Annotated in this window: 80 protein-coding genes and 3 pseudogenes; 34 read left to right on the top strand and 49 right to left on the bottom strand. The window is 72.1% G+C overall.

Annotated features, from left to right (window positions below):
• Nucleotides 1-508 precede the first annotated feature (508 nt).
• Nucleotides 509-1321 carry a pyrroline-5-carboxylate reductase gene (gene proC, locus ACLF5H_RS22640; RefSeq protein ID WP_421677839.1) on the bottom strand — a complete coding sequence of 271 codons (813 nt, stop codon included), beginning with the start codon at nt 1319-1321 and terminating at the stop codon, nt 509-511.
• 263 nt (nt 1322-1584) lie between these two features.
• On the opposite strand from proC, the gene ACLF5H_RS22635 reads away from it, so the two are divergent.
• Entirely contained in the window at nt 1585-3495 is a 1911-nt protein-coding gene (locus tag ACLF5H_RS22635; RefSeq protein WP_421677838.1) for a lamin tail domain-containing protein, read from the top strand.
• A gap of 81 nt (nt 3496-3576) precedes the next feature.
• Here ACLF5H_RS22635 and ACLF5H_RS22630 read toward each other — a convergent pair whose 3' ends face one another.
• The 5 genes from ACLF5H_RS22630 to ACLF5H_RS22610 all read right to left on the bottom strand — a co-directional run bounded on the left by ACLF5H_RS22630 (nt 3577) and on the right by ACLF5H_RS22610 (nt 6945).
• Nucleotides 3577-4350, bottom strand: coding sequence for an ABC transporter permease (locus ACLF5H_RS22630; RefSeq protein WP_421677837.1), 774 nt, complete (start codon nt 4348-4350; stop codon nt 3577-3579).
• Nucleotides 4347-5150, bottom strand: a complete 804-nt coding sequence (locus ACLF5H_RS22625) for an ABC transporter ATP-binding protein (protein WP_421677845.1) — start codon at nt 5148-5150, stop codon at nt 4347-4349. Before ACLF5H_RS22625 ends, ACLF5H_RS22630 begins: the two co-directional genes overlap by 4 nt.
• Nucleotides 5151-5210: 60 nt before the next feature.
• A complete protein-coding gene (locus ACLF5H_RS22620) occupies nt 5211-5987 on the bottom strand; it encodes a class I SAM-dependent methyltransferase (protein ID WP_421677836.1) in 777 nt (258 codons plus the stop codon).
• 52 nt (nt 5988-6039) lie between these two features.
• On the bottom strand, nt 6040-6546 hold the full coding sequence (locus ACLF5H_RS22615; RefSeq protein WP_421677835.1) for an EamA/RhaT family transporter: 507 nt from the start codon (nt 6544-6546) through the stop codon (nt 6040-6042).
• Between the two features lie 144 nt (nt 6547-6690).
• A complete protein-coding gene (locus tag ACLF5H_RS22610; RefSeq protein WP_421677834.1) occupies nt 6691-6945 on the bottom strand; it encodes an SH3 domain-containing protein in 255 nt (84 codons plus the stop codon).
• A 145-nt stretch (nt 6946-7090) separates the two neighbouring features.
• On the opposite strand from ACLF5H_RS22610, the gene ACLF5H_RS22605 reads away from it, so the two are divergent.
• A complete protein-coding gene (locus ACLF5H_RS22605) occupies nt 7091-9205 on the top strand; it encodes a protein kinase domain-containing protein (protein WP_421677833.1) in 2115 nt (704 codons plus the stop codon).
• Between the two features lie 82 nt (nt 9206-9287).
• Here ACLF5H_RS22605 and ilvD read toward each other — a convergent pair whose 3' ends face one another.
• From ilvD to ACLF5H_RS22585, 4 genes are all read right to left on the bottom strand, one after another.
• Nucleotides 9288-11141 carry a dihydroxy-acid dehydratase gene (ilvD, locus tag ACLF5H_RS22600; RefSeq protein WP_421677832.1) on the bottom strand — a complete coding sequence of 618 codons (1854 nt, stop codon included), beginning with the start codon at nt 11139-11141 and terminating at the stop codon, nt 9288-9290.
• Between the two features lie 113 nt (nt 11142-11254).
• A complete protein-coding gene (locus tag ACLF5H_RS22595; protein ID WP_421677831.1) occupies nt 11255-11920 on the bottom strand; it encodes a TetR family transcriptional regulator in 666 nt (221 codons plus the stop codon).
• Nucleotides 11917-12729 carry a sugar phosphate isomerase/epimerase family protein gene (locus ACLF5H_RS22590; protein WP_421677830.1) on the bottom strand — a complete coding sequence of 271 codons (813 nt, stop codon included), beginning with the start codon at nt 12727-12729 and terminating at the stop codon, nt 11917-11919. Before ACLF5H_RS22590 ends, ACLF5H_RS22595 begins: the two co-directional genes overlap by 4 nt.
• Before the next feature lie 84 nt (nt 12730-12813).
• Nucleotides 12814-13746, bottom strand: a complete 933-nt coding sequence (locus ACLF5H_RS22585) for a Ppx/GppA family phosphatase (protein WP_421677829.1) — start codon at nt 13744-13746, stop codon at nt 12814-12816.
• 71 nt (nt 13747-13817) lie between these two features.
• On the opposite strand from ACLF5H_RS22585, the gene ACLF5H_RS22580 reads away from it, so the two are divergent.
• A complete protein-coding gene (locus tag ACLF5H_RS22580) occupies nt 13818-14657 on the top strand; it encodes a hypothetical protein (protein ID WP_421677828.1) in 840 nt (279 codons plus the stop codon).
• Between the two features lie 595 nt (nt 14658-15252).
• Here ACLF5H_RS22580 and ACLF5H_RS22575 read toward each other — a convergent pair.
• Nucleotides 15253-15729, bottom strand: coding sequence for a BACON domain-containing protein (locus ACLF5H_RS22575; RefSeq protein WP_421677827.1), 477 nt, complete (start codon nt 15727-15729; stop codon nt 15253-15255).
• A 110-nt stretch (nt 15730-15839) separates the two neighbouring features.
• Here ACLF5H_RS22575 and ppnK point away from each other — a divergent pair.
• The 3 genes and pseudogenes from ppnK to disA form a co-directional block, all read left to right on the top strand.
• Nucleotides 15840-15962: pseudogene (gene ppnK / locus ACLF5H_RS22570) on the top strand (NAD(+) kinase); the annotation flags it as partial.
• A gap of 1409 nt (nt 15963-17371) precedes the next feature.
• A complete protein-coding gene (radA, locus tag ACLF5H_RS22565; RefSeq protein ID WP_421677826.1) occupies nt 17372-18781 on the top strand; it encodes a DNA repair protein RadA in 1410 nt (469 codons plus the stop codon).
• An 80-nt stretch (nt 18782-18861) separates the two neighbouring features.
• Complete coding sequence (gene disA / locus ACLF5H_RS22560; RefSeq protein ID WP_421677825.1) at nt 18862-19986, top strand: DNA integrity scanning diadenylate cyclase DisA; 1125 nt, start codon at nt 18862-18864, stop codon at nt 19984-19986.
• Between the two features lie 48 nt (nt 19987-20034).
• Here disA and ACLF5H_RS22555 read toward each other — a convergent pair whose 3' ends face one another.
• On the bottom strand, nt 20035-20880 hold the full coding sequence (locus tag ACLF5H_RS22555) for a hypothetical protein (RefSeq protein WP_421677824.1): 846 nt from the start codon (nt 20878-20880) through the stop codon (nt 20035-20037).
• A gap of 179 nt (nt 20881-21059) precedes the next feature.
• Between ACLF5H_RS22555 and ACLF5H_RS22550 the strand changes: the two genes are divergently transcribed.
• The 5 genes from ACLF5H_RS22550 to cseC all read left to right on the top strand — a co-directional run bounded on the left by ACLF5H_RS22550 (nt 21060) and on the right by cseC (nt 25536).
• Entirely contained in the window at nt 21060-21935 is an 876-nt protein-coding gene (locus tag ACLF5H_RS22550) for an A/G-specific adenine glycosylase (protein ID WP_085565927.1), read from the top strand.
• A 282-nt stretch (nt 21936-22217) separates the two neighbouring features.
• Nucleotides 22218-22757 carry a SigE family RNA polymerase sigma factor gene (locus ACLF5H_RS22545; protein ID WP_037660309.1) on the top strand — a complete coding sequence of 180 codons (540 nt, stop codon included), beginning with the start codon at nt 22218-22220 and terminating at the stop codon, nt 22755-22757.
• 41 nt (nt 22758-22798) lie between these two features.
• Nucleotides 22799-23410: a hypothetical protein gene (locus ACLF5H_RS22540; RefSeq protein WP_421677823.1), complete on the top strand. Its 612-nt coding sequence runs from the start codon at nt 22799-22801 to the stop codon at nt 23408-23410.
• Nucleotides 23411-23462: 52 nt separating this feature from the next.
• The gene (cseB, locus tag ACLF5H_RS22535) at nt 23463-24167 is read left to right on the top strand and encodes a two-component system response regulator CseB (protein ID WP_159703736.1); all 705 of its coding nucleotides are present in this window, start codon (nt 23463-23465) and stop codon (nt 24165-24167) included.
• Nucleotides 24168-24177: 10 nt separating this feature from the next.
• On the top strand, nt 24178-25536 hold the full coding sequence (cseC, locus tag ACLF5H_RS22530; RefSeq protein ID WP_421677822.1) for a two-component system sensor histidine kinase CseC: 1359 nt from the start codon (nt 24178-24180) through the stop codon (nt 25534-25536).
• 99 nt (nt 25537-25635) lie between these two features.
• On the opposite strand, the gene ACLF5H_RS22525 is transcribed toward cseC, so the two are convergent.
• Nucleotides 25636-27198: an MDR family MFS transporter gene (locus tag ACLF5H_RS22525; RefSeq protein ID WP_421677821.1), complete on the bottom strand. Its 1563-nt coding sequence runs from the start codon at nt 27196-27198 to the stop codon at nt 25636-25638.
• 124 nt (nt 27199-27322) lie between these two features.
• On the opposite strand from ACLF5H_RS22525, the gene ACLF5H_RS22520 reads away from it, so the two are divergent.
• Nucleotides 27323-27934 carry a TetR/AcrR family transcriptional regulator gene (locus tag ACLF5H_RS22520; RefSeq protein WP_421677820.1) on the top strand — a complete coding sequence of 204 codons (612 nt, stop codon included), beginning with the start codon at nt 27323-27325 and terminating at the stop codon, nt 27932-27934.
• An 89-nt stretch (nt 27935-28023) separates the two neighbouring features.
• Here ACLF5H_RS22520 and ACLF5H_RS22515 read toward each other — a convergent pair whose 3' ends face one another.
• Nucleotides 28024-28572, bottom strand: a complete 549-nt coding sequence (locus ACLF5H_RS22515) for a M23 family metallopeptidase (RefSeq protein WP_421677819.1) — start codon at nt 28570-28572, stop codon at nt 28024-28026.
• Nucleotides 28573-29029: 457 nt separating this feature from the next.
• Between ACLF5H_RS22515 and ACLF5H_RS22510 the strand changes: the two genes are divergently transcribed.
• On the top strand, nt 29030-29662 hold the full coding sequence (locus tag ACLF5H_RS22510; protein WP_421677818.1) for an HAD family acid phosphatase: 633 nt from the start codon (nt 29030-29032) through the stop codon (nt 29660-29662).
• 97 nt (nt 29663-29759) lie between these two features.
• Here the strand turns inward: ACLF5H_RS22510 and ACLF5H_RS22505 are convergent, their stop codons facing one another.
• Entirely contained in the window at nt 29760-32282 is a 2523-nt protein-coding gene (locus ACLF5H_RS22505) for an ATP-dependent Clp protease ATP-binding subunit (RefSeq protein WP_128791102.1), read from the bottom strand.
• A 430-nt stretch (nt 32283-32712) separates the two neighbouring features.
• On the opposite strand from ACLF5H_RS22505, the gene ACLF5H_RS22500 reads away from it, so the two are divergent.
• Nucleotides 32713-33336, top strand: coding sequence for an SCO3374 family protein (locus tag ACLF5H_RS22500; RefSeq protein WP_421677817.1), 624 nt, complete (start codon nt 32713-32715; stop codon nt 33334-33336).
• Nucleotides 33337-33379: 43 nt separating this feature from the next.
• On the opposite strand, the gene ACLF5H_RS22495 is transcribed toward ACLF5H_RS22500, so the two are convergent.
• From ACLF5H_RS22495 to ACLF5H_RS22450, 10 genes are all read right to left on the bottom strand, one after another.
• Entirely contained in the window at nt 33380-33715 is a 336-nt protein-coding gene (locus ACLF5H_RS22495) for a histone-like nucleoid-structuring protein Lsr2 (protein WP_037660325.1), read from the bottom strand.
• Between the two features lie 214 nt (nt 33716-33929).
• Nucleotides 33930-34463, bottom strand: a complete 534-nt coding sequence (locus ACLF5H_RS22490) for an amino-acid N-acetyltransferase (RefSeq protein ID WP_037660327.1) — start codon at nt 34461-34463, stop codon at nt 33930-33932.
• 9 nt (nt 34464-34472) lie between these two features.
• Nucleotides 34473-34892 (bottom strand): BlaI/MecI/CopY family transcriptional regulator, encoded by a 420-nt coding sequence (locus tag ACLF5H_RS22485; protein ID WP_421677844.1) that lies wholly within the window; start codon nt 34890-34892, stop codon nt 34473-34475.
• Nucleotides 34893-35051: 159 nt separating this feature from the next.
• The gene (locus ACLF5H_RS22480) at nt 35052-35231 is read right to left on the bottom strand and encodes a hypothetical protein (protein ID WP_421677816.1); all 180 of its coding nucleotides are present in this window, start codon (nt 35229-35231) and stop codon (nt 35052-35054) included.
• A 507-nt stretch (nt 35232-35738) separates the two neighbouring features.
• A complete protein-coding gene (locus ACLF5H_RS22475; RefSeq protein WP_421677843.1) occupies nt 35739-36344 on the bottom strand; it encodes a hypothetical protein in 606 nt (201 codons plus the stop codon).
• 131 nt (nt 36345-36475) lie between these two features.
• Nucleotides 36476-37273, bottom strand: a complete 798-nt coding sequence (locus ACLF5H_RS22470) for a type III pantothenate kinase (protein WP_421677815.1) — start codon at nt 37271-37273, stop codon at nt 36476-36478.
• Between the two features lie 5 nt (nt 37274-37278).
• Nucleotides 37279-38256, bottom strand: a complete 978-nt coding sequence (gene nadC / locus ACLF5H_RS22465; RefSeq protein ID WP_421677814.1) for a carboxylating nicotinate-nucleotide diphosphorylase — start codon at nt 38254-38256, stop codon at nt 37279-37281.
• A gap of 5 nt (nt 38257-38261) precedes the next feature.
• Entirely contained in the window at nt 38262-39983 is a 1722-nt protein-coding gene (locus ACLF5H_RS22460; RefSeq protein WP_421677813.1) for an L-aspartate oxidase, read from the bottom strand.
• Nucleotides 39980-41011, bottom strand: a complete 1032-nt coding sequence (panC, locus tag ACLF5H_RS22455; RefSeq protein WP_421677812.1) for a pantoate--beta-alanine ligase — start codon at nt 41009-41011, stop codon at nt 39980-39982. Before panC ends, ACLF5H_RS22460 begins: the two co-directional genes overlap by 4 nt.
• A complete protein-coding gene (locus ACLF5H_RS22450) occupies nt 41008-42054 on the bottom strand; it encodes a Rossmann-like and DUF2520 domain-containing protein (RefSeq protein WP_421677811.1) in 1047 nt (348 codons plus the stop codon). The genes panC and ACLF5H_RS22450 overlap by 4 nt, the downstream gene beginning before the upstream one ends.
• 178 nt (nt 42055-42232) lie before the next feature.
• Here ACLF5H_RS22450 and ACLF5H_RS22445 point away from each other — a divergent pair, with 178 nt between their 5' ends.
• Nucleotides 42233-43432 carry a threonine aldolase family protein gene (locus tag ACLF5H_RS22445; protein WP_421677810.1) on the top strand — a complete coding sequence of 400 codons (1200 nt, stop codon included), beginning with the start codon at nt 42233-42235 and terminating at the stop codon, nt 43430-43432.
• A 55-nt stretch (nt 43433-43487) separates the two neighbouring features.
• On the opposite strand, the gene ACLF5H_RS22440 is transcribed toward ACLF5H_RS22445, so the two are convergent.
• A complete protein-coding gene (locus tag ACLF5H_RS22440; RefSeq protein ID WP_421677809.1) occupies nt 43488-44159 on the bottom strand; it encodes a response regulator in 672 nt (223 codons plus the stop codon).
• A 31-nt stretch (nt 44160-44190) separates the two neighbouring features.
• Nucleotides 44191-45396: a sensor histidine kinase gene (locus ACLF5H_RS22435; protein WP_421677808.1), complete on the bottom strand. Its 1206-nt coding sequence runs from the start codon at nt 45394-45396 to the stop codon at nt 44191-44193.
• 118 nt (nt 45397-45514) lie between these two features.
• On the opposite strand from ACLF5H_RS22435, the gene ACLF5H_RS22430 reads away from it, so the two are divergent.
• Nucleotides 45515-46537, top strand: coding sequence for an SAM-dependent methyltransferase (locus ACLF5H_RS22430; RefSeq protein ID WP_421677807.1), 1023 nt, complete (start codon nt 45515-45517; stop codon nt 46535-46537).
• A gap of 27 nt (nt 46538-46564) precedes the next feature.
• Here the strand turns inward: ACLF5H_RS22430 and ACLF5H_RS22425 are convergent, their stop codons facing one another.
• The 3 genes from ACLF5H_RS22425 to ACLF5H_RS22415 form a co-directional block, all read right to left on the bottom strand.
• Nucleotides 46565-47716: an NADH-quinone oxidoreductase subunit D gene (locus ACLF5H_RS22425; RefSeq protein WP_421677806.1), complete on the bottom strand. Its 1152-nt coding sequence runs from the start codon at nt 47714-47716 to the stop codon at nt 46565-46567.
• A gap of 81 nt (nt 47717-47797) precedes the next feature.
• Nucleotides 47798-49270: a hypothetical protein gene (locus ACLF5H_RS22420; RefSeq protein ID WP_421677805.1), complete on the bottom strand. Its 1473-nt coding sequence runs from the start codon at nt 49268-49270 to the stop codon at nt 47798-47800.
• 96 nt (nt 49271-49366) lie between these two features.
• On the bottom strand, nt 49367-50491 hold the full coding sequence (locus ACLF5H_RS22415) for an alpha/beta hydrolase (RefSeq protein WP_421677804.1): 1125 nt from the start codon (nt 50489-50491) through the stop codon (nt 49367-49369).
• A 226-nt stretch (nt 50492-50717) separates the two neighbouring features.
• Between ACLF5H_RS22415 and ACLF5H_RS22410 the strand changes: the two genes are divergently transcribed.
• The 6 genes and pseudogenes from ACLF5H_RS22410 (at nt 50718) to ACLF5H_RS22385 (ending at nt 55923) form a co-directional block, all read left to right on the top strand.
• A complete protein-coding gene (locus ACLF5H_RS22410; protein WP_421677803.1) occupies nt 50718-52532 on the top strand; it encodes a phosphatidylglycerol lysyltransferase domain-containing protein in 1815 nt (604 codons plus the stop codon).
• Between the two features lie 68 nt (nt 52533-52600).
• Nucleotides 52601-53544: pseudogene (gene folP, locus ACLF5H_RS22405) on the top strand (dihydropteroate synthase).
• Complete coding sequence (locus ACLF5H_RS22400) at nt 53541-54083, top strand: nuclear transport factor 2 family protein (protein WP_421677802.1); 543 nt, start codon at nt 53541-53543, stop codon at nt 54081-54083. The pseudogene folP and the gene ACLF5H_RS22400 overlap by 4 nt, the downstream one beginning before the upstream one ends.
• 300 nt (nt 54084-54383) lie before the next feature.
• Nucleotides 54384-54743, top strand: a complete 360-nt coding sequence (gene folB / locus ACLF5H_RS22395; RefSeq protein ID WP_161218225.1) for a dihydroneopterin aldolase — start codon at nt 54384-54386, stop codon at nt 54741-54743.
• A complete protein-coding gene (folK, locus tag ACLF5H_RS22390; RefSeq protein ID WP_361682747.1) occupies nt 54740-55351 on the top strand; it encodes a 2-amino-4-hydroxy-6-hydroxymethyldihydropteridine diphosphokinase in 612 nt (203 codons plus the stop codon). Before folB ends, folK begins: the two co-directional genes overlap by 4 nt.
• Before the next feature lie 80 nt (nt 55352-55431).
• Entirely contained in the window at nt 55432-55923 is a 492-nt protein-coding gene (locus tag ACLF5H_RS22385) for a DUF3180 domain-containing protein (RefSeq protein ID WP_037660358.1), read from the top strand.
• Between the two features lie 36 nt (nt 55924-55959).
• Here the strand turns inward: ACLF5H_RS22385 and folE are convergent, their stop codons facing one another.
• The 6 genes from folE to dacB all read right to left on the bottom strand — a co-directional run bounded on the left by folE (nt 55960) and on the right by dacB (nt 63660).
• A complete protein-coding gene (folE, locus tag ACLF5H_RS22380) occupies nt 55960-56565 on the bottom strand; it encodes a GTP cyclohydrolase I FolE (RefSeq protein ID WP_421677801.1) in 606 nt (201 codons plus the stop codon).
• Between the two features lie 125 nt (nt 56566-56690).
• Nucleotides 56691-58730, bottom strand: coding sequence for an ATP-dependent zinc metalloprotease FtsH (gene ftsH, locus ACLF5H_RS22375; RefSeq protein WP_421677842.1), 2040 nt, complete (start codon nt 58728-58730; stop codon nt 56691-56693).
• 219 nt (nt 58731-58949) lie between these two features.
• The gene (gene hpt / locus ACLF5H_RS22370; protein WP_037660361.1) at nt 58950-59510 is read right to left on the bottom strand and encodes a hypoxanthine phosphoribosyltransferase; all 561 of its coding nucleotides are present in this window, start codon (nt 59508-59510) and stop codon (nt 58950-58952) included.
• Between the two features lie 90 nt (nt 59511-59600).
• The gene (gene tilS / locus ACLF5H_RS22365; RefSeq protein WP_421677800.1) at nt 59601-60668 is read right to left on the bottom strand and encodes a tRNA lysidine(34) synthetase TilS; all 1068 of its coding nucleotides are present in this window, start codon (nt 60666-60668) and stop codon (nt 59601-59603) included.
• Between the two features lie 192 nt (nt 60669-60860).
• Nucleotides 60861-61961 carry a zinc-dependent metalloprotease gene (locus ACLF5H_RS22360; RefSeq protein WP_421677841.1) on the bottom strand — a complete coding sequence of 367 codons (1101 nt, stop codon included), beginning with the start codon at nt 61959-61961 and terminating at the stop codon, nt 60861-60863.
• A 145-nt stretch (nt 61962-62106) separates the two neighbouring features.
• The gene (gene dacB / locus ACLF5H_RS22355) at nt 62107-63660 is read right to left on the bottom strand and encodes a D-alanyl-D-alanine carboxypeptidase/D-alanyl-D-alanine endopeptidase (protein WP_421677799.1); all 1554 of its coding nucleotides are present in this window, start codon (nt 63658-63660) and stop codon (nt 62107-62109) included.
• Nucleotides 63661-63739: 79 nt separating this feature from the next.
• Between dacB and ACLF5H_RS22350 the strand changes: the two genes are divergently transcribed.
• The gene (locus tag ACLF5H_RS22350) at nt 63740-64231 is read left to right on the top strand and encodes an inorganic diphosphatase (RefSeq protein WP_037660367.1); all 492 of its coding nucleotides are present in this window, start codon (nt 63740-63742) and stop codon (nt 64229-64231) included.
• A gap of 114 nt (nt 64232-64345) precedes the next feature.
• A complete protein-coding gene (locus ACLF5H_RS22345; RefSeq protein ID WP_421677798.1) occupies nt 64346-66001 on the top strand; it encodes a threonine/serine ThrE exporter family protein in 1656 nt (551 codons plus the stop codon).
• 5 nt (nt 66002-66006) lie between these two features.
• Here ACLF5H_RS22345 and ACLF5H_RS22340 read toward each other — a convergent pair whose 3' ends face one another.
• A complete protein-coding gene (locus ACLF5H_RS22340; protein ID WP_421677797.1) occupies nt 66007-67056 on the bottom strand; it encodes a VTT domain-containing protein in 1050 nt (349 codons plus the stop codon).
• Between the two features lie 134 nt (nt 67057-67190).
• Here ACLF5H_RS22340 and ACLF5H_RS22335 point away from each other — a divergent pair.
• Nucleotides 67191-67538: pseudogene (locus ACLF5H_RS22335) on the top strand (YbjQ family protein); the annotation flags it as partial.
• Between the two features lie 176 nt (nt 67539-67714).
• Here the strand turns inward: ACLF5H_RS22335 and ACLF5H_RS22330 are convergent.
• On the bottom strand, nt 67715-68476 hold the full coding sequence (locus ACLF5H_RS22330) for a MerR family transcriptional regulator (RefSeq protein WP_421677796.1): 762 nt from the start codon (nt 68474-68476) through the stop codon (nt 67715-67717).
• A gap of 178 nt (nt 68477-68654) precedes the next feature.
• On the opposite strand from ACLF5H_RS22330, the gene ACLF5H_RS22325 reads away from it, so the two are divergent.
• The gene (locus tag ACLF5H_RS22325; protein WP_421677795.1) at nt 68655-70061 is read left to right on the top strand and encodes a glutamate decarboxylase; all 1407 of its coding nucleotides are present in this window, start codon (nt 68655-68657) and stop codon (nt 70059-70061) included.
• Between the two features lie 81 nt (nt 70062-70142).
• Here the strand turns inward: ACLF5H_RS22325 and ACLF5H_RS22320 are convergent, their stop codons facing one another.
• From ACLF5H_RS22320 to ACLF5H_RS22310, 3 genes are all read right to left on the bottom strand, one after another.
• On the bottom strand, nt 70143-70685 hold the full coding sequence (locus ACLF5H_RS22320) for a DinB family protein (protein ID WP_421677794.1): 543 nt from the start codon (nt 70683-70685) through the stop codon (nt 70143-70145).
• Nucleotides 70686-70815: 130 nt separating this feature from the next.
• Nucleotides 70816-72276, bottom strand: a complete 1461-nt coding sequence (locus tag ACLF5H_RS22315; protein WP_421677793.1) for an aldehyde dehydrogenase family protein — start codon at nt 72274-72276, stop codon at nt 70816-70818.
• Nucleotides 72277-72351: 75 nt separating this feature from the next.
• A complete protein-coding gene (locus ACLF5H_RS22310; RefSeq protein WP_421677840.1) occupies nt 72352-73176 on the bottom strand; it encodes a helix-turn-helix domain-containing protein in 825 nt (274 codons plus the stop codon).
• Between the two features lie 344 nt (nt 73177-73520).
• On the opposite strand from ACLF5H_RS22310, the gene ACLF5H_RS22305 reads away from it, so the two are divergent.
• Nucleotides 73521-74018, top strand: coding sequence for an ATP-binding protein (locus ACLF5H_RS22305; protein ID WP_421677792.1), 498 nt, complete (start codon nt 73521-73523; stop codon nt 74016-74018).
• Between the two features lie 68 nt (nt 74019-74086).
• On the opposite strand, the gene ACLF5H_RS22300 is transcribed toward ACLF5H_RS22305, so the two are convergent.
• The gene (locus tag ACLF5H_RS22300) at nt 74087-74356 is read right to left on the bottom strand and encodes a DUF397 domain-containing protein (protein WP_159703682.1); all 270 of its coding nucleotides are present in this window, start codon (nt 74354-74356) and stop codon (nt 74087-74089) included.
• A 450-nt stretch (nt 74357-74806) separates the two neighbouring features.
• Here ACLF5H_RS22300 and ACLF5H_RS22295 point away from each other — a divergent pair, with 450 nt between their 5' ends.
• Nucleotides 74807-75316: a hypothetical protein gene (locus ACLF5H_RS22295; RefSeq protein WP_421677791.1), complete on the top strand. Its 510-nt coding sequence runs from the start codon at nt 74807-74809 to the stop codon at nt 75314-75316.
• A gap of 127 nt (nt 75317-75443) precedes the next feature.
• Entirely contained in the window at nt 75444-75962 is a 519-nt protein-coding gene (locus tag ACLF5H_RS22290) for a DUF4232 domain-containing protein (protein WP_421677790.1), read from the top strand.
• 26 nt (nt 75963-75988) lie between these two features.
• Here the strand turns inward: ACLF5H_RS22290 and ACLF5H_RS22285 are convergent, their stop codons facing one another.
• Nucleotides 75989-77098, bottom strand: a complete 1110-nt coding sequence (locus ACLF5H_RS22285) for a DUF2786 domain-containing protein (protein WP_421677789.1) — start codon at nt 77096-77098, stop codon at nt 75989-75991.
• Between the two features lie 134 nt (nt 77099-77232).
• Between ACLF5H_RS22285 and ACLF5H_RS22280 the strand changes: the two genes are divergently transcribed.
• A complete protein-coding gene (locus tag ACLF5H_RS22280; RefSeq protein ID WP_421677788.1) occupies nt 77233-77976 on the top strand; it encodes a Clp protease N-terminal domain-containing protein in 744 nt (247 codons plus the stop codon).
• 48 nt (nt 77977-78024) lie between these two features.
• Nucleotides 78025-79731 (top strand): bifunctional 3'-5' exonuclease/DNA polymerase, encoded by a 1707-nt coding sequence (locus ACLF5H_RS22275; protein WP_421677787.1) that lies wholly within the window; start codon nt 78025-78027, stop codon nt 79729-79731.
• A gap of 59 nt (nt 79732-79790) precedes the next feature.
• Here the strand turns inward: ACLF5H_RS22275 and ACLF5H_RS22270 are convergent, their stop codons facing one another.
• The 3 genes from ACLF5H_RS22270 to ACLF5H_RS22260 all read right to left on the bottom strand — a co-directional run bounded on the left by ACLF5H_RS22270 (nt 79791) and on the right by ACLF5H_RS22260 (nt 85398).
• Complete coding sequence (locus ACLF5H_RS22270; RefSeq protein ID WP_421677786.1) at nt 79791-83063, bottom strand: BTAD domain-containing putative transcriptional regulator; 3273 nt, start codon at nt 83061-83063, stop codon at nt 79791-79793.
• A 452-nt stretch (nt 83064-83515) separates the two neighbouring features.
• Nucleotides 83516-84409, bottom strand: a complete 894-nt coding sequence (locus tag ACLF5H_RS22265) for a glycosyltransferase family 2 protein (protein ID WP_421677785.1) — start codon at nt 84407-84409, stop codon at nt 83516-83518.
• Nucleotides 84410-84657: 248 nt separating this feature from the next.
• Nucleotides 84658-85398: an alpha/beta fold hydrolase gene (locus tag ACLF5H_RS22260; protein WP_421677784.1), complete on the bottom strand. Its 741-nt coding sequence runs from the start codon at nt 85396-85398 to the stop codon at nt 84658-84660.
• Nucleotides 85399-85493: 95 nt separating this feature from the next.
• On the opposite strand from ACLF5H_RS22260, the gene ACLF5H_RS22255 reads away from it, so the two are divergent.
• The 3 genes from ACLF5H_RS22255 to ACLF5H_RS22245 are packed head-to-tail and all read left to right on the top strand — an operon-like array spanning nt 85494 to nt 87114.
• On the top strand, nt 85494-86486 hold the full coding sequence (locus ACLF5H_RS22255) for a helix-turn-helix transcriptional regulator (protein ID WP_421677783.1): 993 nt from the start codon (nt 85494-85496) through the stop codon (nt 86484-86486).
• Nucleotides 86483-86800 carry a WYL domain-containing protein gene (locus ACLF5H_RS22250; RefSeq protein ID WP_421677782.1) on the top strand — a complete coding sequence of 106 codons (318 nt, stop codon included), beginning with the start codon at nt 86483-86485 and terminating at the stop codon, nt 86798-86800. Before ACLF5H_RS22255 ends, ACLF5H_RS22250 begins: the two co-directional genes overlap by 4 nt.
• Nucleotides 86797-87114, top strand: coding sequence for a WYL domain-containing protein (locus ACLF5H_RS22245; protein ID WP_421677781.1), 318 nt, complete (start codon nt 86797-86799; stop codon nt 87112-87114). The genes ACLF5H_RS22250 and ACLF5H_RS22245 overlap by 4 nt, the downstream gene beginning before the upstream one ends.
• Nucleotides 87115-87223: 109 nt before the next feature.
• Here the strand turns inward: ACLF5H_RS22245 and ACLF5H_RS22240 are convergent, their stop codons facing one another.
• The 3 genes from ACLF5H_RS22240 to ACLF5H_RS22230 form a co-directional block, all read right to left on the bottom strand.
• A complete protein-coding gene (locus tag ACLF5H_RS22240; protein ID WP_421677780.1) occupies nt 87224-88393 on the bottom strand; it encodes a cellulose-binding domain-containing protein in 1170 nt (389 codons plus the stop codon).
• A gap of 198 nt (nt 88394-88591) precedes the next feature.
• A complete protein-coding gene (locus ACLF5H_RS22235; protein WP_421677779.1) occupies nt 88592-89080 on the bottom strand; it encodes a methylated-DNA--[protein]-cysteine S-methyltransferase in 489 nt (162 codons plus the stop codon).
• A gap of 12 nt (nt 89081-89092) precedes the next feature.
• Nucleotides 89093-89993: DNA-3-methyladenine glycosylase family protein (locus tag ACLF5H_RS22230; protein WP_421677778.1), on the bottom strand; the 901-nt coding region annotated here is incomplete at its 5' end.

Genomic DNA, 89993 nt, shown 5'->3' with positions numbered 1-89993 from the left:
CAACATATCTGGCGTTGACTTTTGGCACGCTGTTGAGTTCTCAAGGAACGGTCGCTTCCTTTGTACTCACCCTCTCGGGCTTTCCTCCGGGCTTCCCTTCGGTGTTTCCGACTCTATCAGATCTTTCCGATCCGATTTCCTCGGTGCTTTCCAGGTTCTCGCTTTCGCGTTTCCCTTTCCGGCGGTTCCGACTCTATCAGATCCTTTCGGCGTCTGACCCCCAGTCAGCGGGGCTTGTCTTCCCGGCCGTTGGGCCGTTCCGACGAGTGAGACATTAGCGGATTCCCGGCTCCCGAGCTAATCGGGGGCCTCGTTCTTTCGAACGCGGATTCCTCATTTCGCAAATACACACGCCAAAGTGTTCGACGCCGAGGCGTCGGATGGGGTGGTGCTCACGGAATGGCTGTCCGGGGACCGACCGGAGTCGGCGCTCACGTCGGACAACTCGGAGTACCTTACGGATCCCCCCGAGGCGTGTCAACTGCCGACCGGTCCCTCCCGGTCAGGGTCAGTCCTTCGTGCCGGAGGCCAGCTCGCGGCTGCGGTCCCGGGCGGCTTCCAGGGCGGCGATGAGGGCCGCGCGGACGCCGTGGTTCTCCAGCTCGCGGATGGCGTTGATCGTCGTACCGGCGGGAGAGGTGACGTTCTCCCGGAGCTTCACCGGGTGTTCGCCGCTGTCGCGGAGCATCACGGCGGCGCCGATGGCGGACTGGACGATCAGCTCATGGGCCTTGTCGCGGGGCAGCCCGAGCAGGATGCCGGCGTCGGTCATGGCCTCGACCAGGTAGAAGAAGTACGCCGGGCCGGACCCGGACAGGGCGGTGCACGCGTCCTGCTGGCCCTCGGGCACCCGGAGCGTCTTGCCGACGGCGCCGAAGATGTCCTCGGCCGTGGCCAGGTGCTCCTGGGTGGCGTGGGTGCCGGGGGAGATGACGGACATGGCCTCGTCCACGAGGGCCGGGGTGTTCGTCATGACGCGGACCACCGGGGTGCCCTGGGCGAGGTGCTCCTCCAGGAAGGCGGTCGGGATGCCCGCGGCGCCGCTGATGACCAGGCGGTCGGCGGGGATGTGCGGGGCCAGTTCGTCGAGCAGGGCGCCCATGTCCTGCGGCTTGACCGTGAGGATCAGCGTGTCGGCGGACTTGGCGGCCTCGGTGTTGCCGACCGGGGTGACGCCGTGACGGGCGCGGAGCTCTTCGGCGCGTTCGGGACGGCGGGCGGTGACGAGGAGGTCCTCGGGCGCCCAGCCGGCTCGGATCATTCCGCTGAGCAGGGCTTCGCCGATCTTGCCGGTGCCGAGTACTGCGACTTTCTGGGTCATGCGGTTCAGTCTGGCACCGGGGGTGTCCGGCCGGGGCGTATGTCCGGTTGGCGGAACGTTCGCGGTGCGCCTCGCTCGGACGGCGGCCGGGCGGCGCCCCGGGGATGCGCGTCTGACGTTCCGGTGGCCAGCAGGTGGCATTCAGCCCGCGTACACACTGTCTCAAGGTGGTGCCGCCAGAGTCCCGCCTCGTGTCTACTTCACCCTCGCGTCCCGGCGTCGCCTCCGTGTGCGCCGCTGCCTTGACGCTCTCAGGACTGCTCGTGACAGGGGTGGTCGCCGCTCAGCCCGCGGCCGCCGCGGACCCGGCCGGCTACCAGAACGTTCGGATCAACGAGGTCACCTCGTCGAACAGCGACACGGTGGAGCTGTACAACACCGGTTCGAGCGCGGTGAGCATCAGTGGCTGGAAGGTGTCCGACGACAGCTTCTCGCCGCAGTCGTTCAGCCCGTCCGCCGGGACCGTGCCGGCGCACGGCTTCGTCACCTTCGACTCGCCCAAGGGGCTGGGCGACTCGGACAAGGTGGTGATCTACACCTCCGGCGGCACGGTGGTCGACCGCGTCGAGTGGGCGACCGGCAAGGCGAAACCGGCGATGGCGCGGTGCGGCGGCGACGGCACCGGCGCGTGGGTCACCACGACCTCGGCGACCACCTTCGGCACGGCGAACGCGCCGGGCTGCCCCGCGCCGCTCCCGGCCGCGAGCCAGGTGCGGATCAACGAGGTCACCTCGGACGGCGCGGACACCGTGGAGCTGTACAACGGCGGTTCGAGCGCGGTGAGCATCGGGGCGTGGAAGTACGTGGACAGCGACACCGGCCACTCCGCGGCCTCGGTCTCGTCCTCCTCGCCGAGCACCACCAGCGTCCCGGCGGGCGGCTACGCGACGTTCGACTCGACGCTCGGCCTCGGCGACAACGACTCGGTCTTCCTCACCGACGGCAACGGAAACACCGTCGACTCGGTGACCTGGGCGACCGGTGGCGCCAAGCCGTCGGACGAGCGCTGCGCCAATGGCACCGGCACCTTCCAGACCGCCACGACCGCGACGCTCGGCGGCGCGAACTCCTGCTCCGGCAGCGGCGGTGGCGGTGGCGGTGGCACCGGCGGCGGCGGTCGGCTGCTGGGCGGCGGCGGCTCGCTGACCAGCGGCTGCACCCCCGAGGCACCCACCGGTACGGCTGCCACCCCGGCCGGTACCGCGGCGTGGCCGGGCGGCCTCGACGTCACGATCGCCGACAACGTCTGCGCGTTCACCACGTCCACCGGCCCCGAGGGGCGTGATGTGAGCGGGCTGGCGTTCGACCCGGCGAACCCGTCGGTGCTGTGGGCCGCCAAGAACAAGAACTGGCTGTTCAAGCTGGTCAAGAGCAACGGCAAGTGGATCCCGGACGCGTCGTGGAGCGCGACCGGCAAGCAGATCCGGTTCCTGGGCGGTTCCGGCGAGCCGGACTCCGAGGGCCTGACGGTCGGCGCCGACGGGCACCTCTACGTGACCTCCGAGCGCGACAACACCAAGAACACGGCCCCCAAGGACACGATCATGGAGTTCGACCCGGCGGCCGGCGGCTCGACGCTCACGCCGGTCCACCAGTGGGACATGACCTCGCAGTTCCCGCAGCTCGACACCGGCAGCAAGGACGACGCCAACCTGGGCTTCGAGGGCGTCGCCTATGTGCCGGACAGCTGGCTGACCGCGAACGGCTGGGTCGACCCGCTGACCGGCGCCGCCTACAACCCGGCGAACTACCCGCTGCACGGCTCGGGCCTGTTCTTCGCCGGTCTGGAGTGGGACGGCACGCTGCACGCCTACGGCCTGAACTCCGACGGTACGTTCACCACGTTCGGCACGATCTCCACCGGCAAGTCCTCCGTGGTGGACGTGACCTTCGACGCCGGTACCCAGCGCATCGTCGCCACCTGCGACAACGCCTGCGGTGAGACGCACACCTTCCTGAAGGTCAACGCCTCCGGCGCGATCGTCCCGGACGTGACCTACACGAACCCGGCCGTCATGCCGGTCGACAACCTGGAGGGCTTCGCCCTCGCGCCCACCTCGACCTGCGTCAGCGGCTCACGCGAGGCAGTCTGGGCCGACGACGGCAGCTACGGCTTCGGCTCCGGGAGCTCCTCGTACGGCCACGCCCTCTACAGCGGCACCTTCCCCTGCTGAACCCCCGCGGCACCGAGGCTCCCGGCGGACGGGGTGGCGACCAGGGCCACCCGCTGACCGCCGGGAGCCTTGTCGTACCGGTCATGGCGTCCGGCGTCGTAGCGTCGCCGCGCCCAGGGTCAGGACCAGCAGGGCGCAGCCGGTCACGATCAGGGCGTCCCGGGCGAAGGCCGGGGTCATGTCGCGGTGGTGGAGGAGCTGGGCCATGGCGTCCACGGCGTAGGACATGGGCAGGACGTCCGAGACGGCGCGGAGGACGGGGTGCATGGCGGAGCGGGGGGTGAAGAGGCCGCAGAGGAGGAGTTGGGGGAAGATCACGGCCGGCATGAACTGGACCGCCTGGAACTCCGAGGCCGCGAAGGCCGAGACGAAGAGGCCGAGGGCCGTGCCGAGCAGGGCGTCCAGGAGGGCGACGAGCAGGAGCAGCCACGGTGAGCCCATGACGTCGAGGCCGAGCACCCAGACGGAGAGGCCGGTGGCGAGGGCCGACTGGAGGATCGCGAAGGCGCCGAAGGCCAGGGCGTAGCCGGCGATGAGGTCGGCCTTGCCGAGCGGGAGGGCGAGCAGGCGTTCCAGGGTGCCCGAGGTGCGTTCGCGCAGGGTGGCGATGGAGGTCACCAGGAACATCGTGATCAGCGGGAAGATCCCGAGCAGCGAGGCGCCGAGGGTGTCGAAGGTGTGCGGGCCGCTGTCGAAGACGTAGCGCAGGATGACCAGCATCAGGCACGGGACGACGATCATCAGCGCGATGGTGCGGGGGTCGTGCCGCAGCTGGCGCAGGACGCGGGCGGCGGTGGCGAGGGTGCGGGCGGGGCTGAGGGCGGCCGCGGGCCGGGGGGCCGTCGTCGGGTTCATCGGGTGCGCTCCTTGACGTTCTCCTCGGTGCGGGCGGCCGCGCCGGCCTCGTCGACCAGGTGCAGGAAGGCGGCCTCGACCGTGTCCGTGCCGGTGCGGGCGCGCAGCGCCTCGGGGGTGTCGTCGGCGAGGATCGCGCCCTCGCGCATCAGCAGCAGGCGGTCGCAGCGCTCGGCCTCGTCCATGACGTGGGAGGAGACGAGGAGGGTGGTGCCGCGGGTGGCGGCGAGGTCGTGGAAGAGCTGCCACAGGTCGCGGCGCAGTACGGGGTCGAGGCCGACGGTCGGCTCGTCCAGGACCAGGAGTTCGGGGGTGCCGAGCAGGGCGACGGCGAGCGAGACGCGGCTGCGCTGACCGCCGGAGAGGGAACCGGCGAGGGCGTCCGCGCGGGTGGTGAGGTCGACGTCGGCGATGGCCCGGGTGATGTCCGCCCGGCGGCGGTCGGCGGCGGCGCGCCCGGGGTCGAGGACGGCCGCGAAGTATGCCAGGTTCTGGCGGACGGTCAGGTCCGCGTAGACGGAGGGTGCCTGGGTGACGTAGCCGACACGGGTGCGCAGGGCGGGGTGGCCGGCCGGGCGGCCGAGGACGTCGAGGGTGCCGGTGACTTTGGCCTGGGTGCCGGCGACGGCGCGCATCAGCGTCGACTTGCCGCAGCCGGAGGGGCCGAGGAGGCCCGTGATCCGGCCGGGCGGGACGGTGAAGGAGAGGTCGTGCAGGACGGGGCGGGGGCCGCGGACGACGGTGAGGTGGTCGGCGTGGATGGCGGCGGGTGGGGGCGGGGCCGGCGACACATAATTCATCACGCGATGAATAATCTGCGCGGTGCGGTGGGGCGTCAAGGGCCGGGGGCCCCTCTCCCGTCACCGCTTCCTGGCGACCAGGAGGAGTACGTCGTACGTCTCCTCGACCACCCCGTCGGGGAAGACCCGCTGGAGATGGGTTCGCTCCTCGGTCAGGAAGGCGTCGCGGGCGGGGGCGTCCATGACGAGGTAGTGGGAGTGGCTGGCGAGGTTGGCCAGATGGGTGCCGAGGGAGACCCGGCGGCTCCAGCGGAGCTTGTGGCGGGCGAAGTCCAGGCGGCCGCTGGGGTCGGCGAGGTCCAGGCGCTCGTCGGCCTTGTGGCGCCGCTCGGCGGGGTCGAAGCCGAAATGGCGGGCCTCGCGGGCGTCGGCCTGTGCGATCCACTCCACGTCGAGGGCGCTGGTGTTCCACCACAGCGCCAGCGCGCCGCCCGGGCGCAGGACGCGCAGCGCCTCCGGCACCGAGTGGGCGGGGTCGGTCCAGTGCCAGGACTGGGCGTAGGTGAGGAGGTCGAGGGTGGCGTCGGCGAGCGGGAGGGCGTCGCCGTTGCCGCGGACCAGGGGGATGTCCGGGTTGCCGCGGCGGAACTCGGCGGCCATGCCCGCGCCGGGCTCGACCGCGAGGACGTCCGCGCCGCGGGCGTGCAGCAGGCTGGTGGAGATGCCGGTACCGGCGCCGACGTCCGCGACCCGCGCGCCGGTCAGGGGCCGGTCCGCCGCCTGCTCGATGGTGTCGAAGAGGGCGGGCGGGTAGGAGGGGCGGTTGGCCGCGTACTGGGCGGCGGCCGCGTTGAAGGAGTGGGCGCGGGCGGGGTCGGCGGGTCGCGTGGTCGTCATACGGCCATGGTCGCCGGTGGCCGCCGCGCAGGGCGGCGGCTTTGCCCGAGTTCTAGCGGCGGCGCTTCTTCTTCGAGGGGTTGCCCGAGCGGCGGGTGGTCCGGGCGGCGTGTTCGGCGCGGGCCTTCTCGTACTCCTCGCGGTGCAGCTTCTCGCCCGGGGCCTCGGTGAGGGAGCGGACGAAGTAGGCGGCGAGGGTGCCGACGAACCCGATGGCGAGCAGTCCGCGCAGGGACGCCTGGCGCTGCGGGTCCTGGCGCTTGCCGAAACCGGCCAGGGTGTTGCCGAAGGCGAGCGCGGTGCAGATCGCGAACATGGCGACGACCAGGACGATCACGAAGGCGCCGGAGTCGGCGATCTGGAGGCCCTGGTAGGCGAAGCGCAGCACCAGGGCGGAGGCGATCGCGGCGACGAGGGAACCGGCGGCGACACCGGCGCGGCGGACCGCGTAGCCGTCGTCGTGGTGCACCCAGGACGTGCCGAAAAAGCGCAGGGGCTCGGGCCGGGGCCCACCCACGGGTTCCTCCGGGGCGCCCGGGGCGCCGGTTTCGTCGCTCACGGGACGATTATGGCGCCGCCGGGCGGCGGACTCGCGGGCGGGTACGGCGGCGGGCCCGGGCTCGGGCCGGGACACGGACACGGATACGGGCACGGATACGGATACGGGGACGGGCGCGGATACGGGCACGGCGGGATCAGGGCCTCAGCCGCAGCGGTCCGCCACGAAGCCGTCGCTGCCCGTGTGGACGTACGCGTCCGCCACGAACTCGCCGTCGCTGATGTTGTCCCAGATGTCCGAGGTGCCGTACGTGCCGGCGACCTTGGTGCCCGTGGTCTGGCAGTAGATCGGGACCTTGGCGCCCTCGGGGAGGGTGCGGGTGATGCCGTAGCTGGTGCCGGGGCCGCTGCGGACGTTGACGCGGACGCCCGGGGCGACGGAGTAGTAGCGGACGGACATGCGGAATCTCCCCCGTGAAGCCCGCCGGAAGGCGGGGATCGTCGAATGCGAACGGAGGTTAGCAAGCCGCCTCGGTCTCGTACGAGCCATCGACTAGGCTCCGTGCGTCGCGCGCGGACGAGGAGCACGGGGGGCGGTCCAGTCGATGACGCCACAGCGCAGCACCGGAGCGGGCGCGGAAGCCGATATGCCCGAGTACGCCGGGCACTACCACCTGGAGTCCCGGCTGGGCTCCGGCGGCATGGGAGTGGTCCACCTCGCCCGCAGCACGTCCGGGCTGCGCCTCGCCGTGAAGGTCGTCCACGCGGAGTTCGCGCGGGACCGGGAGTTCCGGGGCCGGTTCCGGCAGGAGGTGGCCGCGGCGCGCCGGGTCAGCGGTGCCTTCACCGCGCCCGTGGTGGACGCCGACCCGGAGGCCGCCCGCCCCTGGATGGCCACCCTGTACATCCCCGGCCCGACCCTCTCCGAGCAGGTGAAGGAGCACGGGCCGCTGGACGCCGGGCAGTTGCGGCGGCTGATGGCGGGGCTCGCGGAGGCGCTGCGCGACATACACCGCGTGGGCGTGGTGCACCGGGATCTCAAGCCGAGCAACGTGCTGCTCGCCGAGGACGGCCCGAAGGTCATCGACTTCGGCATCTCCCGGCCCAAGGACAGCGAACTGCGCACGGAGACGGGCAAGTTGATCGGCACGCCGCCGTTCATGGCGCCGGAGCAGTTCCGCCGGCCGCGCGAGGTCGGTCCCGCCGCGGACATCTTCGCGCTGGGCTCGGTGCTGGTGCACGCGGCGACCGGGCGGGGGCCGTTCGACTCCGACAGCCCGTACGTCGTCGCCTATCAGGTCGTCCACGACGAGCCCGATCTGTCGGGGGTGCCGGCGGGGCTCGCGCCGCTCATCGAGCGCTGCCTCGCCAAGGACCCGGACGAGCGGCCGACACCGGACGAGCTGATGCGCCAACTGCGGTCGGTGGCGGCGTCGTACGACACCCAGGCGTTCATACCGGCACAGCGGAAGGCGAGTTCGGGGGGTGCCGAGAGCAAGGACGTGGCGGCGGCGGTCCCGGGGGGCGCCGGGAAGGCGCCGTCGAGGTGGCGTGCCGTACGGCCGGGACGCCTCGCCGCGGTCGCGGCCGGGGTGCTCGCGCTGGTCGTCGGCGGGGCCCTCGCCGGTGTGCGGCTGCTCGGTGACGACACCCCCGCGGCGAAGGATCCGCACACGACGGCGGTCGGGTTCGCGGGGTGGCGTACGAAGCCGGTCGCCGGGCAGAGCGACGCGCCCCGGTGCGCCTTCGGGGCGGGCAAGGTGCTGTGCGCCGGGGCGGGGCAGGCGTACGCGCTCGATCCGCGCGGTGGGCGGGTGCTGTGGCGGCACCCCTTCACGGGGGCGCGCTGGAGCGCGGCGCCCGCGGTGTCGGGCGGCCTGGTGCAGGTGCGCGACGAGGCCGGGGACGTGGTGGCCCTCGACCCGGACACCGGCCGTACGCACTGGCGGCACGCCCTGCCCACGGGTGCCGGGGCGCAGTACACGGACGGGACGCTGCTGATCACCGCGGCCGACGGCACGGTCACGGCGGTGGACAGCGCGTCGGGCCGTACCCGCTGGAGCCACCGGCTGCCCGGATCCGGCCGGCCGAACGTCGACACGTATCCGGGCAGCGGCGCCGCCCTCGCCTCGACCGCCTCCGCCGACGGGCGCAGCACCCGGGTCCTCGCGTTCGAGCCGCGGACCGGCGCGGTGCGCTGGGACACCGTGCTGACCGGGCTGCTGCGGCCGGTCGGGGCCACGGACGGCACGGTGTTCCTCGTGTCCGCCGACCCGGTCTACGGCGACACGGACGCGGTGGTGCGTTACGACGCCGCGACCCGGGCCGTGCGCCGGGTGACGCTGCCCGCGCCCCGGCCGGACGTGCACGCCGTCGTGCGCGCGGGCGTGGTCTATCTGCTGGACGTCAACGGTGGCCTGGACGCCGTGGACACCGCGGCCGGGAAGCGGCTGTGGCACCTGGAGACCTCGGTGAGCCGGGGCTCGGCGCTGGTCGCCGGGGACCGGTACCTGTACTTCTCCGCCGGTGACGGGCGGCTGCTCGCCGTGGACGCGCGGGCCGGGCGGCTCGCGGGGCAGACCCCGGCGCGGCCGGGGGACGGCACGGCACGGATCGCGGCGCTGCGGGCCGCTCCGGTGCTCGTGGCGCCGCAGGTGTTCGGCTCCGCTCCCGACGGATCGGTGTTCGCGCTCGACGGGCGGGACCCGTCGGCCTGGTGAGCTGCTGAAACGATCCCGCGCGTACGGCGAAGGGGCCGCTCCCCGCGGGGGCGGCCCCTTCGTCATGACGGCAGGACGGCGGTCAGCCCAGCTTGCTCACGTCCCGCACCGCGCCCTTGTCCGCGCTGGTCGCCATCGCGGCGTAGGCGCGCAGCGCGGCGGTGATCTTGCGGTCGCGGTTCTTCGGGGCGTGGGCGCCGTCCAGGGCCTGCTCGCGGCGGGCCAGTTCGGCGTCGTCCACCAGCAGTTCGATGGAGCGGTTCGGGATGTCGATGCGGATCCGGTCGCCGTCCTCGACCAGGGCGATGGTGCCGCCCGAGGCCGCCTCCGGGGAGGCGTGCCCGATGGAGAGGCCCGAGGTGCCGCCGGAGAAGCGGCCGTCGGTGATCAGCGCGCAGCTCTTGCCGAGGCCGCGGCCCTTCAGGTACGAGGTCGGGTAGAGCATCTCCTGCATGCCGGGGCCGCCCTTGGGGCCCTCGTAGCGGATGACGACGACGTCGCCCTCCTTGACCTCCTGGGTGAGGATCCGCTGGACGGCCTCCTCCTGGGACTCGCAGACCACGGCCGGGCCCTCGAAGGTCCAGATCGACTCGTCCACGCCGGCCGTCTTGACCACGCAGCCGTCGACGGCCAGGTTGCCGCGCAGCACCGCGAGGCCGCCGTCCTTGGAGTAGGCGTGCTCGGCGGAGCGGATGCAGCCGCTCTCGGCGTCGTCGTCCAGGGACTCCCAGCGCTCGGACTGGGAGAACGCCTCGGCGGAGCGGACGCAGCCGGGCGCCGCGTGCCACAGCTCGACGGCCTCGGGGGACGGGGAGCCGCCGCGCACGTCCCAGGTCTTGAGCCAGTCGGCGAGGGAGGGGCTGTGCACGGCGTGCACGTCCTCGTTCAGCAGGCCCGCGCGGTGCAGTTCGCCGAGGAGGGCGGGGATGCCGCCGGCGCGGTGCACGTCCTCCATGTAGTACGTACGGTTCTTGCCCACGTTCGGCGCGACCTTGGCGAGGCAGGGGACGCGGCGCGAGACGGCGTCGATCTCCTCCAGGCCGAAGGCGACGCCCGCCTCCTGGGCGGCGGCCAGCAGGTGCAGGATCGTGTTGGTGGAGCCGCCCATCGCGATGTCCAGGGCCATGGCGTTCTCGAACGCCTGGAAGGTGGCGACATTGCGGGGCAGGACGGTCTCGTCGTCCTGCTCGTAGTAGCGCCGGGTGACGTCCATGACGGTGCGGGCGGCGTCGACGTAGAGCTGCTTGCGCGCGGTGTGGGTGGCGAGGACAGAGCCGTTGCCGGGCAGGGAGAGGCCGATGGCCTCGGTCAGGCAGTTCATCGAGTTGGCGGTGAACATGCCGGAACAGCTGCCGCAGGTCGGGCAGGCGTTCTCCTCGATGCGCAGGATGTCCTCGTCGGAGACCTTGTCGTTGGCGGCTTCCGCGATGGCGTCGATCAGGTCGAGGGAGCGCACGGTGCCGTCGACCAGGGTGGCGCGGCCGGCCTCCATGGGGCCGCCGGAGACGAAGACCGTCGGGATGTTCAGGCGCAGGGCGGCCATCAGCATGCCCGGGGTGATCTTGTCGCAGTTGGAGATGCAGACCAGGGCGTCGGCGCAGTGGGCCTCGACCATGTACTCCACGGAGTCCGCGATCAGGTCGCGGGAGGGCAGCGAGTAGAGCATGCCGCCGTGGCCCATGGCGATGCCGTCGTCCACCGCGATGGTGTTGAACTCGCGCGGGATGCCGCCCGCCTCGGTGATCGCCTCGCTGACGATCCGGCCGACCGGCTGGAGGTGGGTGTGGCCCGGCACGAACTCGGTGAAGGAGTTGGCGACGGCGATGATCGGCTTACGGCCGATGTCCGCGCCGGGTACACCGGAGGCACGCATAAGGGCGCGGGCGCCCGCCATGTTGCGGCCGTGGGTGACTGTGCGGGACCTCAGCTCGGGCATCGTCGCTCGCTCCTCGATGAACAGTTCTGGCTTTCTTCGAGCCTACGCCGACGCTCCAAGGAATGGACACGCTTGTCCGGAATGCGGGACGGGCATTTCACCGGCGGCCTCGGTCACGCCTGGGTGAGGTGCTTCTGTACGACGGGTGCCACGCGCGCGATGATCTCCTCCACGTCCGCCGAGGCGAGCGGTTCCAGCTTGAGGACGTAGCGCAGCATGGCCGTGCCGACCAGCTGCGCGGCGGCCAGCTCGGCGCGCAGCTCGGCGTCCGGCAGGTCCAGCCGGGCCGCGACCCGGCGCACCAGCTGGGCGGCGACCAGGCGGCGGAAGACGGCGGCGGCGGTGTCGTCGGTGACGGCCGAGCGCAGGATCGCGAGCAGCGGCGCCCGGGTCGTGGGGTTCTCCCAGACGCCGAGGACGAAGCGGGCCAGCCGCTCCCCCACGCCGTCCGGCGGACCCTCGGCGAGGGTGTCGGGGGCGGCGAGGGCGGGGGCGAAGGCGACCTCCACGGCCGCCGCGAAGACCTGTTCCTTGGTGCCGAAGTAGTGGTGGACCAGCGCGGAGTCCACACCGGCCGCCTTGGCGATCTGGCGCACGGACGTCTTGTCGTACCCGCGCGCGGAGAACTCCTCGCGGGCCGCGGCGAGGATGCGGTCCCGGGTACCGGCGGACTCGGCACGGGAGGGGCGGCCGCGGCGGCGGGCGGGGGGCTCGGGGGGCGACTCGGAGGACGCGGTGGGGTCGGAGGGCGGCTCGGCGGACGCGGTGGGCTCGGTCATCGTCGGGGGAGGCGGACGGCGGCGGACAGGTGCTTGCGGGTGAAGGCGAGGGCCTCGGCGAGGTCGGCCTCGCGCTCGGCGCCGGACATCGCCCGCCGGGTGTTGACCTCGATGACGACATGGCCGCCGAAACCGGAGACGGTCAGGTGTTCCAGCAGCTCGGCGCAGGGCTGGTCGCCGCGCCCCGGCACCAGGTGCTCGTCCTTGGCCGAGCCGCGCCCGTCGGCGAGGTGGACATGCCCGAGCCGGTCGCCCATGCGGCCGACCATCTCCAGGGCGTCGGTACGGGCCGTCGACGTATGGCTGAGATCGATCGTGAAGTGCCGGTAGTCGTCGTGAGTGACGTCCCAGGCGGGGGCGTAGGCGAGCATCTCGCGGTCGCGGTAGCGCCAGGGGTACATGTTCTCGACCGCGAACCGTACGTCCGTCTCGTCCGCCATCCGCCAGACGCCCGCGACGAAGTCCCGGGCGTACTGCCGCTGCCACCGGAACGGCGGGTGCACGACGACGGTGGAGGCGCCCAGCTTCTCGGCGGCGGCCTGGGCGCGGCGCAGCTTGGTCCACGGGTCGGTGGACCAGACGCGCTGCGTGATCAGCAGGCACGGGGCGTGCACGGCGAGGATCGGGACGCGGTGGTGGTCCGAGAGGCGGCGCAGCGCGTCGATGTCCTGGCTGACGGGGTCGGTCCAGACCATGACCTCGACGCCGTCGTAGCCGAGGCGCGCGGCGATCTCGAAGGCCGTCGCCGTGGACTCCGGGTATACGGAGGCTGTCGACAGCGCTACGGGAACGTCCCTTGGTTCAGCCACGCCGACACCCTAAGGGGTAGGAAGGCGCGCGTGTCGGGTGCTGTTCGCCGGTGTGAGCCAAGCCATCGGGCGGGTGCGGGGTGCTCAAGCGGAGCCCATGTGATCGAGCCGGCGCAGGATCACGCCCTCCCGCAGCGCCCACGGGCATATCTCCAGGCTCTCCACGCCGAAGAGGTCCATCGCGCCCTCGGCGACCAGGGCGCCCGCGAGGAGCTGGCCCGCCCTGCCGTCGGAGACGCCCGGCAGTTCGGCGCGCTGGTCGACGGTCATGCCGGACAGGCGGGGGACCCATGCCTCCAGGGATTCGCGTTTGAGCTCGCGCTGGACGTAGAGGCCGTCGGCGCTGCGGGCGGCACCGGCGATGCGGGCCAGCTGCTTGAAGGTCTTGGAGGTGGCGACGACATGGTCGGGGGCGCCGAAGCGGGCGAACTCGCCGACCGTGCGGGCGATCTCCGCGCGGACATGGCGGCGCAGAGCGCGTACGTCGTCCGGGGCGGGCGGGTCGCCGGGCAGCCAGCCGGCGGTGAGGCGGCCCGCGCCGAGCGGGAGGGAGGCGGCGGCGTCCGGCTCCTCGTCGATGCCGAAGGCGATCTCCAGGGAGCCGCCGCCGATGTCCAGGACCAGCAGCTTCCCGGCGGACCAGCCGAACCAGCGGCGTACGGCGAGGAAGGTGAGGCGGGCCTCCTCGGCGCCGGAGAGGACCTGGAGTCGTACGCCGGTCTCGTCGGCGACGCGGGCGAGGACCTCGTCGGCGTTGCTCGCCTCGCGGACGGCGGAGGTGGCGAAGGGGAGCAGGTCCTCGACGCCCTTGTCCTCGGCGGCCTGGAGCGCGTCCCGTACGACGTCGACGAGCTTCTCGATGCCGTCGTCGCCGATGGCACCGCTGTCGTCGAGGAGTTGGGCGAGCCGAAGGTCGGCCTTGTGCGAATGCGCGGGCAGCGGGCGGGCGCCGGGGTGGGCGTCCACCACCAGCAGATGCACCGTGTTCGAACCCACGTCCAGGACACCGAGTCTCATATACGGAACGCTACTGCCAGAACGCGGCTCCACGGTCCCCGGACCGGGGGCGGGACACTTACCCTGGACGGGTGCCAAAGACGAAAAAGGCGAAGTCCGCGAAAGCCGATAAGACGGACAAGGCTCGCAAGGCCGCCAAAGCTGCCAAGGGGGCGAAGATGAGCGACGAGAAGGGGCTCGACTTCGCGCGCGCGTGGGTGGAGTTTCCGGACCCGGCGGACGACGAACAGGTCTTCCGCTGCGATCTGACGTGGCTGACCTCGCGCTGGAGCTGCGTCTTCGGCAGCGGCTGCCAGGGCATCAAGGCGGGGCGCGCGGACGATGGGTGCTGCACGCTGGGGGCGCACTTCTCCGACGAGGACGACGAGAAGCGGGTCGCCGAGCACGTGGCGCGGCTCACGCCGGAGATCTGGCAGCACCATGCCGAGGGCACGAAGGACGGCTGGATCTCGGAGGACGAGGAGGGGTCCCGGCAGACGCGGCCCTTCCAGGGGTCCTGCATCTTCCAGAACCGGCCCGGGTTCGCGGGCGGCGCGGGGTGCTCGCTGCACATCCTGGCGCTGAAGGAGGGCCGGGAGCCGCTGGAGACCAAGCCGGACGTGTGCTGGCAGCTGCCGGTCCGGCGGACGTACGAGTGGATCGACCGGCCCGACGACACACGGGTGCTGCAGATCTCCATCGGCGAGTACGACCGCAGGGGCTGGGGTCCTGGCGGGCACGATCTGCACTGGTGGTGCACGTCGGCCACGTCGGCGCACGGTGCGGGGGAGCCGGTGTACGTGTCCTACCGCGCGGAGCTGACGGAGCTGATGGGCAAGGAGGGCTACGACCGGCTGGCCGAACTCTGCGAGCAGCGCCTCTCCGCCCAACTCCCCCTCCTGGCCCCCCACCCGGCCGACCCGACCCCCTGACGACGCTGCCTGCGCTGCCTGCGCTGCCTGCGCTGCCTGCGCTGCCTGCGACGGACTGGACAGCAGGGCGGGGTGGGCGGGGTGTACGCCCCGCCCTTCCCCGTCCCCGGCCGAACAGCCGGACGGCGTGCAGGCCCCGCCTTTCCCACCCACCCACCCGTCTCGGTCGGGCTGCCGGGCCCCCGCGGCCCTCATCCCGGGCCGGAACCCCACCCCCGGCCGGAACACGGCAACCGCAAACGGATCCCGCTACGCGGGCGGACGGAGCCCCGCCCCGAGTGAGCGGTTCGGCGTGGAGCCGCACGCCCACCCCGTAACCCCGCGCTCCCTGATCCACCCAGCCGACTCGGCAGGCTGATGACCGGAACACGGCGACCAGCCGCCGCTCCCACCACACCAGCATGGTCCCGCGCCGTGACACTCCCCGGCCGACTCGGCGCGCCGACGGCCCCGGGAGGGGCCCCCGTCGAATCACGGCGATCAAGAACCGACCCCGCCGCACCTACAGCACCCACCCGGCGCCCTCTCCCGCCCACCCGGCTTCAGAGGCCGATGGAATTCACCGAAGGCCCCTCACCTCGGCCGGAGCGGCGTCCTAGCTCCCCGACGGAGTCGGTGTGTCGCTGGTCGTCTCGGATGGCGTCGGGGTGGGGGAAGGGGACGGCGGGGGGTCGGTCGGGGTGGGGGAAGAGGTTGGTTGGGTGGGGGGAGGAGAGGTTGGTGGGGAGGTCGGGGTGGGGGGCGGCGGCGGTGGGGTCGGGTGGGTGGGGAGGGGGCCGGAGCCGGTGATGGTGACCACGGTGCCCGCGGGGGCGATGGAGATCCGGGCCTGCCAGGCGCCCCTGGGTTCGTGGAGATGGTCGACGTACGCCTTCAGCGTCACGCTCTCGCCGGAGGCCAGCGTGCCGGCGGACTGGCTCAGGTACAGCCACGCGGAGCCGGTCACGGCGGACCAGCGGACCGGGTCCTGACCCGTCGCGGTCAGAGTGATCAGCGTGGTGTCGCCGTCGTTCGCCGCGGTCACCGACAGACTCCCGGCCGAGCCGTCCGCCGTCCCGGGCGCGACGCTCATCACCTCCACCGAGACATCCGGCCCGCCGTCCTTCCCCGCGCCCGGCTGCACGCTCGCGTTGCCCGCGTTCTCGTACCCCCCGCCCGTGCCGTCCCCGCCGATCGCGTCCGGAGGTCGAGGAGCGGATGACCGTCGATGTGGTGGTGCACCGCAACGGGGACATCGTGCACACCGACTGGGCGCTGAACGAGGCGGCCGTGCAGAAGGCCGGCGCGGAGAAGCCCGTGGAGGTCTCGTCCGGCTCCCCCGTCGGCGCGCCCCGGTACGCCGCCCACAGGGCCAGCACCGGCGCCGCCACCACCGTCGCCACCACCGTCGTCGTCACCGCGCGGGACCGCAGCCGGTCGCGGCGGGCCGCGCGGTCCCTGGGGTCCATCGGGAAGCCCCGCCGGTCGAAGCGGGGCGCGTCCGCGACCTTCGCCCGGGAGCGCGGTGCGAGGGCCGCGCGGGGCGCCTCCAGGACGGGCAGCTCGGCGGGGGTGACCGTGGTGCCGGGCCAGCGGCCGGGGGCCGCGCGTTCGGCACTGCGGCGGCAGCGCGGGCAGTCGTCGACATGCCGTACCAGCTCGCGGCGGAGCGCGGTGCTGAGGATCAGCCTGCTGTCGCCGGTGAGATGGGCGACGCTCGGACAGCCGCCGGACTCGACCACGGCGAGCGCGGCCCGGGTCCGCTCGACCTCGCAGGCGGCCGTGGCGAGCAGATCGCGGGCGGCCGCCGGTGCCATGCCGAGGACGGCGGCGACCTCGGGCGCGGTCAGGTGGTGGCGGACGGCGAGCTCCAGGGCCTCGCGCTGCTCGGGCGTGGTGCCGGCCGCCTCCGGCCAGGCGAGCAGGGTCAGTTCGCGGTGCCGGCGCTCCTGGAGCTCCGCGGGGAGGGCCGCGTCGGGCGCCTCGGGGCCGGTTCCCCTGCCGCCTCTTCCGCTGTTCGCCGCGACTTTGTCGGTACGGCCCGCCGCATGCGTGGCCTGGCGGTTCCGCTTCGCCTCGGCCAGCTTGCGCAGACACGCCCACCGGGCCAGCGCGTACAGCCAGGCCCTGTGCTCGCCGCCGGTCCCCGGCCCGCGGTGCGCCCGCCGCTCGGCCAGGGCGAGGGCGTCGCCGAGCGCGTCGGTGGCCGTGTCGTGGTCGCACAGGATGGACAGGCAGTAGGTGAACAGGCCGTCCAGGTACGGCTCGTAGCGCGTCGACGCCCGCCCGGCGATGGTCCGCGCGGCGGCACGGTCCCGCGCCTCACGCGCATCCCGCGCCTCACGGACGTCTCGCGCCTCACGGACGTCTCGCGCCTCATGCGCCTCACACGCCTCATGTGACTCAAACACACCAGGCACCCGCGCACCCTCGCGCGGTTCACGCCCCTCGCGCGCCTCTCGTGCTTCGCGCGCCGTGCCGTGCGCCCGGTGCGCGCCGGTGGTGCGGGTGGTGGTCTCCGGGCTGCTGCTCATCACCCGTGCGACCGTAGGCGTCGGCGGAGCGCCCCTTCTGGAGCCTTGAGCACTTTTAATCCGTACGGGTGAAACGATCCCTCATAAGGGGACAGGAACCCTTTGTTCCGGGGCCGGATTCCGCGGGCCGACGGCCGATACCCGGCCACCCAGTTGGCGGCCCCCGGTCCCGTTGTCAGTGCCGCGGGCTACGGTTTCCGCATGGCTGCCCGTACCAAGACCACCAAGGACCGTCCGTCCTACCGCTGCACCGAGTGCGGCTGGCAGACGGCCAAGTGGCTCGGCCGCTGCCCCGAGTGCCAGGCGTGGGGCACCGTCGAGGAGTACGGCGCGCCCGCGGTCCGCACCACGGCGCCCGGCCGGGTCGTCACCTCCGCGCTGCCGATCGGCCAGGTCGACGGCCGCCAGGCCACCGCCCGCTCCACCGGGGTGCCCGAGCTGGACCGGGTGCTCGGCGGCGGGCTCGTGCCGGGCGCGGTGGTGCTGCTGGCGGGCGAGCCGGGCGTCGGCAAGTCCACCCTGCTGCTGGACGTGGCGGCCAAGGCGGCGAGCGAGGAGCACCGCACCCTCTATGTCACCGGCGAGGAGTCGGCGAGCCAGGTGCGGCTGCGCGCCGACCGCATCAACGCGCTGCACGACCAGCTGTATCTGGCCGCCGAGACCGACCTCTCCGCCGTCCTCGGACACCTGGACGAGGTCAAGCCGTCCCTGCTGATCCTCGACTCGGTGCAGACGGTCGCCTCCCCGGAGATCGACGGCGCGCCCGGCGGCATGGCCCAGGTCCGCGAGGTCGCCGGGGCCCTGATCCGGGCCTCCAAGGATCGCGGCATGTCCACGCTGCTGGTCGGCCATGTCACCAAGGACGGCGCGATCGCGGGCCCCCGCCTGCTGGAGCACCTGGTGGATGTGGTGCTGCACTTCGAGGGCGACCGGCACGCCCGGCTCCGCCTGGTCCGCGGCGTGAAGAACCGGTACGGCGCGACCGACGAGGTCGGCTGCTTCGAGCTGCACGACGAGGGGATCACCGGCCTCGCCGACCCCAGCGGCCTCTTCCTGACCCGGCGCGACGAACCGGTGCCCGGCACCTGTCTGACCGTGACCCTGGAGGGCCGCCGCCCGCTGGTGGCGGAGGTGCAGGCGCTGACCGTGGACTCCCAGATCCCCTCCCCCCGGCGTACGACATCGGGCCTGGAGACCTCCCGGGTGTCGATGATGCTGGCCGTGCTCGAACAGCGCGGCCGGATCAGCGCGCTCGGCAAGCGGGACATCTACTCGGCCACGGTCGGCGGTGTGAAGCTGTCCGAGCCCGCCGCCGACCTGGCCATCGCCCTCGCGCTGGCCTCCGCCGCGAGCGACACCCCGCTGCCGAAGAACCTGGTGGCCATCGGCGAGGTGGGTCTCGCCGGCGAGGTGAGACGGGTCACGGGCGTGCAGCGCAGGCTCGCCGAGGCGCACCGGCTCGGCTTCACGCATGCGCTGGTCCCGGGCGATCCGGGGAAGACCCCGCCGGGGATGAAGGTGCTGGAAGTCGCGGACATGGGGGATGCGCTGCGGGTCCTGCCCCGCTCCCGTCGCCGAGAGGCCCCACGGGAGCCGGAGGAGCGCCGGTAGACTTTGCCCAGGTCTCGCCCGTCCGTACGAACCGAGTGCGGGCACGGGTGCGCTTGAGAACCCCCGACCGGAGGAGTGCAGTGGCAGCCAACGACCGGGCAGCAGCTCCCGGAAAGTCCGGTGGGAGTGCCGGTTCCGATGGCCTGATGCGCGCCGCCCTGAGCGCCGTGGCACCCGGTACGGCCATGCGTGACGGCCTGGAGCGCATCCTGCGCGGCAACACCGGCGGCCTGATCGTGCTCGGCTCCGACAAGACCGTCGAGGCGATGTGCACGGGCGGTTTCGTGCTGGACGTGGAGTTCGCCGCGACCCGGCTGCGGGAGCTGTGCAAGCTGGACGGCGGCATCGTGCTGTCCTCGGACCTCTCGAAGATCCTGCGCGCGGGCGTCCAGCTGGTCCCGGACCCGACCATCCCCACCGAGGAGACGGGCACCCGGCACCGCACGGCGGACCGGGTGAGCAAGCAGGTCGGCTTCCCCGTCGTCTCCGTCTCCCAGTCGATGCGGCTGATCGCGCTCTACGTCGACGGTCAGCGCCGTGTCCTGGAGGACTCGGCGGCGATCCTCTCCCGCGCGAACCAGGCGCTGGCCACCCTGGAGCGGTACAAGCTCCGCCTGGACGAGGTGGCGGGCACCCTGTCGGCGCTGGAGATCGAGGACCTGGTGACGGTGCGGGACGTGTCCGCCGTCGCGCAGCGTCTGGAGATGGTGCGCCGGATCGCCACCGAGATCGCCGAATACGTGGTGGAGCTGGGCACCGACGGCCGTCTGCTCGCCCTCCAGCTGGAGGAGCTGATCGCGGGGGTCGAGCCGGACCGGGAGCTGGTCGTACGGGACTATGTGCCCGAGCCGACGGCCAAGCGCTCCCGCACGGTGGAGGAGGCCCTGGCCGAGCTGAACGCGCTCACCCAGTCCGAGCTGATCGAGGTCGGCACGGTGGCGCGGGCGCTGGGCTACACCGGTTCGCCCGAGACCCTGGACTCCGCGGTGTCCCCGCGCGGCTTCCGTCTGCTGGCCAAGGTGCCGCGGCTGCCGGGGGCGATCATCGACCGGCTGGTGGAGCACTTCGGCGGGCTGCAGAAGCTGCTGGCCGCGAGTGTGGACGACCTCCAGGCGGTGGACGGCGTGGGCGAGGCGCGGGCACGGAGCGTGCGCGAGGGTCTCTCCCGGCTGGCCGAGTCCTCCATCCTGGAGCGGTACGTCTGATCTTCGAGCGGTACGTCTGATCTTCAGGGCCGACGGCTCCGGGAAGTACTAGTCCGCCGACAGCACGAACGACGCCTGTAGCTTCCCGTACCCCGGTGTCTTCGCCTCCAGCAGGTACGTTCCCGTCCTGGCCGCGGCGCCGGACGGGGTCGCGCAGTGGGCGGCGCTCGGGTGGCGGTCCCATGTGACCGTGTATGTGATGGCCTTGCCCGCCGGTACCCGGAAGAGCAGGTCGCCCGCGCCCTTGGGGCAGTCGGCGGAGGACCAGAGGGCGTTGTCGCTGTCCGCCGGGGTGATCGTCAACACCGCGTTCTTCGGGCCGAGATCGACCTTGCAGTCGGCGGACGAGGTGTTCTTCGCGGTGAGTTCAAAGGCCGGTGTCTGGTCCGGCGAGTAGGAGTTGTGCAGGCTGCGCAGGCCCAACGACACCGCGCCGGAGGTGCAGTTCGCCAGCCCGGAGGAGCCGGGCAGCGCGTCGCCCGCGGCGACCGCCCCGCCACCCGCGGCGGATCCGCCGCCGGAGCCCGCCGAGCCGCCCGATCCGGAGCCGCCGCCCCCGTCACCGCCGGAACCCGACCCACCGGAACCCGACCCGGCGGACCCCGCCGAACCGCCGGACCCGGAGCCCGCGTCCGACCCGCCCGACTCGTCCCGCCCGCCCGGGTGTTGGCTGTACGCGGGGCCCGAGCCGGACGGTCCCGGGGTGATCGTGTTCGTGGGGTTCTTGCCGCCGGACGCGCTGGTGCCCTTCTTGCCGCCGCCGCCCCCGCCTCCCGTCGCGACGATCCAGGCGATCAGCAGTGCCGAGACGGCGACCACCGACAGCAGTACGGCCCTCCTGCGCCAGTAGATGGAGGAGGGAAGCGGCCCGACCGGATTGCGCAGAGATCCCACGCCCGAACTCTACGAGAGTTCGGCGCGCGGCCTTGCGCCACCCGCCGTCCACGCACCAACTTTTCCGGATCATCATTCCGGTAACTGCCGTCGCAGGCACGGTTCTTCAGTGACCGGCACGCTGAGTGACGGCCTCGTCACCCGCGCCACCCCGCGCGGCGTGGCAGGATCGGAAGGCCATGACCGAGAAAATCCACGCCCCCGTGATCGCCTGGTTCGACGCCCATGCCCGCGACCTCCCCTGGCGCCGCCCGGAGGCGGGCGCGTGGGGCGTGATGGTCAGCGAGTTCATGCTTCAGCAGACCCCGGTCAACCGGGTGCTGCCCGTCTACGAGCAGTGGCTGGCCCGCTGGCCGCGCCCCGCCGACCTGGCGAAGGAGGCGCCCGGCGAGGCGGTGCGCGCCTGGGGCCGGCTCGGCTATCCGCGCCGCGCGCTGCGGCTGCACGGCGCCGCGGTCGCCATAACGGAACGGCACGGCGGTGACGTACCGACGGAACACGCGCAGCTGCTCGCGCTGCCCGGCATCGGCGAGTACACAGCCGCCGCGGTGGCCTCGTTCGCCTACGGGCAGCGGCACCCGGTGCTGGACACGAATGTGCGACGGGTGCTGGCGCGCGCGGTGACGGGGGTGCAGTACCCGCCGAACGCGACGACCGCGGCCGAGCGGCGCCTCGCCCGGGAGCTGCTGCCCGAGGACGAGGGCACGGCCGCGCGCTGGGCCGCCGCCTCCATGGAGCTGGGCGCGCTGGTGTGCACCGCGAAGAACGAGGGGTGTGCGCGCTGCCCGATCGCCGCGCAGTGCGCCTGGCGGCAGGCGGGCAAGCCGGAGCACCAGGGGCCGCCGCGGCGCGGGCAGACGTACGCCGGTACGGACCGCCAGGTGCGCGGCAAGCTGCTCGCCGTGCTGCGGGAGGCGCACACCCCGGTGCCGCAGGCGCGGCTCGACCGGGTGTGGCACGAGCCGGTGCAGCGGGCCCGCGCGCTGGACGGACTGGTCACCGACGGACTGGTGGAGCCGCTGCCCGGCGGCCTGTATCGGCTGCCGCTCACCTGACGCATGGTCAGATCACAGCGTTATCGCCACTGTTACGGGCCGCCTCGCCCAACCGAGGTACAGCAAAAGCCTCATAACTGGACATAAGCACCGCCCTCTTTACCCCCTTCCTGTGGCCGTTACACAACCGACGGATAGCCGATTGCTAGCCGAAGGCTGGTCCGCACAGCCTCGTGACAACGACTGCCTACCTTCATTCTCGTGCCCGACAGACCACGGGCCGGCAGGACGGCGGGACTTCGGCCGGGGGCCGAAGCACACGGGGAACGGAGGCGGTTGAACATGGCGCAGGGCGAGGTGCTCGCATTTGAGGAGTACGTCCGCACACGACAGGACGCGCTGCTGCGCAGTGCGCGCCGGCTGGTCCCGGACCCCGTGGACGCGCAGGACCTGCTCCAGACCGCGCTGGTGCGGACGTACGGCCGCTGGGACGGCATCGCCGACAAGCGGCTCGCGGACGCCTATCTGCGCCGGGTCATGATCAACACCCGGACCGAGTGGTGGCGGGCCCGCAAGCTGGAGGAGGTCCCCACCGAGCAGCTGCCGGACGCCTGCGTGGAGGACTCCACCGAGCAGCACGCCGACCGTGCCCTGCTGATGGACATTCTGAAAGTTCTCGCACCCAAGCAGCGCAGCGTCGTGGTGCTGCGACACTGGGAGCAGATGTCGACCGAGGAGACGGCCGCGGCCCTGGGCATGTCGGCCGGTACGGTCAAGAGCACGCTGCACCGGGCGCTCGCCCGGCTCCGTGAGGAGCTGGAGGCCCGCGACCTGGACGCACGGGCGCTGGAGCGTGAGGAGCGGGAGCGTTGCGCGGCCTGACAGGGCCCGGGCCGGAACCGGCCCGTGGGAATTGGTTGGCGGTGATCGCGGCGGTGGCCTCGGTCACCGCCCTCGCCCTTTTCGTCGGTGCGTGCGGCACGGGCGGCCTGGGTGCCCGGGACGAGGGCCCGGCACACGCCTCGGCGGTGGCCGGGGCCGGCGCCGTGGCCTCGCCGTCGCCCTCGCCGAACGATCCGGACAAGTACCGGAAGGTGGACGCCGTACAGCTGCTCAAGCACGATCCGGCGGTGTCCGCCGCCGTCAAGCGGGAGCTGAAGCCGTGCAGCGGCAATGAGTACCCGGTGGACATCTCGTACGGTGATCTGACCGGGTCCCCGGTGGACGACGTCGTGATCAACGTGCTGACGTGCGCGGACGCGGTCGGGATCGGCTCGTACGTGTACCGGGACGATTCCGGCACCTTCAAGAACGTGTTCCGGACCGAGGAGTCGCCGGTCTACGCCGAGATCGATCAGGGCCGACTGTCGGTGACCAGGCAGTATTACGAGAAGGGCGATCCCATCTCCAGCCCGTCCGGTGAGATCGTGACGCCGTACGGCTGGAAGGCGGGACGGTTCACACCGGGCAAGAGCGTGCGCAACGAGTACAGCAAGTCGGCCGGGCAGGTCCCGACGCCCGTGCCGGACAGCTGAACCGCCCTTTCGACCGGACCACCAGCACTTCACGAGGACAGAGAGCACCGGGATGGCAGACCAGACCCACGTTCTGTTCGTCGAGGACGACGACGTCATCCGCGAGGCCACACAGCTCGCCCTGGAGCGGGACGGCTTCGCGGTCACCGCCATGCCCGACGGGCTCTCGGGCCTGGAGGCGTTCCGGGCGAACCGTCCCGACATCGCCCTGCTCGACGTGATGGTGCCGGGTCTCGACGGGGTCAGCCTGTGCCGCCGGATCCGGGACGAGTCGACGGTGCCGGTGATCATGCTGTCGGCGCGCGCCGACTCCATCGATGTCGTGCTCGGCCTGGAGGCGGGCGCGGACGACTATGTGACCAAGCCGTTCGACGGCGCCGTACTGGTCGCCCGGATCCGGGCGGTGCTGCGCCGCTTCGGGCACGCCGGCGGCTCCGCGCACCCGGAGGAGCCCGCGTCCGCGATGCAGGGCGGCACGCTGACCTTCGGCGATCTGCGGATCGACACCGACGGCATGGAGGTGCTGCGGGACGGCCGGCCGGTGGCGCTCACCCCGACCGAGATGCGGCTGCTGCTGGAGTTCTCCTCCGCGCCCGGCACCGTGCTCTCCCGCGACAAGCTCCTGGAGCGGGTCTGGGACTACGGCTGGGGCGGGGACACCCGCGTGGTCGACGTCCATGTGCAGCGGCTGCGGCAGAAGATCGGCCAGGACCGGATCGAGACGGTCCGCGGCTTCGGCTACAAGCTGAAGGCCTGAACGGAGCGACATGCGGGGGTTTTGGCGCCATCCGGTCCGGCGCATGGAGCGCGTGGGCCTGCACACCGGCATCCGGTGGAAGCTCACTGCGGCGATCGCGCTGGTCGCCGGTCTCGTGGCGATCGCGTTGAGCCTGGTCGTGCACAGCGCGGCCCGGGTCTCGATGCTGGACAACGCGCGCGACCTGGCCAATGACCGGGTCCAACTGGCGCAGCGCAACTACGAGTTGTCCGGACGGACGAACTTCCCGAACATAAAGATCGACGATCCGGGGATGCCGCCCGCGCTGCGCGAGAAGGTGATGGCCGGGCGCCGGGCCACCGATGTGTCCGACCGGGGCTCGGGGCCGCCGGACATCTGGGCGGCGGTACCGGCCAAGGACGGGCATGTGCTGTCGCTGCACAGCCACTTCCCGGACCGTTCCATGGACGTGATGAAGGACCTGGACCAGGCCCTGGTCATCGGGTCCATCGCGGTCGTGCTCGGCGGCAGCGCGCTCGGCGTGCTGATCGGCGGGCAGCTGTCCGGGCGGCTGCGCAAGGCCGCGGCCGCGGCGAACCAGGTCGCGCGGGGCGAGACCGAGGTACGGGTGCGGGAGTCCATCGGCGGGGTCGTACGGGACGAGACCGACGATCTCGCGCGGTCGGTGGACGCGATGGCGGACGCGCTGCGGCAGCGCCTGGAGGCCGAGCGGCGGGTCACCGCGGACATCGCGCACGAGCTGCGCACCCCGGTGACGGGGCTGCTGACGGCCGCCGAGCTGCTGCCGCCGGGCCGGCCCACCGAGCTGGTGCTCGACCGGGCCAAGGCGATGCGCACGCTGGTGGAGGACGTGCTGGAGGTGGCCCGTCTGGACAGCGCCTCGGAGCGTGCCGAGCTCCAGGACATCCTGCTGGGCGAGTTCGTCGCGCGGCGGGTTGCGGCGAAGGATCCCGACATCGTCGTACGGGTCGTCCACGAGTCGGAGGTGACGACCGACCCGCGCCGCCTGGAACGCGTGCTGTTCAACCTGCTCGCCAATGCCGCGCGGCACGGGCGGCCGCCGATCGAGGTGAGCGTCGAGGGCCGGGTGATCCGGGTCCGCGACCACGGTCCCGGCTTCCCCGAGGCGCTCCTCGCGGAGGGCCCGAGCCGCTTCCGTACCGGCAGCATGGACCGCGCGGGGCAGGGCCACGGCCTCGGTCTGACCATCGCCGCAGGCCAGGCCCGGGTCCTCGGCGCCCGTCTCACCTTCCGCAACATCCGCCCCGCGGGCCTTCCCCCGGAACTCCCGGCGGAGGGCGCGGTGGCCGTCCTGTGGCTGCCGGAGCACGCGCCGACGAACACGGGAAGCTATCCGATGCTGCCGCTGTCGGGGGGAGCGGGCTGAATTCGGCCGGGGCGCGCACCACCTCCTGGACGCCCCCGAACATGACGAAGGCCCCCGGGGCGGACACCCGCCGGGGGCCTTCGGCTTACGGGGCCTAGGTCAGACCGCCTCGACCAGCGGAGCGACCTGCTCCTCGGGCTTCGCCGCCTGCGGGCCGCCCCGCAGCGGGACCTCCTTGACGAAGAGCGCGCCGACGAGCACCAGGACGGCGATCACGGCGCCCAGGAGGAACGCGGAGTGCGTACCGGCGGAGACCGCGTGCTGGTAGGCCTCGCGGGCCAGCGGGGGCAGCTTCGCCAGGCTCTTGGCGTCCAGCTGGGCGGACTGCTCGGTGATGCCCTTGCCCAGCGAGCCCGCCCGCTCGGCCATGACGTCCTTGACCTTGTTGTTGAACAGCGCGCCCATGATGGCGACACCGAACGAGGAGCCGAGCGTACGGAACAGCGTCGTGGACGAGGACGCGACGCCCATGTCCTTCATCTCCACGCTGTTCTGCGCCACCAGCATGGTGATCTGCATCAGGCAGCCCATGCCGAGGCCGAGGACGGCCATGTAGACGCCGGAGGTGAAGCGGCTGGTGCCGGTGTCCATCAGCGACAGCAGGTACAGGCCCGTGATCATCAGCGCGCCGCCGACGATCGGGAACACCTTGTAGCGGCCGGTGTTGGTGGTGACCCGCCCGGCGACCATCGACGTCACCAGCATCGCGCCGAGCATCGGCAGCAGCAGCAGACCGGAGTTGGTCGCCGAGGCGCCCTGCACCGCCTGCTGGTACAGCGGCAGGAACAGCGTCGCGCCGAACATCACGAAGCCGGTGATGAAGCCGATCACGGACATCAGGGTGAAGTTGCGGTTGCGGAAGATGTGCAGCGGCAGCACCGGGTCGGCGGCCTTCGTCTGCCAGAACACGAACCCGGCCAGCGCCACCACGCCGATGGCTATGAGCTCCATGATCCGCGCGGACGTCCACGCGTACTCGCTGCCGCCCCAGGTGGTGACCAGCACGATCGAGGTGATGCCGATGGTCAGCAGCGCGACACCGAGGTAGTCGATGCCCGCCTTGGCCCGCTTGCGCGGCAGGTGCAGCACCGCGCTGACCAGGACCAGCGCGACCGCGCCGAGCGGCAGGTTGATGTAGAAGGACCAGCGCCAGCCCCAGTTGTCGGTGATGGTGCCGCCGACCAGCGGGCCGCCGATCATCGCCAGCGCCATCACGGCGGCCATCATGCCCTGGTACTTGCCCCGCTCCCGCGGCGGCACGAGGTCACCGATGATCGCCATGACGCCGACCATCAGACCACCGGCGCCGAGGCCCTGGATGGCGCGGAAGCCGATCAGCTCGCCCATGTTCTGGGCCATGCCGCTGAGCGCGGAGCCGATCAGGAAGATCACGATCGAGCTGAGGAAGGCGCCCTTGCGCCCGTACATGTCACCGAGCTTGCCCCAGATCGGGGTGGAGGCCGCGGTGGCCAGGGTGTAGCCGGTGACCACCCAGGACAGGTGCTCCAGGCCGCCCAGCTCGCCGACGATGGTGGGCATCGCGGTGCCCACGATCATGTTGTCGAGCATCGCGAGCATCATCGCGATCATGAGCGCGAGCAGTACGACGCGCACGCTCCGTTGTTTCTTGCCCTCCTGGGGGCTCTCCACCGTGTCCGCCATCTCTTCCCTACTCCCCCTCGGCGACTACTTACTTGCCGCCCGGCTAGTTAGTACACTGCGTAAAGTAGACGGCAAACTAGCCGGGCGTCAAGTAAGTTTCCGCAGGAGCGCGAGGAGTACGAGGATGGGCGTCACCATGGACGGCACCAAGCAACAGCGCCGCGGCAACACCCGCCAGCGCATCCAGGACGTCGCGCTCGAACTCTTCGCCGAGCAGGGCTACGAGAAGACCTCGCTGCGCGAGATCGCCGAGCGTCTCGACGTCACCAAGGCGGCCCTGTACTACCACTTCAAGACCAAGGAAGAGATCATCGTCAGCCTCTTCGAGGACCTGACGCAGCCGATCGCCGACCTGATCGAGTGGGGTCGCGGCCAGCCGCACACCCTGGAGACGAAGCAGGAGATCCTCCGGCGCTACAGCGAGGCGCTCTCGAACGCGGAGCCGCTCTTCCGCTTCATGCAGGAGAACCAGGCGACGGTGCGGGAGCTGCGCATCGGCGAGACCTTCAAGGACCGCATGCACGGGCTGCGGGAGATACTGATGGACCCGGACGCCGAGCTGGTCGACCAGGTGCGCTCGCTCAGCGCGATGTTCACCCTGCACGCCGGGATGTTCGTGATGCAGGACCTGGTGGGCGATGTGGAGAAACGCCGCCAGGCGGTGCTGGAGGTCGCCCTGGACCTGGTCACCCAGGCCCACGAGCACGCCCACGCCCACGCCGACACCGACGACTGAGCCGCCCGCGTCGACTCGTTCGACTCGGACGGCTCGTTCGACCCACGGGGCCCGTCAGCGGCTCATTCGGACCGCTCGGCCCGCTCGGCTCAGACGCGGACGCCCTTGCCCTTCAGGAAGGGCACCGGGTTGAGGGCGGAGCCGTAGTTCGGGGTGGTACGGATCTCGAAGTGCAGGTGGGGACCCGTGGAGTTGCCGGTGGAGCCGGACAGGGCGATGTGCTGGCCGGTCTTCACCTTCTGGCCGATCTTGACGTCGACGCGGGACAGGTGCGCGTACTGGGAGTAGACGCCGTTCTCGTGCTTGATCACGATGGCGTTGCCGTACGCGGGACCGTCACCGGCGCCGTTGGGGCCGGCCTTGACGACGGTGCCGCCGTGCACGGAGAAGACCTCGGTGCCGGTGGCCACCGCGAAGTCCTGGCCGCTGTGCTTGGCGACCCAGTGGGCGCCGGACTGGTTGAAGCCCGCGGAGAGCGAGTACTTCTTCACCGGGTCGACCCAGGAGGCCGCCGACGGAGCGGCGCTCGCGACTCCGGCGCCCAGCACGACCGGGACAGCGACACCGGCGGCCAGGAAGGCGGCGCGGGTACGGAGCGAGGACGTACGGGTGGCACGGGACGTGAAGCGCTTGAACATCGAGACCTCGTGAAGTCGGGGACAGATCAGCCGCTCGACGGACAGGCGTTCGTCGCGGCGGCCATCCCTTGGTAACCGATCGCCCCGGCCGGGCGAAAGCGGGGCATCTACGGCGCCCGGTAGTAGATGAGTCGAAAACTACCCATCTCCTTGACAGCCCCCGCGCCTACCCGGCATCCCCCGTCGTGAACTGCCCGTTTCCGACGGAAACCGAGGATCTACGAGCCCTTTGCCCACCCTTTACTCGCCTGACGGATCCCACTATCGGGTCTAGTAAGGGATAAATCGCCTGTGCGGCATGTCACCGGCTTCGCGCATCGGCGGGGCCTCGAATGTGACGCAGACCCCTATCCACCTACCGTTCGGTAACCCTACGGTTCCCCTCACGCCATCCGCACCACAGATCATGCACCTGCCATCCGGCACCGCGTACGTGACGTGAGAGGAACCCCCACCGATGACCAGCCCCCTGGCGCGCCGCCTCACCGTGACCGCCGTCTCCGTGGCCGCCCTGGCCGCCGTGGCCGCCCCGGCCCAGGCCGCGGACGCCACCACGGCCCCGGCCACCACCGCGGCGGCGAGCGCCACGACCGGCAAGGTCGACTTCGCCACCTGGCAGAACGACTGCCAGACGGTCATGGACCAGACCCTGCCGTACCTGGAGCAGCGCATCGCCGCCGCGAAGCCGGGCGAGAAGCAGGCCATCGTCTTCGACATCGACAACACCACGCTGGACACCGACCTGGGCTTCACGGTCCCCCAGAAGGCCAACAAGCCGGTGTTCGACGTCGCCCGGTACGCCCAGGACCACGGCGTCGCGCTCTTCTTCGTGACCGCCCGCCCGGGCATCATCGAGGCGCCCACCAAGTGGAACCTCGAGTACGACGGCTACAAGGTCTCCGGCCTCTATGTGCGCGGCCTCTTCGACCTCTTCAAGAACGTCGCGGACTACAAGACGGCCCAGCGCGTCGACATCGAGAACAAGGGCTACGACATCATCGCCAACATCGGCAACAGCGCCACCGACCTGTCCGGCGGCCACGCCGACCGCACCTTCAAGCTGCCGGACTACAACGGCCAGCTCTCCTAGGGCAGTCGGGCTCCGAACGCCCGGCTCACCATGGAAGAAAACTGAAAGGGGCCGGTGCTCAAAAGCACCGGCCCCTTTCAGTTGAAGCGCCGCAGGCTTACGCGTCCTTGCTCAGGTTCGGCCCGCCGCCCGCGGCCTGCTCGATCGGCGGGGCGTCCGGCAGGGCCGACTTCTCCTCGCCGCGGAAGGTGAAGGTCGCGTTGTCGCCCTCGCCCTCCGTGTCCACGACCACGATGTGGCCGGGGCGCAGCTCGCCGAAGAGGATCTTCTCGGAGAGGCTGTCCTCGATCTCGCGCTGGATGGTGCGGCGCAGCGGCCGGGCGCCCAGCACGGGGTCGTAGCCCTTCTTGGACAGCAGCTCCTTGGCGGACTGGGACAGCTCGATGCCCATGTCCCGGTCCTTCAGGCGCTCGTCCACCTTGCCGATCATCAGGTCGACGATCCGCAGGATGTCCTCCTGCGTCAGCTGCGGGAAGACGACCACGTCGTCGACGCGGTTGAGGAACTCGGGCCGGAAGTGCTGCTTGAGCTCGTCCTGGACCTTGTTCTTCATGCGCTCGTAGTTGGTCTTCGTGTCACCCGAGGCCGCGAAGCCCAGGTTGAAGCCCTTGGAGATGTCCCGGGTGCCGAGGTTGGTCGTCATGATGATGACCGTGTTCTTGAAGTCCACGACCCGGCCCTGGGAGTCGGTCAGGCGACCGTCCTCCAGGATCTGGAGCAGCGAGTTGAAGATGTCCGGGTGGGCCTTCTCGACCTCGTCGAACAGGACGACGGAGAACGGCTTGCGGCGCACCTTCTCGGTCAGCTGGCCGCCCTCTTCGTAGCCCACGTAGCCGGGGGGCGAACCGAAGAGACGCGAGACCGTGTGCTTCTCGCTGAACTCCGACATGTCGAGGGAGATCAGCGCGTCCTCGTCGCCGAAGAGGAACTCGGCGAGCGCCTTGGACAGCTCGGTCTTACCGACACCGGACGGACCGGCGAAGATGAACGAGCCACCGGGGCGCTTCGGGTCCTTCAGACCGGCACGCGTACGGCGGATCGCCTTCGACAGCGCCTTGACGGCGTCGACCTGGCCGATGACCCGCTTGTGCAGCTCGTCCTCCATGCGCAGCAGGCGGGAGGACTCCTCCTCGGTCAGCTTGAAGACCGGGATGCCGGTGGCCGTGGCGAGGACCTCGGCGATCAGCTCGCCGTCGACCTCGGCGACGACGTCCATGTCGCCGGCCTTCCACTCCTTCTCGCGCTTGGCCTTGGCGGCCAGGAGCTGCTTCTCCTTGTCGCGGAGCGAGGCGGCCTTCTCGAAGTCCTGCGAGTCGATCGCGGACTCCTTGTCCCGGCGGACGCCGGCGATCTTCTCGTCGAACTCGCGGAGGTCCGGCGGCGCGGTCATCCGGCGGATGCGCATCCGGGAGCCGGCCTCGTCGATCAGGTCGATGGCCTTGTCCGGCAGGAAGCGGTCCGAGATGTAGCGGTCGGCCAGGGTGGCGGCCTGGACCAGCGCCTCGTCGGTGATGGAGACGCGGTGGTGCGCCTCGTACCGGTCGCGCAGGCCCTTGAGGATCTCGATGGTGTGCGGCAGGGACGGCTCGGCGACCTGGATGGGCTGGAAGCGGCGCTCCAGGGCCGCGTCCTTCTCCAGGTGCTTGCGGTACTCGTCCAGCGTGGTCGCGCCGATGGTCTGGAGTTCACCGCGGGCCAGCATCGGCTTGAGGATGGAGGCCGCGTCGATGGCGCCCTCGGCGGCACCCGCACCGACCAGCGTGTGCAGCTCGTCGATGAACAGGATGATGTCGCCGCGGGTGCGGATCTCCTTGAGGACCTTCTTCAGGCGCTCCTCGAAGTCACCGCGGTAGCGGGAGCCGGCGACCAGGGCGCCGAGGTCCAGGGTGTAGAGGTGCTTGTCCTTCAGCGTCTCGGGCACCTCGCCCTTGACGATGGCCTGGGCGAGGCCCTCCACGACGGCGGTCTTGCCGACGCCGGGCTCACCGATCAGCACCGGGTTGTTCTTGGTACGGCGGGACAGCACCTGCATGACCCGCTCGATCTCCTTCTCGCGCCCGATGACCGGGTCGAGCTTGGATTCACGGGCGGCCTGGGTGAGGTTCCGGCCGAACTGGTCCAGGACCAGGGAGGTCGAGGGGGTGCCCTCGGCCGGGCCGCCGGCGGTGGCGGTCTCCTTGCCCTGGTAACCGGAGAGCAGCTGGATGACCTGCTGCCGCACCCGGTTGAGGTCGGCACCCAGCTTGACCAGGACCTGGGCGGCGACGCCCTCGCCCTCACGGATCAGGCCGAGCAGGATGTGCTCCGTGCCGATGTAGTTGTGGCCCAGCTGAAGGGCCTCGCGGAGCGACAGCTCCAGGACCTTCTTGGCACGAGGAGTGAAGGGGATGTGCCCGGACGGGGCCTGCTGGCCCTGACCGATGATCTCCTCCACCTGCTGGCGGACCGCCTCGAGCGAAATGCCGAGGCTCTCCAGGGCCTTAGCGGCGACACCTTCGCCCTCGTGGATGAGACCCAGGAGGATGTGCTCGGTGCCGATGTAGTTGTGGTTGAGCATCCGGGCTTCTTCCTGAGCCAGGACGACAACCCGCCGCGCGCGGTCGGTGAACCTCTCGAACATCGTTAATCGCTCCTCAGAGCGGTCAGGCAGTGGGGGGAACTTCCCCTCCCTGTCCTTCCGCAGCTTAGTCCCGCAAGCGGGGACCGCTCATTCCAACTGCCGACACCGTCCTTGGCCTCCTGACCCCGAACGCCGACATCTGCTCCAACCCGATGGTGCGAGACGATGTTCCCGCAGGCCAGGCAGTTACCCCACTCGCCACTACGCCGATGGCGAACGGAAGACCGCCGCGCCCGCACGTCGCCCCCTCCCACTAGGCATGTCTTACCCGCAGGGACGGACACTCCATGCCGAGCGCACCCGTTCCCTCCGCTATGGGCGAACAACCTTGCGGCTCCCCGTACCGCCGGACGCATCCCCCTCCGGCACATTGTGCGATCAGAGGGACACTCAGCGTAACTTGCCGCCTGTCCCACCGGTTGCACCCGGCATGACTGGCACGGTCTCCACGACCTCCACGGTCCCCCTTCCGCGCCGCCCCGTCGAACCGGGGGCGCCCGGCGCGCGCGGACGGAGAGCGGGGCCCCGCTGCGAGGTGCGGCGCTGGTACGAGGACGAGCTGGGCTGGGCCACCGTGCCCGGCGCTCCGCCGGGGCTGCCGACCGGGCTGCGCTTCGACGTCCTGGACGTGCCGGCCGAGGCGGGCGCGCGGGCGCTGCGGCATCTCGCGCCGGGTTCGCCGGTGGCCCTGTGGGGCGACCGGATGCGGCTGCTGGTGGCCGCGGGCGGCGCGGAGGAGGTGCCGGGGCTGCTGGACTGGCTGGAGTGGAGCGCGGTGGCGCTCGATCTGCGGGTCCTGGGGGCGGGGGGCGTCATGGAGGCGCCGCTGCCGCCCGGCGGGCCGCGGCCGCCGTCCGGGAGCCCGAAGGGGGCCGCCGTATGGCTGCGGCCCCCTGGGCCGGGACACGAGGCCGATGCCTCGCTGCCCGTGATGCCGGGCATGGGACGCGAGGGGAGCGCCCCAGATCTCGTACGGCTGGTGGACACGGTGGCGTTGTGGTGTCACCGGGTCCGGCTGCGGCGGGAATGCGGCGGGGTGCCGGTCTCTCCGTAGTGCCGTACTGATTGTCGTACCGAAATTCGACCGATTCGGCTGATCAGCCGTTGGCCTTCTCGTACGCCTCGCGGATGGAGGCGGGGACACGACCGCGGTCGTTGACCTCCAGGCCGTTCTCCTTGGCCCAGGCGCGGATCGCCGCGGTGTCCTGGTTGCCGCTGGAGGCGGCGCGCGCCTTTCCACGTCCACCGGAGGCACGGCCACCGGTACGACGACCACCCTTGACATAAGGGTCGAGAAGGCCGCGCAGCTTGTCCGCATTGGCGGTCGTGAGATCGATCTCGTACGTCTTGCCGTCCAACGCGAACGTCACCGTCTCGTCCGCCTCGCCGCCGTCGAGGTCGTCGACAAGAAGGACCTGAACCTTCTGTGCCACCGGATTTCCTTTCATCGATAACGTTGAGGGTCAGGGTGCGCGCGTCCGCCCGTTTCGCCGCCCCTGTTATATGCAGTACTGCAGTACGTCGGAAAGCAAACCGCTTTTGCGGGAAAAACACAAACCCCTGGGAGAGGGCCGAGGAGGGCTCACGGGCCGGAAAGATGCGCGTTTCGGACATAGGGCACCGTGCATAGTCACCGGGCAAAGACGATCACAGATGCAGAAGCATCCGGCTGTTGCCCAAGGTGTTCGGTTTCACTCGTTCGAGTCCGAGGAACTCCGCGACGCCCTCGTCATAGGAACGCAGGAGCTCCGCGTAGACATCGGTGTCAACCGGCGTCTCCCCGATCTCGACGAAGCCGTGCTTCCCGAAGAAGTCGACTTCGAAGGTCAGGCAGAAAACCCGGCGAACACCGAGCCAACGCGCCGTGTGCAGCAACTTCTCCAGCAACTGATGGCCGACACCCGCGCCCTTGAGACCGGGCTTCACCGCGAGAGTGCGGACTTCCGCGAGGTCCTCCCACATGACATGCAGCGCGCCGCAGCCGACGACCTCGGCGTTGTCGTCCCGTTCCGCGACCCAGAACTCCTGGATGTCCTCGTAAAGCGTGACCGTGGCTTTGTCGAGCAGGATGCGGCCCTGGACGTAGGCGTCGAGGAGGTCGCGCACGGCCGGCACATCGCCGGTCCTGGCCCGGCGGACCGTGATGGCTTTTGCGGAGACTTCGGGACGCTCTGCGGACATGAGCGGACGCTATCGCCCGGTGGTGCCCTCCGCCGAGCCGGGGTTCTCCTGTTGCTCCGGTTGTGCGGGTCTCGGTTCCGCGGCTTCGGGGGCTTGCCGGGTTTCCGGTCCCTGGACGATGCGTACGGCGTCCTGAAGGGCCTGACGCTGTTCCTCGCTCATCATCCCGAAGAACGCGACGAGTGCGGCGGCGGGGTTGTCGCTCTGCGACCAGGCGTCGTTCATGAGAGCGGCGGCGTAGGCGGCGCGGGTGGAGACGGCCTCATATCGATAGGCCCGGCCTTCCGCCTCACGGCGGACCCAGCCCTTCTGATGGAGATTGTCCAAAACCGTCATCACGGTGGTGTACGCGATGGTGCGTTCCTGCTGGAGGTCTTCCAGGACTTCTCGAACGGTCACCGGGCGGTTCCACTTCCACACCCGCGTCATGACCGCGTCTTCGAGTTCTCCCAAGGGGCGAGGCACAACTCAGAACAATAGTGGGCGATCAGTGCAATGACGTGCCGGACGTGGCGGAACCTTGCGAACCGGGACAAAAAGGGCGAGCGCAGAGAAACTGGCCGCCGGTCACGAGCCCTCGGGTTCGGCTCAGACGTCGGTCGCGGCGGACCCGCCGCGCACCGCCTCGGCCCGCGCGATCGCGGCGTCGACGGCCGCGTCCTCCTTGGCCTTGGCCTCCCCGCTCTGGGTCTTCACGATGACCCGAACCACACCGATGAAGAACACGGCCATCACGACCGGGGGCACAAGCGCGGAGACATAGTCCATGCGACCAGAGTAGCCATGCCCTACCGGGCGAATCGGGCGGGGTGGGCCTAGGCCGAGCGGGGTGTCGGCCGCCGGAACGCCGACCAGTGCCGACCAGCGCCGACCAGCGGCGCGACTGCGGCCGAGAGCACCGGACCGTCCCGCCGGGCGGCGGGCACGGGGTGAGCCGATCAGAGTGACGGCCGTCGGCTGAACGCGCCGACGCGGACGCGGGGGCCGACGGCGGAGAGCCCCGCTGCCCGCAGGGCGCGGACGCCCCACAAGGCGCCCCCGCACGGGCCCGCCCCGAAAGGGCCCGTGCGGGGGAGTCCTGCTCTGCGGAGCGGCCCGAGGGGGGCGCTTGCCCCGTGCGGCGCGCGGCGGAGGCGGGGCGGCAGAGGCCGCTACCGCCCCGGCGGAGCCCTGCTTCGGCAGCCTCACGACGCCCGCCGGGAGCCGGGGCGGGATGCGGGTGCCCGGAGCGACACGGGCGCGGGGCGGGCCGGGGTGTACCCGTGCCCCTCCGTCTCAGCAGACCAGTTGGTGCGGTGGGGCCGGGGGCTTGCGGCGGGGGAAGACTTCGCCGGGGGTGGGGATGGGGCGCTTGGGGGCGGCGGGGTCGGGGCGTTCGGCGGGGGTCGGCTTCGGGGCGGGCTTGGGGGGCTGTTTGTCGGCGTCCTCCGACTGGCGGGCCGCGCCGCCCGACAGGGCCAGCAAACGCGTCCTCGCGGGCGGCACCGCCGGTGCCGGAACCCTGCGCGCGCCCTGGGCGAAGCGGGCCCGTACGTCCTGTTCCGCCAGCGCCTGGCAGCGTTCCAGCAGCGCCGCCGCCCTCGGGTTCCCGCGCAGCGCCCGCAGCGCCGCGAGATCGTCCGGCACCGGCCGGTACGCGGTGCCCAGCGCCTCCTCCAGCAGGGCGAAGTAGCCGGCCGCGGTACCGGGCAGCGCGGCCCGGTAGCGGTCCAGATCGGCCAGCAGGAAGGCGCGCAGTCTCACCCCCTCGTGGATCGCCTCGTCGAGCGACTCGGCGAGCCGGAGGCAGTCCTGGACGTCCTCGGCGGACGTGCGGCCGGGGTGAAGGGCGAGGGCGAGGGCGCGGCGGAGCACACGCAGCTCCTCCGCGCCGAACGCCATGCCGCCGCGGGATCCGTATGGCGTGGGCATGCGGCGACGCTACCGCTAATCGGACAAAAGTGACACAACGGGATGATGTGTCGCGGGGGTTTCCCTCTAAAGCCTCGGCGGGAGCCGAGGCTTCGGAAGGATCAGAGCCGCGGCATGTTCCGCTCGTACACCAGCCGCAGCCCGATCAGCGTCAGCCACGGCTGATGCTCGTCGATCACCGACGCCTCGCCGAGCACCATCGGCGCGAGCCCGCCCGTCGCGATCACCGTCACATCGTCCGGGTCGTCCGCCAGCTCGCGCGCCATCCGGCCCACCACCCCGTCGACCTGGCCCGCGAAGCCGTACACGATGCCCGCCTGCATGGCCTCGACCGTGTTCTTGCCGATCACGCTGCGCGGCCTGGCGACCTCGATCTTGCGCAGCTGGGCGCCCTTGACGCCCAGCGCGTCGACGGAGATCTCGATGCCGGGGGCGATGACACCGCCCACGTACTCACCGCGCGCGGAGATCGCGTCGAAGGTGGTCGCCGTACCGAAGTCGACCACGATCGCCGGACCGCCGTACATGTCCACCGCCGCGACCGAGTTGACGATGCGGTCGGCGCCGACCTCCTTGGGGTTGTCGGTGAGGATGGGCACGCCGGTCTTGACGCCCGGCTCGACCAGCACCGCGGGCACGTCGCCGTAGTAGCGGCGGGTGACCTCGCGCAGCTCGTGCAGGACCGAGGGGACGGTGGCGCAGATCGCTATCCCGTCGATGCCGTCGCCCAGTTCGTCGCCGAGCAGCGGGTGCATGCCCATCAGGCCCTGGAGCAGCACCGCCAGCTCGTCGGCGGTGCGCCGGGCGTCGGTGGAGATGCGCCAGTGCTCCACGATGTCCTCGCCGTCGAACAGGCCGAGGACGGTTTGCGTGTTGCCGACGTCGATCGTGAGCAGCATGACCGTTACTCCGCCTCCCGCAGGTCCAGGCCGATGTCCAGGATCGGCGAGGAGTGGGTGAGCGCGCCGACGGCGAGGAAGTCGACGCCCGTGTCGGCGTAGGCGCGCGCGGTCGCGAGCGTCAGGCGGCCGGAGGCCTCCAGGAGCGCCCGCCCGGCGACGATGCCGACGGCCTCCGCGCACTCGCCGGGCGTGAAGTTGTCCAGCAGGATCAGGTCGGCGCCCGCCTCCACGACCTCGCGCAGCTGGTGCAGCGTGTCGACCTCGACCTCGATCGGCACGTCCGGGAAGGACTCCCGTACGGCCTTGAACGCCGCGGCCACGCCGCCCGCGGCGACCACGTGGTTGTCCTTGACCAGGGCCGCGTCCGACAGGGACATGCGGTGGTTGACGCCGCCGCCCGCGCGGACCGCGAACTTCTCCAGGGCGCGCAGGCCCGGGGTCGTCTTGCGGGTGTCGCGGACCTTGGTCTTCGTGCCCTCCAGGGCGTCCGCCCACGCGCGCGTCGCGGTGGCGATGCCGGACAGCCGGCACAGCAGGTTCAGCGCGCCGCGCTCGGCGGTGAGCAGATCCTGGGTGCGGGTGGTGACGGACAGCAGCCGCTGCCCGGCCTCGACCCGGTCGCCGTCCTCCACATGCCGCTCGACCTCGAACTCGTCCGTGCAGACCACGGAGAGCACGGCCTCGGCGACGCGCAGCCCGGCCACGACGCCCGCCTCGCGCGCGGTGAAGTCACCGGTGGCCACGGCCTCCTCGGAGATGGTCGCGACCGTGGTCACGTCCACCCCGCCGGCCAGGTCCTCCTGGATGGCCACGGTGGCGATGTCCTCGACCTCGATCGGGTCGAGCCCGGCGGCGGCCAGCATCTCGGCGAGCACGGGGTCGAGCCCGCACTCCAGGTACTCCTCGTCGTGCTCCGCGCCGCAGCCGCAGCCGTCGCCGCAGCCGCCGGTCGTCACGAGGGGAAGGTCGTCGGTGCTCACGTCTGTCACTGCTCCTGTGGCGCTGGGTATGACCGGGTAGGGGGGAAGTCTGCGGTGTCGGTGGGGTGCACCGCCAGCGAACGGTCCGGGTCGAGCGTGACGACGATATGGCGCCGCCAGTGGGCGTCGTCGCGCTCGGCGTGGTCCTCGCGCCAGTGGCAGCCGCGGGTCTCCTCGCGCAGCCGGGCGGCGGCGACCAGGACGCGGGCCACGCACAGGAGGTTGGTGGCCTCCCAGCTGTCCACGCCGGGCTCGGCGGTCTTGCCGTGCACGTCCAGGGCGTCCCGGGCGTCCGTGTGCAGCCGCTGGAGCTGCTCGGCGGCCCCGGCGAGCGAGTCCGCGCCGCGCAGCACGCCCGCGCCCTGGGTCATGATCCGCTGGATGGCGAACCGGGACTCGGGGGCGAGCAGCGGGTGCGCGGGCTTGTCCGGGTGCGGTACCGGCTCGGGCACCCGCGCGCGCAGGCCGTCCGCGGCGCGCTCGGCGGCGATGTCCGCGGCGATCCGCTCGGCGTAGACCAGGCCCTCCAGGAGGGAGTTGGAGGCGAGCCGGTTGGCGCCGTGCACACCGGTGCAGGCGCACTCCCCGCTCGCGTACAGGCCCGGCACGGTGGTGCGGCCGTGGTCGTCGGTGCGCACGCCCCCGGAGGCGTAGTGGGCGGCCGGGGCGATCGGGATGGGCTCGGTGACCGGGTCGATGCCGTTGGCCCGGCAGGCGGCCAGGATGGTCGGGAAGCGGTGCTCCCACATCTCGGCGCCGAAGTGGCGGGCGTCGAGGAACATGTGCCCGGCGTCCTGCTCCTGCATCCGCCGCGTGATGGCCTTGGCGACGATGTCCCGGGGTGCCAGCTCGGCCAGTTCGTGCTGCCCGGCCATGAAGCGCACGCCGTCGGCGTCGACCAGATGGGCGCCCTCGCCGCGCACCGCCTCGGAGACCAGCGGCTGCTGGCCCTCCGCGTCGCTGCCGAGGAACAGCACGGTCGGGTGGAACTGCACGAACTCCAGGTCGCTGACCTCGGCGCCCGCGCGCAGCGCGAGGGCCACGCCGTCGCCGGTGGACACGGACGGGTTGGTGGTCGCGGCGAACACCTGGCCCATGCCGCCGGTGGCGAGGACCACCGCGGGGGCGTGCACGGCGCCCACGCCGTCGTGCTGGCCCTCCCCCATGACATGCAGGGTGACACCGGCCGTGCGGCCCTCGGCGTCCGTGAGCAGGTCCAGGACCAGCGCGTTCTCGATGGTGCGCAGTCCGCGTGCGCGGACCGCCTCGACCAGCGCCCGGGAGATCTCGGCGCCGGTGGCGTCGCCGCCCGCGTGCGCGATCCGGCGCCGGTGGTGGCCGCCCTCCCGGGTGAGCGCGAGGCCGCCCTCGGAGGACTCGTCGAAGTGCGCGCCGGTCTCGATGAGCCGTCGTACCGCGCCCGGGCCCTCGGTGACCAGGAGGCGTACGGCCGTCTCGTCGCACAGACCGGCGCCCGCCACCAGGGTGTCTTCCAGGTGCTGTTCGGGGGTGTCGCCCTCGCCGAGGGCAGCCGCGATGCCGCCCTGGGCCCAGCGGGTGGAGCCGTCGTCCAGGCGGGCCTTGGTGACGACCACCGTGGACAGCCCGGCGGCCTCGCAGCGCAGGGCGGCGGTCAGCCCGGCCACGCCGGAGCCGACGACGACCACGTCCGCGGCGATGGCCCAGCCGGGGGCGGGCGCGTGCAGTCGTATGCCGGTGCTGGTCACGAGGCGGCTCCGAGGGTGCCGAAGGTGAGCGGGAGGTTGTCGATCAGCCGGGTGGCGCCGACCCGGGCCGCGACGGCGAGGACCGCCTCGCCGGTGAACTCGTCGCCGATCTCGGTGAAGTCGGACGGGTCGACCAGGGCGAGGTAGTCCAGTTCGAGCGGCGGGTCGTAACGCGTCGCCTCGTCCAGGACCTGGCGGGCGGCGGCGCGGACGGCGGCCGGGCCGCCCGGGGCGGCGGTGGCCACCGCGTGCGCGTCGGACGTGTGCTCTTCCGATCTGTGCGCGTCGGCGGCCGCGCGGGACTCCCCTATCGCGCTCAGCGCCTCGGCGCGCGCCTGGGTGGCGGGCACTTCGAGGGCCCGCGCGCACAGCGCCTCCTGCGCGGCGTGCCGGTCGCGGCCGGCGAACAGGGCGCGGGAGAGCGCGAGCGCGGTGCGGCGCTCGTCGGGCGCCAGGAAGCGGTTGCGGCTGGACAGCGCGAGCCCGTCCTCCTCGCGTACGGTCGACACGCCGACGATCTCGATGCCGAAGTTCAGGTCCCGCACCATGCGCCGGATCAGGGCGAGTTGCTGGGCGTCCTTCTGGCCGTAGAGGGCGACGTCGGGGCGGGTGAGGTGGAGCAGCTTGGCGACGACGGTCAGCATGCCGTCGAAGTGGCCGGGCCGGGAGGAGCCCTCCAGGCGTTCGCCCATCGGGCCCGCGGTGACGCGGACCTGGGGGTCGCCGCCGGGGTAGACCTCGTCCACGGAGGGCGCGAACACGGCGTCGGCACCGGCCTGTTCGGCGATCTTCAGATCGGCTTCCAGGGTGCGCGGGTAGCGGTCCAGGTCCTCGCCCGCGCCGAACTGGAGCGGGTTGACGAAGACGGTGACGACGACCTCGCCGTCCGGGCCCGCGATCTCGCGCGCACAGCGGACGAGGGTGGCGTGGCCCTCGTGCAGTGCGCCCATGGTCATCACGACGGCGCGGCGGCCCTTGCGGGTGCGGGCGTGCAGCTCCTGGGCGGTGTGGAGCAGGGCGGTGGTCATCGGTCGTTCCCCTCGGTGCCGGACGGGCCGTCGGTGCCGTCGGTGCCGTCGGTGCCGTCGTTGTCGTCGTTGTCGTCGCTCTCGGTGCTCTCGGTGCTCTGGGTGCCGGGCGAGGCGTCCGGGCCCGGTGCGCCCGCGGCCGTGCCGTCGGCCAGCGCGCCGAGCAGGTCCTCGGCGAGTTCGGGCTTGAGCAGGCCGTGCGCGAGGGCGCGGTCGGCGGTGGCGCGGGCCATCGCGACATACCCCGCGACGGCCGCCGGGGCGTGCTTGCGCAGCTCGACGAGGTGCGCGGCGACGGTGCCCGCGTCGCCGCGCGCGACCGGCCCGGTCAGGGCCGCGTCCCCGGAGCGCAGGGCGTTGTCCAGGGCCGCGCCGAGCAGCGGGCCGAGCATCCGGTCGGGGGCCTCGACACCGGCCGTGCGCAGCAGCTCCATGGCCTGGGCGACCAGGGTGACCAGATGGTTGGCGCCGAGCGCGAGGGCCGCGTGGTACAGCGGGCGGTTCTCCTCGCTGATCCACTCCGGCTCGCCGCCCATCTCGATCACCAGCGCCTGGGCGGCCAGGCGCAGCTCCTCGGGCGCGGTGACGCCGAAGGAGCAGCCCGCGAGGCGCTGGACGTCGACGGCGGTGCCGGTGAAGGTCATCGCGGGGTGCAGGGCGAGCGGCAGGGCACCGGCCCGCAGGGCGGGGTCGAGGACCTTGGCGCCGTACCGCCCCGAGGTGTGCACGAGCAGCTGCCCCGGCCGTACGGCACCGGTCTCGGCGAGGCCGGTGACCAGGGCGGGCAGCACATCGTCAGGGACGGTGAGCAGCACCAGGTCGGCGCGCTGGAGGACCTCGGCGGGCGGGACCAGGGGCACGCCCGGGAGGAGGGCCTCGGCGCGCCTGCGGGAGGCGTCGGAGACACCGGAGACGGCCACCGGGCGATGCCCGGCGAGCTGGAGGGACGCGGCCAGCGCGGGGCCCACCCGGCCGGCGCCCACGACGCCGACGGTGAGCCGCGCGGGGCGGTCCCGGTGGTCTTGCTGGTGGACTGTGCTCACGCGACGACGGCCTTCCCGTTCCAGTCCGCTTCGGGTACCGGACGATGTACCGGACGATTTCTCGTCATGTTAACGCTATCTCGGTCCGCCGCCGACCGGTTGTCCACAGGCTGTGGGTTTCACCACCCCCGAAGGCGGGCCGCGGAAATCCCGGTGCCCCGGACGGCCCCGGCGCGGCATGATCCCGGGCATGACGGAGACATCTGGGCAGGACGCGGCAGCCACGACCGGGGAGCGGGCGGAGCCCACGGCCAGGGAGCGGTGGGCGGCCGTACGACGGCGGGGCGCCCGCCGGCTGAGCCGCGCGGCCGCGGGCGACTCGCTCCGCGAACGCCTCGCCGACCTCTCGGAGGCGGGCGCTGAGGTCTACGACCTGGACGAGCCGGCCGACGTCTACGGCAACCGGATCGTCGCCGACCTGGAGGAGCGGGTCGCCGCGCTGCTGGGCACCGAGGACGCCGCGTTCTTCCCGTCGGGCACGATGGCCCAGCAGGTGGCGCTGCGCTGCTGGGCGGGCCGCACCGGCGACCCGGCGGTGGCCCTGCACCCCCTCGCCCACCCCGAGATGCACGAGCGCAAGGCCCTCAGCCAGGTCAGCGGGCTGCGGCCGGTGCACGTGGGCAGCGGGACCAGCCAGCCGACGGCGGCGGAGATACGCGGCCTGGCGGAGCCCTTCGGCGCGCTGATGCTCGAACTGCCGCTGCGGGACGCCGGTTTCGTGCTGCCCACCTGGGAGGAGCTGACCGAGCTGGTCGAGGCGGCGCGGGAGCGGGACGCGGTGGTGCACCTCGACGGCGCGCGCCTGTGGGAGTGCACCGAGCACTTCGGGCGCCCCCTGGCGGAGATCGCGGGCCTGGCCGACAGCGTCTACGTGTCGTTCTACAAGTCCCTCGACGGCCTCGGCGGCGCCGCGCTCGCCGGGCCGCGCACCCTGGTCGAGGAGGCGCGGACCTGGCGGCACCGGTACGGCGGGCAGATCTTCCAGCAGTTCCCGACCGCGCTGTCCGCGCTGATCGGCCTGGAGCGGGCGCTGCCCCGGCTGCCCGAGTACGTCCGCCACGCGCGCGTGGTCGCCGCCGCGCTGCGCGAGGGGTTCGCCGAGGCGGGACTCCCCTGGGCGCGGGTGCACCCGGAGGTGCCGCACACCCATGAGTTCCAGGTCTGGCTGCCCTACGAGCCCGAGGCGGTGGCCGAGGCGGCGCTGCGGCAGGCCGAGGAGACCTTGGTGGCCCTCTTCCCGGGCCACTGGTCGGGCGCCGCGGGGCCCGGCATGGCCTGCACCGAGATGTCCGTGCAGGCGCCCGGCCTGGAGTGGACGGCGGAGGAAGTACGGGCCGCCGTACGGGACTTCGTACGACGGCTGCCGGGGCGGGAGTGAGGCGGAGGGCGCCGGGGGGTTTAACGGGTGCGTGCCGGTGAAGCGCGGCCGCGGCTCAGCGGTGGCCGCCGGCCCGCACCAGCCCGGTCTCGTAGGCCAGCACCACCACCTGCACCCGGTCCCGCAGCCCCAGCTTGGTGAGGATGCGGCCCACATGGGTCTTCACGGTCGCCTCGGACAGCACCAGCCGGGCCGCGATCTCCCCGTTCGACAGGCCCTGCGCGACCAGCACCATCACCTCGCGCTCCCGCTCGGTGAGCCGCTCCAGCTCCTTGTGCTTGGGGTCGCGGCCACCGGAGGGCAGCATCGGCGCGAACCGGTCCAGCAGGCGGCGCGTGGTGGAGGGCGCCACCACCGCGTCGCCGCTGTGCACGGCGCGGATGGCGGCCAGCAGCTCACCGGGCGGCACGTCCTTGAGCATGAAGCCGGACGCGCCCGCCTTCAGCCCGGAGAAGGCGTACTCGTCCAGGTCGAAGGTGGTCAGGATCAGCACCTTGGGCGGGTCGGGCTGCTCGCAGATGCGCCGGGTGGCCTCCACGCCGTCGAGCTTGGGCATACGGACGTCCATCAGGACGACGTCGACCTTGGTGGAGCGCAGCGCCTCCAGGGCCTCGACGCCGTCGCCCGCCTCGGCGACGACCTCCATGTCCGGCTGGGCGGCGAGCACCATCCCGAACCCGGTGCGCAGCAGCACCTGGTCGTCGACGAGCATCACGCGGATCGTCATCGGGGTCCTTCTTCCATCCGTCGTCGGTGACTCAGTGCGCCGGTTTGAGCGGCAGAAGGGCGCTGATACGGAACCCTCCGCCGGGACGCGGCCCGGCGTCCAGGGTGCCGCCGACCATGCCGACGCGCTCGCGCATCCCGATCAGACCGTGCCCCCGGCCGTCGGCGCCGCCCTCCTCGTACAGCTCCTGCGGGGCGCCCTTGCCGTCGTCCTCCACGAGCAGGCCCAGGCCGTCGTCGAAGTAGACCAGACGCACACTCGCACCCGTGTTCGGCCCGCCGTGCTTGCGGGTGTTGGTGAGCGCCTCCTGCACGATCCGGTACGCGGTCAGCTCCACCCCGCTGGGCAGCGGGCGGGGGGTGCCCTCCACCTCGAAGTCGACGGGGAGGCCGGAGCGGCGGCACTGCTCGATCAGCTCGTCGATCTGCCCGACATCGGGCTGCGGGACGTACTCCCCGCCCTCCTGGTGCTCACCGGTGCGCAGCACGCCCAGCAGGCGGCGCATCTCGGCGAGGGCCTGCCGGCCGGTCGAGGAGATCGTCTCCAGGGCCTTCCTGGCCTGGTCGGGGGCGGCGTCCAGGACGTAGGCGGCGCCGTCGGCCTGGACCACCATCACGGACACGTTGTGCGCGACGACGTCGTGCAGTTCCCGGGCGATCCGGGCGCGCTCGGCGGCGACCGCGACCTTCGACTGCGCCTCGCGCTCCTTCTCCAGGCGGGCCGCGCGCTCCTCCAGCTGGGCGAAGTAGGCGCGCCGGGTGCGCATGGAGTCGCCGAGCACCCAGGCGAGCGCGAACGGCACGGTCTGGAAGACCACGATGGCGATCCGACCGAGGAAACTGGAGTGCTCCGCAGGCCAGCGCAGCTGTGCCATGCTCGCGGCGCAGAAACTGGCGACCAGGGCGAGCCGGGAGGCCCAGCGCGTGCCCATGGTGGCGACCGTGTAGGCGATCACCAGCAGGGCGAAGTCGGCGACGGTCGTCTCCACGTCCAGCACCAGCTGGGCGAGTCCGGTGGCGAGCGCGAGCAGCAGCATCGGCTCCGGGAACCTGCGGCGCAGCGCGACGACGACGCACAGCACGGCGGAGACCGCGATCGCCGCGGTGAGCGAGCCCCGATGGGTGGGCGTCCCCTGGAGGTTGGCCTCGCTCAGCACCGACAGCCCGAACAGGACGACGGCCCAGAAGGAGTCGACCCCGGTCGGGTGGCGGCGGAGGAAGTCGTAGAGGCGCTGCACGTAACCCAGAGTAGGGAAACGGAATGCCCGACCGGGTCAACCGGAGGGCCGATCCGGGCCCGGCGGACGTACTCCCCAAGGTGGAGGAGATGATCATCTGTGGGCCTACCCTGGTGCCGTGACGCAGGAGACGCGGGGGCAGCGGCGGGACCCGTCCGGGAGCCCGCGCGGCTGGCGGGCGGCGGCCCAGGAGGCCCTGTACGGCCCCGCCGGCTTCTACCGGCGCCCGGAGGGGCCCGCCGGGCACTTCCGTACGTCCGTGCACGCCTCACGGCTCTTCGCGGGGGCCGTGGCGGAGCTGCTCCAGCGGGTCGACACGGCGCTGGGACGGCCCGCGGCGCTGGACTTCGTGGACATGGCCGCCGGACGGGGCGAGCTGGTCGCCGGGGTGCTCGCCGCGCTGCCGCCGGAAGTGGCGGCGCGCGTGCGGCCGTACGCCGTCGAGATCGCCGGCCGCCCCGACGGCCTGGACGAACGCGTCGGCTGGCGCGACGAGCCCCCGGCGGAGATCACCGGGCTGCTGTTCGCCAACGAGTGGCTGGACAACGTGCCCGTCGACGTGGCCGAGACGGACCCGTCGGGCGTGCCCCGGTACGTGCTCGTCGGCGCCGACGGCACCGAGCGCCCGGGCGACCCGGTGACCGGCGCGGACGCGGACTGGCTGGCGCGCTGGTGGCCGCTGGGCGCCGCGGAGGGGGCGCGGGCGGAGATCGGGCTCCGCGACCGGGCGTGGGCGGCGGCCGCGGGCCGGGTGGCGCGCGGGCTCGCGGTGGCCGTGGACTACGCCCACACCGCCGACGCGCGCCCCCCGTTCGGTACCCTCACCGGCTTCCGCGCGGGCCGCGAGACGACGCCGGTACCGGACGGGACCTGCGACATCACGGCCCATGTCGCCCTGGACGCGTGCGCGGCGGCGGACGGGCGCCCGGACCCCGCGCGCCTGCTGACCCAGCGCGTCGCCCTGAGCGCCCTCGGCATCACCGGCGTGCGCCCCCCGCTGGCGCTCGCCTCCACCGACCCCGCCGCCTATGTGCGCGCCCTCGCGAGCGCCGGGGAGGCCGCCGAACTCACCGCCCGGGGCGGCCTCGGCGACTTCGGCTGGCTGCTCCGGGCGGTCGGCATCCCGGACCCGCTGGCCTGAGCCGGGCCCCGGCCATGGCGATGCCGCCTACTTGTCGATGTCGCCGACCACGAAGAACAGCGAGCCCAGGATCGCCACCATGTCCGCCACCAGCGTCCCGGGCAGCAGCTCGGTCAGCGCCTGGATGTTGTTGTACGACGCCGAGCGCAGCTTGAGCCGGTACGGGGTCTTCTCGCCCTTGCTGACCAGGTAGTAGCCGTTGATGCCGAGCGGGTTCTCGGTCCAGGCGTACGTATGGCCCTCGGGCGCCTTCAGCACCTTCGGCAGCCGCTGGTTGATCGGTCCGGGCGCCAGCTGGGCGATCCGGTCAAGGCAGGCGTCCGCGAGGTCCAGCGCGTTGTGCGTCTGCGCCAGCAGCACCTCGAAGCGGGCCAGGCAGTCGCCCTCGCTCCGGGTGACGACCTCCAGCGTGTCCTGGAGCTCGCCGTACGCCAGATACGGCTCGTCACGGCGCAGGTCGAAGTCGACGCCCGAGCCGCGTGCGATGGGCCCGCTGACCCCGTAGGCGTGCACCGCCTCGGGAGCGAGCACGCCGACCCCGCGCGTACGCCCCCGGAAGATCTCGTTGCCGAGCACCAGGTCGTCGAAGACGTCCATGCGCGAGCGCACCGCCGCGACGGCGGCCCGGGCGCGTGTCGTCCACCCGGCGGGCAGATCCTCCTTGAGGCCGCCGACGCGGTTGAACATGTAGTGCATGCGCCCGCCGGAGACCTCCTCCATGACGTTCTGGAGCACCTCGCGCTCGCGGAAAGCGTAGAACACCGGGGTGATCCCGCCCAGTTCCAGCGGGTAGGAGCCGAGGAACATCAGGTGGTTGAGCACCCGGTTCAGCTCGGCGAGCAGGGTGCGCGTCCACACCGCGCGCTCGGGCACCTCCATGCCGAGCATCCGCTCCACGGCGAGGACCACGCCCAGCTCGTTCGAGAACGCCGACAGCCAGTCGTGGCGGTTGGCCAGCATGATGATCTGCCGGTAGTCCCGGGCCTCGAAGAGTTTCTCGGCGCCGCGGTGCATATAGCCGATCACCGGCTCGGCCCGCACGATGCGCTCGCCGTCCAGCACCAGCCTGAGCCGCAGCACGCCGTGCGTGGACGGGTGCTGGGGCCCGATGTTGAGCACCATGTCGGTGCTCTCCGCGGCACCGCCGATCCCGACCGTGGTCTGCGTCGTAGGACTCATGCCCCCAGTTTCCCCCATGCCGAAACGCGCGAGGGCCCGGCTCCCCGTGCGGGAGCCGGGCCCTGGGCGGGACGCGCGTCGTCAGGAGGCCGCGCTGCGCAGCCCCTGGATGTCGATCACCTCGGTCTCGTCGTGCGCCGTCAGGTCGATGACCTGGCCGACACCGCGCGCGCTGTCGTCGGCGGGCTTGAACTCCGCCTCCGCCTCCGCCTTGTGCACGGCCAGCGCCTCCTGGCCGACGACATCGGCCAGGTCCTCGTTCTGCACGGCGTCCAGCGCGGCCTTCGGCGTCGCCTTCTGCGTGCCGAAGAAGTCGAAACCACCCTCGGCCAGCGGGCGCCGCACGGGCGACGCCGGTACGACGGCCACGGCGGTCGGCACGGTGAAGTGCCCGGTGGACGTCCGGCCTGCGGGGGTCTCGGGGGCGGCGGAGGCCATGGGGGGTTCAGGGGCCTCGGGAGTCTCGGGGGTCTCGGGGGTCTCGGGGCCGTTCGGGGATCCGGTGGCCTCCGGCGCGGCGGGCTCGGCGGCCGTCGCGTGCCCGTCGGCCGCCGGCGGCCGGTCCTGCGCCGCCGCTTCACCGCCCGGCAGGTCCTGCCCGGTCTCGGCACCCTCGGCGTTCTCGACGTTCTCGGCACCCGAGGGCCCCTCGGCCACCGGCGTGTCCTCGCCTTCCGGCACGGCCTCGGCCTCGGTCTCGGTCTCGGTCTCGGCCTCAGAGGCCGTCTCGGCCCCGGCCTCGTCCCGCCCGGCTATGTCTCCCTCGGCGCCGTCCCCTTTGGCACCGGCCTCGTCCTCGCCCACCGTCTCGGACCCGGTCGCGGAAGCGGACTCGGTGGCGGCGGTGGCGGACTCGGCGGCGGTGAAGGGCTTCGCGCGCTCGGCGCTCCCCGCCGAATCCCGCTCGAACGCGGCGAGGGCCCGCAGCGCCTGCCCGTACAGCTTGGCGCCCCCGGCCGAGAAGACGTCGTACGCCTTCTCCGTCTCCCCGCCCTCGGCGGTGTCCGGCCCGGCGCTCCGCGCGGGCGGCAGCGCCGGGGAGGCCGCACGGGAGGGCAGCGAGGGCGCCGTACGCCCAGCCGGCTCCAGCGCGGGCGCCCCCGACTCGATCTCCAGCAGGCGGCGCCCCTCCAGGGCGCTGGCGCGCTCGGTCTCCGCGGTGGCGTAGCGGCGCAGCAGGGCGGCGTGCTCATTGCGCAGGCCCGCCAGTTCGCTGCGCTTGGCGCGCAGCCGCTGCTCCAGCTTGCCGCGCAGTTCGCGCGACTCCTCCAGGTCGGCCTCCAGCTCGGCGACCCGTTCCTCGAAGCGCCATTCGTCACCGGCGCGGGCGCGGGTGAGGTCGGCGACCTGTTTGCCCGCGTGGATGTCCCAGCGGCGCATCACGAACGCGCCGGCGAGGGCGGTCGCCGCGGCGGCCCCGGCCAGCGCGCGCAGGATCGCGGCCTCGGAGAACACCCAGGGACCCAGCGCGCACACGACGGAGACGCCGGCGATCGCGGAGGGAGGCAACAGCCGGTGCAGAGGCGGGGAATGGCGGTGGCGTCCACGTGGCATGGCCAGAAACTTACCGCGCGTAGGCGAACGATGGGCCCCCGCCCCGCAAAAACACGGCCACACCGCGCGCTTCACAGGGCGTCAGGATCGAAACGCTCAGTGCGAGACAAGCCGGGCGCCGAGCCACTGGAGCGCCGCCGGGATCTCCCGGCGCCAGGTGTTGAAGTTGTGGCCACCGCTCGGGAGGATGATCGAAGAAATCCTGGTCACGTTCGTGTCCTGCACGTTCTTGATGAACCGAAGCGTGTCCTTGTAGTTGTGCTCACCGATTTTGCTGCTGGTGACGAGCAGTGACGTCTCCGGGGCCGACTGGTGCTTGAGCATCCAGAAGAGGTTGGCACGATCGCGCAGGTTCTTGTCACCGTGGAACAGGTCACCGGTGGTCGCGTCGATGGGCGCCTTGTAGTACGGCGACAGGCCCACGGCGGCGCCGTACGACTTCGGGTGGTGCATGGCGATCTTCAGCGCGCAGTACCCGCCGGTCGAGTCGCCGATGATGCCCCAGCTCGCGGGCGTGGCGTCCACCCGGTAGCGGCTCATCACGGACTCGCGCAGGTCCTTGGCGAAGAACGTCTCCGTCTTCGGGCCCCCGGGCACGTCCACGCACTCGGTGTCCCGCGGCGGCGCCACGGACGGACGCAGCATCACCAGGATCATCGGCTGCATCTTGCCGCCCTTGGCGAGGCGTTGCGCCGTGCTCGGGTAGTTCAGCTTGTCCACCAGCGCCTGCGCGGTGCCGGGGTAACCGGTCAGCACGACCGCGACCGGGAACTTGCGGTTGCGCCCGCCCGCCTGGAAGTACTCCGGCGGCAGGTACACGAACGCCGGCGCCGCGATCTTCGTCGTACGGCCCAGGATGTCGATCTTCTGCACCTGCCCGGCCACCTGCGGCACCCCGCTGCTCACCCCCGGCACCCGCGAGGCGGAGACCACCCGGACCGGACTGGCGGCGCCGTCCGCTATGTGGTCGACGACCACGCCCTGGCCGTCCTCCTGCCCGAACAGGTCCGCCCAGGTCGCGTAGAAACCGAACGCCTGGTTGGCGGCGAGGCCCACCGAGGCGAACACCGCGACCTGGGTGGCGAGCAGCAGCCCGACCCGCCCGCTGACGGCCCGCCAGTGCTGCCGGGCCAGGCGCGGCCACAGCCACACCGTGCCCGCGAACAGCACCACGGCGAACATGATCGCCAGCAGCAGCACCTTGTTGCTCGTGAGACCCATGGACTGTTCCTGCCTGCGCTCCAGGCCCGTCGCTCGCCCACGCTTCGTCGCGTGGGTTTGCCCAGGGCTTTCCTCGGCCTTTGGCCCGACTTTCCGGTGGGGAGTGAACCTCTCTCCCCAAGACACCGTCCTAGAGGGCGCAATGTCACCGGATGCCCGATCGGGCCCGGGTTCAAGGTCTCTCGCAGAACTACGGGATGCGATGTCTGTCAGGATAGATGGGGAAATGTCGGGCGGGGTTCCGGGCCGATCAAGCCGGGCGCGGCGCATACTGCGCGGCCCGCGCCCCGAGGCCGTTCCCGGCCTGGTCGGCAGGGCGGTCGCCCTCGTCGGGCTCCTGGACATCGCCGCCGGGGTCTTCCCGCGCTTCCGGCACAGCCGTATGCACGCCCTCGCCGAGGTGCTGCCCGGATCCTTCGGGCCCTTCGCGGCAGCGCTCTCGCTGAGCGCCGGTGTGCTGTTGCTGCTGCTCGCGCACGGACTCAGGCGGCGCAAGCGCCGGGCATGGCGGGCCGCGGTCGCGCTGCTGCCGGCCGGCGCGGTGGCCCAACTGGCCTACCGGCACTCGCTGGTCGGCCTGCTGATCACGATCGTGCTGCTGGTACCGCTGGTGTGGCACCGCCGGGAGTTCGCGGCCCTGCCCGACCCGCGCAGCCGCTGGCGGGCGCTCGCCAACTTCGTGCTGATGAGCGCCGGTTCACTGGTTCTCGGGCTGGTCATCGTCAGCGTCCACCCGCACCGCACCGTGGGCGACCCGAGCCTGGCCGACCGGCTCACCCATGTCGTCTACGGCCTGTTCGGCTTCGAGGGCCCGGTCGACTACCAGGGCGCGACCTCCTGGACCGTCGCCTTCTCGCTCGGCGCCCTCGGCTGGCTCACCGCCGTCACCACGATCTACCTGGCCTTCCGCCCCGAGCACCCGGCCGCCCGGCTCACCGAGGACGACGAGGTCAAACTGCGGGAGCTGCTGGTCAAGCACGGCCGCCGCGACTCCCTCGGCCACTTCGCGCTGCGCCGTGACAAGGCGGTCGTCTTCTCGCCCAGCGGCAAGGCGGCCGTCACCTACCGCGTCATCTCCGGCGTGATGCTCGCCAGCGGCGACCCCATCGGCGACGTCGAGGCCTGGCCGGGCGCCATCGAGCGCTTCATGGACGAGGCCAAGGCGCACTCCTGGACCCCCGCGGTCGTGGGCTGCTCGGAGACCGGAGGCGAGGTGTGGACCCGCGAGACCGGCCTGGACGCCCTGGAACTGGGCGACGAGGCGGTGGTGGACGTGGCGGATTTCTCGCTGGCCGGGCGCGCCATGCGCAACGTCCGGCAGATGGTCAAGCGCATCGAGCGGGCCGGCTACGAAACCCGGGTACGGCGTATCTCTGACCTCGGCGACGCGGAACTGGAGCGCGTCCGGCGGGCCGCCGAGGACTGGCGCGGCACCGACACCGAGCGCGGCTTCTCCATGGCCCTGGGCCGCATCGGCGACCCGTCCGACGGCGACTGCCTCATAGCCACCGCCCACAAGGCCGACGAGGAGGCGGGCGAGTACGGCGACCTGAAGGCGATCCTGCACTTCGTGCCCTGGGGCACGGACGGCGCCTCGCTCGATCTGATGCGCCGCGACCGCAGCGCCGACCCCGGCATGAACGAACTGCTGATCGTGGCCGCCCTCCAGGCCGCCCCCAAGTTCGGCATCACCCGGGTCTCGCTGAACTTCGCCATGTTCCGCTCCGCCCTCGCGCGCGGCGAGAAGATCGGCGCGGGCCCGGTGCTGCGCGCCTGGCGCGGGCTGCTGGTGTTCCTCTCGCGCTGGTTCCAGATCGAGTCGCTGTACAAGTTCAACGCGAAGTTCCAGCCGCGCTGGGAGCCGCGCTTCATCGTCTACCGCGCCACCAGCGACCTGCCCCGCATCGGCTTCGCCACCATGCAGGCCGAGGGCTTCGTCAACCTGGCCCTGCCGCTGCCCCGCTTCCTGCGCCGCCGGCGCTCGGCCGCCGAACGCGCGTGCGCCCACACGGTGACCGAACGGGACGCCCGTGCGGCGTGATCACCCTTCCCGGCGCCGCCCCGTCCCTCCGGGCCGTGGCGGCGTCGCCCGGGGCCTACGCTGAACGTATGAACAACCACAGCGGGCGCGGCCGAGTGGCGGGCCTTCCGGCACGGGACCGGTGCGCGGTCATGGGGGTCGTGAACGTCACCCCCGATTCCTTCTCCGACGGCGGCCGCTGGTTCGACACCACCGCGGCCGTCAAGCACGGCCTCGACCTGGTCGCCCAGGGCGCCGACCTGGTGGACGTGGGCGGCGAGTCCACCCGCCCGGGCGCCACCCGGGTGGACGAGGACGAGGAGCTGCGGCGGGTCGTCCCGGTCGTGCGCGGACTCGCCTCCGAGGGCGTCGTGGTCTCCGTCGACACCATGCGCGCCTCGGTCGCGGCCCGGTCCCTCGAAGCCGGCGCGGCCCTCGTCAACGACGTCAGCGGCGGGCTCGCCGACCCGGAGATGATCCCGGTCGTCGCCGACGCCGGCGCCCCCTTCGTCGTCATGCACTGGCGCGGCTTCCTTGAGGGCCCCGCCGTCCGCGGGGTTTACGACGACGTCGTCGGCGAAGTCGTCGACGAACTGCGCGCCCAGGTGGACGCCGTACTGGCCGGCGGCATCGCGCCCGACCGGATCGTGGTCGACCCGGGCCTCGGCTTCTCCAAGGAGGTCGAGCACGACCTCGCCCTCCTCGCCCACCTCGACCGGCTGACCGCCCTCGGCCACCCCCTGCTGGTGGCCGCCTCCCGCAAGCGGTTCCTCGGCCGGGTCCTCGCCGGGCCCGAGGGCGCGCCCCCGCCCGCCCGGGAGCGCGACGCCGCCACCGCCGCCGTCTCCGCGCTCGCGGGCGTGCTGACCGGAAAGTACCGGCACGGCACGCCCGCGGACTCGCGCTCGCGGCGCAGGCCGGCGCCTGGGCCGTACGCGTCCACGAGGTGCGCGCCACCGCCGACGCCGTACGGGTCGCGCGCGCGGTCGAGGGTGCCCGGACGACGGACCGTACGACGGACGGAGCCCGGTGAGCGCCCCGCACACCGACGTCGAACAGGTCGAAGCCGCCAACACCGCCTTCTACGAGGCCCTGGAACGCGGCGACTTCGAGGAGGTCTCGGCCCTCTGGCTCACCCCCGCCGACCTGGGCGTGGACGAGGAGTACCACGACCCCGCGGACAGCGGCGTGATCTCCTGCGTGCACCCCGGCTGGCCGGTGCTCACCGGGCGCGGCGAGGTCCTCAGGTCGTACGCCCTGATCATGGCGAACACCGACTACATCCAGTTCTTCCTCACCGACGTCCATGTCTCCGTCACCGGCGACACCGCGCTGGTGACCTGCACCGAGAACATCCTCAGCGGCGGCCCCGCCCCCGCGGAGGGCGACGAACTCGGGCCGCTGGTCGGCCAGCTCGTCGTCGCCACCAATGTGTTCCGGCGCACACCCGAGGGCTGGAAGCTCTGGTCGCACCACGCCTCCCCCGTGCTCGCCGAGTCCGACGACGATGACGCCGAGGGCGACGACGACGGCACGAGCGGCCTGAATCCGGGCGACGGTCCGCTCGGCTGAGCGAGCGGGACGCGGGCGGGAAACAGGCGGAAACAGGCGGGAACAGGCCGGAAAAAGGGCGGTCGGCCGGGCGGTTCCCGGAAGTGGTTGGAATCACCTACCCCGGGGTATGAGCGGCTACCAGCCCCGACGGGACCGCGTTCACCGGGGAAAACGGGCGGTGCGCCCGGCCGCGCCCGGCCGCGCCCGCGCCCCTGGGGCCCGGCGCTGTCGGTGCCCGCAGGTAGATTCGTGTGCGACCGGTGTCTCGCACGCACGCGGTACGACCGGTCGTTCCCGACGATTGCAGGAGTGATTCGCGTGGATCGTGTCGCGCTGCGCGGCCTGAAGGCTCGCGGGCACCATGGCGTGTTCCCCAGGGAACGCGAGGAGGGCCAGACCTTCCTCGTGGACCTCGTCCTGGGCCTGGACACCCGGCCGGCCGCGGCCGACGACGACCTGACGAGGACCGTGCACTACGGCGTCGTGGCCGAGGAGGTCGTGGCCGTGGTCGAGGGTGAGCCGGTGAACCTCATCGAGACCCTCGCCGAGCGGATCGCCCAGACCTGCCTGAAACACGAAGGGGTCCAGGAGGTCGAGGTGTGCGTCCACAAGCCGGACGCCCCGATCACCGTCCCCTTCGACGACGTGACCGTCACCATCACCCGGAGCCGAGTATGACCCGACCTTTCGTCCAGGGTCACAGTGACCCGACCGTCCAGCCGGTGCCCGCCTCGGTCGTCGAGCGGGTGGACGCCGCGGACACCACCCTCCAGAACCCCAAGTGGGCCGTGATCTCCATCGGTTCCAACCTCGGCAACCGCCTGGAGACCCTCCAGGGCGCCGTGGACGCGCTGGAGGACACGCCCGGCGTCCGCGTGAAGGCCGTGTCGCCGGTCTACGAGACCGAGCCGTGGGGCGTCGAGCCCGGCAGCCAGCCGTCGTACTTCAACGCCGTCGTGGCCCTGAAGACCACCCTGCCGCCGTCCTCCCTGCTGGAGCGGGGCCATGCCATCGAGGAGGCGTTCAACCGCGTCCGCGACGAGCGCTGGGCGCCGCGCACCCTGGACGTGGACATCGTCGCCTACGCCGATGTCACCTCCGACGACCCGCAGCTGACCCTGCCCCACCCGCGCGCCCACGAGCGCGCCTTCGTGCTCGCGCCCTGGCACGACGTGGACCCCGGCGCCCAGCTGCCCGGCCGCGGCGCGGTGGCCGAACTGCTCGCCGTCGTCACCCGTGAAGGTGTCGAGCCGCGCGCGGACCTGGAACTCCGACTGCCCGAGTAGTCGTTAAGGTCAACGACGACTCCGCAGTCGATCATCCGGGCATCATCCGGGACCCGGTCCGGGGGAACTGAAGGGACACCGTGAGAGAGCTGCGCATCAGGGTGCTGGTCGGCGTGTTCGTCGTGGCCGGCATCCTGTCCTGGGCGGGCGCCCGCCTCTGGAACTCGATCGGGACCCTGCCCAGCGTCCCCCTGGCCGCACCCGTCGTGCTCGCCCTGATCGCCGTGGTCCTGCTGGCCACGGCGCTCTCGCTGCGGGCCCGCTTCAAGGCCCAGCGCGAGCGGCGCCCCGGCGCGAAGGGCGTCGACCCGCTGATGGCCGCCCGCGCGGTCGTCTTCGCCCAGGCCAGCGCCCTGGTCGCCGCCCTCGTCGCCGGGATGTACGGCGGCACCGGCGTGTTCCTGCTGGAGCTGCTCGACCTCCCGCCGCGCCGCGACCAGGCCTTCTACGCCGGTTTCTCCGTCCTGGCCGGACTTGCCGTCATAGCGGCCGCCCTCTTCCTGGAGCGCGTCTGCAAGCTCCCCGAGGACGACGACCAGGACCACCACCAGGGCGCGGAACCGGCGGCGTGACCGCCGGTCCCCCGGACCCTGTGCCGAAATCCCGGCTCAGCGCGCCATGATCAGGCTCATGGCCTCGTTGCGGGTCGCCGCGTCCCGCAGCTGACCGCGCACCGCGGACGTTATGGTCTTGGCGCCCGGCTTGCGGATGCCGCGCATCGACATGCACATGTGCTCGCACTCGACGACCACGATCACGCCCCGCGGCTCCAGGATCTCCATCAGGGAGTCCGCGATCTGCGTGGTGAGCCGCTCCTGCACCTGCGGCCTGCGGGCGTAGACGTCCACCAGGCGGGCCAGCTTGGACAGGCCGGTGATCTTCCCGGAGACCGACGGGATGTAGCCGACATGGGCGACGCCCCGGAACGGCACCAGGTGGTGCTCACAGGTCGAGTACACCTCGATGTCCTTGACCAGGACCATCTCGTCATGGCCCAGGTCGAACGTCGTGGTGAGCACGTCCTCGGGCTTCTGCCACAGACCGGCGAAGATCTCCTGGTACGCCCGCGCCACCCGGCCCGGCGTCTCGCGCAGCCCCTCGCGGTCGGGGTCCTCACCGATGGCGATCAGCAGCTCGCGTACGGCGTTCTCGGCGCGCTTCTCGTCGAACTCGCCGACGGGGCGCTCGCTGTCCAGCGTCACCGGGTCGGTCATCTGGGTGCCTCGTTCCTGTCGTCCCACGTGCGTGCATACGAAAAATGCCGCGCCCCCCAGGCTAGAACCTGGGGGGCGCGGCGTTCATTCCGGGCCCGAGTGGCCGGGAAGCGACCGCGGTGCGGTCAGCTCTCCGGGCGCTCCTCCGGGGTCTGGTCCGTCACGGGGGCGGACTCGGTGGCGGTGGACTTGACCGTGCTGATCGCGGCGGTCGTGCCGTTCGCGCCGTTGGTCAGTGCCAGCTCCTTGGGGGAGAGCACCGGCGGGCGGGTGGACGGGGTACGACGCGAGGAGCCGGTCCAGGCGGGCCGCGCCGGGCGCTTGACGATCGAGGAGAAGACCTCGGCGATCTCCTCCTTGCCCAGCGTCTCCTTCTCCAGCAGCTGGAGAACGAGGTGGTCGAGCACGTCGCGGTTCTCGACCAGGATCTCCCAGGCCTCGTTGTGCGCGGTCTCGATGAGCTTCTTGACCTCTTCGTCCACCAGCGCGGCGACCTCTTCCGAGTAGTCGCGCTGATGCGCCATCTCACGACCGAGGAAGGGCTCGCTGTTGTCGCCGCCGAACTTGATGGCGCCGAGCCGCTCGGTCATGCCGTACTGGGTGACCATCGCGCGGGCCAGGTTGGTGGCCTTCTCGATGTCGTTGGCGGCACCGGTGGTCGGGTCGTGGAAGACCAGTTCCTCGGCCGCCCGGCCGCCCAGCATGTAGGCGAGCTGGTCGAGCATCTCGTTGCGCGTGGTCGAGTACTTGTCCTCGTCCGGCAGGACCATGGTGTAGCCGAGGGCGCGGCCGCGGGACAGGATCGTGATCTTGTGCACCGGGTCGGAGTTCGGCGAGGCCGCCGCGACCAGGGCGTGACCGCCCTCGTGGTACGCGGTGATCTTCTTCTCCTTGTCCGACATGATCCGGGTCCGCTTCTGCGGGCCCGCGACCACGCGGTCGATCGCCTCGTCCAGCGCCTGGTTGTCGATCAGCTTCTGATCGCTGCGCGCGGTGAGCAGCGCCGCCTCGTTGAGCACGTTGGCCAGGTCGGCGCCGGTCATGCCGGGGGTACGGCGGGCGACGGCGGCCAGGTCGACGTCGGACGCGACCGGCTTGCCCTTCTGGTGGACCTTGAGGATCTCCAGACGGCCCTGGAGGTCCGGCGGGTCGACGGCGATCTGACGGTCGAACCGGCCGGGACGCAGCAGCGCCGGGTCCAGGATGTCGGGCCGGTTGGTCGCCGCGATCAGGATCACGCCGCCCTTGACGTCAAAGCCGTCCATCTCGACCAGCAGCTGGTTGAGGGTCTGCTCGCGCTCGTCGTGACCACCGCCGAGGCCGGCACCGCGATGGCGGCCGACCGCGTCGATCTCGTCCACGAAGACGATCGCCGGGGCGTTCGCCTTGGCCTGCTCGAACAGGTCGCGGACACGGGAGGCGCCGACACCGACGAACATCTCCACGAAGTCCGAACCGGAGATCGAGTAGAAGGGCACCCCGGCCTCGCCCGCGACGGCACGCGCCAGCAGGGTCTTGCCGGTACCCGGGCGGCCGTAGAGCAGCACACCCTTGGGGATCTTGGCGCCGACGGCCTGGAACTTGGCCGGCTCCTGGAGGAACTCCTTGATCTCGTGGAGCTCCTCGACGGCCTCGTCACAGCCGGCGACGTCGGAGAAGGTCGTCTTCGGGGTGTCCTTGGTGATGAGCTTGGCCTTGGACTTCCCGAAGTTCATGACCCGGGAGCCGCCGCCCTGCATCTGGTTCATCAGGAACAGGAAGACGACGACGATCAGAACGAAGGGCAGCAGGGAGAGCAGGACACCGACGAACGGGTTCTGCTTCGACGGCGCGACGGTGTAGCCGTCCGGGATCTGCTTGTCCTGGTACTTGGTCTGCAGGTTGTTGGCGAGCTGGACGCCCTGGTCGCCGATGTAGCTCGCCTGGATCTTGGAGCTGCCCTCGACCTTCTGGCCGTCCTTGAGCGTGACCTTGACGGTCTGCTCGTCGCCGGTGGTCAGCTTGGCCGACTGGACCCTGTTGTCATTGATCGCCGCGACGACCTGGCCGGTGTCCACCGACTTGTAGCCGCCGGACGAGCCGACGACCTGCATCAACACGACCACGGCAAGGACGGCCAGCACGATCCACATGACCGGCCCACGGAAGTATCGCTTCACGTCCATCCATACGGAGCGGTGCCGCCCCGTCCCTCCTGCCATAGTGAGTTTGATAAGACAGTTCTTCCGACGGTACCCCAGCCTTGGCGCCCGAAGCCGCGCGAAGCCGCTTCGAGAGCCGGGAAACCCGTCTCTGCATGCTTCAACGGCACGGGGCCCGCCGGGGTTCCCGATCACCTCGCCGGGCTTGGGCCGAGTGGCTCAGCCCATGTGCCCGGTTCGGTGTCAGCCGCCGTAGACGTGCGGCGCGAGCGTACCGACGAACGGCAGATTGCGGTACTTCTCGGCGTAGTCCAGGCCGTAACCGACGACGAACTCGTTCGGAATGTCGAAGCCGACCCATTCCACGTCGATGGCGACCTTGGCGGCGTCCGGCTTGCGCAGCAGGGTGCACACCTTGAGGGAGGCGGGCTCACGCGAACCGAGGTTGTTGATCAGCCAGGACAGCGTCAGACCGGAGTCGATGATGTCCTCGACGATCAGGACGTCACGGCCCTTGATGTCGGTGTCGAGGTCCTTGAGGATGCGCACGACGCCGGAGGACTGGGTGCCCGCGCCGTACGAGGACACGGCCATCCAGTCCATGGTGACCGGGGTGGACAGCGCCCGCGCGAGGTCGGCCATGACCATGACCGCGCCCTTGAGGACGCCGACGATCAGCAGGTCCTTGCCCGCGTACTCCGCGTCGATCTTCGCGGCCAGCTCGGCCAGCTTGGCGTCGATCTCTTCCTTGGTGATGAGCACCTTCTCGAGGTCGGCACCCATGTCTTTCGCGTCCACCCGCATCACTTTCGGTCGTCCCGCACTTACGGCCGCAATCACGGCCTCCGGCTGCCCCGTGCCGGCCGCCGGAGGGTCGCTCCGGACGGTCGGGATTCAGCCTTGCCGAATCACCAGTCTGCCACCCTGCCGCTGGGCGACGACCCTGCCCGGGAGATTGATGGCTCCCTGGCCGCGCCAGCCGGTGATCAGGCGGTCGACTTCCTCGATGTGACGGGCGAACAGGGAACCGGCCGGGGCGCCCGCCTCGATGGCGGCGCGGCGCAGGATCCGGCGGCGCACGGCGGGCGGCAGGGCGTAGAGCTTGGCGCACTCCAGCAGTCCGGCGGCGTCCCGTACGGAGGCCTCGGCCTGGCTGGCCCAGGAGTCGAGGGCGTCGGCGTCGTCGCGCGAGAGCTGGGCGGTGCGGGCGAGCGCCTCGACGACGCCCTTGCCGAGGGCCTTCTCCAGGGCGGGCAGGCCCTCGTGGCGCAGCCGGGAACGGGTGTAGGCGGGGTCGGTGTTGTGGGGGTCGTCCCAGACGGGCAGGGACTGGACCATGCAGGCCTTGCGGGCGGTCTGCCGGTCGAGGTGCAGGAAGGGCCGCCGGTAACGGCCGCCGGCCCCCGAGACCGCGGCCATTCCGGACAGGGAGCGGATGCCGGAGCCGCGGGCGAGGCCCAGCAGGACGGTCTCGGCCTGGTCGTCGCGGGTGTGGCCGAGCAGGACCGCGGCGGCGCCGTGGCGGTCGAGCGCGGCGTCCAGGGCGGCGTAGCGGGCGTCCCGGGCGGCGGCCTCGGGGCCGCCGTCGCGGCCGACGTCGACGGAGACGGACTCGACGGGGTCGAGGCCGAGGCCGCGCATGCGCAGGGCGACCTCTTCGGCGCGCAGGTCGGAGCCGGGCTGGAGGCCGTGGTCGACGGTGATGCCGCCGGCGCGCAGGCCGAGCCGGGGGGCTTCGAAGGCGAGGGCGGAGGCGAGGGCCATGGAGTCGGCGCCGCCGGAGCACGCGACGAGCACGAGGGGGCTCTCGGGCGGGGCCACCAGGGTGGTTCCGAGCGGGGAGGGGAGCCGCTCGGCCAGCCGGTCCGGGCGCTCGCCGGAGGTCGGGAGGGTGTTCAGGATGTCGTGGAGGACGCGGCGGACCGCCAGGCGTATCGCCGCGACCGCAGGATGGGGACCCATTGTCCGGTTCCCTTCATGAAGTATCCGGGGGGTGAGCCCGATTCGGTCACTCAGAGTGTGTAGATGGTGACAGAAGCGGGCCGTTCCCCGAGCATCGCACGCCTACGCATGACTCACGGTCCCTCGGACGGGTGATTGGAGGGGCGTTCGACTGCCGTCGGCCGGATTCGATTCACGACCCCGGCGTGCGTTTCACGACTCGGCCTTGCGGTGCACCCGCGCGACCCAGTCCGCCGGTTTGGCGATCTCCGCCTTGGTGGGCAGGGTGTTGGGCGAGGTCCACACCCGGTTGAAGCCGTCGACGCCGACCTGGTCCGTGACGGCGCGCACGAAGCGTTCGCCGTCCCGGTACTGCTTGAGTTTGGCGTCCAGGCCCAGCAGTTTGCGCAGGGCCTGGTCGAGTCGGGAGGCGCCCTTGGCGCGCCGCTGCTGGAATTTCTCCCGGATCTCGGCCACGGACGGTACGACGCTCGGGCCGACCCCGTCCATCACATAATCGGCGTGGCCCTCCAGCAGGGACATCACGGCGGTGAGGCGGCCGAGGATCTCGCGCTGGGCGGGGGTCTGCACCAGCTCCACGAAGGAGCGGCCGCCGTCGTCCTCCTCGGTCTCGGGGCGGCCCCCGGCGAGGGACTGGGCGGCCTCCCGGATGCGCTCGAGGAAGGTCATGGGGTCGACGTCCGTCTCCGCCAGGAAAGACTGGATCTCGCCCTCCAGGTGGTCACGCAGCCAGGGCACGGCCGTGAACTGCGTGCGGTGGGTCTCCTCGTGCAGGCAGACCCACAGGCGGAAGTCGTGCGGTTCGACGTCGAGTTCGCGCTCCACGTGGACGATGTTGGGCGCGACGAGCAGCAGGCGGCCGCCGCCGTTCGCACCGGCGGGCAGATCGCGGCCGGCGGGGGCGAAGGTCTCGTACTGGCCGAGGACGCGGGAGGAGAGGAACGAGAGCAGCATGCCCAGTTCCACGCCGGTGACCTTGCCGCCGACGGCGCCGAGGACGGCGCTGCCCGGGGTGCCGCCGCGGCGTTCCTGCATCTTGTCCAGGAGCGGTTTGAGGATCTCCCGGAAGCCGGCGACATTGGCCCGGACCCAGCCGGGGCGGTCGACGACGAGCACGGGGGTGTCGTGGCTCTGCTCGGTCTCCAGCCGGGTGAAGCCCCTCACGTGCTCCTCCGAGGCCTTCGCGTGCCGCCGCAGCTCCGCGACGACGGACCGGGCCTCGTCACGCGAGACGTCGGGGCCGGGCCGTACGAGCCGAGTCGCGGTCGCCACCGCGAGGTTCCAGTCGACCATCCCGGGGGATGCGGTGCCTCCGAAGCCTGTCATGCGTCAACGGTACGTGAGCGTTACCACTTGGGGCAGGCCGTGGGCACCGGGATCGGCGGGACACCGGGTCGCCGCGGGCCCGCCAAGGTGCGGCGGCGGGGGCTCCGCCGGGTCAGCCGCAGCCGCACGCGGACAGCGCCGTCGCCGTCTTGTCCAGGGCCGACTGGGCGGCCATCGGGTCGGTGGTGCCGGAGGCCAGGAAGGCGAAGGCGAGCAGTCGGCCGTCCTGGTCGACGACCGTGCCGGCCAGGGTGTTGACGCCGGTCAGGGTGCCCGTCTTGGCGTGCACGAGACCGGCCGCGCCGTCGGCGTAGCGGGCGCTCAGCGTGCCGGTGAAGTGCGCGATGGGCAGGCCGGTGAGCAGGGGGCGCAGACCGGGGTGGCCGGGGGTGCCGGCCTCGACCAGGATCGCGGTCAGCAGGCCGGCCGTGAGCCGGTCGTCGCGGTCGAGGCCGCTGCCGTCGTGGAAGGCGGCGCCGGTGAGCGGCAGGCCGAGCTTCCGCAGCTGCCCGGCGATCGCCTTCGCGCCCCCGGCGAAGCTGCCGGGCTGCCCGCTCGCGAGGGCGGTCTGCCGGGCGAGGGCCTCGGCGATGTCGTTGTCGCTGTTGGTCAGCATGCGTTCGACCAGGGCGGACAGCGGCGGCGAGGAGACGCTCGCGACGGACTCGGCGGGTGCGGCGCCCTTGGCCGGGGCGGGGCCGGTCGTGTCGACGCCCGCGGCCCTGAGGAAGCCCGCGAATTTCCGCGCCGCGTCCTGCGCCGGGTCGGCGACCCGGCGCACGGGTCCGCTGGCGGAGCCGTCGGTACGGCCCTCGTCGGCGACGAGGGCGCTGACCGGGGCCAGGTTGTCGTTGACCCCGATGGGGTGCAGGGCGGGACCGGCGTAGAGCGTCGTGTCGTACGACAGTGCGATCTTGTGGATGCCGCGTTCCCGTAGCGCCTTCGCCGTCCGCGTCGCCAGGGTCCGCAGGCTCGCCCAGCCGTCGGCCTTGGCGTGCGCGGTGAGCGTGGGGTCGCCGCCGCCGACCAGGACGAGTTCGCTGGTGTCGCCCCGGAGCGCCGTCCGGGTGGTGAAGCGGTGGTCCGGGCCGAGCGCGTTCAGCGCGGCGGCGGCGGTGGCGAGCTTGGTGGTGGAGGCGGGCGTGAGCCCCTTGTCGGGTCCGACGCTGTAGAGCCGCTTGCCGGTGGCCGCGTCGACCACCACCGCGGTGTGGCCCTCGCCGAGCGCGGCGGAGCCCAGGAGCGGCCCCAGGACGTCCGCCAGGGCCGTGCCGCCGGCCGCCGGGGCCTGCCGGGTGTCCGCGGGGCCGCTCTTCCCCCACACGACGCTCTTCCGATCTTGATCTGCGCCACGTGCGTGCTCCAGGGCGGTCGCCCGGTCCCGCTCGGCCGTACGCTGACCGGTGGCGTCCCACGGCCCGGACAGGGTCACCACGCCGGCGGCGAGCACCAGGCCGGCGGTGGCGGCGCCCGCGGTGTAGCGCAACGTGCTGAGGGAACGCGGACGGGGGAGGTCGGCGAGCAGCGGTCGTACCGTGGAAATCAGGCGTGTGACCTGCGGCTTCGCCGTTCTCACGGCGTGCGCGAGACGCGGTCGTACGGCGCTCGCGATCCGCCTCACCCGCGGTCCCGCGGCCCGCCAAGGCCCGAGCTCCGGCACGACCACCAGCCCCTTTCGCGATCACACACCTGCGTGAGGGACACTTAATCACCAGAACTATGTGCTGATCATGAAGGAGCCACCGGTGGAGTTCGACGTCACGATCGAGATCCCGAAGGGTTCGCGCAACAAGTACGAGGTGGACCACGAGACCGGTCGGATCCGTCTGGACCGTCGCCTCTTCACCTCGACCGCTTACCCGACCGACTACGGATTCGTCGAGAACACCCTCGGCGAGGACGGCGACCCGCTGGACGCGCTGGTCATCCTTGACGAGCCGACCTTCCCGGGCTGCCTGATCAAGTGCCGCGCGATCGGCATGTTCCGGATGACGGACGAGGCGGGCGGCGACGACAAGCTGCTGTGCGTGCCGGCCACCGACCCCCGGGTGGAGCACCTGCGCGACATCCACCACGTGTCGGAGTTCGACCGCCTGGAGATCCAGCACTTCTTCGAGGTCTACAAGGACCTGGAGCCCGGCAAGTCCGTCGAGGGCGCCAACTGGGTGGGCCGCACGGAGGCCGAGCAGGAGATCGAGCGGTCCTACAAGCGCTTCAAGGAGCAGGGCGGTCACTGACCCCCGGTTCGCGAAACGGGCCGCACGCTTTTGTGTGCGGCCCGTTTGCATGCCCGCCCGCGGTGCATGCGCATACTGAGGCCAGCGGAAGGTGTCGTTCAGGGACGGTGCGAGGTGACGGAGGCGGACGACCGCAAGCCCCGGTCGGACGAGGCGCGGTACGACCCGGAGATCACATCGGAGTTCGCCATCCCCAAGGGACTCGACGTCCCGAAGACGGGGGGCGAGCCGGAGACGACCTCCGAGTTCCAGGTGCCGCAGGGGCTGCTCACGCCGCAGCCGCCGGCCGGGGAGCCGGAGGGATCGGCGTTCAGCACGCCGAGCACGTACGGCCCCCAGGGCGGGTTGACCGCGTTCACACCGGCCACCGGGGTGCCCCTGGTCAGCCTGGTCAAGGACGCGCCGTGGCAGGACCGGATGCGCACCATGCTGCGCATGTCGGTGGCGGACCGGCCCGCGCCCGAACCGGTGCAGCACGAGGAGGAGAGCGGCCCGGCCGTCCCGCGCGTGCTGGACCTGACCCTGCGTATCGGTGAGCTGCTGCTGGCGGGCGGCGAGGGCGCGGAGGACGTGGAGGCCGCGATGTTCGCGGTGTGCCGGTCCTACGGCCTGGACCGGTGCGAGCCCAACGTCACCTTCACCCTGCTGTCGATCTCGCACCAGCCGTCCCTGGTCGAGGACCCGGTGACGGCCTCGCGGACGGTACGGCGCCGGGGCACCGACTACACGCGGCTGGCGGCCGTCTTCCGGCTGGTGGACGACCTGACCGACCCCGAGACCCATGTCTCCCTGGAGGAGGCATACCGGCGGCTCGCGGAGATACGGCGCAATCGGCACCCCTACCCCGGCTGGGCGCTGTCGCTGGCCAGCGGTCTGCTGGCGGGCGCCGCCTCGATACTCGTCGGCGGCGATCTGATCGTGTTCTTCGCGGCGGCGGTCGGCGCGATGCTCGGCGACCGGCTCGCCTGGCTGTGCGCGGGCCGCGGGCTGCCGGAGTTCTACCAGTTCACGGTGGCCGCGATGCCGCCGGCGGCGATCGGGGTGGCGTTCGCGCTGGCCCATGTGGACGTGAAGGCGTCCGCGGTGATCACCGGTGGGCTGTTCGCGCTGCTGCCCGGACGGGCGCTGGTGGCGGGCGTCCAGGACGGCCTGACGGGCTTCTACATCACCGCCTCGGCCCGTCTCCTGGAGGTCCTGTACTTCTTCGTGGGCATCGTCGCCGGGGTGCTGCTCGTCCTGTACTTCGGCGTGAAGCTGGGCGGCAAGCTCAACCCGGAGGCGGCGCTGCACATCTCCGAGCGGCCCCTGATCCAGATCGCGGCCTCCATGCTGCTGTCGCTGACCTTCGCGGTACTGCTCCAGCAGGAACGGTCCACCGTGCTCTGGGTGACCCTCAACGGAGGCGTCGCCTGGAGCGTGTACGGCGCGATGCACTACGTCGCCGACATCTCGCCGGTGGCCTCCACGGCCGTCGCCGCGGGCCTGGTCGGGCTGTTCGGACAGCTGCTGTCCCGCTACCGCTTCGCCTCCGCGCTGCCGTACACCACGGCCGCGATCGGGCCGCTGCTCCCCGGTTCCGCCACGTACTTCGGGCTGCTGAACATGGCCCAGAACAACGTGGACAAGGGGCTGGTGTCGCTGGCCAACGCGGCGTCGCTGGCCATGGCGATCGCGATCGGGGTCAATCTGGGCTCGGAGATCTTCCGGCTGTTCCTGCGGGTCGGCTCCCCCGGGAAGCGCCGGGCGGCGAAGCGGACCAGGGGGTTCTGAGCGGCTCACTGCTCCCGGTAGTCGTACGGGTACTGGCCCTGGTTCTGGTTCTGGCCCTGCTGCTGCGGGTACTGCCGGGGGTCGTAGTACGGCTGCTGGTGCTGGGGCTGGTTCCAGTCCTGCTGCTGGGGCTGCTGGTACGGGGGCTGCTGAGGCTGCTGGTACTGCGGCTGCTGGTACTGGGGCTGGGGCTGGGGCTGGTTGCCGTAACCCTGGCCGCCGTAGCCCTCCTGACCGCCGTAGCCCTCCTGGTGGCCGTAGCCCTGGTCGTGTCCCTGGTCGCCGTACTGCCGCTGCCCGCCGTACGGCTGCTGCGGCGCGTGGCGCTCGTCCGGCTCGATGCGGCGCAGCCGGGTCGTGGCGTCGTCCATGACCGGCGGCTGCGGGAACCGCGGCGCCTCGGCGGCGGGCCGGGGCTGCTCCGCGGGGGCCTTCTTGCTCTTGGCGCGGGCCCTGAGGTACTCGATCGCGATCGGCACCACCGAGACGAGGACGATCAGGATCAGGATCGCCTCGATGTTGTCCTTGACGAAGCCGATGTTGCCGAGCCAGGAGCCGAGCAGGGTGACACCCGCGCCCCACAGGGTGCCGCCGATGACGTTGAAGATCAGGAAGGAGCGGTAGCGCATCCCGCTCACGCCCGCGATGATCGGCGTGAAGGTGCGCACCACCGGCACGAAGCGGGCCAGGATCAGCGACTTGGGGCCGTACTTCTCGAAGAACTCGTGCGCCTTGACGACGTTCTCCTGTTTGAACAGGCGCGAGTCGGGCCGGTTGAACAGGGACGGGCCGACCTTCTTGCCGAACATGTAGCCCGCCTGGTCGCCCAGGATCGCGGCGACGCAGATCAGGGCGATCGCGCCCCACAGCGGGAAGCCCAGCTGGTGCGAGGTGATCAGCAGACCGCAGGTGAACAGCAGCGAGTCGCCGGGCAGGAAGAAGCCGATGAGCAGGCCGGACTCGGCGAAGACTATGAGCAGCAGACCCCAGATGCTGTACGTGTCGAGCAGATAGTTGGGATCGAGCCAGCTCGGGCCTAGGGCGAGTGTCATCACGGGTCCGGGCTCCTGAAGGGGGGAGAAGGGGCGGCTACGGTGACCGAGTAGGGCCGCACAAAGCTATCAACGTGACGTGACCGCCCCGGGTTCCCCCGATGACGCCCGGGACGACGGGAAGAAAGCGGTGATCCATGGGACTCGACGACTTCGGCGGCGGTCAGGGACCCCAGCCGGACGTACTGGTCGTGACGACGAACGACGTGCCGGGCCACCGGGTGGAGCAGGTGATCGGCGAGGTCTTCGGGCTCACCGTCCGCTCCCGGCATCTGGGCAGCCAGATCGGCGCCGGGCTGAAGTCGATGATCGGCGGCGAGCTGAAGGGGCTCACCAAGACGCTGGTGCAGACCCGCAACCAGGCCATGGAGCGCCTGGTGGAGCAGGCACGCGCGCGGGGCGCCAACGGGGTGCTCGCGTTCCGGTTCGACGTGACGGAGGCGGCGGACGTGGGCACCGAGGTCTGCGCGTACGGCACGGCGGTGGGGGGGGGGGGGGGGGGGGGGGGGGGGGGGGGGGGGGGGGGGGGGGGGGGGGGGGGGGGGGGGGGGGGGGGGGGGGGGGGGGGGGGGGGGGGGGGGGGGGGGGGGGGGGGGGGGGGGGGGTGGTCCTGGCCCGGGAGTGACCCGGGCCAGGACCGGTTTGAGGGCGCGGCGGCCGCTCAGGAGGCTCCCCGGTCGGCGTTCGCCAGGATCGCGTCGTGCAGGTGTGCGGCGAGCCCGGGGTGCATCGCGTCGTAGAACGCCTTGAAGCGCTCGTCGGCAACATACATCTCGGCGAGACAGCGGTGCATCGGGTACGGGCAGTCGTAGAACCACCGGCCGATGTGCCGCCGGTGCTCCTCGGCCATGGCCCTGGCGGCCTCCCCGGTCGCGGGCTCACCGGCGGCCACCAGGCGGGCGTAGCGCTCGCTCCAGTCGTCCACCTCGGCCTGGAGCCGCTTCCAGTCCTCCTTGCCGTACGTGGCGGCACGGCGCTGGGACTCGGCCCACTGCGCCGTGCCGCCCCAGCGGGCCTCCGCCTCCTCCGCGTACTGCTCGGGATCCTTGTCCCCGAACACCTCGAACCGCTCCTCGGGTTTCAGATCGATGCCCATCCTGCGTGCCTCCATGGCGTGTTCCACGGCCTCGGCCATCCGGCGCAGCTTCTCGATCCGGGCGGTCAGCAGGGCATGCCGGCGGCGCAGATGCGCGCGCGGGTCCGCGTCCGGATCGTCGAGCAGCACCGCGACCTCGTCGAGCGGAAAGCCGAGCTCCCGGTAGAACAGGATCCGCTGGAGCCGGTCGAGGTCGGCGTCGGTGTAGCGGCGGTGACCCGCGTGGGTGCGCCCGCCGGGCACCAGGAGGCCGATCTCGTCGTAGTGGTGCAGGGTGCGCACCGTGACACCGGCGAACCCCGCGACCTGTCCCACGGAGTAGCCCAACTGACCGCTCCCTTCCGTTCGTCGGTCGGTACGACGGCCAGCCTGCGGCCTCACGTGACGTGAGGTGCAAGTCCGCGGCGTCCCTGATGCCGGGGCACGGGGATCAGGGTAGGCGTCCGGGTCATTCCGGATGTCGGGGTGGTGCGGCCTTGCATAAGGTGGCGGCGAGGAGGCAGCCATGGCCCTGCACAAAGGTCCGCAGAAGCATCAGGAGCGGGTGTTGTCCGTCAACCCGTTCTTCGGGGAGGCGAACCCGGTCGGCGGTATGACCGAGGCCCCGCCCACCCACCGGCTTCCGGACGCCCCGATGCCGCCCACGACCGCGTATCAGCTGGTGCACGACGAGCTGATGCTGGACGGCAATTCCCGGCTGAACCTGGCCACGTTCGTCAGCACCTGGATGGAGCCCCAGGCCGGCGTGCTGATGGCGGAGTGCCGGGACAAGAACATGATCGACAAGGACGAGTATCCGCGCACCGCCGAGCTGGAGCGGCGCTGCGTGGCGATGCTCGCGGATCTGTGGAACGCGCCGGATCCGGCGGCCGCGGTGGGCTGTTCGACCACGGGGTCCAGCGAGGCGTGCATGCTGGCCGGGATGGCCCTGAAGCGGCGCTGGGCACAGCGCAACGCCGACCGGTACCCGGGCGCGCGGCCGAACCTGGTGATGGGGATCAACGTCCAGGTGTGCTGGGAGAAGTTCTGCAACTTCTGGGAGGTGGAGGCGCGACTGATCCCCATGGACGGCGACCGCTACCACCTGGACCCGCGGGCGGCGGCCGAGCTGTGCGACGAGAACACCATCGGTGTCGTCGGCATCCTCGGCTCGACCTTCGACGGTTCCTACGAGCCGATCGCCGAGCTGTGCGCGGCCCTGGACGCCCTTCAGGAGCGCACCGGCCTGGACATCCCGGTGCATGTGGACGGAGCCTCCGGCGCGATGGTGGCGCCCTTCCTGGACGAAGACCTGGTGTGGGACTTCCGGCTGCCGCGGGTGGCCTCCATCAACACCTCGGGGCACAAGTACGGGCTGGTGTACCCGGGTGTCGGCTGGGCCCTGTGGCGGGACTCGGAGGCGCTGCCCGAGGAGCTGGTCTTCCGGGTGAACTACCTGGGCGGCGACATGCCGACCTTCGCCCTCAACTTCTCCCGTCCCGGCGCGCAGGTCGTCGCGCAGTACTACAACTTCCTGCGCCTGGGCCGCGAGGGCTACCGCGCGGTCCAGCAGTCCACCCGTGACGTGGCCCGTTCCCTCGCCGACCGCATCGAGGGCCTCGGCGACTTCCGGCTGCTGACCCGGGGCGACGAACTCCCGGTGTTCGCGCTGACCACGGCCGACCATGTCACGTCGTACGACGTCTTCGACGTCTCCCGCCGGATGCGCGAGAGCGGCTGGCTGGTCCCGGCGTACACCTTCCCGGCCAACCGGGAGGACCTCTCCGTCCTGCGCATCGTCTGCCGCAACGGCTTCTCGCACGATCTGGCCGACCTCTTCCTGGACGACCTGACCCGCCTCCTGCCGGAACTGCGCCGCCAGCCGCATCCGCTGAACCGGGACAAGGGGGCGGCGACGAGCTTCCACCATTAGGACGGCGACAGGCGGGAGACCGCCGGGGCGCGGTGGCCGCCGCCCCGGCCTCCCGGTCGGCGGCGGCTCGGCGGGCTCCGGTCAGCCCCGCGCCCGCTCCAGGGCCACCAGCTCGAACGCGGTCTTCCCGTCGAGGGACTCGCGGACGATGTCGGCGTGCCCGGCATGGCGGGCGGTCTCCCGGATCAGATGGAGGCAGAACCAGCGCAGGGAGACCCGGCCCTCCGGCGGGAACCAGGGGTCCGGCGGGAGCGGGAAGCTGTCGTCCAGGCTCGGGGCGGAGCGGATGAACTCCTCCGTGTCGGCGGCGACCTGCTCCCAGTGGGCGAGCTGCGAGGCCACCGTCTCCTCGCCGACCAGCTCGAAGCTCTCGTGCCAGTTGGACTGGTCGCGCCGCACCGGCGGCGCCTCCTGCCTGGCCCGGGCGAGCCACATCTGCTCGACCTCGGCGACATGCTTGAGCAGCCCACCCAGGGACAGCTCGCCCGCGCTCGGCCGGGTGCGGGCCTGCTCCTCGGTCAGCCCGAGCAGCGACCGGCGGATCCCGCCGCGCTGCTCCTCGATGAACGCCAGCAGCGCTCCCCGCTCGTCGCCCCGCACCTCCGCGGACACATGCGTGACCATGACCCGGCCGCCTTTCCTCGGTTCGCCGTGGCGTTCGCCCCGACACCGGGAAAGCTACGGGCCCTCTAGGTCAGATCCTGTCCTAGCGGGCCCGCAAGGTGATCGGGGTGATCGAGGAGATCGGCGGCGATCAGAACGGGAAGCCGCTGCGCCCGTGCTGGACGGAGATCCACTTGACCGTGGTGAACGCCTCCAGGGTCGTCTCGCCGTTGAGCCGGCCGACACCGGAGTGCTTCTCGCCGCCGAAGGGCACGATCGGCTCGTCGTGCACGGTGCCGTCGTTCACATGGAACATGCCGGTGTCGACCCGCTTGGCGAAGGAGACGCCCCGCTCGATGTTCCCGGTGTGCACGGCGCCGCTGAGGCCGTACGGCGTGTCGTTGACGATCCGCACCGCCTCCTCCTCGCCGTCGAAGGGCACCAGGAAGACGACCGGTCCGAACACCTCCTGCTGGAGCAGCAGGGAGTCGGCGGGGACACCGGTGAGCACCGAGGGCTCGACCATGTTGTTGGTCGTACCGCCGTGCACCAGCGCCGTCGCGCCCTCCGCGAGCGCCTGCTCGACCACACCGGAAACGGCGTTCGCCTGCGCGGAGTTGATCACCGGTCCGATGACGGTCTCCGGGTCGCGCGGGTCGCCCACCTTGAGGGTGCGCACCTTGGCGACGAACTTCTCGGTGAACTCGTCCGCGACCGAGCGGTCCACCAGGACCCGGTTGGCGGCCATGCAGACCTGCCCCTGGTGCACGAACCGGCTGAAGACCGCCGCGTCCACCGCGTAGTCGAGGTCCGCGTCGTCCAGCACCACCAGGGCGCTGTTGCCGCCCAGTTCGAGCACCGAGCGCTTGAAGTTCGCGGCGCAGACCGTGGCCACGTGCCGGCCCACCTGGTCGGAGCCGGTGAAGGAGATGACCTTCGGGACGGGGTGCTCGATGAAGGCGTCGCCGATCTCGGCGATGTCGGTGACGACGACGTTCAGCAGCCCGCCGGGCAGCCCCGCCTCCTCGAAGAGCCTGGCGATCAGGGTGCCGCCCGCGATCGGGGTGTTCTGGTGCGGCTTGAGCACCACGCCGTTGCCGAGCGCGAGCGCCGGGGCCACGGACTTCAGCGACAGCAGGAAGGGGAAGTTGAAGGGGCTGATCACGCCCACGACGCCGACCGGGACCCGGTAGACGCGGTTCTCCTTGCCCTCACCCGGGGAGGGCAGGATCCTGCCCTCGGGGCGCAGCGCCAGGTGCACGGCCTCGCGCAGGAACTCCTTGGCGAGGTGCAGCTCGAAGCCGGCCTTCACCCGGGTGCCGCCGAGCTCCGCGATGATCAGGTCGGCTATCTCCTGCTCGCGGTCCTCGATCAGTCGAAGCACCCGCTCGAACACCGAGCGCCGGGTGTACGGGTTGGTGTCCGCCCATGCCTTCTGGGCACGCTCGGCGGCCCGGTAGGCCTGGTCGACCTCGTCGACGGTGGCCACGGTGATCGAGGCCAGCTTCTCGTCGTCGTACGGGTTGAAATCGATGACGTCCCAGGAACCGCTGCCCGGTCGCCATTCGCCGTCGATGTACTGCTGGGCCAGGTCGCTGAAATAGGACGACATGTGATCCCTCAATCACTTGCGGAGCCGGAACCCGGCCACGGTCTGAGTCTGATCACGCGTCATCCTACTTGCGGGTCAGGAGAGTTGGAGTAGTCCTCTCAGAAGATCCCGGCTCTCGTCCGGACCCGGGCTGTCCTGCTGCAACTCCTTGAGCGCCTGCTCGTACTGGGCCACGTCCTCGCGCTTGTCGAGGTACAGGGCACTGGTCAACTGCTCCAGATAGACGACGTCGGAGAGGTCGGACTCGGGGAAGCTGAGGATGGTGAAGGCGCCGCTCTCGCCGGAGTGCCCGCCGAAGCTGAACGGCATGACCTGGAGGCGCACATTGGGGCGCTCGGAGATGTCGATGAGGTGCTGGAGCTGGCCGCGCATCACCTCGCGGTCGCCGTAGGGGCGGCGCAGGGCGGCCTCGTCCAGGACGATGTGGAACTCGGGTGCGTTGTCGGAGAACAGGTGCTTCTGGCGCTCCAGGCGCAGCGCGACCCGCCGTTCGACGTCGTCGACGCTCGCGCCCTTCATGCCGCGCCGGACCACCGCGCGGGCGTACTCCTCGGTCTGGAGCAGACCGTGCACGAACTGCACCTCGTAGGCGCGGAGCAGGGTGGCGGCGCCCTCCAGGCCCACATAGGTGGGGAACCAGTTGGGCAGGACGTCGCTGTAACTGTGCCACCAGCCCGCCACGTTGGCCTCGCGGGCGAGGGACAGCAGCGACTGGCGCTCCGCCTCGTCCGTGATGCCGTACAGCGTCAGCAGGTCCTCGACGTCCCTCGTCTTGAAGCTCACCCGGCCCAGCTCCATCCGGCTGATCTTCGACTCGGACGCTCGGATGGAATACCCCGCCGCCTCGCGCGTGATTCCCCGAGCTTCACGCAGTCGCCTGAGTTGCGAGCCGAGCAGCATCCGCCGCACCACCGATCCGGGCTCTCCCGCGCTCACGTTCGCCAGCCTCCCCAACCGTCTTCAGGGGCCGAAGTCTGCCACTAAAACGCTTCGCGCAGTACTCGTACGGTTACGGAAACGGAGAGCGCGGGGCCGTTTCCGGCAGGCGGGGCGGGGAGAAGGTCGGGACCACTGGCGGGAACCGTCATGGAGATGGCAGAAAAAATGGCCAAGAAGTGGTACGGGCCTGTCCATTTCGGTCGCGTGCACGTGCATCTGCCCTTGCATCTGCTCTTCCCATCCGAAAGCATGGTCCCGCGCCACCGCTGCATCGCAACGACCGCGAATTCCCGGGAGTGCCTCGCATGGGGACGAATGGATCGACCATGCTCAAGCCGTTACGGCAGGGCCTTCCGCCGTTGGACCCCGCGGCCGTGTCCAGCGCCGCGTCCTGTGCTCTGCCGGCGCGGTACGAAGCGGTGCGCGAGGCTCGGCGGTTCACCCGGGACACCCTTGAGCAGTGGGGTGTGGGCGAGCGCTTCGACGATGTCTGCCTGGTCGTCTCCGAACTCGTCACCAATGCGCTGCGGCATGCGCTGCCGGGTGAGTACGGATGTACGGAGGAGCATGTCTCCCTGGTACGGCTGCACTTGATGCGGTGGGCCGAGCGGCTGGTCTGCGCGGTGCGGGACCCCAGTCATGAGTCGCCGGTGCCGCAGGACTCCGACGACTTCTCGGCGGAGTCCGGACGAGGGCTCTTCCTGGTCGACTCCTTCGCGGACGGCTGGGGCTGGCATCCGCTGGCCGGTCCGCTGGAGGGGAAGGTCGTCTGGGCGATGTTCCACGTGGAACACCCGGCCTGACCGTCTACGCGCGTCGCTGACGTCCCCTTTTCCTCGCCCGCACACAGGCATGCCGTGTGCGGGCGGGTTCAGCTCGCGATCAGGTGGTCGAACTCGCCGTCCTTGATGCCCAGCAGCATCGCTTCTATCTCGGCCCGCGTGTAAACCAGCGCGGGGCCGTCCGGGAAGCGGGAGTTGCGAACGGCGACCTCGCCGCCCGGCAGGCGCGCGAACTCCACGCACGAACCCTGTGAGTTGCTGTGCCTGCTCTTCTGCCAGGCCACTCCGTCCAGCTGCGTGGCAGCCATGCCGTTGTACACGTCGTACCCCCCGAACACGCCGTCAACGTCGCGGTCCACAGGTCGCTCCCCGGTGTGCACTGGCTGGTGAGGCCATAGATGCGGTGGTCAACTGACCTGGATCATAACCCCCGCCTCACGTGCAACTGCACGAGCAGATGCACGTGCACGGCGAGTGTTCTCACAGTTACAGCCTTGACGCGCGCTTTACCTGACGATGTGCGACCGTATGCCGCCGTTTTCACCGAAGCCGTCTCAGCGCCTGCCCTGGAGGGGGCGATACATACCCGCCCCGCTTCCCTCCGACCATGATCATCCATGGCGCGGGACGGGCCGGTTCACCGGGATCGGATTCCTCGTGCACAAGGAAGAGACGCATTCCGGGCCCTTACTGTTCCCTGCCCGGTAAGGAAGTCCTGGCGCACGGAAGTTCCCGGCGGGCTCTGCTGATAGCTTGCTGCGGGCCGTCCGGCCGAGGGCGGCGGACGCCTACAGCTTGGGGAGCCTGACGTGACTTCGGCGACTGCTTCGACCGGTACACGGGTGCGGATCGCGGCCCTGGCCGCGGGACTGGTGGGCGCGCTGGCGCTGACGGCGTGCGGCGGCGGTGGCGGCGGCGACCACTCCTCCACGGACCCGTCGAACACGGCGAGCGCCTCCCCCGCGCCGTCCTCGTCCGCCGACGGCTCCGGGGTGAGCGGCGCCTCCGGCAAGCTCCAGGGCAGCTGGCTGGCCACCAGCGGCGGCACCATCGTGGCCCTGGTGATCAACGGCAGGCAGGCGGGGATCTTCGCGACCGGCGGCACGGTGTGCAGCGGCACCGCGGGCACCGAGTCCGGCATGCAGATGATCCATCTGACCTGCGCCAAGGGCGGCAAGGACCGCACCACCGGGATGGTCGACTCGGTCGACGGCACCTCCATGAAGGTCACCTGGTCGGGCAAGGCGGGCCAGGAGACGTTCACCAAGGCGGAGGGCGGCAAGCTGCCATCGGGCCTGCCGACCGCCGCCGCGCAGTGAGGCTGCCTTCCGGTACGGAAAACACGGGAAGCACCTGAAGCGGTGATTTACGAGGGGCGCGCGAACGGGGTCGCCGTCCAGGCGCGATGATGCAGGAGCACCGTCACGACCTCGATGGGACCTGCTCATGCGCGCCTTTCCGCTCACCGTCACCGCCGTTGCCGCCGCCCTGCTGCTGACCGCCTGCGGTGGCGGGGGCAACAGCGGCAGCGGCGGCAAGAACAGCTCGGCCTGCCAGATCGGCGGGGTGTCCCTCCAGGTCGGAGCGGCGAGCGTGGCACCGGCGGCGGGCGACACCGGCGAGGTGCCGGTCAGCATCACCAACCAGAGCAAGACCTGCACGCTGGAGAACTTCCCCGGCGTCACCCTGAACAAGTCCGGCACAAGCGCGAAGCTGTCCGCCCAGAAGGGTGCGAAGGCACAGACGCTGAAGCTCGCCAAGGGCGACGCCGCGGCCTTCACCATCAGCTATGTGCGCGGCAAGGACGGCGACGCCACCAGCCTCGCGGCCACCGAGCTGAAGATCACCCTGCCCGGCGGGGACGCGGTGCAGAGCTTCCCCTGGAAGTACGGCCCGATCGCCGGCCAGGGCGCCGCGACCAAGCCGAACGCCTCCGTCAGCACCTTCCAGCAGGCCGGCGACTGAGCCTTCGGGGGCGTGCGGGCCGCGTCTCACTCCAGCCGCGGCCGCGCCCTGACCTGGGCGCGGTCGGCGGCGGCAGCGCCCTCCGTCCAGCCGGCCTCGTCGCTCACCCCGCGCAGCCGGGTGGTCGTGGTCTGCGGGAACATCCGCTCCATGCGACCGGTGACCGCTATCTCGCGGGTGGCCAGCACCGGCAGCAGATCCTGGGTGACCTGGCTCTCGGCGGCGGCCGCGAGCCGGGCGCCGACCCGGTGGGCGTAGGCGGCGAGGAAGGACTGCCGGAAGGTCTTGGTGCGCTTGCGTCCGGCCGCCCGCTGGCCCGCCTCGGCCCTGGTCATGGCGTGCGTGGCCTGCACCAGCAGGGAGGTGTAGAGCAGTTCGACCGCTTCCAGATCGCCCTCGAAGCCGACGACGGTGGAGAAGCAGAGCGGTTCGTTCCACACCGCGCGGCAGTGGTTGGCGGTGGCCACGGCGTCCAGCAGGACGGCCTTGGCCTGTTCGTACGGCGGTTCGACGCCTATCCGGCAGGCCCCGGGCGCGTCCGGCGCGGGCGCGGCGGCGGCCAGCAGCGCCTCATCGACGCTGTGCCGGGCCATCAGCTCCTGCGCCTTGGCGGTCAGCGCCTCGGCCTCCTCCGGGTAGCCGGTCGCCTCGGCCTTGGCGAGCAGCGCGCGGATGCGGCCGAGGAGCCGGGAGGCGGCGGGGCCGTGGGTGCGGCGGGTCTCCTCCTCCAGGGGTTCGAGGGAGGGCAGGCGCAGCAGCAGGCGGTACAGCTCCAGGACGGTGGTGGCATGGGAGAAGCGGTCGGCTCCGGAGACGGGGTCCGCGGGCAGCTCGTCGAGCTGGGCGGTCCAGCGGCGCCCGCGCGGCCGGTCCGCGCCGGACTGCGCCCGGATCAGGGCCGCGGCCAGCCGCACGTGCGGCTGCTCCAGCTCGCGCCGCACGAGTCGTACGACATCGGCGGGCGCCCAGCCGCGCCGCCACGCGGTCGCCACGAACTCCTCGCCGCGCCGCGTGAGTTCGGGGTCCGCGGCGGGGTCGGCGGCGAGCAGGGAGGCGCCGGTGTCGAGGCCGGTGTCGGTGTCGTCGTAGAGCGCGGCCCGAAAGGCCCGCTCGACCGTGCTGGCAGAACTGGTCACAGCGCCGATCGTGCCATGCCCCGCCGACAGCGCGCCGAACACCGTCCACAGCCTGTGGATAATTCCGCGCCGCCGGGATTCCACACTGTCAACCACCGGTTGACATCACCAGGGGTGCAACCTACGGTTGACACATGGCGACCAACCCGAAGATCACGGCATCCGTGCGCCTCGACGACCTCATCGAGGCCATCAAGAAGGTTCATCCCGAACCCCTCGACCAGCTGCAGGACGCGGTGATCGCGGCCGATCACCTCGGCGATGTGGCGGACCATCTGATCGGGCACTTCGTGGACCAGGCCCGCCGCTCGGGCGCGTCCTGGACCGAGATCGGCAAGAGCATGGGCGTGACCCGGCAGGCGGCGCAGAAGCGGTTCGTGCCGAAGGAGTCCGCCGACCTCGACCCCAGCCAGGGCTTCAACCGCTACACCCCCCGCGCGCGGAACGTGGTCATGGCCGCGCACAGCGAGGCGGTGGCCGCCCGCAACCCCGAGGGCCGCCCCGAACACCTCGTCCTCGGGCTGCTGTCCGAGCCGGAAGGCATCGCGGCGAAGGCGATCACCGCGCAGGACGTTTCGCCGGACGCCGTGCGCCGAGCCGCGACGGCCGCGCTGCCGCCCGCCGCCGAGGAGGTCCCCGACCTCGTCCCCTACGGCCCCGAGGCCAAGAAGGTCCTGGAACTCACCTTCCGCGAGGCGCTGCGGCTCGGGCACAACTACATCGGCACCGAACACATCCTGCTGGCCCTGCTGGAGCACGAGAACGGCACGGGCGTCCTCAGCGGGCTCGGCGTCACCAAGGCCGCGGCCGAGGAGTACGTGGACAGGGTCCTCGCACTGCTTCTGGAGAAGCACTCAAAGACTCCCGACGAGGACTGAAACCGCAGGTCACGGCGATTGTCAGTGGGGCCTGCCACACTCGCAGTCATGGCCGACCGGTGGGCACTCGCTCCGGCCGAGGACGGTGGCGTGGACGTCGCCCCCCTCGGCCCGGACGGGCTGCCCGCCGGACCGGTGCGGCGGGAGAGCGATCCCGCCGGGGCGGTGCGGAGCCGCCCGGAGGTGACGCGCTGGGTGTGGCGGTCGACCGCCGACGTCTATCCGCGCCTGCTCGCCACGGGGGTGCGAGTGGAGCGGTGCTACGACATCGAGGTCGCCGAGACCCTGCTGCTGGGCCACGAGGGGCGGTACGGCGAACCACGCTCGGCCGCCGCCGCCCTGGCCCGCCTCCGGGGCGGCCCCGTGCCGGCCGATCCACCGCAGCGGGCGGCCGAACCGGGCGCCCAGCCCTCGCTGTTCGAGTCCACCGGCGCCGCGCTGCCGCTGGCCGACCTGCTCGCGGTCTACGCCGACCAGCTGCGGCGGCACGAGAAGGCGGACGATCCGGGCCGGATGCGGCTGCTGACGGCCGCCGAGTCCGCCGGGACCCTGGTGGCCGCCGAGATGAACCGGTCCGGGCTGCCCTGGAGCGCCGAGGTGCACCGCGGGCTGCTGCGCGATCTGCTCGGGGAGCGGTATGCGGGCGGGGGCGAGCCGCGCCGCCTCGCGGAGCTGGCGGACGAGGTCTCCGCCGCGTTCGGGCGCCGGGTGCGGCCCGATCTGCCGGCCGATGTGATCAGGGCGTTCGCACAGTCCGGGATCAAGGTGCGGTCCACCCGCCGCTGGGAGCTCCAGTCCCTCGACCATCCGGCCGTCGCACCGCTCCTGGAATACAAGAAGCTGTACCGCATCTGGGTGGCCCACGGCTGGTCCTGGCTCCAGGACTGGGTGCGTGAGGGCCGCTTCCGCCCGGAGTTCCAGGCCGGTGGCACGGTCACCGGGCGCTGGGTGACCCATGGCGGGGGTGCCCTGCAGATCCCCAAGGTGATCCGGCGGGCCGTGGTCGCCGACCCCGGCTGGCGGCTGGTGGTGGCCGACGCCGACCAGATGGAGCCGCGGGTGCTGGCCGCGATCTCCCGTGACCCCGGTCTGATGGAGGTCGCGGGCCGGGCGAGCGACCTCTATCAGGCGGTGTCCGAGCGGGCCTTCTCCGGCGACCGCGACCAGGCCAAGATGGCCGTGCTCGGCGCGGTCTACGGACAGACCTCCGGCGACGGACTGAAGAACCTCGCCGCGCTGCGCCGCCGCTTCCCGAAGGCCGTCGCCTATGTCGACGACGCGGCGCGGGCGGGTGAGGAGGGCCGGCTGGTGCGGACCTGGCTGGGCCGCACCTGCCCACCGGCCGCGGGCGCCGACGGGGACACGGCGGAGGAGGCGGGCATCCCCATCGGGCCCGGGGAGGACGAGGGGGAGACACCGGCCGACGGCCAGACGACCTGGGTCCCGGGCTACGCCTCCACCAACTCCCGGGCGCGGGGCCGCTTCACGCGCAACTTCGTCGTCCAGGGCAGCGCCGCCGACTGGGCCCTGCTGCTGCTCGCCGCCCTGCGCCGGTCCTGCGCCGGGCTGCGGGCCGAACTGGTCTTCTTCCAGCACGACGAGGTGATCGTGCACTGCCCCGCCGAAGAGGCCGACACCGTGGTGGCCGCCATCCACGAGGCATCCGCCCTCGCCGGGCGCCTGACCTTCGGCGAGACACCGGTGCGGTTTCCGTTCACGACGGCGGTGGTGGAGTGTTATGCCGACGCGAAATAGAAGGAGCAGGAGAAGCAGGGGAGCGCGGGTGCGGGTGCCGGCGGGCCGGGCGCCGTTGTTCACTCGGCCAGCAGTTCTCGCAGTTCGGTCAGTACGGATTGTTCGTCCGTGCCGGTCAGGGCGGTGAGGGCGGTGTGCCAGGCGGTGCGGGCCTCCGGGTGGCGGCCCTGGGCCCACAGCAGGAGGCCGTGCTGGTGGCGGGCCAGGCCGCCCGTGTAGCGGTCGGCGCGGGCGTCGGCGCGGCGCAGCAGTTCGCCGCACTCGATGTACGCCCGCTCCCCCTCCCCCAGCTCCCGCAGCGCGCGGACCAGGCCGAGCCGGGTCTGGGACTCGCCGTGCCAGTCGCCGTGTCCGCCGAGGATGCTGAGGCTCTGCTCGAAGTGCCGTGCGGCGGCGGCCGGTTCACCGAGAGCGAGATGGGCGTAGCCGATGTTGCAGTGCCCGGAGTGGCGCACGATGACGGCGCCCACCGCCTCCCCGATCGCCAGCGAGCGCCGGTGCTGCTCGATGGCGGCGCGCGGATCGGTGTGCTCGTAGAGATTGCCGAGATGGCTGTGGGTGACGGCCTCGCCGACGGGGTCGTTCAGCAGCCGCGCGTAGGACAGGCTCTCCCGCAGCGCCTCCTCGGACTCCGCGAACCGGCCGAGCCCCTCCAGCAGCAGCCCCCGGTTGTTCAGACAGCGCCGGATGCGGCTGGGCACCCCGAGCCGCCGCCAGCTCTCCAGACAGCGGTCGGTCAGGGCGAGCGCGTCGTTGTGCCGGCCGGTCAGGAAGTGCACGCCCGCGAGATCGCCGAGGGCGTACGCCCGCGCCTCCTCGTCGTCGAGCCGCCGTGCCGCCCCGAGCGCGGCCCGCCCGAGCGCCTCCATCTCCGCGACCCGGCCGCCGCGCTGCACATACGGGAAAAGCAGGCGGGTCAGCACCGAGAGATGGGCCAGTCTGCGCGGATCCTCCGCGTCGGCGTTGCGCGCCACCAGCGCGACCACGTTCTCCAGCTCCGTCTCGCCCCAGGCGAACGCCTGCCCGGCCGACTCGAAGGACGGCAGCCCGGCCACGTCGGCGGCGTGTTCCGGCGGCTGCGCGGGGGTCGGCCGCAGCCGGTCGTCCAGGTCGAGGCCGGGTTCCACGATGGCGACGAGCGCGCGCTCGGCCACGGCGGCGTACCAGCGCAGGGCGACGAGGTCGGGGTGCGCGTCGTCACGGGTAGGCGCGGGAGCCCGATCGGCCGGGGCGGGGGCGGCGGCCGTACGGAACGCGCCCTCTTCCTCGGCCAGTTCGCGGGCGAACTCGCGGACCAGGTCATGCGGGGTGTAGCGGCCGTAGGCCGTCTCCTCCAGCAGGGCCACGTCGACCAGGCGGTCCAGGGCGGCCTCGGCGCGGCGCGCGTCGATGCCGGTGAGGCGGGCGAGGAGCGGGGCGCCGTAGGTCGGCAGGTCGAGCGCGCCGACGCGGCGCAGCACGAGGGCCGCGTCCCGGTCGGCCTCGCGTTCGGCGGCGGCGAGGGCGTCATGGGCGACGGCGAGGGAACGCCGGACACTGAGGTCGTCGTACTCCAGCTGCCGCAACCTGCCTCCCGTGGACGCCAGTTGACCGGCCAGCGCGTCCGGGGTGAGGGCGCGCCGGGCCACGAGCCGGGCCGCGACCACGCGCAGCGCCAGCGGCAGTCCGCCGGTCAGCTCGACCAGGGCGTGCCCGGCGTCCAGTCCCGGACGGCCGCTCAGCGCGCGGAGCAGGGCCGCGCTCTCCTCGCCGGTCAGCGGGGTGAGCGGGAAGCGCCGGGCGCCGTCGAGGGTGGTCAGCGGGGAGCGGCTGGTGACGATCACCGCGCAGCCGGGGCCGGCCGGGAGCAGGGGCCGCACCTGGGCGGCGTCGGCCGCGTCGTCCAGGACCAGCAGGATGCGGGCGGGGGCGAGCAGGGAGCGGAGCAACGCGGCTGCCGCATCCGGGTGTTCGGGCACATCGCGGGGCTCGACCCCGAGGTCGCGGAGCAGGGTGGCGAGCGCCTGCGCCGGGGCGAGCGGGGGCATGCCGGGGGTGGCGCCGTGCAGGTTGACGTAGAGCTGACCGTCGGGGAAACGTTCCCGCAGCTCATGGGCCACCTGCAGGGCGAGCGCGCTCTTGCCGACGCCCGCCATGCCGGAGACCACGGCGACGGCCGGGCCCGGCGCGGGCGGTTCGGTCAGCGCGTGCCGCAGGGTGCGGTGGACGGAGGCGCGGCCGGTGAAATGGGCGGGTGCGGGCGGGAGTTGGGCGGGGGGTGGGGGATGCGGTGCGGGCGTGGCGCCGTCGTACTCGCCCTCGCGTCCGCCGCCGCGCCCGCCTCCACACTCGCCGCGGCCATCCTCGCGTTCGGTGCCGCGTTCGCCTTCGCGCTCGTCCGCACGCGAAACCACGGAAGTGACCGGCTCCGGACGGCCTTCCCGGGCGGGCGAGTGTTCCTCTCCGTCGCCCTCGCCCTCACCCTCGTCCTCGTACTCGCCCTCGTCCTCGCCTGCGCCCTCCGGGAGCCACGCGTCGCTCCCGTCGCTCCCGTCGCTCCCCCGCAGCACCTCGACATGGGCCTCGCGCATGGCGGGGCCGGGTTCGACGCCGAGTTCCTCGATCAGGCGGGCGCGCAGATCGCGGTGCACGGCGAGGGCCTCGGCCTGGCGGCCGGTGCGGTGCAGGGCGAGCATCAGCTGACGGTGGTACGCCTCGCGGAACGGATGCTCCGCGACAAGGGCCGACAGCTCGGGGACGAGCGCCGTCAACCGCGTGCCGCCGAGGGCGAGTTCGGCGTCGTACCGCCACTTCAGCAGGATCAGCCGCGCCTCCTCCAGGCGGGGCACCAGGCTGTGGCCGCCGAGGTCGGGCAGTCCGCTGAGCGGGGCGCCGCGCCACAGCGCGAGCGCGTTCGTGCAGGACCGTACGACGCCCGGCCAGTCCTGCCGGGCGTGCGCGGCGCGGGCGTCGGTGACCAGCGCATCGAACACGTCCACGTCCAGCTCGCCCCGCTCGACGCGGAGCAGATAGCCCGGCGGCACGGACCTGAGCCGTTCGGGATCGTCCAGGAGCCGGCGCAGCCGGGTGACCTGGTTGTGCAGGGACGCCTGCGCGGAGGCCGGCGGCGCCCCGCCCCACAGCGCGTCCTTCAGCGACTCGACCGACACGACCCGGCCGGGCTCCAGCAGCAGCGCGGCGAGGAGGGCACGCACCTTGGGGCTGCCGATGGCGCGGGCAGCGGTGTCGGGGGTGCCCTCGCCGGGAGCGGCGTGCGCCGCGTCGTACGACGGGCGGTCGTAGAGGACCAGCGGACCCAGCAGTCCGAACCGCAGCTCGCGCCGCCCTTTCACGCCGCTCCACTGCCTTCCCGTGCGGTCGGGGCCGACCGTGCTCCGCGGCGGGCGCGTGCCCGCCGTACTCCTGGCGGGAATCCATCCCCGCAGGCGACGATTTCCCGCCACCTTCCGCGGCCGGTCCCCTGCCGCCGTCCGCGGGGCGACCAACCCTGGTCAGCGGCCGTCCGGACGTCCGGCCGCCGGTCCGCTCACCGGCCTGCCGCCGCTGTCACCGGGCGAGTTCCGGTCATTCGACCTCTCTCGCACCGACGCTCCCTCGGCCACATGTTAGCGATCCGTTGGTGAGACTTGATGTGATCATTCCATCGGAACCGGCCCGACGGCGCGCGCGTCAGTCGCGTCACTCGGGGGAGTGTCGCCGCAGGTCGGATCCGGGGACGTGAGTGGTCCCGGTCGGCGGAGGTGAACGACCGGGACCCCGTCCCGCCTCCAGATGCCCCGCGTGCTCAGATCACGGGCGGGCGGCCCAGCCTGGTCAGCCGCCACACCGTCCGCCAGCGCATCGGACGGCGCTCTCCGGCCGGCTCCCGGACCCCCTCCATGAACCCGCCGAACCATGCCCTGAGCCCGGCCGCGGAACGGGTGCGGGCGAGGGTGAGCAGGGTCCACACCCCCAGGTGGAGCGGGATGAGCGGCAGCGGCAGCCGCCGCCGTACGAGCCAGACGCGGTTACGGGCGTTGACGCGGTAGTAGATGGCGTGCCGGGCCGGGGAGGTCTTGGGGTGCTGGAGCAGCAGTTCGGGGCAGTAGCGGATCTTCCAGCCGGCGTCGGCGGCGCGCCAGGCGAGGTCGGTCTCCTCGTGCGCGAAGAAGAACTCGGCCGGCCAGTCCCCGGTCTCGGCCAGCATGGCCGTGCGCAGGGCGTGGCCGCCGCCCAGGAACCCGGTGACATAGCCGCCGCGCAGCGGGTCGGAGCCGCCGATCCTGGGCACGTGCCGCTGCTGGGTCTCGCCGTGCTCGTCGGCGATGCGGAAGCCGACGATGCCGAGCCGCGGGTCGGCGGCGTACAGGTCCCGCACCCGGCGCAGCACATCGGCGTCGACGAGCAGCCCGTCGTCGTCCAGTTCCACGACGACGTCGATGTCCCCGAACTCGCGCAGCCGGGCGAGTGCGACGTTGCGGCCGCCCGGACAGCCCAGGTTCTCCGGCACGTCGACGGTGGTGACCTCGCCGGGCAGGGAGAGGCGGCGGGCGAACTCGGGGAGCCGGCAGCCGTTGCCGACGATCACGGTCCGGGCGGGGGCGAGGTCCTGCTTGGCCACGGACTCCAGCAGGGCGTCGACCTCGGCGGGCCGGTTGCCCATCGTCACCACGGCGACGGCGATCCTCGGCTCCACCACGTGCACACCCCATCCGGCAGCGGCGACGCGTGCCTGACCGCGCGCCGCCCATCGTTCACCAAGATGTCGCCCCGCCTCCGCCGGTTCGCCCTCCCCTAACCCCTTTACACCCTTTTTGCGGTGCTTTGCCGGTCGCGGGGGAATTTCGGTTGGGGACATGACCAAATGGCCTGTGGCCGGGGAGGAACCCGTGTGGTGGGGGTGAGCTTTCTCCGCCCCGTTCTGCCGCCCCGACGGCGGGGCGGCCCTCACGCGGCAAGCAACAACTCCGCCAGTTCCTTGGGGCGGGACAGCATCGGCCAGTGCCCGGTGGGCAGTTCGGTCAGGGTCCAGCTCGGGTCGGCCAGCATCGCGAAGGCCGGTGCTCCGGCCGCGACCATGGCCCGTACCTGCTCGGTTGTGAAGGTGGAGGCGATCAGGGTGCGCGGGGTGTCCGGGATCTCGGCGGGCCGCCGCGCGGGTTCCAGCACCAGCGCGGCGGGCTGCGCGGTCGCGCTCCGGCGCATCTGGGCCAGATCGGCCGCCGAGAGACCGGCCAGGGAGACCGGGTCGCGCCGCCGGTCGTCCTCGTCGAAGGGCCGGGCCGGCAGCGACCGGCCCTTCCCCTCCGTCTCGATCTGCCGCCGCTGCTCCGCCTGCACGTCGGGCGGCAGGAACTCGATCTGCGCCATGCCGTCCGGGAACGGCGCGGTGTCCACGTAGACGATCCGCCGCAGCCGCTCCGGCAGCCGGTCGGCGACCGCGGTGCCCGCGATCGTCGCGCCGCTGTGCAGCACGAGCACCACGTCGTCCGCGTCCCCGATCGCGTCGGTGATGTCGGCGACATGGGTGGAGACGCTCACGTCGGGGGTCGCCTCACCGGACCGCTCGCCCTGCCCCGTCAGGGACACCGTGCGCGCCTCGTGCCCGGCGGCGCGCAGCAGCCCGCCGACCTCCTCCCAGACCCAGGGTCCGAAGAAGAATCCGGGAACCAGCACATAGGTCGACATCTGCCTTCTCCTCGCTTCGCCACACCTGCTGACGCCCCGAAGGTAGACTCGTATCAGGACGAAATCGGTCCGGAAAGCCGTCGGGAAGAGGGGCTTTGCCGAACGAGCGACCCACGACCCGCGTCCTGGCGATGCTGGAGCTGTTGCAGGACCGGCCCGGCATCAGCGGCCCGGAGCTGGCGCGACGGCTCGGCGTGGGCGAGCGGACCGTGCGCCGTTACGCCGCCCATCTCACCGACCTCGGCATCCCGGTCTCCGCCGGACGCGGCCGGTACGGCGGCTACCGGCTGCCGCCCGCCTTCCGGCTCCCGCCGCTCGCGCTCACCGGCGCGGAAGCCGCCGCGGTCGTCCTCGGCCTGCTCTCGGGTCTCCCGCACGGCTTGCCCGACGGCAGCGCCGAGAGCGCCCTCGCCAAGATCAACCGGGTCCTGCCCAAGCCGCTCGCGGACCAAGTCGCCGCGCTGCGCGACACGTTCACGCGCACCCCGCCGCCCGACACGAGCGCCCCGCCCGGCCCCCGCATCGCCCTGGACCTGGCCGGCGCGGCCCGCGACCGGCGCCGGGTCCGCATCACCTACCGGTCCTGGCGGGGCGAGACCTCCACCCGCGACCTGGACCCCTACGGGCTGGTCCTGCACGGGGGCCGCTGGTACGTGACCGGGCTCGACTCGCGCCGCGCCGCGATCCGGGTGTTCCGGGTCGACCGCGTCCGTTCCCTGGAGGCCGCCGCCGATCCCCGGGCGACACCGCCACCGCCCGGGTACGACCCCGTCGCGCAGCTCACCGCGGCCCTCGGCGAGGTCGCCGGTCGGCACCGGGTCCGGGTGCTCCTGCACACCAGCCTGGAACAGGCCGCCCGCCGCATCCCACCGGCCGCGGCGACCCTCGTGCGGACCGCCGACGGAGTCCTGCTGGAGACACGCGCCGAGCGGCTCGACACCATGGCCGGCTATCTGGCGGGGCTCGGCTGCCCCCTCACCGTCCACCACCCGGCCGAACTCCGCGAGGCCCTCGACCGGTTGTCCCACAGCCTCGCGTCCAGCGCGACACGAACGGGCGAGACGAAGGGGCCCGACCACGAACGATGAGACGCGCCGCCGGGAGCCTCAGCGAGGTCGCCGGTCGGCACCGGGTCCGGGTGCTCCTGCACACCAGCCTGGAACAGGCCGCCCGCCGTATCCCACCGACCGCGGCGACCCTCGTGCGGACCGCCGACGGAGTCCTCCTGGAGACACGCGCCGAGCGGCTCGACACCATGGCCGGCTATCTGGCGGGGCTCGGCTGCCCCCTCACCGTCCACCACCCGGCCGAACTCCGCGAGGCCCTCGACCGGTTGTCCCACAGCCTCGCGTCCAGCGCGACACGAACGGACGAGACGAAGGGGCCCGACCACGAACGATGAGACGCGCCGCCGAGAGCCTCAGCGAGGTCGCCGGTCGGCACCGGGTCCGGGTGCTCCTGCACACCAGCCTGGAACAGGCAGCCCGCCGCATCCCACCGGCCGCGGCGACCCTCGTGCGGACCGCCGACGGAGTCCTGCTGGAGACACGCGCCGAGCGGCTCGACACCATGGCCGGCTATCTGGCGGGGCTCGGCTGCCCCCTCACCGTCCACCCCCCGGCCGAACTCCGCGAGGCCCTCGACCGGTTGTCCCACAGCCTCGCGTCCAGCGCGACACGAACGGACGAGACGAAGGGGCCCGACCACGAACGATGAGACGCGCCGCCGAGAGCCTCGTCCTCCTGGAGAGCCCTCAGCGGCCGGATCCCGTTCCGGTCGCCGCACGTTGCCGCACCGGTGGGTACGACGCCCGAGCCGCCGCCCCTCAGCAGCCGATCGGCGCGGACCCGACCGCGACGTCGTCGAACCACAGGGTGTCGTCACCACCGCCGTAGCTCTCCCAGCCGAGGCGCAGGCCGGTGGGGCGCGGTGCCGCGGTGCGGGACAGCCACTGCTGGTCGATGTCCGCGGTGGGGACACCGTCCTGGTGCAGACCGGGGACCTGCTGGTCGCCGAGCCAGGTGTCGAGGTGGCCGTTCGACGTGTCGACCATGAAACGCAGGCACTGCCAGCTGCCGGTGGGCAGCGGCTCGCTCTGCGCCACACCGGCCGGGCTCTGCGCGGGCAGGGTGGCGTCGTCGATCTCGCGGTTCCACTGAAGGGCGCCGTTCTGGCCGCCGATCCGCAGCGCCTTGCCGCCCTGGGAGCTGTCGGGCATGGAGACGAAGGCGACGTGCCCGGCGGGGAGGGCGGTGGTGTGCCGTACCCACATACGGATGTAGACGGGACCCACCGAGGAGAGGTCCGCCGTCGTGGCGACGAAGGCGTGGTTGCAGTACCCGGCCTTGCCGTCCACCCTGATCGACTTGCCGCCGCTGTGCGCGACGGAGGTGTCGACCGTGACGGTGCCGGTGCCCTGGCAGTCGGGCGCCGTGAACTGCCAGGCACCGGAGGGCGTGGACCCGCTCTGGTCCTCGAACCCGGTGCAGAGCACGGCGCTGCCGCAGCCACCGCTCGGCGGCGGGGTGGTCGGCGTCCCCGGATCGGTCGGCGCCGTGGTCCCGCCGCAGGACACCCCGTTCACCGCGAAGTCGCTCGGCGTGGGGTTCGCCGCCTGGTACGTCCCCTGAACCCCGAAGTCCGCGGAACTCCCCGTGGCCAGGGCGCCGTTCCACCCGGCGTCCGTGACGGTGACCGCCTTCCCGCTCTGGGAGGCGCTGGCGTTCCAGGCCGACGTCACCTTCTGATCACCGCCGTACGTCCAGGTCAGCCGCCAACTCGTGACGGCGGGGCCGAGGTTGGTGACCTTGATCGCGGCGGTGTATCCACCGGACCACTGATCGACGGCGTAGTCGACCCGGCAACCGGAGTCTGCGGCGGCACTGCTGACCGGCGCCGCGACGAAGGCGGCCAGCAGCAGCCCGACGGCCGAGAAGCCCGCCAGCACCGCCACCACCCAGGGGCGATGCCGTAATCGCGGAACAAGAGTGCGCATGTCTACCTCCGAGCCAGTGGATGGGAGGGTGCCGTTCCCAACTATGGGAGCGCTCCCACACATGAGAGCGACTCCGACCGGAGGCTGTCAATGCGTCGGACGTACGAGGCTTGGGCCAAGGCGAGGGCGGCGGCCGGTGCCGCTCGGCGGACGCCCTCGCCCGGGTGGAGGCCGCCGGGGATGTTCCGGCGGGTTGAGTCAGAACAGGGCGGTGCCGCGTTCGAAGTCGAGCAGACGGCGTTTGCGGTCCAGACCGCCACCGTAGCCGGTGAGGCTGCCGTCGCTGCCCACGACGCGGTGGCAGGGCACGATGATGCCGATCGGGTTGCGGCCGTTGGCGAGACCGACCGCCCGGGAGGCACTCGGCTTGCCCAGGGCGTCGGCGAGTTGCCCGTAACTGCGGGTCTCGCCGTACGGAATGCGGAGCAGCTGGTCCCAGACGCTGCGCTGGAACGGGGTGCCGCGCAGGTTGAGTTCGAGGGTGAACTCGCGCAGCTCGCCCGCGTAGTACGCCTCCAGCTGTTCGCGTGCCGCGTCGAAGCAGGGCAGGCAGTCGTCGCGGGGGCCGAAGTCCTCCTGGGGCGGGCGGTGCCGCTGTGCGGTCATGTACAGGCCGCACAGCGCGCCGTCGGCGGCGACGAGGGTGAGCGGGCCGTAGGGGCCGTCGGTCTCGGTGTGGCAGATCATCGTGGAACTCACTTACACGGGAAGGAAGTTGATCGGGTGGCTGTCGGTCGCCCACAGATACTGCACCGCGTACGCCCGCCACGGCCGCCACGCCTCCGCCCGCGCGATCAGCGCCGCGGGCGTCGACGGCAGCCCCAGCTCGGCCGCCGCCCGGCGGATACCGAGGTCGGTGGGCAGGAAGGCGTCCGGGTCACCGAGGGCGCGCATGGCGATGACGTCGACCGTCCAGGGTCCGAAGCCGGGCAGCGCGAGGAGCCGGGCGCGGGCCTCGGCCCAGTCCGACTCCACCCCCAGGTGCAGGGTCTCGTCGGCGAGTTGACGCACCAGGGTGGTGAAGGTGGTGCGGCGGGTGCGGGGCATCGCCAGGGTCTCGGGATCGAGAGCGGCCAGTGCCCGGGGTGAGGGGAAGAGGTGGGTGAGGCCGCCCTCGGGGTCCTCCACGGGGGTGCCGTGCGCGGTGACCAGGCGGCCGGCGTGGGTGCGGGCGGCGGCCGTGGACACCTGCTGCCCCAGTACCGCCCGCATCGCGAACTCGGCCTCGTCCACCGTGCGCGGCACCCGGCGTCCCGGTGCCTTGTCGACCAGCGGGGCCAGCAGCGGGTCGGTGCGCAGGCGGTCGTCGACCGCGACCGGGTCGGCGTCCAGGTCCAGCATCCGGCGGCAGCGGCTGATCGCCACCGCCAGGTCCCGCAGGTCGCTGAGGGTGAGACGGCAGGCGATGTGGTCCGGGCGCGGGGCGAGGGCGGCGATCCCGTGCCCGTACGGCAGGCGCAGCGTGCGGCGGTAAGCGCCCTCGCGCCACTCCTCCACACCCGGCACGGCGGTCGCGGCGAGATGGCCGAAGAGGTTGTCCGGGTTGAGCGGGGCACGGAACGGCAGCCGCAGGGACAGCGTGCCCGGCGTGGTGTCCCCC

This window comes from Streptomyces sp. LaBMicrA B280, from assembly GCF_049222185.1.
GTDB classification, from domain to species: domain Bacteria; phylum Actinomycetota; class Actinomycetes; order Streptomycetales; family Streptomycetaceae; genus Streptomyces; species Streptomyces murinus.
The sequence above is the reverse complement of the archived record's forward strand: the minus strand, read 5'-3'. Positions and strand labels throughout refer to the sequence as shown.

What these genes read in the sequence shown, in the direction of transcription:
- proC (WP_421677839.1), bottom strand. Translation starts at nt 1,321, where the DNA reads ATGACCCAGAAAGTCGCAGTACTCGGCACCGGCAAGATCGGCGAAGCC.
- ACLF5H_RS22630 (WP_421677837.1), bottom strand. Translation starts at nt 4,350, where the DNA reads ATGAACCCGACGACGGCCCCCCGGCCCGCGGCCGCCCTCAGCCCCGCC.
- ACLF5H_RS22625 (WP_421677845.1), bottom strand. Translation starts at nt 5,150, where the DNA reads ATGAATTATGTGTCGCCGGCCCCGCCCCCACCCGCCGCCATCCACGCC.
- ACLF5H_RS22620 (WP_421677836.1), bottom strand. Translation starts at nt 5,987, where the DNA reads ATGACGACCACGCGACCCGCCGACCCCGCCCGCGCCCACTCCTTCAAC.
- ACLF5H_RS22610 (WP_421677834.1), bottom strand. Translation starts at nt 6,945, where the DNA reads ATGTCCGTCCGCTACTACTCCGTCGCCCCGGGCGTCCGCGTCAACGTC.
- ACLF5H_RS22605 (WP_421677833.1), top strand. Translation starts at nt 7,091, where the DNA reads ATGACGCCACAGCGCAGCACCGGAGCGGGCGCGGAAGCCGATATGCCC.
- ilvD (WP_421677832.1), bottom strand. Translation starts at nt 11,141, where the DNA reads ATGCCCGAGCTGAGGTCCCGCACAGTCACCCACGGCCGCAACATGGCG.
- ACLF5H_RS22595 (WP_421677831.1), bottom strand. Translation starts at nt 11,920, where the DNA reads ATGACCGAGCCCACCGCGTCCGCCGAGCCGCCCTCCGACCCCACCGCG.
- ACLF5H_RS22585 (WP_421677829.1), bottom strand. Translation starts at nt 13,746, where the DNA reads ATGAGACTCGGTGTCCTGGACGTGGGTTCGAACACGGTGCATCTGCTG.
- ACLF5H_RS22575 (WP_421677827.1), bottom strand. Translation starts at nt 15,729, where the DNA reads ATGAGCGTCGCGCCCGGGACGGCGGACGGCTCGGCCGGGAGTCTGTCG.
- radA (WP_421677826.1), top strand. Translation starts at nt 17,372, where the DNA reads ATGGCTGCCCGTACCAAGACCACCAAGGACCGTCCGTCCTACCGCTGC.
- ACLF5H_RS22550 (WP_085565927.1), top strand. Translation starts at nt 21,060, where the DNA reads ATGACCGAGAAAATCCACGCCCCCGTGATCGCCTGGTTCGACGCCCAT.
- ACLF5H_RS22545 (WP_037660309.1), top strand. Translation starts at nt 22,218, where the DNA reads ATGGCGCAGGGCGAGGTGCTCGCATTTGAGGAGTACGTCCGCACACGA.
- cseB (WP_159703736.1), top strand. Translation starts at nt 23,463, where the DNA reads ATGGCAGACCAGACCCACGTTCTGTTCGTCGAGGACGACGACGTCATC.
- cseC (WP_421677822.1), top strand. Translation starts at nt 24,178, where the DNA reads ATGCGGGGGTTTTGGCGCCATCCGGTCCGGCGCATGGAGCGCGTGGGC.
- ACLF5H_RS22525 (WP_421677821.1), bottom strand. Translation starts at nt 27,198, where the DNA reads ATGGCGGACACGGTGGAGAGCCCCCAGGAGGGCAAGAAACAACGGAGC.
- ACLF5H_RS22520 (WP_421677820.1), top strand. Translation starts at nt 27,323, where the DNA reads ATGGGCGTCACCATGGACGGCACCAAGCAACAGCGCCGCGGCAACACC.
- ACLF5H_RS22515 (WP_421677819.1), bottom strand. Translation starts at nt 28,572, where the DNA reads ATGTTCAAGCGCTTCACGTCCCGTGCCACCCGTACGTCCTCGCTCCGT.
- ACLF5H_RS22510 (WP_421677818.1), top strand. Translation starts at nt 29,030, where the DNA reads ATGACCAGCCCCCTGGCGCGCCGCCTCACCGTGACCGCCGTCTCCGTG.
- ACLF5H_RS22505 (WP_128791102.1), bottom strand. Translation starts at nt 32,282, where the DNA reads ATGTTCGAGAGGTTCACCGACCGCGCGCGGCGGGTTGTCGTCCTGGCT.
- ACLF5H_RS22500 (WP_421677817.1), top strand. Translation starts at nt 32,713, where the DNA reads ATGACTGGCACGGTCTCCACGACCTCCACGGTCCCCCTTCCGCGCCGC.
- ACLF5H_RS22490 (WP_037660327.1), bottom strand. Translation starts at nt 34,463, where the DNA reads ATGTCCGCAGAGCGTCCCGAAGTCTCCGCAAAAGCCATCACGGTCCGC.
- ACLF5H_RS22485 (WP_421677844.1), bottom strand. Translation starts at nt 34,892, where the DNA reads ATGACGCGGGTGTGGAAGTGGAACCGCCCGGTGACCGTTCGAGAAGTC.
- ACLF5H_RS22480 (WP_421677816.1), bottom strand. Translation starts at nt 35,231, where the DNA reads ATGGACTATGTCTCCGCGCTTGTGCCCCCGGTCGTGATGGCCGTGTTC.
- ACLF5H_RS22475 (WP_421677843.1), bottom strand. Translation starts at nt 36,344, where the DNA reads ATGGCGTTCGGCGCGGAGGAGCTGCGTGTGCTCCGCCGCGCCCTCGCC.
- ACLF5H_RS22470 (WP_421677815.1), bottom strand. Translation starts at nt 37,273, where the DNA reads ATGCTGCTCACGATCGACGTCGGCAACACGCAAACCGTCCTCGGCCTG.
- panC (WP_421677812.1), bottom strand. Translation starts at nt 41,011, where the DNA reads ATGACCACCGCCCTGCTCCACACCGCCCAGGAGCTGCACGCCCGCACC.
- ACLF5H_RS22445 (WP_421677810.1), top strand. Translation starts at nt 42,233, where the DNA reads ATGATCCCGGGCATGACGGAGACATCTGGGCAGGACGCGGCAGCCACG.
- ACLF5H_RS22440 (WP_421677809.1), bottom strand. Translation starts at nt 44,159, where the DNA reads ATGACGATCCGCGTGATGCTCGTCGACGACCAGGTGCTGCTGCGCACC.
- ACLF5H_RS22425 (WP_421677806.1), bottom strand. Translation starts at nt 47,716, where the DNA reads ATGAGTCCTACGACGCAGACCACGGTCGGGATCGGCGGTGCCGCGGAG.
- ACLF5H_RS22420 (WP_421677805.1), bottom strand. Translation starts at nt 49,270, where the DNA reads ATGCCACGTGGACGCCACCGCCATTCCCCGCCTCTGCACCGGCTGTTG.
- ACLF5H_RS22415 (WP_421677804.1), bottom strand. Translation starts at nt 50,491, where the DNA reads ATGGGTCTCACGAGCAACAAGGTGCTGCTGCTGGCGATCATGTTCGCC.
- ACLF5H_RS22410 (WP_421677803.1), top strand. Translation starts at nt 50,718, where the DNA reads ATGTCGGGCGGGGTTCCGGGCCGATCAAGCCGGGCGCGGCGCATACTG.
- folK (WP_361682747.1), top strand. Translation starts at nt 54,740, where the DNA reads ATGACCCGACCTTTCGTCCAGGGTCACAGTGACCCGACCGTCCAGCCG.
- folE (WP_421677801.1), bottom strand. Translation starts at nt 56,565, where the DNA reads ATGACCGACCCGGTGACGCTGGACAGCGAGCGCCCCGTCGGCGAGTTC.
- ftsH (WP_421677842.1), bottom strand. Translation starts at nt 58,730, where the DNA reads ATGGACGTGAAGCGATACTTCCGTGGGCCGGTCATGTGGATCGTGCTG.
- hpt (WP_037660361.1), bottom strand. Translation starts at nt 59,510, where the DNA reads ATGCGGGTGGACGCGAAAGACATGGGTGCCGACCTCGAGAAGGTGCTC.
- tilS (WP_421677800.1), bottom strand. Translation starts at nt 60,668, where the DNA reads ATGGGTCCCCATCCTGCGGTCGCGGCGATACGCCTGGCGGTCCGCCGC.
- ACLF5H_RS22360 (WP_421677841.1), bottom strand. Translation starts at nt 61,961, where the DNA reads ATGGTCGACTGGAACCTCGCGGTGGCGACCGCGACTCGGCTCGTACGG.
- ACLF5H_RS22325 (WP_421677795.1), top strand. Translation starts at nt 68,655, where the DNA reads ATGGCCCTGCACAAAGGTCCGCAGAAGCATCAGGAGCGGGTGTTGTCC.
- ACLF5H_RS22320 (WP_421677794.1), bottom strand. Translation starts at nt 70,685, where the DNA reads ATGGTCACGCATGTGTCCGCGGAGGTGCGGGGCGACGAGCGGGGAGCG.
- ACLF5H_RS22315 (WP_421677793.1), bottom strand. Translation starts at nt 72,276, where the DNA reads ATGTCGTCCTATTTCAGCGACCTGGCCCAGCAGTACATCGACGGCGAA.
- ACLF5H_RS22310 (WP_421677840.1), bottom strand. Translation starts at nt 73,176, where the DNA reads ATGCTGCTCGGCTCGCAACTCAGGCGACTGCGTGAAGCTCGGGGAATC.
- ACLF5H_RS22305 (WP_421677792.1), top strand. Translation starts at nt 73,521, where the DNA reads ATGGGGACGAATGGATCGACCATGCTCAAGCCGTTACGGCAGGGCCTT.
- ACLF5H_RS22290 (WP_421677790.1), top strand. Translation starts at nt 75,444, where the DNA reads ATGCGCGCCTTTCCGCTCACCGTCACCGCCGTTGCCGCCGCCCTGCTG.
- ACLF5H_RS22280 (WP_421677788.1), top strand. Translation starts at nt 77,233, where the DNA reads ATGGCGACCAACCCGAAGATCACGGCATCCGTGCGCCTCGACGACCTC.
- ACLF5H_RS22275 (WP_421677787.1), top strand. Translation starts at nt 78,025, where the DNA reads ATGGCCGACCGGTGGGCACTCGCTCCGGCCGAGGACGGTGGCGTGGAC.
- ACLF5H_RS22260 (WP_421677784.1), bottom strand. Translation starts at nt 85,398, where the DNA reads ATGTCGACCTATGTGCTGGTTCCCGGATTCTTCTTCGGACCCTGGGTC.
- ACLF5H_RS22250 (WP_421677782.1), top strand. Translation starts at nt 86,483, where the DNA reads ATGAGACGCGCCGCCGGGAGCCTCAGCGAGGTCGCCGGTCGGCACCGG.
- ACLF5H_RS22245 (WP_421677781.1), top strand. Translation starts at nt 86,797, where the DNA reads ATGAGACGCGCCGCCGAGAGCCTCAGCGAGGTCGCCGGTCGGCACCGG.
- ACLF5H_RS22240 (WP_421677780.1), bottom strand. Translation starts at nt 88,393, where the DNA reads ATGCGCACTCTTGTTCCGCGATTACGGCATCGCCCCTGGGTGGTGGCG.
- ACLF5H_RS22235 (WP_421677779.1), bottom strand. Translation starts at nt 89,080, where the DNA reads ATGATCTGCCACACCGAGACCGACGGCCCCTACGGCCCGCTCACCCTC.